Genomic DNA, 110,233 nt, shown 5'->3' with positions numbered 1-110,233 from the left:
GGTCACACCGGTGACGGACAAGCGGCTGGCAATCCGCGTGGCGGGGATCGACTTCCCAAATCCGCTCGGCCTGGCCGCCGGGTTCGACAAGAATGCCGAAGTGCCGGACGCGGTGCTGGCGCTGGGCTTCGGCTTTGTCGAGGTCGGCGCGGTGACGCCGCAGCCGCAGCCGGGCAATGACCGCCCGCGCGTCTTCCGCCTGAAGGACAACAACGCGGTCATCAACCGCTATGGCTTCAACAATGACGGGCTGGCGCTGATTGCCCGGCGGCTGCAGGATCGCAAGCGGCGCGGCGGGATCGTCGGCATCAATCTGGGGGCGAACAAGACGACGGAAGACAAGGCGGCGGATTACGTCGCGGGGTTGAAGGCGCTGGAGCCGCATGTCGATTTCGCCACGGTCAATATCTCATCGCCCAACACGCCGGGCCTGCGCACGCTGCAGGGCCGCGTCCCCTTGGAAGACCTGCTCGCCCGCGTCTTGTCTGCGCGCACGGGCACGCTGCCGGTGTTCCTCAAGATCGCGCCCGACCTGACCGATGAAGACAAGGCCGATATCGCCGCGGTGGCAAAGACCAGCGGCATTGACGGGCTGATCGTCTCCAACACCACGATCACGCGGCCGGATGGTCTCGACCCCGAGCTGGCCACGGAGGCTGGCGGCCTGTCGGGCGAGCCCTTGTTCGCGCTGTCGACGGCGGTGCTGAAGGATTTCGCGGTTGCGCTGGGCGGCGCCGTGCCGCTGATCGGTGTCGGCGGCGTGTCGTCGGCCAAGGATGCCTATGCCAAGATCCTGGCGGGCGCGTCGCTGGTACAGCTCTATACCGCCATGGTCTATGAAGGGCCGGGCCTGCCGACGCAGATTTTGCGCGGCCTCGTCGATTATCTGCAGGCGGACGGGTTTATCTCTGTCGAGGATGCGGTTGGCAAGGGGCTATGATTTCCTGTCCTTCGTGGCCCTCTTCGAGGGCACCTCAGGATGAGGAAATCCTGACCCTCATGCTGAGGTGGCTGCAACGCAGCCCACGAAGCATAGGGGTCAGTCTTCTTTCTGCCCTTCATCGATCAGCTTGGCAAATCCGCCCCATAGCGCCACCAGCGTCAGGGCGCGGGCGATGAGGAAGGTGCCGAACGCCATCCACAGGCCATGATTGTCGAAATAGCGGGTCAGGAGCACGACCGCGCCGACATAGAAGATCCCTGAGACGATCATCGAATTGCGCAGCGCTTTCGATCGCGTCGCGCCGATATAATAGCCATCGAGCTGGAAGGCGGTGGCGACGACGATGGGCGAGAGGATGATCCAGCCGAAATAGTCCCGCGCCGTGGCGTTGATCTGCGGGTCCGGCGCGGCAATGTCGAGCAGGCTCGTGCCGAACAGGAGATAGAGTGCGCACATGGCAAGGCCGACGACGAGGGTGATGACCGCGCTCTTGCGGATCGTCTGGTAGAAGCGGTGATGGCGCGCGCGGCGGCGTTTGGCTCCCAGCGACTGGCCGACCAGCGCTTCTGCTGCAATCGCCGCGCCGTCGAGCACCAGCCCGGTGACGAGGAAGAACTGGAACAGGATCTGGTTGGCCGAGAGAACATAGTCGCCATAGACCGCCGAGCGCTGGATGAACCAGACGATGGCGCCGACAAGGATCAGCGTACGGATGAAGATGTCGAGATTGACGGCGAGGAGCCGTTTGAGCGAGCGGCGGGCGAGATAGTCGATCTCGCGCCAATGGGCCTTGAGGCCGTCATTCTTCGACAGGACGAGGGCGACGGCGGCAAGGCCGAGCACGGCGCCCGTTACCTCGGCGATCAGCGTGCCCCAGGCGACGCCCGCCGCACCAAGATCGAGGCCGATCACGAACCAGATATCGAGCCCGGTGTTGAGCAGCGTCAGCGCGACGGAGACGGCCATCATCAGGCCGGTATGGCCGCGCGCCGTCAGCCAGCCGAGCAGGCCGTATGTCATCAGCGCGGCGGGTGCACCCCAGATGCGGATGGCGTAATAGGTCTGCGCGGCTTCCACCGTTTCCGGCACCACCGTCGCGCCGCGGGTCATCAGCCAGAAGGCCAGCTCGCCGAACGGATATTGCAGGATGACGAGCAGGAGCCCGATGACGGCGCCAAGGCCGACCGACTGGGCAAGGATGCGGCGCACTTTCGGCTCGTTGCGCTCGCCCACCGCCTGCGCCGTCAGGCCGGAGGTCGACATGCGCAGAAAGCCGAAGGTCCAGTAAGCGAGGGAGAAGATCGCCGAAGAAAGCCCGACCGCGCCGACATCGAGCGGCCGCGCCGAATAGCCCAGCACCGTCGCGTCGACAAGGCCGAGCAGCGGCGTGATCATCGCCGCGACGCTGGCGGGCCAGGCCAGCGCCAGCAGGCGGCCATAGGTGACGGGCTGTTGCATGGGACCTGTCTAGACGGGTTTGGACCTGATGCTAATGGCCGGTGCTAATGGCCGGGTTTCAGGGCGAGTCCGCCTGCCGCCTTCACGGTGCGGTAGAAACAGGTGTCGCGCCCGGTGTGGCAGGCGGCACCGGTCTGGCTGACCTTCACCAGCAGCACATCCTGGTCGCAGTCGATATGCATGGAGACGAGGGTCTGGATATGGCCGGAGGTCGCGCCCTTGTGCCACAGCCCGGCGCGGGAGCGGGACCAGTAATGGACCTCCCCGGTCGCGAGTGTCTTGTCGATCGCCTCCTGGTTCATCCACGCCATCATCAATATGTCGCCGGTCACCGCGTCCTGCGCGATGGCGGGGATCAGGCCTGCCTCGTTGAAGCGCGGGGCGAAAGCGCTGGTTTCCTCAATGCTTTCCGGTTTCGCGTCGGTCATGGGATATTCCTTTTCCGGCCTGATGGGTGTTTCACAGGGCAGATTTTGTCAAGGATTTACCGCCTCTTACAGGCATTGGGGCGCGGCAGCCATGCCACGTTTGCGGCCTTTGCTGGCAAGTTCGCTAGCGACAGCCATTTAACCGAACGGGTAAGCGTTCCTTCACCTTATCGGCATAAGTTTACGCAAACCGATAAAGACCGGGGCACCCGCACGGCGCCGTGCTGCCCGGTCCAGCTCATGAGGCGGAGCTTTTCATGTCCGATACGCTGCTCAAATCGCTTGCCGTGATCGCCTTCTTCGTTGGCCTGAGCATTCTCGGTCTGTCCCTGCTCAATATCGGATCGATGCTCAGCCCCCCCGCCCATTACGGCACACACGGTCCGAGCGGCTGGTGGACCGACCGGGTACTGACGACGATCATCCACCTGATGTTCCTGATTACCGTCTGCATGGCGATGATCGCGCTCTATGCGATCAGTCACAAGGGGCTGACCGCCTCCCTGACGACCCGCTGCATCTTCATCGCCGGCTTCGCGCTGACGGTGTGCGGCTGCCTCGGCATGTTGCAGTCGGTCACCCAGATGCCGTATCACCTGCCGGCGGTGCAGGCCCTTCAGGCTTCCGGCCAGTCGGGGCTCGGCTATGCGGCGCGGGTTTTCCTCGATGCCTTCGCTGACAATGGCAAGACGCTGGTGATCGGCTTCATGCTGATCGTGCTCGCCCGCCATCTTGGCCAGAAGACCGGGGACAAGCCGAGTGTTCCCGTCACGGCATAGCCGGCGCATCGCACAGGCGAGAACGTCGCCGCCTGAATGGCGACTGAGAAATTTCATCCGGATTCGGCGTTTCAAAATGGTTCCATTCTTCGGAATAATTTCCGTATAAGGATATTTATCCTGGCCGGCCCTTGTTATGGCGCGGGCTACCTTCTAGATAAGGATCACTGGCATATTCGTGCCGGTTATTTGAAAGTTGGATACCATGTTTAAGAAAAATCATAATGCAGGCGATAAAACCCCGAAAAACGAGAAAAAAGACTCCGCCAACGATACCGCTGCCCAGAAAGAGAAGCCTGCGATCGTCGCTGGCGACAATTCCAAACCGGCTGCCGCAAAGACTGAAGCCAAACAGTCTTCATAACGGCGGATGCGGGGGGATACCCCCCCCGCCACTTTCCTTGCAGAGGAGAATTTCAAGCCGCCTCGACAGCGGCGGTTATCGGAAGGAACTCATGATCGAGTCGCGCGTCACCTTCATGTTCCCGTTCCGGCTCGAGGGCGTTTATGACCTGCAGATGCCGGGGACTTACAGTATCCGCAGCACTGTCAGCCATCACTGGGTTTTCCCGTTCCACTGGCATCGCAGCGAAGACTCCAGCATCCGGCTGTGCTCGACACCCGGACGCCGGGGCAAGCTTCAGGACGTCGATATTTCGATTGCCGACCTGTCGGCGGCTCTTGGCCGCGACCGTCATCAGGACGCAGACCTCGCTGGTCCCGCCGTCTAGCTGTCCGGACTACCCCTTGATCAGCCGCAGGAAGCGCTCTTCCAGTTTCGGATCGTCCCTGAACGCACCGGTAAAGCGTGTGGTGATCGTGTCGACGCCATGCTTGTGCACGCCCCGGGTCGACATGCACTGGTGCTCGGCCTCGATCATCACGGCGACGCCCTTGGGCTCCAGCACGGTGTTGAGCGTGTCGGCGATCTGGGCGGTCAGTTTTTCCTGGATCTGCAGACGCTTTGAATAGGCATCGACGAGGCGGGCGAGCTTGGAAATGCCGACGACCTTGTTGTCCGGCAGATAGGCGATATGGGCCTTGCCGATGATCGGCGCCATGTGGTGCTCGCAATAACTCTCCAGCCGGATATCCTTCATCAGCACGATATCGTCATAGCCTTCGACTTCCTCGAAGGTGCGCGCCAGGATCGCTTCCGGGTCGTCGTCATAGCCAGCGAACCATTCCTGATACGCTTTCGTGACCCGTTTTGGCGTGTCGAGCAGGCCTTCGCGGGCGGGATTGTCGCCAGCCCAGCGGATCAGCGTGCGCACGGCCTCCTCTGCTTCCGCCCGTGTCGGGCGGGAAGAGACGCTCTCCTCATCATTGCTGGAGGCACGGGTAATGGTATCGTAGGCAATGGCTGACATGGGCCTGTCCTATCGTTGGTTAGGGCGATTACACATTCGCAACTGTGGGGATTGTTTCCGCCTTAGCCGCTGGACACAAGATAATGAGAAGACTAGGAAAAAACCACTGACGACTGCGTCATTTCCGGTGAGGGGCCATGCAGCTCTGTTGTAACTGTCTGATTTTATTGAGCTCTGTGCGCTGAGCCTGCGCCAACTTGCCCCATTCGGGCGGTTTTCTCCCGCATTTGTGAAAGCCAGGATTATCCTGCCATGACGATCAACACGACGATCAAGCTCCAAAACAGCTATTCCGGCAAGAAAGAGATTTTCGCGCCCGCCGACCCGAAACGGGTGACGATGTATGTCTGCGGCCCGACGGTCTATTCCTATGCCCATATCGGCAATGCCCGCGCGGCAGTGGTATTCGACCAGTGGTTCCGCCTGCTGCGCGCCGTCTATGGCGAGGATCATGTCGTCTATGCGCGCAATTTCACCGATATCGACGACAAGATCATCAAGGCACACCAGGAAAGCGGCGAGCCGATCAGCGCGATCACCCAGCGCTATGCCGATATCTATCGCGCCGACATGGCAGGCCTCGGTTGCCTGAAACCGAGCTGCGAGCCACGCGCGACCGCCCATATCGCGGGGATGCAGGGGCTGATCACGACGCTGATCGAGCGCGGCCATGCCTATGTGGCGCAAGGCCATGTGCTGTTCGATGTCGACAGCTATGAGGCCTACGGAAAGCTGTCGAAGCTCGACCGCGACGAGATCATCGCCGGGGCGCGGGTCGAGGTCGCACCGTACAAGCGCAATGCCGCCGATTTCGTGCTGTGGAAGCCGAGCGCCGATAACGAGCCCGGCTGGCCGGCGCCGCCGGCGTGGGGGATCGAGGGCAAGGGCCGGCCCGGCTGGCACCTGGAATGCTCGGCCATGATCCGCGACGTGCTGGGCGAGACCATCGACATCCATGGCGGCGGGCAGGATCTGCGCTTCCCCCACCATGAGAACGAGATCGCGCAGAGCTGCTGCTCCGGTGACAAGGGCCTGGCGGATGGCGATGTGCCGCTGGCGCGGTACTGGCTGCATAACGGCTTCCTGAACATGGGCGAGGACAAGATGTCCAAGTCGCTCGGAAATATCGTGCTGCCCCATGACCTGTTGAAGGAATGGGATGGCGAGGTGCTGCGCTGGGCGCTGCTCTCGGCCCATTACCGCCAGCCGCTTGTGTGGACGCAGGAGTTGCTGGAGCAGTCGAAGAAACAGCTCGACCGGTTCTACCGTGTGCTGAGCGATGGCGAGGCGGACCTGCCGGCCGGATCGTCTGAAGCGGTGATTGAGGCGCTGGCGGACGATCTGAACACGCCCGAAGCCTTCGCGGCACTCCATGCGCTTCGGGACAAGGCAAAGGCCGGTGAGGCAAAGGCGGCTGCGGACCTTCTGGCCGCCGGCCAGTTGCTGGGCGTGTTCAACGCCGATCCGGCTGACTGGCTGAAGGGCAAGGCGGCGGGTGAGGGCGCGCTCGACGATGCCGCCATCGACGCGCTGCTGGTCGAGCGGGCCGAGGCGCGCAAGGCGAAGGACTTCGCCCGGGCCGATGCGATTCGCGACAAGCTCGCCGCGCAGAACATCATCATCGAGGATGGCCCGTCCGGCGCGACGTGGCGCAGGGGGTAAGGCGCCGGGGGTAGGGTCCCCGCTTTAGTTGAGACGCCGCGTGCGGCCTGTGGCAAGAAGATGTGGTCCGGGCTATATCCCGCCCAAAGGACAAGGAGAAATATCAATGCCCGTTTCGATGTATGAAGTGTCCGTGCCGGTTTTCATTTCGATGCTGACCGCGATGTCGCATGTGCTGAAGAAGGCGCAAGCGAGCGCCAAGGAGCGCGGGCTGGAGGAAAGCGTGCTGGTCGAAGCGCGCCATGCGCCGGACATGCTGCCGCTGAAGAACCAGGTCTATATCGCCACCGACATGGCCAAGGGCTGCGCTTCGCGCCTCGCCGGGCGGGACGTGCCCTCCTATCAGGATGTCGAGGCGACCTTCCCCGACCTGCTCGCCCGCATCCAGAAGACGCTGGACTATCTCGCCACGTTCGAGCCGGACGACATGAAGGGGTCGGAAGACCGCGACATCACGCTGAAGATCGGCGGCAATGACATGACCTTTCCCGGCCGCGCCTATGTGCTCGGTTTCGTCCACCCCAACTTCTATTTCCACGTCACCACCTGCTATTCGATCCTGCGCGCCAATGGCGTGAAGCTCGGCAAGGCGGATTATTTCGGGCAGGGGTAGGGCTGGCATCAATACGGCCATCCAACTATATCCCGCCCATGATCGAGAAGATTTACTCAAACGCCCTGCTCGAAGCGGCGGGGTCCATCCCCAGGGCGCGGCGGCTGGACGATGCGGATGCGACGGCGCGCAAATTCTCGCGCGTGTGCGGGTCGGAGGTGACGGTCGACCTGAAGCTGGAGGAAGGCGTCGTGTCGGACTTTGCCGTCTCGGCGAAGGCCTGCGCGCTGGGTCAGGCGTCGTCCTCGCTGATGGCAAAGACGATCATCGGGGCCACGCCTGAGGAACTGCGCATGCTCCACCGGCAGATGGTCGCCATGCTGAAGGAGGAGGGGCCGGTGCCGGCGGGCGAGCGCTTTGCCGAGTTGGCGAAGCTGGAGCCGATCCGGGAGTATCCGGCGCGCCATGCCTCAACGCTTCTGGTCTTTGATGCTGTCATCGACTGCCTCGACCATATCGAGGCAGCAACCGCCTGAACCCTATCTGATCCGTTTGACGCCGTCATCCGGGGCATCCTCGCGCTGCGGTTCCGGGCGTCCCATGCGGAAGGACGCCATATAGTCCGGCGAGAAATCCTCGGCGAAGCGTTCCGCGGCGGCGATCTCAGTCGCCCCCAATCCAGCCTGCAGACGGTCCATAAACGGGGCGGAGAAATCCTGCATCGGCGCGATTGACGTGTCGTTCTGGTCGTTGAAAACCAGCGCCCAGCCAAGGGCCGTGGCATAGTCGCCACCGGTAAAGGCGATCTCCGCCAGTTCCTTCTGCGCTTCGCGGTGGCCGGCAAAAGCCGCGCGTTCGATCCAGATCATCGCTTCGCGCCGATCGAGCGGCGTGGGCGACCCGTCGAGCAGGCACTGGCCGAGCTCATACTGGGCGACCTCGAAACTGCGGCCATAGGCAGCAAGGACGCGATAGACCGGGATCGCCTCGTCGCAGCCTTCAGTGGCGGCGAGAGTGCGGGCGGCACCGATCAGCCGGGCGGCCTGTTCGCTGTCCATGACCCGGCCCTGCAGCTGGCGTTCGGCGTTGACCCGGTCGACATTGGCAAGCCGGGCGCGTTCTGCCGTGCCCGGTGCGGCGCAGGCGGTAATCGTCAATCCGGTCAGCGCCAACAACAGGGCGATGCGGCTGGTGGCTTCGTCTTGCATAGTGGATTATCCCTCCCACGTATCGTTTGCGCCATTCAGCACGGTTCAACGGCAAAAGGCTACAGAACCCGTCGAGCCGGGGCGTTAACTCTATGACAGACATATCGACAGACAGATCCGACATGGCAACGCCGCAGAACAGCAACGGACCAGAAAGTCGTCCCGGAATTGTCTCGCGGCTGGCGATCGGGATGCTGAAGGTCTATCAGCTGACCCTGTCGCCTGCCTTCGCGGCCATTGGCGTGCAATGCCGCCATGCGCCGACCTGTTCGCATTATGCCTGCGAGGCCTATCGCCGCCATGGTGCCTGGCGCGGCTCGTGGCTGACTCTCGCCCGCCTCGCCCGCTGCCATCCGCTCGGCTCGCACGGCTTCGATCCGGTACCGGACCATCTCGACGACCATCCCCGCGCGCCGTGGCGCTATGGCGTCTGGTCCTGGCACCGCCGGAACGGTGACGAGCGACCGCCGGAGCCGCGCGACTAAAGCCTTGCCGTGTGTCGGTCCCGCCGATAGGCTTTTCCTTGCGGCGCTTTGGAAAGTTGCCGGACCGGATTCAGGGGCACATTTTGCGAGTGGGGTTCACATGATCAGATTTTTCGCCGCCATGGCCGCAGCCATTTGTTCCCTTGTGCCGATCGGCGCCATGTCACCGGCGAGCGCGCAATTGTCCAACTCCCTCGGCGCCCAGCCTGACGACGCGGGACAAAGTGTCGACGACGGCAGCTTCACCTATGAGCCGATCCTGTTCAAGCCGGCGGAGATCAGGGCGCTCATCGAACGGGCCGGGCTGCCCGTTGTCGCCGAGGAGCCTGTGCCCGAGATCAATGGCCATGTCATCGTCGCCTCGCTTTACGGCCTGCCGCTCGCCTATGGCTTCGCCGAATGCAATGCCGAAGGCTGCGCCCTGATGGTCCAGGCTCACAAGGCACCGACCACGGTGCGCGGCCTGCGCACCACGCCGCAGATCGTCAACCAGCTCAATCCTGAATTTCCGCTCGGCCAGCTGATCGCTGATTCCGATGGCGACATGGTGTACCGCTCTGGCCTGCCGGCGACGCCGGGCTGCGGTGTCGACTGCATGGAGGTGCATATGCGCATCTACCTGCTGTCGCTCAACGAACTTTACGGCCTGTTGAACGACGCGGTTGGCCGCAATTCGGCCTCGCTGTCTGGCGATCTCGCCGTGTCCGCGGCGACGACGAAACTGCCGGCCCTGTCGATCCTTGTCGACCAGGCAAGAAATAGTGTCGGCCTCGCCGATCTCGGCAGTCCAGTCGCCGCGTTTTCCGGGCGCGACCTCGGTAAGGGTGAGCTGGGTGAGCTGCTGGAGCTGTCCGGTCTTGGCGACATGGCAAGCCGGATCGGCCTCGATGACTGGTCGGCGCTGACAGGGGAATGATCCTCCACCGGCGCAATCAGCCCTGACCGGCTGCAACCTTCTGTTGCCCGAGTCTCTTCACCTTGCGCTCGTAGACCCAGCGCAGTGTATACCCGACGGGCCAGTTCAGGAAGAACAGGAAACTCGCAAAGACCGTCACCGGCGGTGTCAATGCGAGGAGGGCGACGCCGAGCGAGATAACGACCTGCATGATGAAGACGGCGATCGACAGCCGGGTGTAGATTACTTCCGTCTCCGACAGGCCGATCAGGTCCGCCTTCTTCAGGGCGTGGCGATACATCACGGCGAAGAGCATGTAGATCAAGGCATTGCCGAGGGCATAGATGCTCATGAGCTCGCCTGCGACGGCAAAACTCGTCACGTCCATTGCGGCGATACGCTCTGGATGTCCGAACAACAGAAGAATGTAGGAAAACAGCGAGTCGAAGATGAACCGCAGCGGATAGGCGATGAACAGGATCAGCAACAGCAGCGCCGCGTTGAGGAAGATCGTCGCATTGTCCCCCAGCGCGTAGCGGCGGAAGAACACGAAATGCATGTTCCACACCATGAGCAGGATCACAAAACCGGCTGTGACCGGCACGATATTCAGCATGTGGTCCTTCAGGTCGCCATAGCTGACCGGCGGGATGGACGCTGAGACCAGCATGCCGAGCGCGAGCGCGAAAACGATGTCCGACAGGTTCTCGATGCGCGTGACATTGCGCCCGCGCCACTGAAACTGCGGGTCATGGTTTATCTCCCGCGCTTCAAGCCCGTCGGCGACGGCCTGGCGGATCATGCGACTACTCCGGAACGATGCCTTCCGGCGCAGACTGCAGATACAGCCCGGTAAACCATTCCGACCATGCGCCGGTCTCCCCGTTTCTCTCCTCGAAGACCTGGATGACAGCACCATCCGGGCGTCCTGTCCATGTGCGCATATTCATGCCTGTCCAAAAAGGCCGGGCTTTTCTATGGTCACGGAAAAGGAAGGATAGCGGGATGAAAAAGACACTGGCGATTTGTGCGGCCCTCGCAATGGCGGCCCTTGGTGCACTTGGCTGTTCCGAGGCCGAGGACGAGGCACCCGGCAAGATCACCTGGCCGGACGGGAGGAAGGCGGCAATCGCACTGACCTATGACGATGCGCTCGACACCCATCTCGACGTTGCGCTCCCCGCCCTCGATGCCCGCGCCCTCAAGGGCACGTTCTTCGTCACCGTCGGCAGCTATCCGTTCACGGCGCGGTTCGAGGAATGGCGGGCGCTTACCGGGGCGGGCCACGAACTGGCCAACCACACCCTGTTTCACCCCTGTACAGGCGGGCCGGGGCGCGACTGGGTCATGGCCGACCGCGACCTTGCGACCTACACAGCCGGGCGCTTCGTCGACGAACTGGCGCTGACCAACCGCATCCTCGAAGCATTGGATGGCGAGAGCGTGCGCACCTATGCCTATACATGCGGTGACACGGAGGCGGGCGGGGAAAGCATCATCGAGGCGCTGGCGCCCTACGCCATCGCCGCGCGCACGGTGCGCCAGGAAACACCGGTGGACGGGAACGGCCTGCCCGACACCTATCTCATCGGCACCTATGCCGAAGGCGATCCGACCGGCGCCCAACTCATCGCCTATGCCGAGCGCATTCTGGCGGAAGGGACCGTCGGCACCTATCTGTTCCACGATATCGAGGGCGAGCACCTGTCCGTCACGGCGCAGGCCCATGGCGAACTGCTCGACTGGCTGGTCGACCATGAGGATGAGATCTGGGTGACCACCTTCCGCGAGATCATGGAGCATGTGAGGGCGCACGAAGCGGCGGAATAGACCGAAACCACCCCAAGGCACTTGATTCTTTGACTGGACTGTACGAAGTCATCCCTTCCCGTTTCAGCCTTTTGCAAGAGATTAGACGATGCTCCAGATTACCCTGCCCGATGGCTCCATCCGCCCCTATGACGGGCCGGTGACCGGGACGGGCATCGCCGAGGATATTTCCAAGTCGCTGGCCAAGAAGGCGATCGCCATGAAGGTCGATGGCGCGGTGCGCGACATCTGGGATTGGATCGAGAAGGATGCCACCGTCGAGATCATCACCCGCGATTCCGCCGAGGCGCTGGATCTCGTCCGCCATGACGCCGCCCATTTGCTGGCGCAGGCGGTACAGGCGCTGTTCCCCGGCACGCAGGTAACCATCGGCCCGGTGATAGAGGACGGGTTCTATTACGATTTCGCCCGCAAAGAGCCGTTCTCGACCGAGGATTTCGAGAAAATCGAGAAAAAGATGGGCGAGCTGGTCGATGCCGACCTGCCGACCAAAAAGGAAGTCTGGAGCCGGGACGAGGCGATCGCCAAATTCGACTCCATGGGCGAGACCTACAAGGCCGAGATCATCCGCGACCTGCCGCAAGGCGAGGACATCAAGGTCTATCACCACGGCGACTGGTTCGACCTGTGCCGCGGCCCGCATCTTCCGTCGACGAAGCATATCGGCAAGTCATTCAAGCTGATGAAGCTCGCCGGCGCCTATTGGCGCGGCGACCACCGCAACGAGCAGTTGCAGCGCATCTATGGCACGGCCTGGCTGTCCGACAAGGATCTGAAAGCGCATCTGACCCGGCTGGAAGAAGCCGAGAAGCGCGACCACCGCCGCCTCGGTCGCGAGATGGATTTGTTCCACCTGCAACCGGAAGCGCAGGGGTCTGTGTTCTGGCACGCGAAAGGCTTCACCATCTGGCGCGAACTGGAGGCGTATATCCGCCGCCAGCTCGATGCCGATGGCTATGAGGAAGTGAAGACGCCGCAATTGCTGGATTCGGTCTTCTGGCAGCAATCCGGCCACTGGGCGAAGTTCCGCGAGAACATGTTCGTCGTGCCGGACGAGGTTCCGAATACGGAGGATGATGCACCGCTGCTGTCCGGCGAGGCCGACATGATGGCGCTGAAGCCGATGAACTGCCCGGCGCATGTGCAGATCTTCAAGCAGGGCATCAAGTCCTATCGCGACCTGCCGATCCGCATGGCGGAGTTCGGCTGCTGTCACCGCAACGAGCCGCATGGCGCGTTGCACGGGCTGATGCGCGTGCGCCAGTTCACCCAGGACGATGCGCATATCTTCTGCCGCGAGGACCAGATCGTCGATGAGACGATCCGCTTCCTGAACCTGTTCGCGACCGTCTATGGCGATGTCGGCTTTACCGATATCACCTACAAGATCGCCACGCGACCGGAAGTGCGGGCCGGGTCAGACGAGGCATGGGACCGCGCAGAGCAGATGCTGGAAGAGGCGTTCAAGCAGTCCGGCCTCGACTACGAGATCCTGCCGGGCGAGGGCGCCTTCTATGGCCCTAAACTGGAATTCCACCTGACCGATGCGATCGGCCGGACCTGGCAGTGCGGCACGTTCCAGCTCGATTACGTGCTGCCGGAGCGTCTCGATGCGGCCTATGTCGGCGAGGATGGCAACCGCCACCGGCCGGTTATGCTGCACCGGGCCGTGTTCGGCTCGTTCGAGCGTTTCATCGGCCTGCTGATCGAGCAATATGCCGGCAGGATGCCGCTATGGCTGGCGCCGGTGCAGATGGTCGTCGCGACGGTGACGACCGATGCCAATGAGTATGCCGAAAAGATCGCGCAGGAATTCCGCGCCGCCGGCATGCGCGTCGAGACAGACCTGCGGAACGAGAAGATCAACTACAAGGTGCGCGAGCATTCCCATGCCAAGGTGCCGTTGATCGCCGTCGTTGGCGGGCGCGAAGCCGAAGAGCGCAAGCTGTCCCTGCGCCGTCTCGGCTCCAAGGACTCCACGGTCATGGGTGTCGACGAGGCGCTGACGGAGTTGAAGACCGAAGCGCTCGCGCCTGATCTCAAGCGGTAACGCGATGAGCGACCGGCCCGCCTCCTCCGTCTCCGGAAAGATCGCGCGCTGGCGCAGCGTCTGGTCGGCATCGGTCCATAATTGCTGGATCATCGCCCTGCCGATGCTGATCGTCCTGTCCCATCGCAATATCGTCGGCGGGATGGTGCTGATGGTGCTGTTCGGCACGCTGGTGCAGCCGGGTTTCTGGCCGGCAGCGTGGCGGCTGGTCCGGCCTGCGGCGTGGCGGCCGGGCACAGGGTCGGCGGTCCTGGCAGGGCTGATCGCCTTCAGCCTTTACGCCGTCCTCTCGAGTGCGTGGACCCCGCTGAAGCAGGAAGCGGAAACGGCGTTCAGCATCCTCCTGTTCTTCCTGTTTTCCGGCGCGTTTGTGTGGACAATGCAGACGCTGCCTGCGCATCTGGCCGGGCTGCTCGCGCGCTTCCTGCTGGCTGCCGGGGCGCTGGCGATCGTGTGCATCGGCATCGAAGCCTTGACCGGCGGGGCGATCCGCGACCTGATCCCGCCCCATGGCCGGGACGACAAGGATATCATCGCGTCTGCCCGCGGCACGACCATCGGCCTGTGCCTGCTGCCGCCGCTGCTATTGCTGTTGTGGCGGTTCCACGGTGCGCCCGGCGCGCGGCCAGAACCGCTGTTTTACGCCGTGGCGGCAATCGGCTTTGGCTGTCTCGGGGCCGGCGCGCTGATCTTCGGCGTTTCCGCCAATCTCGGCGCGCTGCTGGCAATCATCGCTGCCGGCACGATTGCCCTGTTCCGGCCGAAACTGGCGCTTTTGCTGACGGCGGCAGGCTGGGCCGCGACGTTCCTGCTGGCACCGTTTGCCGCGCTTTTGCTGCCATCGATCGAGGTCATCGAGGCAATGGACGGAGCCCCGACATCGTGGGTGCAACGTCTCGCCATCTGGCGCTTCGCCGTCGACCATATCTTCTCCGGGCCGCTGGCTTTCCTGTTCGGCGGCGGGGTCAATTACAGCCAGTATCTGAGCGATCTCGGGCGCACTATCACTCTGCCCGGCTATCCGGAGCCGATCCCTCTCTTGCCGACCCACCCCCATAACCTGTTCCTGCAGGTCTGGCTGGAATTCGGCCTTGTCGGCATCCTGATCGTGCTTGGCCTGATCTGGCTGATGGTCCGGTTTGCCCTGGACCGGGCTGGAAAGTCCCTCACGGTGCCGGTCATGGCGGCCGGTATCGCCGTTGCAGCGGGGTTTTACGTCATCTGTGCCGTCGATCTCGGCCTGTCGACCCTCTGGCGTCTTGCCGCCCCGGTCTATGCCCTCTACATCCTGACCGCCGCCGAGCGCGTCTATGCCACTAAAATATCACAATAATTCGTGCCCGATCCCCTTGTTTTGCGGTGCAATAAAGAGCATTGTTACAGGAACGTAAGCACATCGGGGGATGTGAATGAAGCAAGGCACCAACATGAGTGATTTGGAGCATGACAGCGGCATGCAAGCTGCTTCCACGCCTCACGGGGATGCCTCGGTCAGCGTCATCATTGTTTCATTCTGGACAGGCCCGCTGCTGATGCGCTCGGCCATGTCCGCCCTGCGCCAGCCCCATGTCAGGGAAGTGATCGTCGTCGACAACGGCAACTGGGCCGACGAGATGGACCGGTTGCGGGAACTGGCCGATTACAGCGAGAAGCTGATCATCATCTCCGGCCACGGCAATATCGGTTATGCCGCAGGCTGCAACAAGGGCGCGGCCAACGCGACCGGCGAATACATTTTCATTCTCAATCCCGATGCTATCCTGCCTGACGAAGCCGTCGGCGATATGCTGGCGGAATCCGCCAGGCTGGACGGCGGCTGGATGCTCGGGGCAAAGCTGATCAACCCCGACGGCACGGAGCAGGCCGGGTCACGCCGGTCTACCCTGACCCCGTGGCGGGCGTTCGTGGAGATGACGAAGCTCTACAATTTTGCGCCACGCCATCCCTATTTCCGCCGCTTCAATTATCACAAGGAACCGTGTCCCGGTCAGCTGACGGAAGTGCCCGTCATTTCCGGTGCCTGCATGCTGATGAAGCGCGAGACCTATTTCTCGATCGATGGCATGGACGCGAACTACTTCCTGCATGTCGAGGATGTCGATTTCTGCCTGCGGCTGGCCCGGGCCGGCGGCAAGATCTATTTCACGCCCAAGGTCGATATCCTCCATTTCAAGAGTTCCAGCCGGGAAAGCCGGATCAGGGTCGAATTGCGCAAGGCCAAGAGCATGGTGCGCTACTTCTTCACCCATTTCCGCGATCCGTATCCGTCTGTTTTCCTGTATGTCGTCAGCGCGCTGATATGGCTCGGTTTTGCCATGCGCACGGTGATGATCATGATCAGGCGTATGCTGGCGCTGGTTGGCCTGAAGCAGAGCGGCCCGGATACGGTGCGGCGCGGTTATGCTGCCGCCAGGAACCGGGCACGGTCCTGACTGAATTCTCCTTGCCTTGATGTGGCGATTCCGGATTTGGTGAGGCCGCTTCCCGCTTAATAGGGGCGGCAGCCCTCGACCTCTCTTGAGAAATCCTCCGGCGGCGGCGGAATATCTTCCGGGCCCATCTCCGGATTGAAATCCAGCAGTGCGTACAGAAAATAGCGGCGCGGGCAGGCGACTCCCATGTCGCGGCTGACCTCGCCGACCTCGAGGATCGTGTCAAATTCGACATAGCTGTAGAGATATTGCGGATATTTGGCGACCAGCAGCGCGCGGTCGTATTGCGTCGGGTCGTAACTGTCGAAAGCTTCGTAATGGTGCTCGACCCGGCGGTTGTAATCGAGCGATTTCACGGGAATGCCGCTGTCGCGCATGTAATAGAGGATGTTGCCCATCAATTCGCGGTCATCGACGACGACAACCGAGTAGTTCCGCGCATAGGTCTCGATCTCGGCGACCTGATCCGGCCAGCCGCGCACCCGCTTGATCGCGTTGGACAGGCCAAGCGCATCGACGATGGCGAAATTGGCGAGGAACAACAGGCCGAGCGCGCCGACGCCGGCGTTGAAGGCGGTCGAGCCTATCAACAGGCCGCGGCGTCCTGCCCGCACCATCCAGGCGGTGACGAGGATGATCAGCGCCGGATAGGCGGCCATCGCCCAGTTGGCATTGGCGCCGGAAATCGTCGCCTGGAAAATGATGATGACGATCGGCGGCAGACCGAGGCCGAGAAGCAGCAGATCCGTACCGCGATGTTCCTCCGTCAGGCGCCGCTTCAGCGTGGCGAGGCCGAACAGCAGGAAGCCGAACAGGATCGGCCCGGCGACGAAGAACTGCGCGAACAGGAATTCCGCCAGCTCGTCCGGGTGAAACAGGTTGCCGCCCCAGCCGGCATTGGCCTGTGTGTGCTCAAGCGTCTGAAAATCATTCGCCGCATTCCAGAGGAAGTTGGGGAGAAAGATCAGGCCGGCCATGACCGCCGCGACGAGCAGCGGGACAGCTTTCAGCGCCCCGCGGGCTTTCGGTGACAGGACGAGCGCTATGGCGAGCCCCAGCGGGAAATACATCATCGCGTATTTCGACAGCAAGCCGAAGCCTATTGCTGCCCCCATCAGCGCACCGTCCAGCGGGCTTTTCGTGTCGATCAGGCGAGCGAAGGCATACAATCCGATCGACCAGAACATCAGCAGCGGCGTATCGGTCGAAATGATCGAGGCACCAAGATGAAGAATCGGAAGCGTTACCCAGACAACACCGGCCCACAGGGCCGTGCGCCCGTCATAGAGCCGCCGCGCTGCGAGGAAGATGAACCAGCCGGTAACCGCCGCGGCGATCGGTGATGAGAGGCGGATGGCGATCTCGCCATTGCCAAAGACGGCCGTGGTCGCGCCGATCATCCAGGCGATGAAGGGCGGCTTGGAGAAATAGCCGAACTCGAAACTGCGGCTCCACCACCAGTATTGCGCTTCGTCCGGGCCGAGATTGAGATTGCTGGTGCCCAACCCGGCGACCCGGATCAGCGTCACCGCGATCAATAGCCAGGCAAAGAAGGTAGCGGGGCGGGTCAGCCAGAGGTCTTTTAAGCGGTCGATCATGGGCAGGTTTATTCCGAGATATAGACAGTCAGGGTGGCGGCTTTGTTGTTGGAATAGTTGAAACCGTCAAGCGTTGCGATAATCGATAGCCGGATTTGTTGCGTTGCGGCAAGAAACGCTTCCCGGTTTTCCTCATCGACGATGGCGACATGGCCGGGAGCGGCGGCCATCCACGCAGCCATGCCTTCAGCTTCCGCGTGAATGGTGTCCGTGCCGAGGAGGAAAACCAGCGAGGGCTCGTTATATCCATACAGGGCGACGGGCGGTGCCCCGTCGAGGCGGGGGTGCAGGTCCAGATCATCGAGCAGCTGAGACGCTCGGGGCGACAGGTGCAGGGCTTCCAGCCTGGGCAGCATACCCTCGAACAGGCCCCATGCGAGGACGGCGCCGGCAAGGCTTGCCGTGGCCATGGCCGCCGCCGGTCGCCGGAAGATCAACAGCGCGGCTGCGCTCGTGGCAATCATGCCGAGCAGGGCCAGTAGGGTGACGTGAAACCCGGTGAGGCCATGATCGTCGAAAGACATCGCGAGCCAGATCAACACTGCGCCGACGACGATCGTGGCGCCTGCCCAGGTGAGAATACCGAGGCCGCGCATAAGGCGTTCGCCAATGCCTGATGCACATGCGCGCAAGTCAAGCATGGACAGGGCGATGAGCAGGGCAAGCGCCGGATAGAGCGGCAGGGTGTAGTGGGTCAGCTTGGTCGAGGCGATCTCGAACACGATCCATGACGGGATGAGCCAGGCGAGGCAGAAGGCAACCGCCGGATCGCGCCAGCGGCGGACGGCATGCCAGAGAGCCAGCGGAATGAACAGGGCCGCCGGCCAGAAGAAGAGCCAGACCGTTTTCAGATAGTATAGAAAAGAGCCGTCATGGCTTTCCTGGACCTCAGCAAATTTGCCAAACGCATCGTCGCCCAGGGCTTCGGTGAAAAACCGACCCTCGGTGGCAAGCCCGATCGCCACCGCCCAGGGGCCGACGATCAGTGCGAGGATGGCGAGCCCGGTAAATGGCCGGTGGGCGAGGCCGAACCGGAACGGGTTGCGGCCCGTGCTCAGCAGCCACAGGCCAAGGGCCGCGATCGTCAGGACGCTGATCATCAGCGCGATCGGCCCCTTGATCAGGATACCGGCGCCGAGGGCAATCCAGAACAGGACCGGCACGCGCCAGCCAATCTCTTCTCTCGCGACATAGCGCCGGAAAATCACCGCGAGGGCACCCTGCGCGGCGATCACGCAGGTGGTCAGGGCCGCGTCGGTCTTGGCGATGGTTGCTTCCCCGGCAAAGGTCGGCGCGGCGGCAAGCAGGAAGGCACCCCAGAAGGCTGCACCGGGACCGATCAGCCTGCTGAAGAACAGGCCGAGAAAAAGCACGGACAGCACCCCCGCTGCCATCGACGGTACCCTGAACGCCCACGGCGCGCGCGCGTCGGCATCGCTGAAAACCGATACGCTCGCCGCCTGCAGCCAGTATATGCCCGCCGGCTTCTTGTTGCGTTCATCGTCCTGGAACCGGATCGAGATGAAATCGCCGCTGTCCAGCATCTGGACGGTCGCCTGCATGAACCGGGATTCGTCGCGGTCGAGCGGCGGGATCGAGAAAGAACCCGCCGGTACGATCAGCAGCGCCCAAAGAAAAAGGATGAGCATCGCCTTGGCGCGTGTTGTGCCCATGGCTTTCTTGCGTTCTATCTGGCCTGCAATCTGGTTTGTCACGGCGCGGTTCGGTCTCTGTCGATGATTTTGCCATCATAGGGTTCAATCATGACCGAGTCAGGACAGATACCGGCCACAGTGGCGGTTCCCGCACGCTTGTCTTTGACAATGTGTCCGGCCTGACACAGAAAAGACGCCAGAAACCGAGACTGGCAGGCGATAACGGCAAAACGCCAGCAGCAAAGAGACAAGAAGTGACAAGTGATCCCGTACCGGCACCGCTATATGCCGTAGACAAGTCGATGCCCGCGGATGGCCCGGCGCTGAGTGTCGTCATCCCGATGTTCAACGAGGAGGGCAATGCCGCGACCCTGGTTGGCGAGGTGGCCGATGCATTGCGGCCGTTCGTGGCGTTCGAGATCGTCATCGTCAACGATGCATCCCGCGATGGCACGCTGGAGGTGCTGAAGTCGCTGAAGCGCGACTATCCCGAGCTGCGCATCGTCCAGCATCACAACAATGCCGGTCAAAGCCGGAGTGTCCGCACGGGTGTGCTTGCCGCGCGGGCGCCGGTGATCGCGACGCTGGATGGCGACGGCCAGAACAATCCGGCGGACATTCCCGCCCTCTATGAAAAACTGATGCGGAACGGCGCGCCGGACCTGCTCGCCATGGTCGCTGGCGAGCGCCAGGGGCGCAAGGATACGCAGGCCAAGAAGGTCGCCTCGCGCCTGGCCAACGGTATCCGCAAGAAACTGCTCAACGATGAGGCGAGCGATACCGGCTGCGGGCTGAAAGTGTTCTATCGCGGCGTTTTTCTGCGGCTGCCCTATTTCGACCATGTCCACCGCTATCTCCCGGCGCTGGTACGCCGCGAAGGGCTGATCGTCGAATTTGCCCCGGTCAGCGCACGCGAACGCCTTACCGGCCAGTCGAAATATACCAATCTGCAGCGGGCGGCAGTCGCGATTCGCGATCTGATCGGTGTTACCTGGCTGATTGCCCGCTCACGCAAGCCCGGCGAAATCAGCGAGCTGTAGCGCCATTGCCCTAGTTATGCCTGCTTGTGTGGGCTATATGACGGTAAACTGATCCTTAAAGGAGGGGAGCCGATATGTTCACCATGTTTCCGCTGCTGTTCATCAGCCTCATCGTCTATGTGATCCTGCATTATCTCGTCGGCGATGGCTGGTCCGCCAGCCAGCTGATGCAGATCCCCATGGTCTCCGGGGATATGTGGCGCATCACCTATGGCGACGCGTTCATCATCATCTCCATGGGCTTGCTGTTCGTGGAGCTGTTGCGCTCGACCAAGACAGGGTCCGACTCGATCCTCAACCACGCCCTGTCGGTTGTCGTCTTCATTATCTCGTTGCTGGCGTTCATCATCATGCCGGGCTTCGGCAATTCGGTCTTCTTCATCTTCCTGTCGATGACATTCCTCGATTTCATGGCCGGGTTCATCGTGACCACGGTCACCGCGCGTCGCGACTTCGGCATTTCGGGCGGCTTCGGCAACTGAACACCGGGTCCGCTTACGCCGGACAGGACCGCGCCCATCACCTGCAGCCATGGCCTTCAGCCGTGGCTGTAACCATGATCCCGCATTGACGGCGCGGTTTTCAGCGTGAACAGCCTGTAGTTGCGATTTGGCACAGGACTTCAATCTTTCTTTACGAAGATTTTCTATAACTGTCTGGAATAGTACCGCTCAATCCTTGGGAGCGCTTCGATGTGTTGCGTTGTCTGCGGTAGGTGAGTGACGGGGATTTATGGGAAAACAGCGTCCAGCCGGACCGGACAAGGTGAAGTTCGCGCTCGAAGCAGCCGGACAGGCCCTGTTCGAGTTCGATCATGCCTCAGGCCAGATCACCTGGACGGACGTCAAATCGGCGATGTCGATCCTTGGCATCGACACGCCCGAAACCATTTCCGCGTCGCAATCACTCCTGTCCTTCATGCAGCCCGAAGAGGTCATGAGCCGGGAGAACGCCCTCAGAAATGCGTTCGAAAACCGGACCAGCTATACGATCGAATACCGCGTTTCCACAGGCCGCCATCCGATGCGCTGGATCGAGGAACGTGGCAGCTGGATGAAGATCGCCGGTGACTGGCGCCTGATCGGCATGATCCGCACCATCGACGAGCAGAAGAACCGCGAGGCCCGGCTTTCCTATCTTGCCGCCTATGACGAACAGACCGGTTTGCTGAACCGTCCGCGTATCCGCGAATTGCTCAAGGACGAGATCGACCAGGCCAGCCAGCCGACTGGCGTGTCGGCCTATCTCCTGGTCGGGATCGACCGTCTGGGCGGGATCAATTCGGATTTCGGTTTCGAGGCTGCCGACGAGGTGATCGTCGAGATCTCCCGCCGCCTGCGCTCGAAGCTTCCCACGCAGCATACGATCGGCCGGGTTGCCGGGACCAAGTTCGGCATCATCCTGCGCGGTGCCTGCCGCGACAGCATCCGCAATACCTGCTATTCGCTGCTGAACGTGGTGCGTGAGAAGGTCATCGAGACCAATTCCGGCGGCGTCGCCGTATCCGTCTGTATCGGGGCGACCGAGCTGGAAAACGATGTCACCACGGCGGAGACGGCGATGGCCCGCGCCGAGGCTGCTCTCGACAAGGCACGCCAGATCGGCCAGTCAAGCTGGAGTTCCTTCTCGGAGAATACCGACATCGTTTCCCGCCGCCAGCGGAATACGGAAATGTCGGACGTGATCCTGACAGCGCTCAACGAGCGGCGCATCTTTATCGCTTATCAGCCGATCATTTCCGAGCCCGGCGCGCCGCACAGAAAATTCGAATGCCTGGTGCGCATGGAGGATCCGGACGGCGAAGAAGTGTCGGCACCGGCTTTCATCCCGGCCGCCGAACGCCTTGGCCTCGTCCACCTGCTCGACCGGCGCGTGCTGGATCTCGCGACCCAGACCCTGCGCAAGGCACCCGATATCAAACTGAACGTCAATATCTCCTGGGAGACGGTGAAGGACCCGGTCTGGGCCGATGGCTATCTGGCCCAGCTGCGTGCCAATCGCGAAGTGACCGATCGCCTGACCATCGAACTGACCGAGACGCAGGTCATGGACGCGGTGGAGTCCTCCGTGGAATTCATTGCCGAGATCAAGGAGCTGGGCTGCCGCTTCGCCATCGACGATTTCGGAGCGGGCTATACGTCGTTCCGCAATCTTCAGGCGCTCGACATCGACGTGTTGAAGATCGACGGCTCGTTCATCACTGGCGTCTCGTCATCGCGCGAGAACCAGCTGTTCGTGCGCACGCTGCTCGATCTTGCCCGCAATTTCGGCATGAAGACCGTAGCGGAATGGGTGGATAATGAATCCGACGCTCTTCTGCTGAAGGGTCTCGGCGTCGATTACCTGCAGGGCTATTATATCGGCAAGCCGGAGCGCTATCCGCCCGCCATCTATGGTGATCGTGCGGATGCCGCGGGCACCAAGGCTGGCAAGACGCTGAGCGCCTGACCTGTCCGAACACCGGAAAGCCCTCAGTCCTTTTTCAGCTGGTCTCTGAGTTGAGCGAGTTCGCGCTTGAGCTCGGCGATCTCTGCCTCGGCTTCGGCCTTCCCCTTCTCGACCGCTTCGCTGGCACCGGCGTCTGTCTGCGCGCGATCGTCTGCCGGCGTGCCCCAGGGCGAGGCCGGCATGGCGCCGGTAATGCCGAACATCTTCATCCCGCGTTCGAACATCGCCATGTTCTGGCGGGTGACATCCTCGAACAATTTCAGGCCCGGTGAATCGCCGAAGGCTTCCGACATGGACTTGCGCATGGCTTCCTGATTCTTGTGGAAGCTCTCCATGCTCATCTCGAGATAGGACGGCACGAAGGACTGCATGGAATCGCCGTAATAGCCGATCAGCTGGCGCAGGAAGGAAATGGGCAGCAGGTTCTGGCCCTTGTTCTCTTCCTCGAAAATGATCTGGGTCAGGACCGAGCGGGTGATTTCGTCGCCGGACTTGGCATCATAGACGACGAACTCCTCGCCCTCGCGGACCATGCCTGACAGATAATCAAGCGTGACATAGGAACTGGTCGCGGTGTTATAGAGACGGCGATTGGCGTATTTCTTGATGATGATCGGCCCATCCTGGCTGGCATCTTTCTGCTTCTTTTCCTGGCTCGTCATTCGGTGCAGTCCCTGGGGTTTGCGTCGCGCTGTCGCGACTCATTGTTGCTCTATAATACGCTGCATTGCAGCATACCATAGGTCAATCAAATAATCTTGGTTCATTTTCGACGCGCCCCATATCGCGGGTATCAACGCCTGCAAAAACAGCCGAAACATGTTGCCAGACGCCGGTCTGATCGGCCAAGAATGGCCGCAGGACAAAAACGCGCAATCAGGGCCAGCCGTTATGGATCTGCGCCCCAACCCGGAGAGATTTTTCATGACTGATGTTGTCATCGCTTCCGCCGCCCGCACCGCCATCGGGTCGTTCTCGGGCTCCCTCGCCACCGTTCCCGCGCCTGAACTCGGCCGCACGGTGATCAACGGCGCGCTGGAGCGCGCAGGTCTCAAGGCGGACGATGTCAACGAGGTGATCATGGGCAACGTCCTGACCGCAGGGCTTGGCCAGAACCCGGCCCGCCAGGCGTCGATCCATGCCGGCATCCCGCAGGAGACCCCGGCGATGACGATCAATCAGGTCTGCGGTTCGGGTCTGCGCGCCGTCGCGCTGGCGATGCAGTCGATCCGCAATGGCGATGCCACCATTGTCGTTGCCGGCGGGCAGGAGAACATGAGCCTGTCGCCGCACACGGTGTATATGCGTTCCGGTGTCAAGATGGGCCCGGGCACGATGAGCGACACGATGATCGTCGACGGTCTGTGGGATGCGTTCAACGACTACCACATGGGTCAGACAGCGGAGAACCTTGCGGAAAAATACCAGATCAGCCGCGAGGAGCAGGACAGGTTCGCGGTTTCGAGCCAGAACAAGGCCGAAGCTGCGCGCCAGGCGGGCAGGTTCAAGGACGAGATCGTGCCGGTGACGATCAAGCACCGCAAGGGCGAGACCGTGTTCGATGCCGACGAATTCATCCGCGAAGGCGCGACGCTGGAAGGCGTTTCGGGCCTGCGTCCGGCCTTCACCAAGGAAGGTTCCGTGACGGCGGCGAACGCATCCGGCCTCAATGATGGCGCGGCGGCGACCGTGGTCATGTCCGCTGCCGAGGCCGAGAAGCGCGGCATCACCCCGCTTGCCCGCATCGCCTCCTGGGCGACCTGTGGCGTCGACCCGTCGATCATGGGTATCGGCCCGGCCCCGGCATCGCGCAAGGCGCTGGAGAAGGCCGGCTGGTCGCTCGACGACGTCGATCTGATCGAGGCGAATGAAGCTTTCGCCGCCCAGGCCCTGTCAGTCGGCAAGGAGCTTGGCTGGGATCCGGAAAAGGTCAATGTCAATGGCGGCGCCATTGCGCTCGGTCACCCGATCGGCGCGTCCGGCGCCCGCATCCTGACCACGCTGCTGTACGAGATGCAGCGCCGCGAGGCGAAGAAAGGCCTCGCCACGCTGTGCATCGGCGGCGGTATGGGCATCGCGCTCTGTGTCGAGCGCCCGTAACCAGACCACCAGCAGACGCCTATCAATGAGGCCGGGGTGAAACGCCAGCCCCCGGCCCAAAAAGGGAAGGGAAAAAACCCATGAGCAAGCAAGCTATCGTTACCGGCGGCACCCGCGGGATCGGCAAGGCCATCGCCGTGTGCTTGAAAGAGGCCGGCTTCAATGTCGCTGCCACCTATGGCGGCAATGACGAGGCCGCGACCCGGTTCAAGGAAGAGACCGGCATCGGCGTCTACAAATGGGATGTCAGCGACGCCGCTGCCTGCGAGGAAGGGGTCGCGACGATCGAGGCGGACCAGGGCCCGACCGATGTGCTGGTCAACAATGCCGGCATCACCCGCGACGGTGCCTTTCACAAGATGACTGCCGAGCAGTGGCGCGCCGTGATGAGCACCAATCTTGACAGTGCTTTCTACATGACCCGCCCGGTGATCAACGGGATGCGCGAGCGCGGCTATGGCCGGATCATCAACATCTCCTCGATCAATGGCCAGAAGGGCCAGTTCGGCCAGGCCAATTATTCCGCCGCCAAGGCCGGCCTGATCGGCTTCACCCGGGCGCTCGCCCATGAGACAGCCCGCAAGGGTATCACCGTCAACGCCATCGCGCCCGGCTATATCGGCACCGACATGGTCGCCGCCATGGACGAGAAGGTGCTCGATGCGATTGTCGGCCAGATACCGGTTGGCCGTCTCGGCACGCCGGAAGAGGTCGCCGACGCCGTGCTCTATCTTGCCGGCGACAAGGCCGGCTTCATGACCGGGGCTGTCCTGACCATCAATGGCGGCCAGTATATCGCGGCCTGATCCTTCGCGGGCGCTGCGCACCACCTCAGGATGAGGGCGGTTCAGATCTTTCCTCACCCTGAGGCGCCCGGCCTTGCCGGGCCGCGAAGGGACGAGGAAGAGAATGAAAGATGTCTGACCCGTTCGATCTCCAGCGCTTTGTCGAGGCCCAGAAAGGTTTTTACGACGAGGCGCTGCGCGAGCTGTGCGCCGGACGCAAGCGCAGCCACTGGATCTGGTTCATCTTTCCCCAGGTCGACGGGCTGGGAAATAGCCCGACCGCCATCCATTATGCCCTCAGCGGCAGGGATGAAGCGACGGCCTATGCTGCCCACCCGATACTGGGCCCACGCCTGATCGCATGCACCGAAGCAACGGTCGCCATCGACAGCAGCGACGCGGCCGCCGTCTTTGGCCATCCAGACGACCTGAAATTCCGGTCGTCCATGACCCTGTTCGAGGCGGCGACAGGCAATGACCTGTTCGGCAAGGCGCTGGAGAAATTCTACGACGGCGAGCCCGACGGCGAGACGCTGAAGCGGCTCTAGATATTGATCCGCCGCTTGATCTGCGACATCGGGATCGCCGTGGCCGGGTCGGCGGCGAGCGATGCGACGACCGGCTTGTTGGTTTCGCGATCGAGGAATTCCAGCGGTGCCTGGCCCTTGCCCAGCCATTTGTCGCCCCACTGGTTCAGGGCAATGAGGGAGACCGCGAGGTCCGCGCCTTTCTGGGTCAGGAAATATTCAGGCCGCGGGCGCTGGCCGGGTTCGCGGTAATTGCGCGTCACCATGATGTCATGCTCGACGAATTTCTTCAACCGGTTGGACAGGACGGTGCGGGGGATGCCGAGTTCCTGCTGGATATCGCCAAAGCGGCGCAGACCATAGAACGCAGAGCGCAGGATCAGGAGCGACCAGCGGTCCCCGATCTGGTCGAAGGCCTTGGCCAGATTGCACTCGGTCACTGGTATGCGGGACTGCTTGGGCGGGTTTGTCGCCATCCGTCAGGTTCTCCTGTTGTTTCACCCGCAAGGGGTGCAAAGTCCATCCTGTGAACTTAAAGCATGAACAGGGCGGCGAGGGCAAGTACAGAAACTAGAATGAGCGTCCGCTTGATCCATGGATTTTCGAGCCGGCCCCACAATTTCCGAAGCGACGGAGCGGCGTACCAGGCGATGAGGCCCATCCCGTAATACCGGATCGCGCGGGTGACGGCGATGAAGCCGATGGCAAGGAACGGATTGATGCCGACAACCCCGGCCCCGAGAGAGGCCAGAACCAGGGGTATCGGAGACAAGGCGATGATGATGATGGTCGCCATGCCGTTCTCTTCGAATTGCTGCCTCGCATCGTCAAACCCCTGTTGCGCGCCGAAAACGTCGATCAGCGGCTGGGCGATCGGCTCGAACAGATAGGCACCGACGAGATAGGCCGCGATCGTGCCAACGATGCAGCCGGCGAGGACGGCCGTGCAGATCGCCCAGATCGCATCGCGGCGGGCGATCATGGCCGGGACCATCGGTGCCTCGATCGGCACCGGGAAGATCGTGCTTTCGAAGATGGAATAGACGAAAAAGCCCCCGGTCAGGCCAAGGCGCCCGCGCAGGGCGCCGAACATGCCGGATTTGTGCGGCTTTTCTTCTTCGCTGCCGGCACCTGCGGCTGTGTCAGACGATCGGTTCGGCGTGGTGTCTTGGTCGGGATTAGCCATGGAGGCGCAAACACGCCGGAACAGGCAATAGTGCCGTTCCGGCGTGCCGGTTCATCAGCCGACAAGGCGGAAGAAGCGGTCTTCCAGCGCCGGATCCGTCTTGAACGCGCCGGTGAAACAGCGCGTGACGCAGGACACGCCGGTCTTGTGAATGCCGCGGGTCGAGATGCACTGGTGCTCGGCATCGATCAGCACGGCGACGCCTTTCGGCTGCAGCACCCGGTCGAGCGTCTGGGCGATCTGGTTGGTCAGGATCTCCTGGCTCTGCAGGCGTTTCGAATAGATATCCGCCAGGCGGGCGAGCTTGGAAATACCGACAACGCGCGTGTCCGGCAGATAGGCGATATGCGCCTTGCCGATGATCGGGGCGACGTGATGCTCGCAATGGCTCTCGATGCGGATGTTCTTCATCAGTACGATATCGTCATAACCCTCGACTTCCTCGAAGGTGCGGGCGAGGACATCTTCCGCATCGAGATTGTATCCCTCGAACCAGTCGTCCCACGCCTTGACGAAGCGCTTGGGCGTGTCGATCAGGCCCTCGCGGTCCGGGTTCTCTCCGATATAGGCAAGCAGGGTGCGTACGGCAGCCTCCGCTTCCTCGCGGCCGGGACGCCGGGTGAGATCTTTCGCAAGCTCGCCGGCGAGCGCCTTGTCCTTGTCAGTCATCAGTGCTCCATCAGCCATTGGTCAGGCCTCCTTGATCGTGGTTATCAGATTGGCCATCTCGATGGCCGCCAGGGCAAATTCACGCCCCTTATTGTCCTTGACCGGATTGGCCCGGCTTTCCGCCTGCTCATGGGTGTTGACCGTCAGTACACCGAAGATAACCGGCACGCCGGTCGCCAAGGCAGCATCGGTAATGCCGCGGGCGGCTTCCCCGGCGACATAGTCGAAATGGGGCGTGTCTCCGCGGATGACACAGCCGATCGCAATGACCGCGTCATATTTGCCGCTCTGGCCCAGGGCCTGACAGGTCAGGGGAAATTCATAGGCACCGGGGATCGTCAGTGTATCAATCTTCTTCACCCCCTGTTCGCGCAGCGTCGCAAGGCAGGCATCGCGCAGCATGGCGATGATCTCCTCGTTCCAGCGGGTCTGCACGACAGCGACGCGCAGGCCGTGCCCGTCATGGGCGCCGTCATCGGCTTGCTGGAGGGCGTCGCTTCTCACGTCGGCTACTCCGCGGCAATCAGGGCGTCGCTGCCCGTAGCGTGAACCTTTTCCGTGCGCCGGCGGTATGCCTGCAGGTCGGCGACGGAGATGATCAGCATGGCGTGCCGTTCCGCGAACACTTCAAGTTCCGGCAGGCGCGCCATGGTCCCGTCATCGTTCATGATCTCGCACAGCATCGCACCGGGTCTGAGGCCGGCCAGGCGCGCCATGTCGACGCTCGCTTCGGTCTGGCCGTCACGCTCGAGCACGCCATTGTTGCGGGCACGCAGCGGGAAGGTGTGGCCGGGCATGACGATGTCGGCGCGGGTCGAGGCCGGGTCGATCAGGGTCCGGATCGTGTGGGCCCGGTCGGCGGCGGAAATGCCGGTGGTCACGCCATGGGCGGCCTCGACCGACACGGTGAACGGTGTGCCGAAACCGGAGCGGTTGTCTTCCTGTGGTACCATCAGCGGCAGACCGAAATGCTCGATGATCTCGCCGGCCAGCGAACAGCAGATCAGGCCCCGGCCTTCCTTCGCCATGAAATTCACCGCTTGCGGCGTCACGTGCTCGGCGGCCATGACGAGGTCGCCTTCATTCTCGCGGTCTTCATCGTCGACAATGATCACCATCCTGCCGGCGCGGATCTCCTCGATGGCGTCTTCAATTCTGGCAAGTGGCATTACTGGCCTCCTTTGCTGGCAAGCTGGGTCTGGGATGGAGTGACAGAATGGTCCGCATTGGCGGCGACCAGCTTCTCCACATATTTGGCGATAATATCGACCTCGAGATTGACAAGGTCGCCCGGCTTCTTCCGCGGCAGGACGATCAGCTCCTGCGTGTGGGCGATCAGCGTGACGTTGAACCAGTCGGCACCGGTATCGACCACGGTCAGGCTGGTGCCGTCGATAGTGATATAACCCTTGGTGACGATATATTTCATCAGCTCGGGACTTGTGCGGATCGTCACCCACAGGGCGTCTGCGTCCTCGCGGAACTCTATGATTTCGCCGGTCGCATCGACATGGCCCTGGACATAATGACCGCCGAGACGCGTCTGCGGCGTTGCCGAGCGCTCCAGATTGACCCGGTCGCCCTCGACCAACTGGCCGAGCGATGTGCGCTTTAGCGTCTCCGGGGCGAGGCCGACGGTGAACTCGCTGTCGGAGAAGCCCGTGACCGACAGGCACACGCCATTGACATTGATCGAGTCGCCGAACTTCACGCCGTCGAGCACCACACGCGCCCCGATCGTCAGGGTAAATGAATCCGCCGATTTCGCGATCGACCTGACCGTGCCCATTTCCTCTACGAGACCTGTGAACATGCCGCCTCCTGTCTGTCTCGGGCGATCCGCCCACGGATGAGAAGGGTGCCGTCATGGTGCTCGGTCACCGGCGCCTCGAGGCGAAAGGCGTCGGCAATACGCTCGCCGCCGGTGCCGTTGATCGCGGGCTTGCCGCCGCCGATGATGACCGGCGCAATGAAGGCCCAGACCTCGTCGACGAGACCCTCATCGAAAAACGCGCCGAGCACGGCGCTGCCGCCCTCGACCATGACCGACAGGAAGCCCTTGGCCGAAAGGACTCTCAACACGTCGCCCAGCGCCGGGCGGCCATTGGCGGCGGGTTTCAGGCGGATAACTTCGACGCCGCGGTTCTCCAGCGCCTTGACCTTCAGCATCGGCATCGCGCCGGTGCTGATCACCATCGCCTTGCCCGGCGTCGTGGAACGGAAGACTTTCGCATCGACCGGCACGCGGCCGCGCGAATCGAGAATGACGCGCACCGGATGGCTCGCATCCTTGCGCCCCGCGGGCAGGGCCGGGCGGGCGGTCAGCGACGGGTCGTCCTTCAGCACGGTCTCCGCGCCGACGAGGATAACATCGGCCGCCTGGCGCAAATCGTGGGCGCGCAGGCGCGCGGCGCCGGAGGTGATCCATTTGGAATCGCCGGTTTTCGTCGCGATCCGTCCGTCGAGGCTGGCGGCATATTTGGCGATGACGAAAGGCAGGCCGGTCTCCTGCCGGTGCAGCCAGAAACGGGCGAGCTCGCGCGCCTCGGGCTCGCACAGCCCGCTTTCGACGCGGATGCCGGCTTCGCGCAGACGCCTGGCGCCACCGGCCGCGAGCGGGTTGGGGTCAGCGACGGCATAGACGACATGGGCGACGCCGGCCTTGATTAGCGCCTGCGTGCACGGGCCGGTTCGGCCGGTGTGGTTGCACGGCTCCAGCGTGACATAGGCGCTGGCGCCCCTGGCCTCGTCACCGGCCTCGCGCAGGGCAGCGACCTCGGCATGGGCGCTGCCGGGCCGGGCATGGAAGCCCTCGCCGACAATGCGGCCGCCCTTGACGATGACGCAGCCGACCATCGGGTTCGGAGAGGTATAACCCTCCGCCCGTCTGGCGAGATCGATCGCGCGCGTCATGTAGGAGCGTGTATCGCCCATGAAAGCCTCACTTCAGTCGGTGCTTCCGGGGCGTGTCATAACAGTCCGGGCGCAAGGCGGATGCGGGAAAAAGCCCCGCAATACCAGCATGCACACCACGCCCTCCACGGGCGTTGACTGTCATCGAACCTTCTACCATCCGGACTATGACCGTCGGCTCTGGAATCTCACCAGATCCTGCATCCGCGGGATTGCTCCCGTTTCCGCTCGCGGGCTGACTGGACGGGCTTGGGTGCCAAACTCTCCAGATTACCGCCGGTGGGGACTTTCACCCCGCCCCGAAAGTTCATTCTGATCGGGAATATAGGGACATGGGCGCGGCTTGGCAATATTGCCCGACACACGGGGAGGTGGTAGCGTTTTGCGAGGGAAAGTTGAGCAAGGGGGCGTTATCACGTGAATTTCCTGAAGGAGATCGTCTTCACGATCATGCTCGTCATTCAGGGGCATCTCGGCCAGCCGGCAGACCCCGCCACGCCGGTGAGCCCGAGCGAGCATGAAGAAGCCTTTGCCGCCTATGAGAACGCTGTCCATGACAGGGAATTCTGGAAGGCTCTCCATTACGCCGGCAAGGCCTACAATCGCGCGCGCGAGGCCGACCTTCCAGCGCGGGAGATGGCCCGCTACGCCAGCGCTTTCGGCAATGCCCGGGCCGAGACAGGCGGCCTTCACGACGCGCGCGACCTGTTCAGGGAGTGTGCCGCGCTGCTCGCCGGCCTGAAGGTCGCCAGCGCCGAGCGTGCCTATTGCCTCCTGCGTGAGGGCGAATTGACGGGCATCATGGGCGAAACCGCGGAGGGTCTTGCCCTCATCGATCAGGCTGTGAGGGTTGCCGAGACCGGTCCCCAGAGCTGGCAAGCCCGGCGCGTGGCAGTCCTCGCGCGGTTCATGGATATCGTCATCGGCGATGACGGCACCGAAAAGAGCGAGGAATACCAGCGCGCCCAGTATGAAAAGGCACTGGCCCTGCTGCCGGAACTGGAAGAGGTGCTTGGCGAAGGCGAGAAGCACGCGGCCTATCTGCATGCGCTGATCGGCAGGTATCTCTATGCAGAGGGAGAGTATAGCGAAGCGCTCGACCATCTGGTGCCGGCCTATGACGGCATTCATCCTCACCCGACCATGGCGCAGTTCAGCTGGATGCTGATGCAGGAAATAAAGACGGCCGCGCATTGGCGGATCACCTCGCGCCATGATGACGCGCTGTACGTTCTCTATGATGGCTGCGCGACGCTGGATCGTAATGGCATGACCAGGGTCTGTATCGAGCGCAGCTGGTATCCGCCGATCCCGCCTGACGCCATTGCAAAGAACCAATACGGGTTCGCCGAGCTGTCCTACGATATCGATGCGCAAGGAAAACCGCAGAATGTTCGTGTACTGAGGAGCTGGCCGGAGGATTATTTCGGAGAGTCTGCAGCCTGGTATCTGGGGGCCTGGACCTTCAAGCCGCCGGTGACCGACGAAGGCGAGGTGGTTGAAGTCACCGGCCTGAAGGAATTTTTCACTTTCGACCCGGAGAGATTGGACGATGAGGGGATATGAGTGGCGCCGGGCGTTGGGAGCGCTGGCCCTTTCGATACTGGCATTCGGGGCAAGCGTACACGCGCAGGACGATGACGGGTCCGTCGTCGCAGCATATCAGCTGTATGATCAGGCGATACAGACCGACAATCCCGAAGATGCCTTCATCTATGCCGAACTTGCCTATGACCGTGCGCTGAAGGAGTGGGGCCAGGAGAACATCCAGACGGGTTACCTCGCAGCCAACTACGCCGAGCTACTGGTCATCGAGAAAGAGTTTTCCAAAGCCATCGATGTCTATGGTGTTTGTACAGATGTATTGTCTGGCCATCTTCCGGAGGCCGCAATCGATCTTGCCAATTGTCATGGCGCGCTTGGTAATCTCAACTGGCAGGAGGGAGATGACGATGCTGCGCGGAAGTCTTTTCTGGTGGTGATCGAACTGATCGCATACGCACCGGAAGATGCGTATATGCGATCGCTCGCCGCTGATGCCTACCTGCTTTTGGCAGTTGATGCAGTGCCGGGAACGATCAGGCTGCGGGCACCGAACAAGGATGAGTCCTATCGGTTCGAGCGCACCAAGGACTATGTCCTGACCGGACTTCCTTTTATCGTTGAGTCCTATGGCGAGGTGAGCGATGAGGTAGCGCTGGCGTATCAATTGCTCGCTACATATTATGAGTTTGCCCGCGACTGGCCAGCATCCCAGGAATATTACAAGCGCGCGCACTCGATCTATTACGACAGATATGGTAGTGAAGATGAGCGTACACGGAATATGTATGGCAGAGCGCGGTATGTAAACTATCAGGACGCCGACCTTGAATGGACAGCCGTCAAGGGTGATGAGGAGCGTGACGAGATCAGGCGTGAACAGAAGATGCGCTTTGTCGAGGGAGATGACTGCTTCGAAGACCGGATTGATGGCATCTGGGTTCGCTCATGCGTCATAAAGGCTCCGATACCAAGCTATCCCTCGGTTGCCGGCAGGAAGGGGCAATTCGGGTTCGCCGAGGTCCGCTATGACATCATGGAAGACGGCACCGTGGAGAATGCCTATGTCTATACGTCATGGCCCAAGGATGCATGGGACGACATCCTGATCGAGGCGATCGAGGACCGGAAATACACTCCCCCGGTGACTGAAAACAGTGAGCCGTCGGCGATGCCGGGCAGGCGGTCATGGTTCTTGTTTCAGTTGATGGGTTAATCGGCATGCGGCTGTATTCTGTAATTCTTGCTTCCTTCCTGTTTCTTTCGCCAACATTTGTCTCTGCCCAGAACGATGACGGGTCCTTCGCCTATGCCTATCAGGCCTATATGCGGGCGGCGGATAATGACGACGCTACCGCCATGGCGCGCCATGCGGGCGAGGCCTTTGAGCGGGCGCAGGAAGTGCTGGAAGCCGACGATATTCAGCTTGGCTATCTCGCGGCGAATTATGCCGAGGCGCTGGTGCTGGATGGCAAGTCGAGCCGGGCAGAGCCGGTCTTCGAAGACTGTATCGCGATCTTGAAGGACTATTTCCCTCAGACGGTGCCGGACGTGACCTATTGCTGGGACGGCCTCGGCTGGACCTATGTGAACCGCAGTGATCCCGATGAGGCGAAAGAGGCGTTCGAGAGTGCGCTGACCGTGGCAGCGATGCTGCCCGACGATGCCGAGTTACGCAAATACCGGGCGGACACGCATCTGGTCGCGGCGAACATCTATATGCCGCCGGGGTTATATTATTTTCGGGAAAGGCTAGGCGAGCTGTCTCTGGAGCGGACGCGGTATCACGCGCAGCAGGCTGTGCTATTGTTGCCAGAATTCTATGGCGATGGAACGCTTGAGCTGGCCGAGGCATGGATGCTCCTCGGCCACGGAATGCCGCAAGATGAAAGGGCCGAAGCGGCTGCAGCCTACGGCAACGCATGGCGTCTGTATCGTGAGCTTGAGGGTGACGACGCCCGCGCGACTGTCGCCGCATACGCACGCTTTCGTGGTGCGGCTAATGATGTCTTCCGTGATGAGGATGCTCCGGACGATGAGGATCCTGAATATCAGTGTGAATATATCCAACCCGATGGTACGATTATCACCGCCTGCATCAAGAAGCGTACCGAGCCTCGCTTCCCCAGCAATGTCCGCGATCTCGACGGCATCGTCGTCATCGAGCTGATGTATGACGTTGACGAGAATGGCACCGTGCAGAACCAGCGTGTCATTTTTTCAAACCAGGACAAGTTCATCCCTGCCTGTCAGACAGCAATGAGGACGTGGCGATATGAAAACCCGGTGAACGAAGAAGGGGAGCCAGTTTCCATTCGTGATCTAACAGTAACTTACAAGTTTCAGGTTGTGTCTTGACCCTCGGGGCTTGTCGCGCCCCTCCCTATTGCTCCTTATGCCCGGATTGACTAATCAGGGCGCTCACGCAAGTTACCCTGACGGGAAGCCGATCCATGACCAAGAAAGACAAAGAATTCCGCCCGAAGGCGCGGGTGCCGCGCGGTTTTCGCGACCGCCTTGGCGAGGAGCTGATCGCCGAAAAGGCGATGCTGGAGCGGATCACCGATGTCTATGCCAGCTATGGTTTCGACCCGCTGGAAACGCCGGCGTTTGAATACACCGACGCGCTGGGCAAGTTCCTGCCCGATGTCGACCGGCCGAACCAGGGCGTCTTCTCGCTGCAGGACGATGACGAGCAGTGGATGAGCCTGCGCTATGATCTGACCGCGCCGCTGGCCCGGTTCGTGGCCGAGCATTTCGACGGCCTGCCCAAACCCTTCCGCCGCTATGCGGTCGGTCGGGTCTGGCGCAATGAAAAGCCGGGCCCGGGCCGCTACCGCGAGTTCACCCAGTGCGATGCGGACTCTGTCGGCGCGCCGGCGCCCTATGCCGATACCGAGATCGCGATGATGTTCGCCGATGCGGTCGAGGCGGCAGGCGTGCCGCGCGGGGATTATGTCATCCGCATATCCGATCGCAAGCTGATGAACGGCCTGCTCGATGTCGCTGGCCTGTCCGGTGAGGAACAGGCCGGGCAACGCCTCGTCACCCTGCGCGCCATGGACAAGCTCGACCGGCTGGGCACTGACGGCGTGCGCCAGCTGCTCGGCGAGGGGCGCAAGGATGACAGCGGCGACTTCACCGATGGCGCAAAGCTGTCGGGCGATCAGGCCGACATCGTCATGGCGTTCATGGCTGCCACCAAAGGCACCAATGAAGATACGATCCGTGCCTTGAAGGATATTATCGGCGCCAGCGATGCCGGGCAGGCAGGGCTTGCCGACATGGCCGCGATGGCGGAGACGCTCTCGGCGCTCGGCTATGATGAGACGCGCGTGCTGCTCGACCTGTCGATCGTGCGCGGTCTTGAATATTATACCGGCCCGGTCTTCGAGGCCGATTTGACCTTCGAGGTTGCCGACGAGAAAGGCCGTCCGGTGCGCTTCGGCTCGGTCGGCGGCGGCGGGCGCTATGACGATCTCGTCAAGCGCTTCAAGGGCCAGGAAGTGCCGGCGGTCGGCTGTTCGGTCGGCGTCTCCCGGCTTCTGTCCGCGCTGCAGACGCGCGAAGGGGCGCTGGCGAAGGCGAGCGGGCCGGTGATCGTCACCGTCTTCGACAAGGCGCGCATGGCCGATTACCAGCTGATGGCCGCCGAATTGCGCGCCGCCGGTATCCGCGCCGAGGTCTATCTCGGCGGGTCGAATTTCGGCAAGCAGATGAAATATGCCGACAGGCGCGATGCGCCGGTTGCGATCATCCAGGGCGAGGACGAGCGCGCCAATGGCGAGATCCAGCTCAAGGACCTGATCCTCGGCGCGACACTGTCGAAGGAAATCGAGGACAACAAGGCCTGGCGCGAAGACCAGCCGGCACAGGTCTCCGCGCCGAGGGAGAAGCTGGTCGAGGCCGTGCGGGAGATGCTGGCGCGGCATTAGCGGCGCTGCGCGATTAATCTCTATTGTGACAGCCGCTCTAGCCCTTTGATCCGAAATACGTAATATTTTCAAATGGTACCGTTTTTGGTGCCGTTGTTCCGGCCTGCATGCCCCGACATGCATGCCGGCTACCGGGGCGAGAGTATTCTGGCATGACTGCCGCGCAGATATTGATCATGCCGGGCCGCAGGCTGGCCGTGTCCATGGGACTTGGCGCGGTGCTTGTGGCCGGGTTCGTGTCGATGGTGTTGCTGGCGCCGGGGGATGCGCTGTTTCGCTCGCCGCTCGAGCTAAAATCCAGCTTCTGGACCCAATTTGTCACCGGCGCGGGGGCCTATCTCATCGGGGCGCTGGTCTGGTCATTGCGTCCGCGCGACCTCGCGGCAATGCTGTTCGCGCTCAGCGGCCTTGCCACGCTGATGTTCACCTTCGCTGCCGGGATCAACAATTCGGTGGCCGTGCCCTTGCCCGAGTGGGCGCAAATCCTGTTCGTCCTGCTCAATGCCGGCGGGGCCTCGCTGTTCGGCATGGTGATGATCGTGCTGTTTCTCGTCTATCCCGTGCGGCTGGCGCATTGGCAGCTGTGGACGGGCCTGGTTGTTGCCGGTTTCGGTATCTGGACGCTGGTGGGGCTGACATTTCTGTTCCAAGGGTCGACCATGGTGCAGACGATCACTTTCGTGGAAATGATCGGCATCTGCGTCGTCGTCGCGCTGCAGATCAGGGCCACCGCCGGGATGCCGCGTGAGCGGGCGATCGCCTGGTGGCTTGGCCTGTCGGTCCTGCTTGGCGCCGGACCGTTCATCGCCCTCGTGGCCGTGCCGAGCACGCTGGGCTATGGGGCGCTGATACCGGCGCCTATCGCCTTCATCTTCTTTCTGCTGATCTATATCGGTCTCGCCGTTGGCCTGACGCGCTATCGGCTGTTCCAGCTCGGCGAATGGGCGTTCCAGATCCTGTTCTATACGATCGGCGCGGCGTTGCTGCTGGTGCTGGATGCCGTGCTCCTGCTGACCCTGCCGCTCAACCAGGGACCGGCCTTCGGTCTTTCGATCTTCATCATCGCGATCGCCTATCTGCCCCTGCGCGACTGGATCGGCCGTCACGTCTTGCGGCGGGATGCGTCAAGTACGGAGGAATTGTTCGGCGCCGTCGTCGATGTCGCCTTCGAGCCTGTTGCCGAACAGCGCGCCGCCGCCTGGCAACACTTGTTCCGCCGCCATTTCCTGGTGCTGGAATGCGAGGCGGGCGATGCCGGCGTGTCCGGGCCGGAGATACGCGAGGACGGGCTGGCGCTCGCCCTGCCGCCGATGAAGGGCCTGCCGGGCCTGATCCTGCGCTATCCCTGGGACGGGCGCGGGCTGTTCGCGCCGCGCCATCGGGACACGGCTTTCCAGCTGATGCGGTTGATGCACCAGGCGGAGGAGAGCCGGGTTGCCTATGACCGTGGCATGCAGGAGGAACGCACCCGCATCGCCCGCGACATGCATGACAATATCGGCTCGCAATTGCTCAGTGCCCTGCATAGCCGCTCCGGGCCGCGCAAGGACGTGCTGATCCGTGAAACGCTGACCGACCTGCGCGACATCATCAACAATGCCGGTGGCGATGAAGCGTCCCTCGGCGAGGCGCTTGCCGATCTGCGTGCCGAAACGGCGGAGCGGGCGGAGGTGGCCGGGCTGGCTCTCGACTGGCGCAGCGAAATTGCCGAGGACGTGCAGATGAGCCCGCAGGCGATATATGCCCTGCGGTCGGTCATCCGCGAAGCGGTCAGCAATGCGATCAAATATGCCGGCGCCCGGCGCGTCGGCGTGACGGTCACGCAGGTCAACGGGTCGCTAGACGTGACCCTGACCGATGACGGCAAGGGTTTCGATCCGCACACCATCATACCGGGTAACGGCTTGAAAAATATTGCCGATCGCATTGCCGGGCTGGGCGGGACGTCTTCGATCGGTTCCGGCGCGGCGGGCACCACAATCGCCGCACAGGTGCCGATACCGGCCGTATCGGGCGGGAAGAGAAAGGTCGAGGCGTGAAGAAAGTCCTGATCCTGGAAGACCTCACCGAGACACGCCGCTGGCTGTGCACGCTGGCGCAGGAGGCGGTGGGGCCGTGCGCGATCACAGAGGCCGGCGATGTGCGAACGGCACTGCAGGCCGTACGGGAAGAAACCTTCGATCTCGCCCTGATCGATCTGGGCCTGCCCGATGGGTCCGGGTTCGATGTCATCCGTGCCGTGACGGAAAAGAACAGTGAGACGATCCCCATCGTCATGACCGTGATCGGCGAGGATGCCTCCGTCGTCGCGGCGTTGGCCGCAGGCGCGCAGGGCTATCTGCTCAAGGACACCGATGAGGGTCTGCTTGCCCGCCAGCTTTCACATTATGCCGATGGCGTGCCACTGCTTTCGCCCGCGATCGCCCGGCGGATCGTGACCCATTTCCGCGAGACCGGTCCGGCTGCCGAGGAGGATGGCACGCTCACCGACCGGGAGAAAAGCGTATTGGCGCTGATCGGGCGGGGCCTCAGGAATGCCGATGTCGCCATTCACCTCGGCGTCGCGGAAAGCACGGTCGCCAGCCACATCAAGTCCGTCTACCGCAAGCTCGGCATCTCGTCGCGCGCGGAAGCATCCTGGCATGCGACCCGTCTTGGCCTTCGGCCCGATGCCGGCGACAAGGGATAGCGCGCGGACCTATCCCCGGTTCAGGGGATGGTCGGCGGCCCTGAAATCCCACATGGTTGTCCAACACTTTCGGGGGAGAGTGTGTCTCTAGGACATCCCGGACAATGGCCGCCCCAGGCCATTTCCGGGATGTGCTTTTGCTCTCAGGGAAAGTGACCTAACTGCCGACCCGCTCCAGCACGCCGACGCGAATGCCGTCGAAGATATATTGCGTCGACAGCGCCATCAGCAGCATGCCGAGGAGGCGGGAGATCATGTTCATGCCGGTGCGCCCCAGCGCCGATGAGATGCGCGCGGCAAAGCTCATGAACACGAAGCCGACGATCAGCGTGACATAGACCGACGCCAGAACGCCCGCCATGGCAGCCATCTGGTTGACCGAGTCGGCAAAGCGCTCGCGATTGTCGCCCATCAGCAGCATGACGGTCGCGATTGCCCCTGGTCCGGCCAGTAGCGGCAGGGCGATGGGATAGAAGGCGATATTATCGCGCGAGGAGGCCTTCGGGCCGGGCCGCTTGGCGTCCATTTCCTCGTCCGGGTCGAAGAACATGCGAAAGCCCATCAGGAACAGCAAAAGCCCACCGGCGGCGCGGAAGGCGGCCATGGTGATACCGAGATGGTGCAGCATGAACTGGCCAAAGAAGGCAAAGAAGGTAAGCACTCCGGCGGCGATGATCGCCGCGGACAGGGCGATCATGCGCTGGCGCTTGGGCTCATCATGGCGCGTCAGCGAGGCAAAGATCGGCGTTACCATGACCGGGTCGATCACGATGAACAGCGTCACAAAGGCCGCAACGAAGGATGTCAGAAACGCAGTCAGCATGGGCGAGGCCCATACGCCGCTTTATCGGGCAAGTCCACACCCTTTCAGAACACCGACAGGATATCCTTCAGCGGTTTCTTCTTCAGCGCATGGGCGGGCACGGTGGCGCCGTCCGCCGGCTTGCCGACCACGAGGATGAGATAGGGCTTTTCCGTATCCGGCCTTTTGAGGAATTTATTGAGGAAACTCATCGGGTTCGGCGTGTGGGTCAGGGTCGCCAGCCCGGCCATGTGCAGGCCGGTGATCAGCATGCCGGTGGCGATGCCGACGCTCTCATGGATGTAGTAGTTCTTCTTCGCGTCGCCCGTCTCGACTCCGCCGCGGCGCTGGGCGAAGATGCAGATCAGCCAGGGCGCATCTGTCAGGTGTTCCTTGGTGGCATCGGTGCCGATGGGGGCGAGGGCGTCGAGCCATTCGGCACCGGCGCGGCCGTCATAAAAGGCACGCTCCTCTTCTTCGGCAGCGGCGCGGATCTGCGCCTTGATCGCGGCATCCCCGACCAGCGCGAAATGCCAGGGCTGGTGATTGGCACCGGAAGGCGCTGTGCCGGCAGCGGCGATACAGCTCTCGATGATATCCTGCGGCACCGGTTCGCTCGCAAACGCCCGGATCGAGTGGCGCCGGCGCAAAGCCGCGAGAAACGCCTCCGCCCCCTGGCGCATTTGCTCTTCCGGCAAGGCTTGCCAGTCGCCGAGCTCGGCAAGGAGGATGTGTTTCTCTTCCGCCATGCCGCAGCCTAGCGCCGGCCGAACAGGCGTTCAATATCGGCGAGCTTCAGCTCGACATAGGTCGGGCGGCCGTGATTGCACTGGCCGGAATAGGGCGTTGCCTCCATCTGGCGTAGCAGGGCATTCATTTCCTCCGTGGTCAGACGGCGTCCTGCCCGGACCGAGCCGCGGCAGGCCATGTTACCGCAGATTTCCTGCAGCTTCTCCTTCAGGGCCAGCCCTTCGCCCAGCGACGAGATTTCCTCGGCCAGCGAGCGGACCATGGCCTGCACATCCGTCTTGCCGAGCAGGGCCGGGGTTTCGCGCACGATGACGGCGCCGTCGCCAAACGGCTCCAGCTTGAGGCCAAGCTCGGCGAATTCCTCCGCGCGGTCGATGAGGGCGTCGGCTTCGGCCTGGTCGAGCTCCACGACCTCCGGAATCAACAGCCCCTGGCTGGCGACACCGCCCTGGGCGAGCGCCTTTTTCATGCGCTCATAGACAAGGCGCTCATGGGCGGCGTGCTGGTCGACGATGACGAGACCGTCCTGCGTCTGCGCGACAATATAGGTTTCGTGCAATTGCGCGCGCGCCGCGCCGAGGGGATAGTTTTTCGGTGGCTCCTGCGGGGCATATTCCTCCGGCTCATGACGGGCGGTCGGTGTGTCCATTCCTGCAAATGCGGGCCCGGCAAAGCTTTCGCCATTTTCTTCAAAACCTTGCGGCGGCGCAAAACTTTCCGCAAACGGATTATCACGACTGAACCCATCCCGGCGGAAACTCTGCGGGCTGGCACCGCCATAGCGCTGCTGTGGCTGATAGCTGCCCTGCAAGGGGGCTGCGCTCTGCTGGTCTTCTGCACGCATTCGGCCAAGGGCGTATCCGGAAACGGTGGTCGAGGCGCGGTGGCCAGCCTCGGCCAGCGCATGGCGCAAGGCCGAAACGATCAACCCGCGCACCATGCCGGCGTCGCGGAAGCGCACTTCCGTCTTGGCCGGGTGCACGTTCACATCGACCTGCGATGGCGGCATGTCGAGGAACAGCGTCACCGCCGGGTGCCGGTCGCGGGCGAGGAAATCGGCATAGGCGCCGCGGATGGCGCCGACGATCAGCCGGTCCTTCACCGGGCGGCCATTGACGAACAGGAACTGCTTGTCCGGCATACCGCGGTTGAAGGTCGGCAACCCTGCGAATCCCGTAAGGCGCGCATCCTCGCGCATGGTGTCCAGCGTCAGGGCATTGTCGCCGAAATCGCGGCCCATCACGGCGGCCTGGCGCGCGAGCGCGCCCTCGCGCGTATCCGGCTCGGCCTTGTAGTCGAACATCCGGCGGCCGTTGGAGGACAGGGCGAAGCCGACATCATGGCGTGCCATGGCGAGCTTCTTGAGCACCTCCGAGATCGCCATCGTCTCGGCCCGGTCGGTCTTGAGGAATTTCAGCCGCGCCGGCGTCGCATAGAACAGGTCGCGGACCTCGATACGGGTGCCGTGCCCGGCAAAGGCGGCAGGGGCCGGGCCATCGACCTTGCCGCCATGCACGGAGAGTTTGGCCGCATTCAGCCCTTCCGGCCGGGACAGGATATCGAGCCGGGCGACCGCACCGATGGAGGGCAGCGCCTCGCCGCGAAAGCCCATGGTCGCAATATTGGTCAGGTCGTAATCGCCAGCGTCCGACGGTGAGAGCTTGGACGTCGCATGGCGCTCGATCGCCAGCAGCATCGAGGCGTCGTCCATGCCGCAGCCATTGTCGGTGACGCTCATCGACGCCTTGCCGCCATCGCGGATGTCGATCTCGATCCGCGTCGCCCCGGCATCGAGGGAGTTCTCGACCAGTTCCTTGATCACCGCCGCCGGTCGCTCGATCACCTCGCCGGCGGCGATGCGGTTGACGGCATCGGGCGGCAGGCGGTGGATCGCCGGGCGGGGATTGTCGGATTTTCGGGCGGTGGCGCTCATCGGCCCATTATGCGCGCCTGCGCTGATTCGTTAACAGCGGCGCTTTTCCACACTATTTGCGCGGGGCGAGGCCTGCGAAGTCAAACAGGGCCGGGTCGAGCATGTGGCCGGGCTTCACGTGGGACAGGGCGCGGAAGATCGTGTCCTTGCGACCGGGGCTCCTGCGCTCCCACTCATCGAGCAGCTGTTTCATCGCCTGGCGCTGCAGCCCGTCCTGGGACCCGCACAGATCGCAGGGGATGATCGGGAAGGACAGGGCGGCGGCGTATTTGGCAAGATCTTCTTCCGCGCACAGGGCGAGCGGGCGCAGCACGGTCAAATCGCCCTCGTCATTGAGCAGCTTGGGCGGCATCGCGGCAAGGGTGCCGCCATGGAACAGGTTCAAGAGGAATGTCTCCAGCGCATCCTCGCGGTGATGGCCGAGCACCACCGAAGAGCAGCCTTCTTCCCGCGCGATACGATAGAGATTGCCGCGGCGCAGGCGCGAGCACAGCGAGCAATAGGTCTTGCCCGCCGGCACCTTGTCCATGACGACGGAGTAGGTGTCACGATACTCGATCCGGTGGGCGATGCCGTGGCTGTCGAGAAAGTCCGGGATCGTGCTGGCGGGAAAGCCCGGCTGGCCCTGGTCGAGATTGCAGGCGAGCAGGTCGGCCTGCAGCAGTCCTTGCGCGTTCAGATCCATCAGGATACCGAGCATCGCCCAGGAATCCTTGCCGCCGGACAGGCACACGAGCCACCGTTCGCCCTTGGCGTGCCCGTTTGCAAGCATGCCATACGTGTCCATCGCCTCGCGGGTCAGGCGGTTGAGGCGCTTGCGCAGTTTGTTGAAGGCCGTCGTCTGCGGCGCGTGGCGCAGCAGGGCGATGGCATCCGGGTGATCGAGAAGGTCGGTCATGCCATCGCCTCTAGCGGTTCTGTCCCGCTTTTACCAGCGCCTGTTACCAGCGCCCCTTACCAACGCCCATTACCAGCGTCTGTAGGCGAAGGCATTCAGCGCATCGCGGGCAAGGCGGACGTCGAACTGACGCTCCTCGATGTACCGGCGCAAGCGGCGCACGTCGCTGTAGAGATCATCAAGCCGGCGGCGATACTCGTCTTCCGGCAGCTGTGTCTCGCTCGAGCCCTGTCGCTTGCGCAGATCCTCGATGTCGTCTTCCTTGTCGTCGATCTGGGCATACAGGCTATTGAGGGCGCTCTCTGCGCTGCGCAGGTTCGATTCGAGGCGATAGAGCTCACGGCCTTCATTGTAACCGGCAAGGAATTCCGGTTCGAGTTCGACCGGGCAGACATTGTTATAGCTGGAGCCGCGCGAGCCGACCTCGAACCCGTTGCGCGGCGTGCAATAGGTTCGCAGCCCGTCTTCATAGCCGCGATTATAGGCGGTCAGATTTGCCTCCACACCATATTCCCGGCACTGATTGATGCGGGTTTCAAGCGTCGAATAGGCGGCGCCATTGACCCCGTCATTGGCGCCGATGGCAGCCCAGTTGGCGCTCAGGCAATCATCCTCGGACATGGATACGCAAGCGCTCAAAAACGCACAGGCAATGAATAATCCGGTCAGCTTCTTGATCATGGTCGTTCCTCCCGTCACCTTTCCTGCAAGGCCCTCTCCACCATGACAGATTAGCAATGTGGCTGCACTGTGTCAGCACAATGTGTTCACCGGACTGTGTCTGCCAGGCGGCTTTCATGACCGGCGGCGCGGCACAAAAAAGCCGCCCGCATGGCGGACGGCTTTCCGAAATCTGCTGGTCTTCGACAGCGCCTAACGGATGCCGGGCAGGTTCAGGATCTTTTTATCCCGCTCGATCGTGACGTCTTGACCGCCGGTGACATTCTCGATCGACTGACGGCGGGCCTCGAGCCAGCTGTTCGGATCGTCGACGCGCAGCGGCGCAGCCTTGTCGTCGATCGTGCCATTATTGACCTGCCAGAACAGCAGGCGGTTGGCGAGGCTGGCGTCCTTCTCGGCCCAGCCGCCATTCTCGGCGGCAAGAATAGAGCGGATGTTCGGATCGACATCGAGGGCGCCCGATTGCTGGATCAGCACCAGCTCCCCCTCGCTCGGAGGCTGGGCGGTCTGGTCACCGACCAGCAGCTGCTGGGCGCGTTGCGACGGCGATTGCTCCTGCGGGCGCGTCTCGCCCGGTTTCGGCGGACGCAGGGAATAATCCGGCGGAATGGTCAGCGGGGCCTTGGTGACGATGGCGAACTCGTCTGGCGGGTTCTTGCCGCCGCCAATGGCGGAGCGCAGGCTGGAGCAGCCGCTGGCGGCCAGGCCGACAAGGGCAATGGCCAGAACCGTGCGATAAAACGCTTGCATGGGTAACTCCCTGTAAGTTTCAGCGGACACTATAACGCCGCCATTCGCCGGATAAAAGCCGTTAACCGTGCTCTTGTCCAGTTTTGCCTCACTTGCCTGCCGCTTTGTCACGTTCAAGGCGCGGAGTCACGAAGAATGCGTCATAGAGCAGGCAGATGACGCCGATATTGATGCCGGCATCGGCGATATTGAAGACCCAGGGGAAGTAAAGCCCTGAAAAGTCGAGGAAATCGACGACCGCGCCATAGGCGATGCGGTCATAGGCATTGCCGAGCGCGCCGCCGATGATCAGTCCGACGCCAAGCGCCGCGACGCGCCGCTGCAGCGAGGCGAGCCAGTAGATGAGCGCGAGCGATACACCGATCTGGACGATCGACAGGCCGATCCGCGAGGTCATGCCGCCAGCGAAAAGGCCGAAACTGACACCGCGATTCCATACCATGGTCAGGTCGAAAATCTGGGAAATCTCGATCTGGCCGCAATAGCGCGGATTGGTCGGCGAGCAGAGCGGCCCGGCGAGCGTGTCATTGCGCAGGACGAGGAATTTCGTCAGCTGGTCGAAGAAGATGATGACGGCGGACAGGCCCAGCGCGACATGGGCGTAGGTGTTCCGGGCGATCTGGTAGCGCCAGACCCGGAATCGCTTGCCCGGCCGCAATCCCTTCTTGTCCTTTGCCATCTCTCAGCCCGCCACCTTGTCATGGGCGGCAACAGCATCCTCGCAGCGATTGCACAGCTCGTGTGTCTCGGTGACTTCCGGCAGGATGCGCCAGCAGCGCGCGCACTTGCCGCCTGTCGCCTCTGCCGGTTCTACAGCAATGCCGGGGGTGTCTGGCAACTGAAAAGGATTTTCAGAAATCACCACTAAACGAGCGCGCTCGGGCGGCACTGGATCATTTAGAAGCTGTATTCCGGATGTGATGCATAGCTCGGCCATGTCGACGGACTGGGCGAGCTTGAATGTCTCTGTATCCTCGATATGGACGACCGGCGCCGCTTCCAGCGACGCGCCGATGCGCTTCTCGCGGCGCTCGACTTCCAGCGCGCCGGTGATGACGCGGCGGACCTTGCGGATCACGCCCCACTTTTCGGCGAGCGACTCATTCTTCCAGTCATCCGGTGCCTGCAGGAACAGGTGCAGATGGATCGATGAGCCCGACTGTTCCGGATACCGCGAGAGATAGGTCTCTTCCGCCGTGAACGGACAGATCGGCGCGAGCCAGCGCATCAGGTAATCGAGCAGGATGTTCATCACCGTGCGGGTCGCCATGCGGTCCGGATCATCCGGCCGGTCGCAATAGAGGCTGTCCTTGCGGATATCGAGATAGAGCGAGGACAGGTCGATGGAGCAGAAATCCGACAGGCGGCGCCACACGGTCTTGAAGTCATAGGCCCCATAGGCAGCGCTGATCTCGCCATCGAGCCTGTGCAGCAGGTGCAGCACATAGCGCTCCAGCTCCGGCATGTCCTCCGGCTCGATTTCTTCCGTAGGGGCATAATTGGCGACGGCACCGAGCAGGTAGCGCAGCGTGTTGCGCAGCTTGCGATAGCTGTCGACGGCGGAGCCGATGATTTCCTCGCCGATGCGCAAATCTTCGGAATAATCGGCGCTGGCAACCCAGATGCGCAGGATGTCGGCGCCATATTTCTGCGTGATTTCGGCGGGGTCGGTGACATTGCCTTCCGTCTTCGACATTTTCCGGCCCTGCTCGTCGAGGACGAAGCCATGGGTCAGCACGGCCTTGTAGGGCGCGCGTCCGCGCGTCCCGCAGCTCTCCAGCAGGGACGACTGGAACCAGCCGCGATGCTGGTCGGAGCCTTCGAGATAGAGATCGGCAGGGGAGGTCAGGTCGTTGCGGCCCTCCAGCACGAAGGCATGGGTCGAGCCTGAATCGAACCAGACATCGAGAATGTCCTCGACCTTGTCATAGTCCTCGGCCTTGTATTTCTCGCCGAGGAAGTCCTGCGCCGGGGTGTCGAACCAGGCATCGGCGCCGCGCTCTGCGATCGCCATGCGGATGCGGTTGTTGACGTCCTCATCGTTCAAAGGTTCGCCAGTTTTCTTGCTGGCGAACAGCGTGATCGGCACGCCCCAGGCGCGCTGGCGCGAGACCAGCCAGTCGGGCCGGCCCTCGACCATGGTGCGGATGCGGTTGCGCCCGCTTTCGGGATAGAATTTCGTTTCGGCGATGGCCTGCAGTGCGGTATCGCGCAGGCCGCCGGAGCCGGCCGCGCCCATGCGGATGAACCATTGCGGCGTCGCCCGGCGGATGACCGGCGCCTTGGAGCGCCAGGAATGGGCATCGCGGATCGTCGTCAGGCCCCGCGCGAGCAGATTGCCGCTCTCGGCGAGCAGGCGCATGACTTCCGGATTCGCCTTGCCCGGCTCGCCGAGCTTCTTGCCGGAGGTGCGGATGATGTCGAGGCCGCGCAGGGGCTCTGGGACTTCATCCGTATAGCAACCGCTTTCATCGACGATCTGGCGGATGTCTCCGGTCGACCGGCCGGACGCGACGAAGACATTGTAGTCGTCCTCGCCATGGGCGGGCGCGGTATGGACGAAGCCGGTGCCGGCATCGTCGGTGACGTGGTCGCCGGCGAGCATGGCGATGTCGTGCTGCCAGAACGGATCGAGCCCGGCGAGCGGGTGGCTGATTTGCAGGCCCTGCGGATCGGCATCGGCGATGCGCGTCCACTCGGAGATTTTTGCGGCATCCCGGACGCTGTCGGCCAGCGCATCGGCGAGGACCAGTTTCTCGCCGACTTTCGCATAGGGGGCAAAACCCAGTTCCTCCGCGCTCATCACGGCGTTGACTTCGTAGACGCCATAGGAGATCGACGTGCTGTAGGAGATGGCCTGGTTCGACGGGATCGTCCACGGCGTGGTCGTCCAGATCACGACAGAGGTATCGTCGGCATTGGCGACCGGGAACTTCACCCAGATCACCGGCACCTTGCGGTCGTGATACTCGACCTCTGCTTCGGCGAGCGCGGTCTGTTCGACCGGCGACCACATCACCGGCTTGGCACCGCGATAGACGAGGCCGTTCTCGATGAATTTCAGGAATTCGCCGACGATGGCGGCCTCCGAGGCGAACTTCATCGTCGTGTACGGGTCGGCCCAGTCGCCCTCGATGCCGAGACGGCGGAACTCGGCCTTCTGGATGTCGATCCACTTGGCGGCATAGTCGCGGCAGGCCTGGCGGAATTCCGATGGCGGCACGTCAGCCTTGGCCTTGCCCTTTTCCTTGTATTGCTTCTCCACCTGCCATTCGATCGGCAAGCCGTGACAGTCCCAGCCCGGCACGTAATTGGCGTTGAAGCCGGCCATCTGGCGCGAGCGCACGACGATATCCTTCAGCACCTTGTTCAGGGCGTGGCCAATGTGAAGATGACCATTGGCATAGGGCGGGCCGTCGTGGAGGGTGAACGCCGGGCGGTCTGCCGCCTCCACGCGCAGTTTCTCGTACAGGCCCATCTCCTCCCAGCGCTTCAGGTGCTCCGGCTCTGCCTTGGGCAGGCCCGCGCGCATCGGGAATTCGGTGGTCGGCAGGAAAAGCGTATCGCGGTAGTCGCGCCCTGACGGCGCCTTCTTGTCATCAGCCATGGTCGGTCAATTCTGTCTGTCTATAGGGGGAAGTCTCTAGCGCGGGTTCCCGCGCGGCGCAAAAGGTTTCGCCCGGACTCAGGCAGCCGATACGGCGCCGGAGGCCGGGTCGCTAATTCGCTGGATCGATATGCCTGTCAGGCTGCGCATGGCCCATAGCTTTTACGGATCGGGGCGGCGGAGGCAAGAAAAAACGCCGCCGGAACAAATGCACCCGGACGCTCCACGGAAAAAGGCCCGGACTGGCCGGGCCTTCGACTTTCTGCATTCAGATGAGTCCACTTGGATGCAGGTTGACCTAGTGACGGCCGCGCCCACGGTCCCTGTCGCGATCATAGCGATCGTCGTAACCGGAATAACGGTAGGAGGTCAGCCAGGCCTGGCCACGCTCATACTTGCAGACGATATCGCGGTCGCCCGAGCGATAGCCGCGGCCATAGTCATATTCCAGACCGACGGTCCAGCCATAGCCGTCGCGGTCGGGCGTGGCGAAATTCACCTTGTCGAAGCGATAGCCATAACGGCCCTCATTGCTCAGGCGGCTATTGGCGACGGCGATACAGCTGCGCACGGCCGCGTCACGGCGGGCGGAGAGATCGTCACGGCCATAACCATATCCAGGCCGATCATAGCGGTCATTGTCGTAGCCCCGGTCATAACCCCGATCGTAGCCGCCACTATAGCCACCGGCATAGACGACACCGAAATTGGCTCGGCAGCCATTGCGCACCCAGATTCGGGTGCGGTCATAGCCCCAGTCGCGGCCTTCATAGCAGCTTGAATTGGACTTGCGGTCCTGCAGGTAGACGCGCTGGACATTGCCGCCGAGATAACAGGTCTCGTAGCGCATGTCGTCGGATTCACAGTAGACGGTGCGCGTTGAACCGCCAGAGCGATAGTCGCGGTCATAATTGCTGGAGCCGACTTGTACCGAGAGGGTCTGGGCCGAGGCAGTGCCGGTCAGGATCATCAGGCCGCCGGCCAGGGCGGCACTAAAGGCGCCGAGCCCGAAGCGCTTTGCGGCTGACGGGCGGGTAGGGGTATGGGTCATGAATTCCTCCATGCTGGCGTTTCACTTATCCGCCCCCCGGCCCGTGAACTATGAACAGAATAGCTGTCGATATTCTGCCATGATTAACGGAAATTAAGGCAACAGCGTGGCGCCGCCGCGACGCAGGCGCAGCGGTTCATACGATTGCGTGATGATAGCGCTGACAGAGAGGGCTTATTGCGTCAGCAGGCGGCGTGCTGCGCCGCTGTCTTCAGAGATCTGGGCCTTCAGCGCGTCGAGACCGTCGAATTTCTTCTCCGGCCTGATGAAATGGTGCAGCTCCACTTCCAGCGTCTCGCCATAGATATTGCCGTTGAAGTCGAAAATATAGACTTCCAGCAGCACGCCTTCACCATCGACGGTCGGACGGGAGCCGAAATTGGCAACGCCATTGTGCGTCTCCCCGTTCAGGTGAACCTTGACGGCATAGACGCCTTTTGCCGGCTCGATCAGGTCGCCGAGGCGGATATTCGCAGTCGGGAAATCGAGCGTGCGGCCCAGCTGCTTGCCTTTTTCGACGATGCCGGTGACAGACCAGGGTCGGCCGAGGATGCGGGCGGTGTCCTCCGGCCGGCCTTCCTGGATCGCCTCGCGGGCATCGGTGGAGGAGAATTTCACGATCTCGCCCTTTTCGGCCACCGGCTTGACGATCATCGGTTCGATCCCGGCCTTGCGGGCAAGCTCGTCCAGCATCTGCGCGGTACCGGCGCGCTTGCGCCCGAACTGGAAATCGGCGCCGACGGCAATACCCGACAGGCCGAGAATATTGCCGAGGATGTCATTGACGAACTCCGCCGGCTCCAGCATCGACAGGCGGCGGCTGAACGGTAACAGGAATACGGTCTCGATGCCCTGCTGCCCCAGCAGATCGATCTTCTTGTGCAGTGTCGTCAGCAGGAAATTCTCCGTCTCCGGACGGAAGGCATAGCGCGGATGCGGCTCGAAGGTAATGGCCGCCAGCGGCTTGCTCATGATCACGGCCAGTTTGCGGGCCTCGTCGATTAGCGCCTGGTGGCCGCGGTGGACCCCGTCGAGATTGCCCATCACGGCGACGGTGCCGCGGAAGATGTCTTCCAGCGGGCAGTCGAGCGGCGCATTGATGACGGTCGGTTCGTTCATGCCTCCTGCCATTGCGGGCCTCCTACCACTTCAGGGCTTCCATGGCGACCGTTGCGGTCAGGCCGCGTTGGGACAGGAGATCGCCGACGAGCCGGCCATCGAGCCGGCCCTGATCATTGCGGCCGATATCCTGGGAGATACCATCGGCAATGAAAACGACGTCGAGCCCCTGGCGGTTGGCGCCGAGAATGTCGGTGTTGAAGCCGTCGCCGATAACTAGGATGCGCTTGGGTCTCTCACCATCGCCCAGCTCGGCGAGGCGCTCATAGGCAAGATCATAGATCGGAGCGTGGGGCTTGCCCGCCATGATGACATTGCCACCGAGCTTCTCGTAGACTTCCGCGAGCGCCCCGCCGCAGTAGATCAAATCGTTGCCACGCCGCACGACGATGTCCGGATTGGCGCAGACAAAGGGCAGCTTGAGCGCGTGAGCCTGCCCGAGAAGCGCGTGATAATCTTCCGGCGTTTCCGTGGCGTCGTCGAAAAGACCCGTACACAGAATGAAAGTCGCCTCTTCCAGCGGGACGTAATCGATACCGAAAGCATCGAAGATGGTGTTGTCCTTGTCCGGGCCGAGCTTGAAGGCAGGCTTGCCTTCGAAGCTCCGAACCGCCGCCAGCGTCGCATCGCCGGAGGTGACGACCCCGTCATAGGCGTCGCGCGACAGGCCGAGGCTGTCGAGCTGGTCCGGAATGACCGCAGACAGGCGCGGTGCGTTGGTCAGGATGAAGACGGGCCCGTGCTTGGCCCGGAACTCAGACAGCGCTTCTTCCACGCCGTCGAACAGGTCGACGCCATTATGCACGACACCCCAGGCATCGCACAGCAGGGCGTCATAGTCGGGGGCAATCTCGCGCAGGGCGCTGATAATTTTGGTCTCTGGCATAAAGCGGAGGTAGCCCCGCCCCGTGTGCCGGTCAAGCGGGCTATCTGATCGGGGGGAGCCCATTCGGGGTTGCAAGGCGGCGGATCCCGTGATCGCCGCCCCGGTCTGTATCCATGCCGTCACGTACAGCCATGGGGCAGACGCTTGATGGCCGGGACAAGGTCGGACGCTAGACCTCGACGGTCAGGTCCAGCGATATGTTCGCGTTCAGGGCCTTGGAGACCGGGCAGCCCTCCTTGGCGTCCTGAGCGGCCTTCTCGACCGTCTCCTTGTTGGCGCCCCTGGCGACGATCTTCGTCGTCAGCTCGACCTTGGCGATTTCAAAGCCGCCCTCGACCTGGTCGAGAAACACGACGGCTTTCGTCTCGATGCTGTCGGGTGTGATGCCTTCCTTGCCGAGCTCGGCGGAGGTCGCCATGGAAAAACACCCGGCATGGGCCGCGCCGATCAGCTCTTCAGGGTTCGTGCCCTTGCCGTCCTCGAAGCGGGTGTTGAAGCCATAGGGCTGGTCCTCAAGCACACCGGACTGGGTCGAGATGTGGCCCTTGCCCTCTTTCAGGTCGCCGGTCCATTTGGCGGATGCATGTCGCTTGATCATGTCGGTATCTCTCCTGTTGTTACGATAGGATGGAGATAGCTCAACACGCTGGCGCGGCAAATTACTCCGTATCGGGAGAGCCGGTATTGATCAGGCGTGCAAGGCGCTCGGCCTGCTCGGCGATAACGCCATCGACCGGTCCGGCCCATTGGTCCATCCCGTCCAGATATCCGCCGACATTATAGGTGACCATGACATCGCTGGTGCCGTCGCCCTGGCCGACGATCAGGAATGTCAGCGCGCCATCGACGCCGTAGGTCTGCAACGGTCCGAGCGCGCCGCGCAGGGTCAGCTGATTGCCGGGGATGAGTGCGGCAACACGCAGATGCTCGACGCTGTATGGCTGGCCCTCCTCGTTTTGCCATGTCTCGCAAAAGCAGCCGCCGGCGGCCGGGTCGAGGGAGAAATTGGTGCTGTCGCCGGACCATGAATGGGCCGGGTTCCACCAGCTGGCGGGATTGATCAGCGCAGTCCAGACGGCGCCGGGCTCTGCCTCGACACTGACGGTATGAGCCAGGGCAAAGCCGTTATCGGCCTGGCTGACGACTTCGGCATGCGCCGTGCCGATCAACGCGGCGGCAGCTGTGAGACATAGAACAGAGATAGGACGGTTCATTGATTTGCTCCCGTGTGTGGGTTCGGACCTTAGGACAGAAAAGGCTGGGTGGGTAGAGAGCGTTCTACCAATGAAAAAGGCCCGGGAACGATCCCGGGCCTTTCTGCTTGTCCGTCTTCCTGTTCGGAAGAATTACGACAGTATCTTATGACTGGGCCGGTGCGATGCGTACTTCGACGCGGCGGTTCTGCTGGCGGCCGGCCTCGGTCGAGTTGTCTGCGACCGGACGGGTCTCGCCATAGCCAAGCGCACGAATGCGCGGGACGTCGACGCCTTGCGCGGCGAGGTAGTTGCCGACGCTCTCGGCACGGCGGATCGACAGGTCGAGATTGTACTGATCGGCACCGGTGGAATCGGTGTGGCCTTCGACCAGAATAGTTGTCTGGTTGTATTTCTGCAGAACCGTCGAGATGTCGTTCAGCGTGTCATAGAAGGCCGGGCGGATATCTGCCTGGTCGACGCCGAAGGTGATGGAACCCGGCATGATCAGGTCGATATTGTTGCCGTTACGCACGACACGGACACCGGAGGTTTCCAGGTCGGCGCGCAGTTCGGCTTCCTGACGGTCCATATAGTTACCGACACCGCCGCCAATGGCAGCGCCTGCGGCAGCGCCGAGCGCAGCGTTCCTGGTGGTCTGTTTACCGTCGGAGGTGTTGGTCAGAGCGCCGGCGACGGCACCGACCACACCGCCGATGGCGGCGCCTCGGGCAGTGTTGGACGTCTTTTCCTGACCTGTATACGGGTCGGTGGTGGTGCAGGCGGCGGCGGCGAGAGCCATCGCGCTGACAGCGATAAGTTTGCGCATGGGAATAGTCTCCTCAAAATCCTCAATGGATATGGTTCATCCATACCCCTCAATCCAATTAGACGTATTACGCAACGGTTTTGTTCCCTCACCGGCGCGGTCCACGCCTTCTGGTGAGAATACGGCCCTCGTCTACGCCGTCCTCTCGGTCGGCGCCATAATTAACCTGGATTGAGGCATAAATATGCTCGCGATTGTGGCGGTTTTCGGGGGCGCGGCCACATTTTTTGCGGCCGCGCTTCTTGACACTGCCGGGGCGCCCCCCTACCTCGCTGTTAGCACTGCATCGGGGTGAGTGCCAATGCCTTCCCCGTGCCGGTGCAGACAGTAATTCTCGCCCTTCCAGCCGGAAGGGCAGGCCATCCATTAAGGGAGACGAACTCAATGGCTTTCAGACCGCTTCATGACCGCGTTCTCGTGCGTCGTATCGAAGAAGACAAGAAAACCGCCGGTGGCATCATTATTCCGGATACCGCCAAGGAAAAACCGCAGCAGGGCGAAGTCGTTGCTGTCGGCGGCGGTGCCAAGAACGAGAATGGCGATATCACGCCGCTCGACGTTTCCGCAGGCGACAAGGTGCTGTTCGGCAAATGGTCCGGCAGCGAAGTCAAGATCGACGGTGAAGACCTTCTCATCATGAAGGAATCCGACATCCTCGGCATTCTCGACTAGTCCTTCCGACCCGCAAATCCAACGATATCAACACTTTCAGGAGTAGACACACATGGCTGCCAAAGAAGTAAAATTTGATGCCGAAGCCCGCGAGAAAATGCTTCGCGGCGTCGACATCCTCGCCAATGCCGTAAAGGTCACGCTCGGTCCGAAAGGCCGTAACGTCGTGATCGAGCGGTCCTTCGGTGCCCCGCGCACCACGAAGGACGGCGTCTCCGTCGCCAAGGAAATCGAACTGGAAGACCGGTTCGAGAACATGGGCGCGCAAATGGTCAAGGAAGTTGCTTCCCGCACCAATGACGAAGCCGGTGACGGCACCACGACCGCCACGGTCCTGGCCCAGGCGATCATCCGCGAAGGCGCCAAATCGGTTGCCGCCGGTATGAACCCGATGGACCTGCGCCGCGGTATCGACCTTGCCGTCGCCCGCGTCGTCGAAGGCATCAAGAACATTGCCAAGCCTGTTTCCGGTTCCGAAGGCATCGAGCAGGTCGGCACGATTTCCGCCAATGGCGAGAAATCCATCGGCGAAATGATTGCCCGCGCCATGGACAAGGTCGGCAATGAAGGCGTCATCACGGTTGAAGAAGCCAAGTCGCTGGAAACCGAGCTGGATGTCGTCGAAGGCATGCAGTTCGACCGTGGCTACCTGTCACCTTACTTCGTGACCAATGCCGAGAAGATGCAGGCCGAGCTGGAAGACGTTCTCGTCCTCCTGCACGAGAAGAAACTGTCCAACCTGCAATCGATGCTGCCGCTGCTCGAAGCCGTCGTTCAGACCGGCAAGCCGCTGCTCATCATCGCAGAGGACATCGAAGGCGAAGCCCTGGCGACCCTCGTCGTCAACAAGCTGCGCGGCGGCCTGAAGATCGCTGCCGTGAAGGCTCCGGGCTTCGGCGATCGCCGCAAGGCCATGCTGGAGGACATCGCCGTCCTGACCGGCGGCCAGGTCGTTTCCGAAGATCTCGGCATCAAGCTGGAAAATGTCGGTCTCGACATGCTGGGTACGGCCAAACGCGTCGTCATCACCAAGGATGACACGACGATTGTCGACGGTGCCGGCGAGAAAGCCCAGATCGAAGCCCGCACGGCCCAGATCCGCCAGCAGATCGAAAACACCACTTCCGATTATGATCGCGAAAAGCTGCAAGAGCGTCTGGCCAAGCTGGCCGGCGGTGTTGCCGTGATCAAGGTTGGCGGCGCCAGCGAGATCGAAGTCAAGGAGCGCAAGGACCGCGTCGATGACGCCCTGAACGCGACCCGTGCTGCGGTCGAGGAAGGTATCGTGCCGGGCGGCGGCACCGCGCTGCTTTATGCAGCCCGGTCGCTTGAAGGCCTGAAAGGCGAAAACGCCGATCAGGACGCCGGTATCGCCATCATCCGCCGTGCGATCCAGGCACCGATCCGCCAGATCGTCGCCAACGCAGGCGGCGAAGGCTCGATCGTTGTCGGCAAGCTGCTGGAGCAGGACTCCATGTCCTTCGGCTTCAACGCCCAGACCGACGAATATGGCGACCTGCTCGCCATGGGCATTGTCGACCCGGCGAAAGTCGTCCGTCACGCCCTTCAGGATGCAGCTTCGGTTGGCGGCCTGATGATCACCACGGAGGCGATGATCGCTGACAAACCAAAAAAAGATGACGCCGCTTCCGGCATGCCAGATGGCGGGATGGGCGGCATGGGTGGTATGGGCGGCATGGGCTTCTAACGAAGTCTCGCGTCCACCATCCAGAACAGTCTTCTGGACGAAAGGCGGCTCTTCGGAGCCGCCTTTTTGTTTTGCCGGGTTGCTTTACCGGCCGGTCCCCGAAGGGCAGGCGGCTCAGCACCCGGCGGGCATGACGGCCTCGTCCGTCAGCATCACTTCCATGCGCGAGCAGCGGGGGATGGCGCGATAATAGGGGTCGGGGCGCAAATTGAGGCGGCGGCGCACCTCATGGATAGGCTGCGGTAATAGCGCTGGAAAATCCGCATGCAGAAAGTCGGGGCTTGCCGTCGCCATCGATCGTGCATGAGCCATCACCTCGCCGACGGGCCATGACGGGCGCTCTGAGCGCACTTTCATGCCGATGGCAAACGCGATCAGCGCATTGCCCCGGCCCGCGCCATGCTGGTGAACGAAAGCGAGGATCGCCGCCTCGCCGAGCGCATCGCGGTCATAGCCCGTCAGCGGATGCATCAGGTCGTGCAGCCAGTTCAGCGTGTCGATAAACCGGAAAAGCTCGGGGCTGATCCTCGTCAACTCTTCCAGCGCCTCGCCACCGGCCTGTTCTGTTATCCGGGCGAGCCCTGCCGGGTCGAAGCCATTCGCGTCCAGATGCCGCGCGAAATGCCAGCCGAGACTGCCGGCGGGCAGGGACCGCAGTGCTGGCAGGTCACCGAGGGCGCGGCGGATGTAGTCAGGATCGGTTGCCAGTTTCCGGCCCATGGGAGAGTCGGTAAACCGCCGCGCTGCAGGGATCATGGTCGCCCCGTGCAGGTGACGGAAAACCAGATAGCCTGCCTCCGTGTCTTCCTTGTTGCGCAGCACGCGCAGGATCGCCGCGATCGTGCCTGGCAGGTTCACGGGCTCATAGGGCATGCCTTCGCAATATTTCGTTCTCGTTCTCGTTCTCGTTCTTGTCACAGGCGCTCTCCTTGCGATCCCCGGATAGTACACGAAAATCAAGAAATGAACAATGTTCATTTCGTAATGATCAGGTGAATTTGCTCCCGCAATTTCCAAACCCGCCTTTTTGTTCGGCGGCGCTATCTGTATGATGTGCCTTAAGCGACAAGACGGAGGAAAACCGATGCCCAAGCTATCTCGCCTGACTTTGAGCCTGCTCGGCCTTTCCGCCATCGGGCTTGTCGCGTGCGGCCCGAGCGAGCAGGACGCCGCCGACCCCCTCGACGCGGAGATGGACCAGGCGGCAGACAGGCCGGCCGATTTCGACGACATGGACGATGTGGACACCTCCGACGCCTATGTATTCCGCTGCGGCGCAGCGCAGGTTGCCGTGCGTTTCCAGGGTGTCGAGCGCATGGAAATGACGGTTGGCGATCAAGTCTACACGATGTTCAGCGTCGTCTCGGGTTCCGGCGCGCAATTCCAGTCTGCAAACGATCCGAACACGGTGTTCTGGACCGAGGGTGATTCGGCCATGCTGACGCTGGCGGGGGAAGATTATCCCGAGTGCACCCTTGTCAGTGAGCCGGAAGCGGTCGAGACAGGGGCAGTCGATACCAGTGCAGGCACAGGTGATCCCTATGCTGATGCCAGCGCGGGGCTCGGCGGCAGTGAATGGGTCGTGGAAGATATCAATGGTGGCGGCATCATCGATTCGTCCCGCGCGACCCTGACCTTCGGGCCGGATGGCCGCGTCGCCGGCATGGCGAGCTGCAACAATTACAATGCCAGCTATGAAGCCGGAGAGGGGACGCTGACGGTCGGTCCGGCCGCGGCAACCCGCAAGATGTGTGCCGAGGCGCTGATGAATCAGGAAACTGATTTCCTCAACGCGCTGGAAGGGATCAGCTCCTGGCAGATCACGCCTGAAGGGGCGCTGGAGCTGTCCGGCGACGACGTCTCCATCATCGCCCGTCGATAGAGCGGTTCCCGGTAAAGCGGAAACCGGGTTCACCGTAAGGAAACGCGACCAACAAGGAATCCAGACCCTTTCAGCGCTGCGACAGAACGCTGAAAGGGCCTGGCCTCGATTACTTCTTCACCTTGCTCATCAGCTCGATAAGTTCATTGAATTTCCTGCGCTGCGCGTCCTCGCTGCCCGACGCGATGGCCTCGGCGATGCAATGGCTGGCGTGATCCGACAGGATCGCGTCTTCGACCCTGGACAGGGCCGCCTTGACCGCCGCCATCTGGTGCAGGATGTCGATGCAATAACGCTCCTCCTCGATCATCTTGGAAACGCCATTGACCTGCCCTGCGATGCGGGAAAGGCGCTGCGTCAGTTTTGTCTTGTCGTAATGCACTAAAGATCCATCCATCGCTACGATACCCCTCTAGGGTATCTCGGGGCGGGGTGCAAGAACGGCCAGCGCCCGCCCGTTTCGACAGCCGATCCGGCTCGCTTTTTAATTACGAATGATTTAGTTGTGCTGGCGCCTGCGCTGATATTCTAATTCTTTCGTATTTGCGAGAAGGAGGGTTTTCCATGTTCACCAGGATGATGGCCGGAATGGCGATCGCCGCATCCGTCGGGGCTCTGACCCTGGCGCCACTGAGCGCTCACGCCGACGACGAGGGCGGCTACAAGCTGCTTGCGTCCAGCGTCAATGACGACAAGACATGGGTCGTGGTCGACACCGCAACCGAGACCACCGCCATTGCTGAAAAGAAAGGCGGAGAGGTCAAAGTCTTCTCCGGCGCGGAGGCCGAAGCGCGGCTGGCGGCGGTCTATGATGCGATGCCCGGTACCGACATCGTCGCGTTGAAGGACGGCTCGGACCTGCGCATCGTCACCGCCGACGGCAACCACAGGATCAAGCTGGTTGAACCCGGCGCCGGTGATGGCATCGATGTCGAGGTCGAGAAAATGCTGGAAAAAGCCGGTCTCGACATCGCGGGCGATATCAGTGTCGATACCGATGACGGCCAGAAAGTCATCGTCATCAAGACGCTGAAATCCGGCAGTGGCGACACCAGGGATGTGACGGTCGAGGTCATCAAATCCGGCGACCGCAGGAGCGATGACCTCATGGAAATGCCGGCGCCACCCACGCCACCAGATGCGCCGTTGACGGATGAAGACGGCGAGAAGGTCACCGTCAAGACGGGTCACAAGATGGTTGTCAATGTCGACGGCGAGGACGGTGACAACCGGTCCTTCACGAAGATGACCGGTGTCAGCAAGCAGGATGCCGTGGCATTCATCGACGACATCGAGGACCTGACGGCGCGCGAAAAAGACGAGATGAAAGCGGCTCTTTCTCTCTAGATCAGCCTGCGTTCAAATGGACTCATTTGAACGTGGCAAGCTGATCGACTTCAATGATGTAGAGCAGCTTTGTGCGCCCCGCTGGGCGCACGACGCTCTCGGGCGTTTACCGCATCATGGCACGTCCCCTTGAAGCACCCCGTGCCATGATGACACCGCAGACCCTGTCCCGGCCACCCGGGGCAGGGTTTTTTGATGCCTATCCCTGCCGGAAAAGGAAGCCGATCTGCGTGTCGCCGAAGATACGGCGGTCATCCTCGACATATCCGCCGGGTACGGACGGCTCCTCGCGGGTGGATTGCTCGACGATGACCAGGGCGCCCTCGATCAGCCAGTTGCCATCGCGCAGGGCGGCGAGCGCCGGACCGGTCAGATCGCTCGTGCCCGTCCTGTTGTAGGGCGCATCGAGAAAGGCGATATCGAACCGCGCGCCGACGCCGGCCGGCTTGGTGCCAAGGTCGGTCGCCGAGCGGCGGTGGATACGGGTATTGCCGAACAGGGACAGGGCCTCGACATTGTCGCGGATCACGCCGCGCGCCTCGGCATCGGTTTCGACGAACAGGCAGAAGCCCGCCCCGCGCGACATGGCCTCGAGGCCCAGCGCGCCGGAGCCTGCGAAGAGATCGATGACGCGCAGGCCGTTGAAATCAAGCCCGCGTCCATTTTCCAGGATATTATACAGGCTCTCGCGCACGCGATCCGTCGTCGGACGGGTCGACAGGCCCTTGGGGGCGATCAGCCCACGGCCCTTGTGGGCGCCACCAATGATCCGCATGCTTCAGTCCTTTCCTTCACGCCCGATAAGCCCGGCGCCGACAATCCAGCCCTCTTCGTCCAACACGTCCCGCACAGCCTTGCCGTCAAGGCCAGCGGGGCGCTCCAGCAATGGCCCGAACCGGTCGGCCTTGTCGAGGCGGGCAAAGACGGAAGCGAGCGTGCGCACCTGCGCGGCGTCTTTCACTTCCCCGTCATGCAGGGTGACGGGAAAGGCGGAGGGGTAGATTTCCGCCAGCGTCACCTGTGACGTGAGCGTTTCGGCAAAGCCGGTCTCGAATGGCCAGACGACGATGTGCCGCTTCAATGCGGGGTCGCGGCGCAGGGCCTCCAGCCTGGCGATGCCCAGCAGCGACTGGCTGCCAACCGCGCCGGTATAGGCGAGCTTCCACACCGGCTGTGCCCCTTGCATGACCGTCTCGGCCCGCCGTTTTTCGGCGATCCCGTCGGGCATTCTACTAGGGCGCTTCGGCCCCAGCCCGTCATAGGTCCGCCCCGCCGGATGGCCCCAGAACGGGCCGCCATGGGCGCGATCTGCACCAAAACAGGAGCGGTTGAGGAAGGCGGCGACATCGAAGCGGTTGGACGCGTTCTGCGCGTCATCCTCGATCAACTCGCCGAGTACCCGCCACAGGGCCCGCCAGTCGGCCCTGCCTGTCACCGCCCTGGCCGTTCCGGCGGGATAGCCAAAGGCAAAGTCGAACCCGGCGAAGAGCCGCCTGCCGTCGGTCACCGCTGCCAGGCAGGCCGCCCTGATGACAGCCATTGCGTCATGGCGTGTGCGGACGTTTTCAGGCATTGTGGTCGAGATACGCCCATTCCGGCGGGTCGCTGTGGCGATCCAGACCGAGTCCTTGCCCAGTTTGGGGCCATTGGCCGCCGACCAGTCGCAGACGAGATACTCGTCGAACAGCGGCATCAGAAATTGAGGCCCTCGCTCAGCTTCGTGCCCAGCTGTTCTTTCAGCATCTTGGCCTTGACCTCTTCCAGCGCGCCGACCGGCAGCTTGCCGAGCTGGAACGGTCCGTAAGCGGTTCGGATCAGCCGGTTCACCTGCAGGTTCATGTGGCGCATGACATTGCGGATCTCGCGGTTCTTGCCCTCGCGGATCGAGACCGTGACCCAGGCATTGTCGCCCAGCTGCTGGTCGAGGGTTGCCTTGACCGGGCCGTATTCGACGCCGTCGACAGTGACGCCATCGGCCAGCTTGTCGAGCTGCTTCTGGGTGACCTTGCCCCAGGCGCGCACGCGATAGCGCCTGATCCACCCTGTGGAAGGCAGCTCGAGCGCCCGGGCGAGGGCGCCATCGGTCGTCAGCAGCAGCAGGCCCTCCGTCGTCAGGTCGAGGCGCCCGACGGAGATCACGCGCGGCATGCCCGCGGGCAGCGTGTCGAACACGGTGGTGCGCCCCTGCGGGTCCTTGTGGGTGGTCACCAGCCCGTCCGGCTTGTGATAGCGCCACAGCTGGGTCTTCTGCGGGGCACCGACCCGGGCCTCGTCGACGCGGATGTCCTCCGTCCCGGTCACCTTGAACGCCGGTGTGTCGAGCACGACGCCATTGACGGAAACACGGCCCTCGGCGATCAGGGTTTCGGCATCCCGGCGCGAGCATACCCCGGCATGGGCGAGATATTTCGCAATGCGGTCGCCCTGCGGCGCGTTTTCATCGGTCATGAGGCAGCCTTCACTTGTCAGGCTGCGACTTCTGACCGATCAGGCGCGCAATCGCAAGGGCCACGATCGGGCTGCGGTCGGTCAGGCGGCGTCGGAGAGCGGCGACGTGTTCGCCTTGGCAAGGGCGGTTTCCGCCTTGCCGGGCCTGACCAGCAACAGGACGGCGATGCCGCTGAGGGCCAGCACGATCGTCGTCGCCAGACCGCCTTCGGGACCGGTCGCGCCGCCGGTGAACAGCTGAGGCCCTGTCGGCGTGACCGTCATCAGCTTGTCGGACCCCAATTGCATGCCGGATACGGAAAATCCGAAAATGTCGCCCTGGGCGAAGTTCCAGATGGCATGGTAGCCACAGGCCCCCCATAGGCTCGCTTCGCGCAGGCAATAGAAACAGACGAAAAGGCTGTAGAGAATGAGGTTGATGAAGAAGAGCGGTGTCGTGTTCGGGTTCATGCCATGCATCACGGAGAAGAACAGCGACGATGTCAGCAGGGCGGCGATCAGGCCATAGCGGATGCCGATCGACTGGAACAGCACGCCGCGTGTCACCAGTTCCTCGGTCGAGCCCTGCACCGACCAGCCGAGAATCAGGACGACCAGCGGTATCACCGCAGCCCAGCTTGGCGGGATGCTGACCGGGGACATCTCGGCCATGCCGGCCCCGGTCAGGCCGAAGGCGATCAACGCCATGGCAACGAGCGCCATCAGGCCGCCGCGCAGGAACAGGCCGAAGCCCTTGAGCGGATTGCCAAGGCCGAAAGAGGCAAGGGAGCGCTTCTCGACCAGCGTGACCCAGAGGATCACGATGATCGCCGTGAAGATGAACCCGCTGAACAGCAGCAGCCCCTGCGCAATCGGGCCAAAGCTTGCGGTATCGAATTGCGGATCGGCGAAGTCGAAACTCTGGCCGGGGATGAGGCCGGCGGCCATGAGAGACACGAAAACGATACCGCCGAGGATCTGCCCGATCAGCGTGATGACGATGGCGAACAGGATATAGCCGATGAACAGGAATACCCTGGAAGCCGGCTTGTCGAAGAAAAGCCGGCCGCTTTTGGCCATCTCGAAGAAAATCTGATTGCGCATGGCGATGTTCCTGTTGGTGTGCCTCATTCTGGTCGAGTGTTTCTCATGAGCGCAAAAAAGGCAATCAGGATAAGGACGAGAGTGAGGCCGATGGCGGCGAGCGAAATGTCGCTCTGCGTGGCCTGCAGCCGCATCAGGCGCGGCGTCTGGTCCAGCGTCACGAACAGCCTATTGGGCGAGACATCGTCACCGATCGCCCTGATCCCGAAGACCTGGCTCTGGCTGAAATTCCAGGCCAGGTGAAAGCCCCACACGCCCCACAGGCTGTTCTCGGCGATGGCATAAAGACAGAGGAAAATCGCCAGCAGGAAGACACCTGCGAAATAATAGGCGTTCCCGATCCCGTTGCCGGCATGGGCGAGGGCGAAGACGACGCAGGAGACGACGACGCCGAGGATCAGCCCATGGCGTTGGCCGACCGTCTGTAACAGGAAGCCGCGGAAGATGATTTCCTCCGAGCCGGTCTGAACGGCCCAGGCCAGCGGCATCAGGGCAAGGGCGGCGAGGAGGGCGGTGAGCGGTACCTCGGCGGCCGCGATCTCCAGCGTTCCGGCACCGGTGGCGATCAGGATCGAGGCCCAGACGGTGACGGCGGCCATGGCGAACAGGACGCCGCGAAGACCCTTGCCGACGCTACCGGGATCAAGTCCCAGCGTGACGAATTTCCGCCCTTCCCACAGGCGCAGCCACAGCCACAGAAACACGAAGATGAAGGCCGTATAGCCGACCAGCATGAAGACGGCATCGGGCAGGGCGAAGGGGTCCGCCATTGCCGGGCCTGCGCCATCGCGCGCGTCAAGCTCGCGCTGATCGACCAGCGGCGAAAGCAGGAAATAGCCGACAGCGGCGCTGCCGATCATGCAGGCGAAGGCGACGATCAGGGCGACGAGCCCCGGCGTGCGTCTCTTCGCGTCCGATACGCGGTGCAAAAATGTTCCCGACCGCAACAGCTTGCCCCCCAAACCTTGCCCCCCAAACCTTGCTCAAGAGCTGGTCGCCTGCGATATAAGGGCGGTTTCGGGCCGCCGAACATAATCCACAGGTTGCAAGAATAGATGCAGGACGACAATGACTATATGCGCCTGGCGCTGGGCGAGGCAACGACCGCTGCCGGAGCCGGGGAAGTGCCGGTCGGGGCGGTTGTCGTCGCGGCCGATGGCGCCGTGATCGCCGCTGCCCATAACGCCCCGGTCGGCAGCCACGATCCGACAGCCCATGCCGAGATCAGGGCCCTGCGCGAGGCAGCCGGAAAGATCGGCAATTACCGTCTGACCGGCATGACACTGTTCGTGACGCTGGAGCCCTGTGCCATGTGCGCCGGGGCGATCAGCCATGCCCGCCTTGCGCGGCTGGTCTATGCCGCTGACGATCCCAAGGGCGGTGCCGTCGCGCACGGGCCCCGCTTCTTCGAGCAGCCGACCTGTCACCATCGGCCTGTGATCGAGCAGGGTCCGTTCGGCGATGAGGCCGCTGCGATGCTGAGGGATTTCTTTCGCGCCCGGCGCAAGCTGTAAATCGACTGCATCCGCCGCTTTCGGCCCGTGCCCGGTATCGTCATACTGGGGTAGAGCTGATTACCGGAGACATGACATGGATTTCGAGCATTCCCCCCGCGCCAAGGAGTATATCGAGAAGGTCCGCGCCTTCATGGAGACCCATGTCGAGGAGGGCGAGAAGGAATATTTCCGCCAGCTGGCTGAATCCTCCGCAAAAGGCGAGCGCTGGTGCGTCCCGCCGGTGATCGAGGAGCTCAAGGCGCGCGCCCGGGAAGCCGGGCTGTGGAACATGTTCATGCCGAACCCTGATTTCGGACCCGGCCTGTCCAATGCCGATTATGCGCCGATCGCCGAGCTGACCGGCCGCAGCCATATCGGGCCGGAAGTGTTCAACTGCGCCGCGCCCGATACCGGCAATATGGAAGTGCTGGAGAAATACGGCTCGCCGGAGCAACAGGAGAAATGGCTGAAGCCCTTGCTCGCAGGCGAAATCCGCTCTGCCTTCCTGATGACCGAGCCGGATGTCGCCTCCTCCGATGCGACCAATATCGAGACCGAGATCAGCCCCGACGGCGACCACTACATCATCAATGGCCGCAAATGGTGGTCGTCCGGCGCCGGCGATCCACGCTGCTCGATCTATATCGTCATGGGCAAGACGGACAAGTCCGCGGAACGCCATCTGCAGCAATCGCAAATCCTGGTGCCTGCCGATACGCCGGGCGTGAGCGTCAAGCGCCACCTGCCCGTCTTCGGCTATGACGATGCCCCGCACGGCCATATGGAGGTCGAGCTGAAGGACGTCCGTGTGCCGAAGGAAAACATCATTCTCGGCGAAGGGCGTGGCTTCGAGATCGCGCAGGGCCGCCTCGGACCGGGCCGCATCCATCACTGCATGCGCACGATCGGCGCGGCGGAACGGGCCCTGGAGCTGATGGTCAAGCGGCTCGGCACGCGCGAGGCATTCGGCAAGCGCATCATCCAGCATTCGATCTGGGAACAGCGGATCGCCGAGGCCCGCGTCGATATCGAGATGACGCGGCTATTGTGCCTGAAGGCGGCCTGGATGATGGACACGGTCGGCAACAAGGTGGCGCGCGGCGAGATCGCCATGATCAAGGTCGCCGCGCCGCGCATGGCGCTGAAAGTGATCGACGATGCGATCCAGGCCTTTGGCGGGGCCGGCGTGTCAGACGATTTCCCGCTCGCCAACATGTATGCGATGCAGCGCACCCTGCGCCTCGCCGACGGGCCGGACGAGGTGCATTGCCGCTCTATCGCCCGGCTGGAGATGAAGAAATACATGAACCACTAGATCGTTTCAGCATTTTGTGGAAACGCTGAAACGACCCAGACTCCTTGTTTGTCGCGTTTCCTGACGGTGAACCGGTTTCCACTTCACCGGGAAACGCTATAGGTGCGCCTGACCGCCTCGTGCAAAAAGGCCCGGTACCGCTGCCGGGCCTTTCTCCGTATGCGGTATAAAGTTATGCTGCCTTCACGACCGGGAAGTCGATGTCGGTCTGCGCGACATGGTTCACATAATTGGTGAAGATGTTCGCAATGACATTGGCGATCGTCTCGACGATGGCACCGTCATCGAGACCGGCCTCGCGGGCCTGTGCCAGCTGGGCGTCGGTGACGAAGCCGCGCTCGCGCACGATATCGGCGGCAAGGGACAGGATCGCGGCGAGGTGCGGGTCGGCTGAGTCCCCGCGCAGGTTGCGGGCAGCTTCTTCGTCGCCGACTTTCAGGCTCCTGGCGATGGCGGTGTGAGCAGAGGCGCAATAATCACAGGCGTTTTCACCGGCGACCGTCAGGGCAATCGCCTCGCGGGTCTTGGCGTTGAAAGAGCCCTTGGAGAGAGCTTCGCCAAAGCCGAGGCTGGCGGCAAGGACCGCCGGCTGGTTCGCCATGACGCGATAGAGGTTCGGCACCATGCCGATTTTTGACTTGATCGCGCCGAAAAGCTCTGCGGCTTGCGGGTTGGCGTTGTCGTCGGACAATTGGTTGATGCGGGTCATGTCTCGTTCCTTTCGGGTTGGCTTTCCGCCGGGCAACCTTTGCGTGGGCGGGAGCGGTTTGTTTCGGCTACCGTCGGCTTGTGCCCTCCGGTGAACAGGCATATATTAGTTACGGACCGTTCGGTAAATAACCAAATCGCACACGGCGTATCACGAACCGGTGTGCCGAAAGGAAGGCCAAGTCATGGGACGTCCGAGAGGCTTTGAGACGAGCGATGCCCTCAGCGCCATAACCGGCGTTTTCTGGGAGAAGGGCTATGAAGGCACCTCGTTGCAGGACATCGAGGCGGCGACGGGGCTGAACAAGCAAAGCCTGTATCGTGCCTTTGGCGACAAGCGCGGCATGTATACCGCCGCGCTCGACGGGTTCGCCGACGTGCTGCTCGCCAATGCCGGCCCGGCGCTGGAGGCACCCGGCACGGTGCACGAGCGCTTTGCGCGCTTCTATGATTTCTTCATCAAGGCCGCCGCCTCCGGCAATCGCCGGGGCTGCTTCCTGTGCAATGCCGCAACCGACCAGGCGCAACTGGACGAGGCCGCGCGTGCCTCGCTGCAGGTCGCGCTGGAAAAGGTGCTCACCGTCTTCGCGCGGGTGATTGCCGGGGACGCGCCAGAGCTGGACGAGCGGACTATCCGCCAAAAGGCCGAGGCGCAGTTGGCCTTTTATTTCGGGCTGACCGTCCTGATAAAGGCTGGTATGCCGGAGGATACATTGACCGCCGTCGCACGCCAGGGCGTGGCGATGATCTGAAGGAAGACCAGTAGAGTGAGCGCAACGAAACCCAAAGCCCATTTCATCGGCCTGTGCGGCGCCGGCATGTCAGCCGTCGCCCATCTGTTGCAGCGGCGCGGCTTTGAGGTGACCGGGTCCGATGACGGCTTCTACCCGCCGGTCAGCCACTACCTGACCCGAATCGGGCTGGTGCTGGAGCCCGGCTATCGCGCTGGCAACATCCCCGCCGATGTCGACCTCATCGTCATTGGCAAGAATGCAAAGCTGGTTCCCGAAACCAATGAGGAAGTTGCGCTTGCCCTCGATCAGTACAGGGACAAGGTCAAATCCTTTCCCGAAGTGCTGGCGGATTTATCGGCCGAGCGCGAGCGGATCGTTGTCGCCGGCTCCTATGGCAAGTCGACCCTGACCTCGATGCTCGCCTGGGTGCTGATCCATGCGGGGCGCGACCCGAGCTGGTTCATCGGCGCAATCCCGAAGAATTTCGACCATTCCTCCGGGCTGGGAGAAGGGGCGTTCGTGTTCGAAGGCGATGAATATCCGAGCGCCAACTGGGACGACCGGGCGAAGTTCCTGCATTATGATCCGTCTACGGTGGTTCTTACCTCCGCCTGCCACGACCACGTGAATATCTATCCTACGCTGGAGAACTATCACAAGCCCTTCGTCGCGCTCCTGCAAGGGTTAAAAGCCCGTAATGGCCGCCTGATCGCCTGCACCGGCGAGGACAATGCTCGCGCCTTCTACGAGGCCTATCCGGGAGAAAAAATCAGCTATGCGGTCGGTCGATCTGCAGACTGGACGGCGGAAGATATGAAACTCGGTGAGGTGTCGAGCTTCACCCTCGTCCATCAGGGCGAGGAAATTGGCCGCGTCGAAACGAGCCTGCTCGGACGCCACAATATCGAAAACATCACCGGCGCCGCGGCATGCCTGCTCGGCGGTGACCTCGTGAGGTTCGAGGAATTCCGCGCAGCCATTGCCCGCTATGACGGGATCGAGCGGCGCCTCGACCGCAAGACCGACAGGAGCGTGCTGCCGGTCTATGAGGGTTTCGGTTCTTCCTATGAAAAGGCGCGCTCGGCGATCACGGCGCTGAAGGAACACTACAAGCGCCGCAGGCTGACGATCCTGTTCGAGCCGCATACCTTCACCTGGCGCAACCGCGCGGCGCTCGCCCAGTATGCGACAGTGTTCAATGGCGCGGCGCGGATCTGGCTCTATGCCCCGCCAACCCAGGGCGCGGGCACTCACGACCAGGTCACGCTCGACGAGATTCACGCCGAAACCGTGAAACATTACGCCGATGTCCGCACCTTCGATGCGGAGACCTACAAGTCGATCCTGGCCGATGCCGACCCGGCTGGCGATGTCGTACTGATCCTGTCGTCGGGCAGTTTCGACGGCTTGCTCACCAAGGTCATCACCGAGGCGGAAGCGCGTTATCCCGTGTGATACCCCGCCTGTGGCCGGGTTTGCGGGAGTTTAAGTTAAATTATCCCCGCGCTTTCAACTGAATTTATATATCCTCCGTGCCCATCTGGTACTATCATGACGGGAGGAGAGAGGTCATGCCACTATCGAAGCATGTATTGCTCATTCATGGCTGGAGCGCCCGGCGCTCTTCCATGGAGGATGTCGCCCAGCTGTTGCGCGATACGGGTTTCAATGTCGTGCCGATGCTCCTCGGCGAGTATCCCTCCCTCTATGACGATGTGCGGGTGGAGGATGTCGCGCGGCGGATGAGCAAGGTCATCGCCGGGCTGCAAGCCGACGGTACGCTGGCGGCGCAGTTTCATGTCATTGTCCATTCCACCGGCGCCTTCGTCACCCGCGAATGGATCGCCGATCTGTTCGCTGCCGGAAAACCCGTCCCGGTACAGAACTTCCTGATGCTGGCGCCTGCCAATCACGGCTCGCCGCTGGCCACCTATGGCCGCTCGGCGCTGGGCCGGATGCTGAAATTCAATTTTTCCCGCGGCTTTCAGAGCGGTGAGGAAGTGCTTCACGCGCTCGAGCTCGGCTCCGCCTATCAGCAGCAGCTCGACCTGCGCGACCGGCTGTCGCGCGATGGCGATACGGCAAGCCCCTATGGCAATGCCGCCACCAAGGTCCGGCCCTATGTCATCGTCGGGGCGCAGCCGATCGACGGCACGACCATCCTCAACCAGAATGGCTGGGATGGCACGGTGCGCATTGCAGGCGCCAATTTCGATCCGCGCGGCGTGACGGTCGACTTCACGAAAGACAAGCGCAACCCGCAGATCAAGGGGTGGACCGTGCGCGGACCGGAACGGACCGCCTTTGCCGTGCTGCCCGACCGCACGCATCTCACCATCCTCAACCCGACCCGAAACTCCAAAAGCCTGTCGGACGATCCGGAAATCCGCGACCGCTTGCGTAAAATGATCGTCGAGGCTCTGAGCGTCGAGAATGCCGCGCAATACAACAAGGTGCAGGCCGCGTGGCAGGCGGTGAACGATCACACCCGGCAGCTGGCCCAGAGCGGCGCTGAGGCCGAAGCCCTGCGCCAGCGCGTCCTGAGGAAGGAAGGCGACCGCATCCCATCGCGCTATAACGAGCATTACCAGATCGTGCTTGATGTGAAGGACGATACGCCCTTCCCCATCGGCGATTATTTCCTGTGGCTGACGGCGCCGTCGCGCAACGATCCGGCCCGGGGGCTGAAGTTCAGCGACACCATCACGGCGGCGGAGATAAAGGCGCATACGGACGTTCTGCGCAATGTCCATGTCAACCGCCGCGCCCCGCACCGCCGGGTGCTGCATCTCGACCGGATGGAGCTGAAGAAGAAGGGCGGGTTCTTCGACACGCTCGACTATCGCCGCGAGCACCTGTTCGTTGCCGGGATCACCGTCTCCGCCAGCGGCTCGAAGATTTCCTTCTTCGATGGCGATGCGAAACACGGCTCCGGTTTCATTCCGCTACGGGCGGAGGAGACCAATAGCGACTACAATCACGATGACCGGTTCCTGCGCCGTTATGCGACCCATTATATCGAGATCATCGTGCCGCGCATCGCCGATGACGATGTCTTCTCGGTCGAGCCTTATTCGGGTTGAGCGGCGGCCAACCCCGCTGCACGGCCCGTGGCGAGGCAGGCGGTAATGAGATAGCCGCCGGTCGGCGCGTCCCAGCCGATCATCTCCCCGGCGCAATAGACCCGTGGCAGGGCGCGCAGCATCAGCCTCTCATCGAGCGCCTCCCACGCAACGCCGCCGGCAGTAGAGATCGCCTCGTCCATCGGCCTTGCGGCAGCGATGGGCACCGGCAGCGCCTTCAGAGACCGGGCGATGGCTTTGGTGTCGGTCATCACCTCCGGCGGTGTCAGCTCGCGCAACATACCGGCTTTGACGCCGGTCAGGTTCAGCACCTTGCGCATATGGTTCGACAGGGACTGTTTCCCGCGCGGGCGGGCAAGGCGATCCTCGATCTCGCCGAGCGTCAGGTCGGGCAGCAGGTCGAGGATCAGGGTCGTGGTGCCGGTTTCGGTCAACTGATCGACCAGCGCGGAGGACACCGTATAGACCGCACTGCCCTCGATGCCGTGGCGGGTGACGACGAACTCGCCGCGCACGATGTCATTGTTCACGTGCAACGCTACCGGTTTGACCGGCTCGCCGCCATGCCTGCCGATGAAATGCTCAGACCACGCCACATCGAAGCCGACATTGGACGGGCGGAACGGGGCGAGAGCTATGCCTGCCTCACCAAGAACCGGTGCCCATTCGCCATCCGATCCCAGCCGCCGCCAGCTCGCGCCGCCCATGGCGAGGATCACCGCATCCGGTCGCGCCGTCACCGGGACGCCCTCGCGGGTAAAGGTCAGCGTGCCATGGCTCCACCCGATCCAGCGATGGCGCATGTGAAACGTCACGCCCATATCGGTCAGCCGCGCCACCCAGCGCCGCAGCAGCGGCGAGGCCTTCATCGCTTTGGGGAAGATCCGGCCGGAGGAGCCGGTGAACCACTCCGTTTCCAGCCCGTCCATCCAGGCGGTCACGTCCTTCGGGCCGAAAGCGTCGAGGAAGGGCCGCAACCGATCTGCCGATGCTCCGTAGCGGGACAGAAAGGTCTCATGAGCTTCCGAGTGGGTGATGTTGAGCCCGCTCTTGCCCGCCATCAGGAACTTGCGGGCAAGCGTCGGCTTCTGGTCATAGACATGCACCTGCGCGCCCGCGCCAGCGGCGGCTTCGGCGGCCATCAGTCCGGCAGGGCCGCCGCCGATGATCGCGATGTGTCTCGATGAACTCATGAGATGGGGAGTGTTCCATACGCCCTACCCTGTCAAGGGCAAAGCCGCTTCACGCCGCCTCCGGCATCCTTGACCGGATAAGACGTATGGAAACCTTGGGAAGACTCTTTTCCGATGATGAGCGCTTCACGCCCCCGCCTTCTTCGCAAACGCCCAGCCGGCCTGGCCCAGCATCGGCACGACCGCACCATATTTCGCGGCATTGGTCGAGGAGGCATTGCCCTGCAGGGCGCGCTTGTAGACGCCCTGCACGATGCCGGAGAAGCGGAACAGGTTATAGGCCATGCAGAAGTTGAGATCGGGCAGGGCGGATCGTCCGGTCGCGGCGCAATAGCGCTCTGATGCTTCTGCGATGGTCGGGATATTCATCGCGTCGAAATCGACATCGGAATAGCCGAGCGTCGTGATCTGCGGCATTGACCACGGCATCAGGAAGTAGGAAAAATCCGCCAGCGGATGGCCCAGAGTCGACAGCTCCCAGTCCAGCGTCGCAATGATGGTCGGCTCCTCCGGTGCATAGATCAGATTGTCGATCTTGTAATCGCCATGGACGATGGTGGTCTCGTCATCATCCGGCACCGCGGTCGGCAGCCACTCGATCAGATTGTCGATCTCCGGGATCGCCGTCGTCTCCGCCGCCTTGTATTGCTGGGTCCAGCGTTCGATCTGGCGGGCGAAGTAATTGCCCGGCTTGCCGTAATCGCCGAGACCCGCTGCCTGATAATCGACCTGGTGCAGGCGCGCGAGATTGTCGATCGCCTCGTTGAACAGGGCGCGGCGTTCTTCCGGCGTTGCATCGCCGATTACCTTGTCCCAGAAGATGCGCCCCTCGACCATATCCATGACGAAGAACATCGTGCCGATGACGCTATCGTCCTCACACAGAACATGTGTCTTCGGCACGGGATAACCCTGGGCCCCGAGCGCGGTCATGATGCGGTATTCGCGGTCGACCGCGTGGGCGGACGGCAGCAGTTTGCCCGGCGGCTTGCGCCGCAGCACGTATTTCTTCTCCGGCGTTGTCAGCAGATAGGTCGGGTTCGATTCTCCGCCGGCGAACTTGGCGACGCTCATCGGTCCGGCAAATCCGCCGACACGGCCTTCGAGATAGCTGGCCAGCGCCTCCTCATCGAATTTCAGGCGGTCGGGTGTCTCTATCGTGCCGGTGGACATGCGGGTCTCCTTTTGAGAAAACCTATTCGCACCCTGCATACAGACGCAAGCCGTGGGTGCAGTTGGTAAAAGGAGGGCTGATAGCCCATGAATGGAGACGGAAAAGGCGCGGTCTCGCTGGAGACGGCCTTCACCCGCGAAATATTTGCAACGGTGCGCGACATCGATGTGCTCGGCCATGTCAACAATGCCGTCTACCTGCGCTGGGTGCAGGATGTCGCCGTGCGCCACTGGCGCAAGGTCGCGTCGCTGGAATTGCAGGAGCAGGTGATCTTCGTCGTGCTGCGCCACGAGATCGACTATCGCGACCCGATCACCACGGGCGAAAAGGCGGTCATCTCGACCTGGCTCGGCAAGGCGAAGGGGCCGCGCTTCGACCGCTATGTCGATATCCGCAAGGAGGGCGCGTCGAAATTCTCCGCCCGGGCGCTGACGACCTGGTGCATGAAGGACAAGAAGACCGGCCGCCCGTTGCGCATCACCGACGAGATCTTTGACATTTTCGGCCTCGACCCGGCGGCCTTCCGGGAGTGACCGGCAGGCGCGACGCATGACAGTTTCGAGAGAGGCGTTGCATGTAGACGCTGCGCGCCCTATTTCCCGGGAAACCCGCAAACAGGAGCGTTCCCATGACCGACAATACCGAAAAAGCCATACTCGCCGGCGGCTGTTTCTGGGGCATGCAGGATCTCTTGCGCAAGGTGCCGGGCGTGCGCCAGACCCGCGTCGGCTATACCGGCGGCACGGTCGACAACCCGACCTATGACCAGGTCAAGACCGGCCAGACCGGTCACGCGGAATCGATCGAGATCACCTACGATCCCGCCGTCGTTTCCTATACGAGGATCCTCGAATGGTTCTTCCAGATCCACGATCCGACGACCAGGGACCGCCAGGGCAATGACCGTGGCAGCCAGTACCGCTCGGCGATCTTCTATACCGACGAGACCCAGAAGAAGATCGCAAGGCAGGTGATCGACGCGGTGGAATCCTCCGGCAAATGGCCGGGCCGGGTCGTGACCCAGCTGGTGCCGGCGCCGACTTTCTGGCAGGCGGAGGATTCCCACCAGGATTACCTGGAGCGCTATCCCAACGGCTATACCTGCCATTATGTGCGCCCGGACTGGACACTGGACAGCGCCAAGGCCAGCTAGGCAAGGCAGGCCGGCACTCGCCTTCCTTCTCGAATTGCCTATCTTTGAGGGTATCGAGAGAGAAGGAGAGGCGGCATGGCCGAGACGAGAATTTCGCAGGACATTATCAGGCTCTATGATGCCTTTACCCATGGCACGATGAGCCGGCGCGCCTTCATGGCGAAGCTGACCGTGCTGACGGGGTCAGCCGCTGCGGCGGCGGCCTGTGTTCCGGCGCTCCAGAACAATTATGATTCGGCGGATGTCGCCGGTGCCGCCGAGGCGATGGCCGACTACAAGTCGACCGTCACCTACCAGGCGGATGTGCCGGTCTCCGGCACGCTGTTCACGCCTCAAACCAAGGGCCCGTGGCCGGCGGTGATGGTCATCCACGAGAACCGCGGCCTTAATCCGCATATTGAGGATGTCGCCGCCCGCGTCGCACAGGCGGGGTTCCTCGCCTTCGCACCGAACATGCTCTCGCCCTATGGCGGCACGCCGGAAAGCCAGGACGCGGCGCGGGACATGATCTACCAGATCGAGACGGAGACGGCGACGAACCGGTTGCTCGCCGGGCTCGACTATCTGCGCACCATGGACGCGGCGACCGGCAAGGTCGGGGCGGTCGGCTTCTGCTGGGGCGGCGGTCAGGTCAACCGCCTCGCCGTGCGCGACCCGCAGCTCGATGCCGCCGTCGCCTATTATGGCAGTCAGGCCGATGCCGCCGACGTGCCGCAGATCGAGGCACCGCTGCTGCTGCATTATGCCGGGCTCGACGAGCGCATCAATGCCGGGATCGAGCCCTATGAGGCTGCCCTCAAGGCGGCAGGCAAGAACTACACGATCCATATGTATGAGGGCGTCAACCACGCCTTCAACAATGACGCCAATGCTGCACGCTATGATGCCGACGCCGCCGCGCTGGCCTGGCAACGGACGATCGACTTCTTCGAGGAACATCTGCGCTGAGATCGAGCCATCTTGCGTGACCGGTCGGCAAGGCTTAAATTTCGCGTCCTTGATGGGGCCGTAGCTCAGTTGGGAGAGCGCGTCGTTCGCAATGACGAGGTCGTCGGTTCGATCCCGATCGGCTCCACCATTCGTAGACGGTCTGCCGAAGGCAGAAAAATCGATCCAGTGGATCGATTTTAGGCGGAGAATGCCCCTGCAGGGGCTCGTAGCCGGTCGGCCGTCAGGTCGAGCAAATAATCCAGTGAATTATTTGCAGGCAGAAAATGCCCCGCAGGGGCCTTCGCTCTGACGAGCTGAACCGCAGCCCACCCTGCCGTGTTCCCTGCCCATGCCAGACTCAGAAAAGCGCCTCTACGCCGTCTACATCAAGGGCAATTCAGAACCGGTCGAAACGACGTCGCCGGATATCCGTCAGTTCGATGACCGGCTGTTCCTTGTGCGGACGGAGCAGACGCGGTCCCAGCTCTATCACGCCGTCAAGCAGCGCACCAATCCGGAGACGCTCTGGGTCGCGCCGCTGGAGGAGCACCCGAAATTCAAGGGCATGGCCGAAGGCACGCTGAAATGGCTGCGCTCCGAATAGGGCTCACGGCGGAAACGTGACGCCTTTCGTTCCCTCTTGCCACTGATCGAATTTCTGCATGATCGCCCTGAACCTGTCCGAGGCGAGGAAGCGTTCCAGCCAGGCTTTCACACCCGGGATCGGCCGGGCGTCGAACCAGTCCTTGTCGACATGGGCATATTGGCGCACGAAGGGCAGGAGGGCCATGTCGGCGACGCTGACCTCCTCGCCGAACAGCCAGCCGCCGCGCCCGATCAGGCTGTCCCATCCGGCAAGGATCTCCAGCGCCGCGTCGCGCTGCTCTTCGGCGACGATATTCTCTTCCGGATAGCGCACGGGATATTTGTAGCGGTCGAGATGGCGCTTGAACGGGCCGTCATTTTCCACGATCAGTGCCTCGACGGCGGGGCGGTTCTCCCGCCATGGCTGCAGCCAGTTTTCAGGATCGCTCTGGCGCAGGGCCCAGAACATGATCTCGTCGCTCTCCTCAATCACCCGGTCGCCCGCAACCAGCACCGGCACCGTGCCCTTGGGGCTGGCCTCCAGCATGGCGGGCGGCTTGTCGCGCAGCACCACCTCGCGCAATTCAACCATCAGCCCACTGACGGATAGTGCCAGCCGGGCGCGCATGGCATAGGGGCAGCGGCGGAAGGAATAGAGGACAGGCCTAGAAGTCATCGATCTCCTTGTAATCTTTCACTTCAACTTTTTTCTTCTCCGGCTTTTTGCCGATATGGGTCTCACCACGCTCTTTTGCCAGCTGCACTTGTTTCTGACGCTCGGCGAAGCGGGCGAGTTCCACTTCACTGCGCTCACCGATGCAGTGCGGGCAGGACAGGCCGGGGCGGTAATGCTCCGATGCCTTGTCCTCTGCCGAGATCGGCATGCGGCAGGCGTGGCAAAGATCATAATCGCCGATTTCGAGGCCATGGCGCACCGACACGCGATTGTCGAAGACGAAACAGTCGCCGCGCCACAGGCTGTCATCCACCGGCACGGTTTCCAGATATTTCAGGATACCGCCTTTCAGGTGATAGACCTCGTCAAAGCCCTCGCGCAGCATCAGGCTCGAGGCCTTCTCGCAGCGAATGCCGCCGGTACAGAACATGGCGACTTTCGGCGTCTTGCCTTCGGCCTTCAGCTTCTCGACATAGGCCGGAAACTCCCGGAACGACGTCGTGTGCGGATTGTCCGCGCCCTCAAACGTGCCGATCGCGACTTCGTAATCGTTGCGCGTGTCGATGACGAGGACATCCGGGTCCATAATCAGCGCGTTCCAGTCGCCGGGTTCGACATAGGTGCCGACCTGCTCGTTCGGATCGACATCGCCCGCGCCGAGGGTAACGATCTCCTTCTTCAAGCGCACCTTCATGCGATAGAAGGGCTGTTCCTCCGCATGGGAATATTTTACCTCGAGATCGGCGAAGCGCGCGTCGCGTCGCAGCCAGCCCAGCACTTGTTCGATGCCATCACCCTGAGCGGCGATGGTACCGTTGATGCCTTCCTTGGCGAGCAGCAGCGTGCCGCAGACGCCAGCTTCTTCACAGGCAGCGAGCAACGGTGCGCGCAAATCCGCATGATCCGGCAGCGACACGAATTTGTAGAGGGCGGCGACGACCCACTGATTTCCTTCAGCCTCGGTCATTCTGTCTCAGGCATCCCGGGCCAGCATGCGCCAGCCGATATCGGTGCGGAAATAACCATCGGGCCAGTCGATCAGGCGGATCGCCTCATAGGCCCTCTCGACCGCCTCGCGCCCGTCCTTGCCGGTGGCGGTGATGTTCAGCACACGCCCGCCATTGGACAGCAGGTGCACGCCCTTGGCCCTGGTTCCGGCCTGAAAGACTTCCACGCCCGGAATGGCCTCAGCCGCGCCGATATTGCGGATCTCCGAGCCCTTCTCATAGGCGCCGGGATAGCCCTTGGCGGCATAGACGACGAGGGCGGCGGCTTCCTCCGACCAGGTGAAGGACTTGCCCGACAAATCGCCCTTCGCAGCGGCGAGCAGCACCGGCACGATATCGCTCTGCATGCGGCGCATCATGACCTGGCATTCCGGGTCGCCGAAACGGGCATTGTATTCGATCAGCTTCGGCCCGTCTTTGGTCACCATCAGCCCGGCATAGAGCACGCCGACATAAGGCGTGCCTCGGGCGCGCATCGCCTTGATCGTCGGCTCGATGATGCGCTCCATGGTCAGCTGCTCGATTTCGGGCGTGAAGACGGGTGCCGGGGAATAGGCGCCCATGCCGCCCGTGTTCGGGCCGGTGTCGCCATCGAAGGCGCGCTTGTGGTCCTGCGCGCCGATCATCTTCACGGCGCGGGTGCCGTCGGTGATGACGAAGAAGCTCGCTTCCTCGCCTGTCATGAATTCCTCGATGACGATCTGGGAACTGGCCGAGCCGAACTGGCCACCCAGCATGCTGTCGATCGCGCCATGGGCCTCGTCGATGGTCTCGGCGATGACGACGCCCTTGCCGGCGGCGAGCCCGCTCGCCTTGATGACATAGGGCGCGGTCATCTTGGCTAAATACTGCTTGGCGGCATCGGCATGCGTGAAGGTGCCATAGCGGGCAGTGGGGATATCAAATTCCGCGCACAAATCCTTCAAATAGGCTTTTGAGGTCTCGATCTGGGCGGCCTTCCGGCTCGGGCCGAAACAGGGGATGCCGTCGCGGGCCAGCCGGTCGGCGATCCCGGCGGCAAGCGGCGCTTCCGGGCCGACAACGACGAGATCGACAGATTTCTCTTTCGCAAAGCCAGCCAGCGCCTCGACATCACTGTCGGCGATGTCGATGCAGGTGCCATGGGCGGCCATGCCGGGATTGCCGGGCGCGCAGTAGAGCGTTTTGACCAGAGGGCTCTGGTCGATTTTCCATGCCAGCGAATGTTCGCGCCCGCCCGCACCGATGAGAAGGATTTTCAATGCCGGTCTCCGAAAGAATTAATATTACTCACCAAGATTTCACGTGATGCCTTATGCGCGCTCGGGCTAGGTAAAATCAATGGCGGAACACGGTAAATTTGCGGCCGACGCAGCCTCGCGCATCGGGGCCGACGGGGCGGGAGAGGCCGGGGAGAGCCGGTTCCGGCGGTGGGCCCCCTGGGGCGGGGCGATCATCGGCAATAGCCTGATCCTGTTGATCTTCGGGCTGGTATTGCGGGTCTCCACGCTGCCCGGCGTGCCCGATCCCGATGAAACGATCCCCGTCTTTGTCCTGACACCGGAAGATTTACTGCCCGAGCCCGAGGAAACGGCAGAGGATTTCACCCCGCCCCCCGAGCCAGAGGAGCCGGAATCGGCCGAGGCGAATGCCCCCGTCAGTCCTGCGCCCGAGATACAGGAGCCGGTCGAGGAACCGCCCGCGCCCGTGGTCGCCGAAACGCCGGAATCCGAAATCGAGGCAGACCCGCCACCGACACCGCGCCCGGCGCCTGCCGCGCCATCGCCTGCGCCACTGCCGGATGTCGACCTGCCACAGGCCCGGGCCGGCGGCCCTGCCGGCGTCGTCGCCCTGCGCTGCAATGACATTTTCTCGGACCCCGACAAGGCGGCGGAATGCGCCGGGCGGACCGAGATCCGCTCCGGCTGGACGCGCGGCGATGAAGACTGGTCCGGCATCGTCTCCTCCCTGCGCCGGGGCGGCATCGACGTGCCCGATGACGGCCCGCTGATCGGCCCGCCGACCGGCGACCTGCCCGAAGGCTCTGTCTGGTACGAGCCCTTCGACGAGGGCCTGCTGATCGGCCGCGACCGCGCCCGCTGGCTGCGCATTGAGCAAAAATTCGATGAATGGAAGGGGGCGAGCCAGGGCGTCAGCGAACAGATGAGCCCTGTCGACAATATCTATTCCGGTATGGGCATCGACACCCCATATTTCCTCGAGCGATGGGAGCCGAGCTGGACCCTGCGGGACGATCCTTACGTCGATCCGCAGATCATTGACGAGTTGATAGCCGACCGGGAGCGGGCCCGGCGCGAAGCGAGGGAAGAATGAGAAAGATTGTTTTCGGCGCGGTCTGCGCCATGGGTGTGCTGGCTGGCTGCAGCACGGAGCTCGACCGGCGGCAGGCCTTTATCCCGGACACGGAACTGCAGATGGTCGATGCTGACACGATGCGGGTTACCTACCGGCTTGATCGCCCGGCGCCGGGGCTGGCCTTTCGCCGGGTCACCGACGGCCAGCGGGCCGAACGCTGGGTGCCGCTCGACGAGGGCTTCGTGCTCAACCATGGCGGCGACCGGGACTATGTCCAGCGCAAGGATGGCGACTTGTTCACCGAGATCGCCTTCGACATCCCGGCGACCTTCATCCGCCTGCCGCAGGATTATTCGCCCTTCATGCCCTACAGGGATGGCGGGCTGCTGATCCATTCGGGCCGCTTCCAGGCCTGTGTCAGGAGTTGCGGCATCGTCGAGCAGGGGACGGTCTTTCCGATGCAACTGATCCCGGGCGAGGGCCAGCATATCATTCTCGACGGCGAGGTTCTCGATGGTCCGGTCCGCTGGGACGATGTCGATGACGGCACCATGGTCTATCTGGGGGCCGCGGAGCCGATCGAGACGGATTATGTCGTCGCTGTCGTCGATCAGGCCCTGCCAGCCGACCTCAGCACGGCGCTCGATGACCTCTTCCCGGCACTGATGGCTTATTACACCGAGCGCCTCGGCGCGCTGGAGAGCAAGCCGATGCTGTTCGCCGCCCTCGACCGGCATACTGAGGCCGATGGCAATCCCGATTCGAACAATTATTCCAACCAGGGCGGCGTGCTGCCGAACCAGGTGTTCATGCATATGAGCGGCGATGGCTGGCTGGAAACGGCGCAGGTGCGAGGGCCGCAGATCACTGGCTTCGTCGCGAAGTTTTTTGCCCATGAGGCGGCTCATCTTTTCCAGACCGGATCCGGCGCCGCGTTCAGCACGAATGACGCCTGGATCCATGAAGGGGGAGCCGAGGCCCTGGCCCTTGTCGCGCTGCGTGAATTGTCGGCGGCACCGGATGATTATCTCCGCCAGTGGCAAGAGCAGGCGGTCGACAATTGCCTGCTCGGCCTTGCCGATGGTGGCCTGCGCAGTGCCACAGAGCGCGATGTCTTCAATCTACATTATGAGTGCGGCATGATCATTCAGCTATCGGCCGATCAGGAAATCCGGCGGGAGGGCAAGGGGGATATCTTTACCATCTGGCGTGCCTTTCGCGGGCGCATCGCAGACGGCGAGCCCTGGAACGAGGACACTTTTCTCTCCGTGATCGAGGCGGAGGCGGGAAGAGAGACCCGCGAGCTGGCAGGAGATATCCTGAGTGGCAGCGAAATGGTAACGCGCGCGCGATTGCTCGCCGCGATCGGGATTTAAGGCGGGCATCGTGCCGGTCGGTTGACCGGATGCGGCGTTCCGGGGCAGGGTGAGGCTATGAGTGCGACCGCCAATATCAGGGAATATTCCGTCTCCGAACTGTCCGGCGATATCCGCCGGGTGGTCGAGGATTCCTTTTCCTATGTCCGGGTGAAGGGCGAGCTTGGCCGGGTGATGAAGGCCGGCTCCGGCCATATGTATGTGGATTTGAAGGATGACCGCGCGGTCATCTCCGGCGTCATCTGGAAGGGCAATGCGGCAAAGCTCTCCATCCGCCCGGAACAGGGTATGGAAGTGGTCGCCACCGGCCGCCTGACGACCTTCCCCGGCCAGTCGAAATACCAGATCGTGATCGAGTCGCTGGAGCCCGCCGGTGCCGGCGCGCTGATGGCGCTGCTGGAAGAGCGCAAGAAGAAGCTGCACGCCGAAGGCCTGTTCGACGAGGCGCGCAAGAAGCCGCTGCCTTATCTGCCGTCGGTCATCGGCGTTGTCACCTCGCCATCCGGCGCCGTCATCCGCGATATCCTGCATCGCCTGCGCGACCGTTTCCCCGTCCACGTCATCGTCTGGCCGGCGCTGGTGCAGGGCCAGGGCGCGGCGGCGCAGATCGTCAGGGGGATCGAGGGGTTCAACGCTCTGCCGGAAGGCGGCGCGGTGCCGCGGCCTGACCTGCTGATCGTTGCGCGCGGCGGCGGCTCGCTGGAGGATCTGTGGTGCTTCAACGAGGAAGAGGTCGCCCGCGCGGCGGCGGCCAGCGCCATCCCGCTGATCTCCGCTGTCGGCCACGAGACCGACACCACGCTGATCGACTATGTCTCCGACCGGCGCGCCCCGACCCCGACGGCGGCAGCGGAAATCGCCGTGCCGGTGCGCAGTGACTTGCTGGCCGAGCTTTACAACAAGGCCCGCCGCCTGACGGCGTGTACGGAGCGTAGCTTCGAATCGCGCCGGGTCGCGCTGATCTCCGCCAGTCGCGGACTGGGCCGTCCGGAAAAAGTGCTGGACATCCCGGCCCAGCGGCTCGACCGGGCCGAGGAGCGGCTGAGCGGGGCCCTGTCACAGCGACTGGAGCGGGCCGGCAACCGGCTCGGTCTCGCCGCTTCCGGCATCAGGCCGCAGGCGCTGCAGCTTGCCCTGCGCCAGCACCGCCGTCAGCTCGATCCGTGCCGGGAGCGTCTCGCCGCTGTCGGCCAGCGGTTCCTCGCCCGCTATGACGAGCGGCTGACCGGCACGTCGAAACTGCTCGACAGCCTGTCCTATAAAAACGTCATGCAGCGCGGCTATGCGCTGGTGCTGGATGGCGAGGGTCGCGTTCTGCGCTCGTCGGCCGAGCCGCAGGCCGGGCAGGCGGCGGAGATCCGGTTCCATGACGGCTCGCGCCGTGCGGTTTTCGATGGCGAGCCTTCAGCGACACCGGCAAAATCCCCCGCGAAAAAGCCAGCGGCGCCGCAAAAATCCGGCAAGCCGCCAACCCAGAAAACCCTGTTCGACTAGGCCCCCGTTCATGACCGATTTCAGCCTGTTTCTCGTCGCGATCATCATCGGCTTCTGCATCGCCATGGCAGGCCGCATTGCCCAGGGCTCGCGCACCTCGAAGGCCAAGGGCCAGCGCTACAGCCTGTGGCTCAATGCCGCCGGCGGCAGTGTACTGATCGTCTTGCTGACCGGCACGATCTGGCTGACGCTGGAGCCGCAGGTCGAGGCCCAGATCGCCCAGTGCGAAGCGATGATGGGCCCTGACTGCGACGAGGCCAATCTCGCCCTCGTCGCCGTACTGCTGATCGGCACCGGCGCGCTGATCCTCAATCTCGTCTTCTCGCTGGTCTTCAAGGTCATCCGCCAGCGCGGCGGTCGCGCGGGCTGAGCTTGCGGCCTATGACGGCGCGCTGCATGGCAGCAAGGCCTATACCTATGATATCTATAACCGGCTGAAGACGGCAATTCGCTGGTCTGGTAGTGAAGCGGCAGGCGGATGAGCCGGTGACTCATCCGCCCGCTGAACGGCTCGGCGATCTCCAGCGCCACACGTCGTTACCTGGTCGCCAACGAGCGCGGCTCGATCGTGCTGGTGCTGAACAATTCAGGGGGTGTGATCCGTCAGAACAAGTATCACGAATACGGCCTGCCGGATGCGAACAATCTCGGCCGGTTCCAGTATACCGGCCAGATCTGGCTGCCGGAAGCAGGGCTCTATCATTACAAGGCCCGCGCCTATCACCCCGGCCTCGGCAGGTTTATGCAGACCGACCCGATTGGCTATGCCGACGGCCTGAACATGTATGCCTATGTCGGGAATGATCCGATTAATGGGGTCGATCCGTGGGGCCTAGACACCATTTATATTAACTGTACAGGTGACAACTGCAGGGATAATTTTTGGGATACTTCATATGAAAATCAGTGCGAGTTTAACTGCTTTGACCCTTTTCAAGATCAAAGGTTTTGGCTTGATGCGTGGAATTCAACCGTCGATACGGTTATGGGGTCATTGGAAATGACCTGCTCCCCGTGACGCCCATGGTCAATAGGAAAAGCGCAAGCCGGTAAGCCCTGAGAAAAGCCGTCCATCGAACCGACTGCCCTTGCCGGCAATTGCCGGAGTAACTTGCATCTGAAGGGCTGTTTCCTGCGCCTGCAGCGTCACGCGTACCAGCTCGCCGCTGCGGTCATGGGCGGTGAAGGCAAGGCGGTCCTCGGTGCCTGCCAGTTGCCACACCTCTTCTTGCGTACCCGTCCATATGGCCGCGCCGGTCAGGTCGCGCAGAACCCTTTCGCCGGTGCCCAGTTCTTCCAGTATTTCCGCGCCGCTGCCGATCCTGCCGACAGAGCGCATGGTCCCCTGCAGCACCATTCATCTCCCTGAGCAGACGCAGGAGGAAATGGCGCAAAACTTCCCGCTGCTGTGCCTCAGTGATCGCGGCCTTCATCGCTTCGGCACCGGTTTGCAGACAGTGGAATTCTCGTTGGTCAGCCCCTTGTGCATACGCACGACAGCGAACCGCCCGACAGACACGATGATCCTGGTCGCGAAACAGGGTTTTGTCCCCCTCGCCAAGCCGCTCCGGTGCCGCTAGGATAGGCCCATGAACATTCTGAACTCATTCAAGAGCGGCAAGGCCGTGCTCGACTATCTCGATGGCGATTTCGACGTGATCGAGCCCGGCGCCTATGTCGAATGCGCGGTCACGGGGAAGAAAATCCCGCTCGAAGCGCTGAAATACTGGAGTGTGGACCGGCAGGAGGCCTATGCCGATGCCGCGACCGCAAACCAGGCCATCATCAAGGCGATGCAGGAGGACGGCAAATGGTAAGGCTTGTTTCGAGAATGCTGGCCGGTGCGGCAACAGCCGCCCTGTGCGTGACCATGGCGGCGGCCCAGGCCGATGACGACAAACTCGCCAATGGCGGCGACGCCATGAAAGCCGCGCTGAAGGCGGCGGGGTATCAGGGCGAGCCGGGCAAGGTCGAATCCTCGCTGAACGCGATGAAGGTCGCGTCCTTGCAACTGGACGACGCCAAGAGCGATGCGGCGCGGCCCGATGCCGCGCAGGTCGTCGGCGATCTCGTCCAGGGCGGTCTTGGCATCGGCCAGACCCTGCCCGGTGCCACCGTGCGCCTCGATGACCGCGACGTCGCCGTCGATGGCGAAGGGCGGTTCTTGCTTGGCTTCGACCGCGACCACCCCAAATCGGCCAATCTCGAGATCAAGCTGCCGGACGGGTCCCAGCGCAGTGTCGTGCTGGCGATCGCGCCGCGCGATTTCCCGACCCAGGCGATCGACGGCCTGCCGGACGACAAGGTCTCGACTTTTTCCGAAGAGGACCTCGAACGGATCCAGGCGTCGACGGCCAAGAAGGATGCCGCCCGCGCCGCGCCGAGCCGGCGCACGGCCTATTGGGCCAATGGCTTCCAGTGGCCGGTGACCGGGCCGATCTCCGGCGTATTCGGGTCGCAGCGTATCCTGAATGGCGAGCCGAAACGGCCCCATTCCGGTGTCGACGTCGCCGCACCGACCGGCACGACCATCGTCGCCCCGGCCGATGGCGTGGTGACGCTGGCAGAGACCGGCATGTATTTCGAGGGCGGTCTGGTCTTCATCGATCATGGCCAGGGTCTTGAAAGTGCGCTGATGCACATGTCGCGTGTCGTTGTCGAGGCCGGTGACGAGGTCAAGAAAGGCGATGTCATTGGCGCTGTCGGGGCAACCGGCCGGGCGACCGGGCCGCATCTGCACTGGTCGCTGAAATGGCAGGACCGGCTGGTCGACGCCCAGCTTGTCGTCGGCGAGATGCCGGAATCCTGATAACCGCATAGAAGCTGAATTGAGGCCTTTCATGATCCGTTTGCTGACACTTATCGCGCTTGTCTTCACTCTTGCTGCCTGTGGCGGCAGTGAGCCTGATTCCGCAACGCCGCCTGCCGATGCGCCGGCCGTCGACGCGCCAGCCGTGAATGGCAATAGCGACGATGCCACCGACGACGCGGCGCAGTCTGGCGGCAATGATTATCTGAATGCGGAAGGGCAGGACACAGGGGCGATGTGCGGCGGCCTTGCCGGGCTCACCTGCGCCAATGCGTCCGATTATTGCGCCTTTGACGAAGGCCAGTGCTGGATGCCCGACGCCTCGGGCACCTGTCAGCCGAAACCGGAAATGTGCACCCAGCAATATGAGCCCGTCTGCGGCTGCGATGGCGAGACCTATGGCAATGCCTGCGAAGCGGCATCCGCCGGTGTCAGCATCATGAGCCAGGGCGAGTGCGCCGCGGGCGGCCGCCAGACCGGCGAAGAATAGACCCACGCCCTATCAAGAATGATCACACCGGTTCGGCGCCGAGCAGTTTGGCCATGTCGGCCCGTTTGCCCATCATGTCGGCCAGCGTGTAGCGATCGAGCACGGCGAGGAATGCGCCCAGCGCCTCGCCCGGAAAGCCATCGAGACCGCAGGCATCGCGGAAACGGATCGTTGAGTTTCACCGATCGTGCCGAGACAGGGCGGGGTGCGCATGGCGTCGCCGGTATGGCGCGTCAGGGTCATGCAGCGGGCTCCATTCAGACTGCGACACTTTCGATAATATCCGTATCGATATTGCACCGTGTTTTCGCGCCAATATATGCATTGCAGTGGCATCTCTTGTGAGAGAAATCCGGCGGGCACCTACACTTCCAACGATGAAGGCGGTCCGTTCCGGCGGCCAGGCATGCTATAAAGGAGACCCTCATGCTAGACACGCCAGAAGTTGATCTGACCGTACACCATAAGCCGGCTGATTTGGCTGATCGTATCGCGCTCGCCTTTACCAAGCTATTGCGTTTTTGCGCGGATACGTTCTTCGCGAAGCGGTACGGCCATCGTGCCATCGTGCTGGAAACGGTTGCCGCCGTACCGGGCATGGTCGGTGCCACGCTCACCCATTTGAGATGCCTGCGGCGCATGTGCGACGACAAGGGCTGGATCCGTACCCTGATGGAAGAAGCCGAAAACGAACGCATGCATCTGATGACCTTCATCGAGGTCGCCAAACCGAGCCTGTTCGAGCGGATCGTGATCCTGGCGGTGCAATGGGTATTCTATATCGCCTTCTTCTTCCTGTACCTGATCAGTGCAAAGACGGCGCACCGCGTCGTCGGCTATTTCGAGGAAGAAGCCGTCATCAGCTACACCCATTATCTTGCCGAAATCGACGAGGGGCGTTCGCCGAACGTGCCCGCCCCGGCCATCGCGAAGCATTACTGGAAACTGCCTGATGATGCCACCTTGCGCGACGTCGTGCTCGTCGTGCGGGCTGACGAGGCCCATCACCGTGATGTCAATCACGGCTTTGCCAGTGAATTGGGCGGCATTGAGATCGACCACGAAAAAGTCGCGCCCTATCCATCCCATGCAGACGACATCCGCATGAGCGCCTGATATCCGGGACGATGACTGAGCCGATGAAGGCCGCAGGTTCGCCTGCGGCCTTTTTCAGTCTTCCCTGAACTGCAACGCGGCAAGCCGTGAGTAGATGCCGCCCCTGGTCAGCAGTTCCTCATGGGTGCCCTGCTCGACGATCTGTCCGCGGTCCATCACGCAGATCAGGTCCGCATCGCGCACGGTCGACAGGCGGTGGGCGATAGCGATGGTCGTGCGGCCCTCGGTCAGCCGTGCGAGCGCTTCCTGTACTTTCCGTTCGCTCTCGGCATCCAGCGCCGAGGTCGCCTCGTCGAGCAGCAGGATCGGCGCATCCTTGAGGAAGGCGCGGGCGAGGGCGATACGCTGGCGCTGGCCGCCGGACAAATTATTGCCGGCATCGCCAACCCGGGTCTGGTAGCCGCTCGGCAGGGCACGGATGAACTCGTCCGCCGCCGCCGCCTTTGCTGCGGCTATCACCTTTTCCTCGCTCGCCGCCCAGTTGCCGAAGCGGATATTGGCCTCGACGCTATCATCGAACAGGATCGCTTCCTGGCTGACAAGGGCGATATGATCGCGCAGGGATTTCAGCGTCAGCCCGCGCAGGTCCTGGCCATCGATGGTGATCGTGCCGGAGGCCGTATCATAGAGGCGGGGCAGCAGGTTGAAGATCGTCGACTTGCCGGCGCCGCTCTCGCCGACCAGCGCCACCATCTGTCCGGCAGGCACGGTCAGGCTGAGATCGTCGATCGCCGCCTCACCGCCCGGATAGGCAAAGCGCACGTCAGCAAACTCGATGCTCGCGCCCGTGCCGCCGCCGTTCAGCACCAGCTCCTTCGCGTCCGCCGCATCGGTGATTTCCGGCTTGCGGTCGATGACCCAGAAGATTCGCTCCAGCGCGGCAAGGCCTTCCTGCAGCACGGCGTTCAGCGTGCCGATGGACCGGGCCGGCTGGGACAGCAGCGTCAGGATGACGACGAAGGCGATCAGCTGTTCGCCGGTCAGGTCGCCGGTGGAGAACCGCCAGGCGGCGGTGCCGATCACGGCGGCAACGGCGATGGCGCCGACGACCATGATCATCGGGTCATTGGCCGCGCGCATCTGCACGAATTTGAACAGCAGCGCGTGGCGCTCCTCGAAGGAGGCATCGGCGCGGCTCTTCTCGTAGTCTTCAAGATTATAGGTCTTCACCATCCGCGCGCCGCGCATCGATTCGGCGAGCTGCCCGGTCATGTCGCCGATCTGGTTCTGCACGCCGCCGGCATATTTGCGCAGGCGCTTGCCGATCCAAGTGACCGGCAGGCCGATGGTCGGATAGATCAGCGCGACGATCAGGAACAGCACCCAGTCATACAGCGCCATCATGGTCAGCAGCACCAGCAGCCGGAAGATATCGCGGATCGCGTTCGGCACCCGGGTCAGGCTTTCGCGCAAGGTCGTCGTGTCATTGGTGAAGCGCGAGACGAGCTGGCCGGAGCCGTCTTCGCGTGTCTGGGCATAATCATAATTCAGGAAATTGCCGAACATCGCCTTTTGCAGGTCGCGCAGGACGCCGATGGCGGCGGCATTGGTCGACAGGGAATAGAGATATTGCGAGGCGGCGTTGAGGCACCCGGCAGTCAGCAGCAGCACCGGCCCCCAGATCATGACATTGCGTGGCGTCGGTTCAAGCGGGATGTAGTCCATGAAGGACCGCCCGCCATCTGCTGTAGCCTGCCGACCGGTGTCGAAGGAGGCGAACACCCATTCGATGATCACCGGGAACATCGCTTCGGCTGCGGCCAGCGTCACCATGAACAGGACGGCAGCGGCAAGCTGCGGCCAGTAGCAGACCATATAGCCGCGCCACAGCCGGGCCATCAGCGACAGGGAGACGCCTTTTCCCTTGTCTCTGGGTTGCTTCTCTGGCGGCTTATCGTCTTGCTTCTGGGCCACGCGTTCTCTTCAAAAAATGCCTTGTGAAACGGGACTTTGCGGCTGTCCGCACCGGTTTGCAACCGGCGCTTATTCCGCCGGGGCGAGGCCTGACAGGCCGTCGAGCTCGGAAAAGGCCGGCGGCGTCGCTTCCGCCTCCGACAGGGCGCGGCCTTTCACGACGATGATGCGCGGGGCGCCGAGGCGGGAGAAAACCTCGGAAAAGCTGCGGCCCCGGAAGATGACGAGATCGGCGGCGGCTCCGGGCTTCAGGCTGTTGGTCTCCTGCAGGCCGATGAGGCGATCCGGTACGGCGGCGACGGCATCGGCCCATGGTCCCCAGCTCATATCGGCATGTCCGATGCGAGCGGTCTCGCGGAAGACCTCGACAAGGTCGTGGTCGCCATAGGGGTGGAACGCATCGCGGCAATTGTCCGACCCGAAGGCGACCGCCACCCCGGCGGCGCGCAGCAAATGGATCGGCGCGAGCCCGCGATAGACCGGCGTCGAGGTGGCTTCGCGGCCCAGCAGGTAGATGTTGGTCATCGGCAGGGCGACGACACCGATGCCGGCCTCTGCGACCCGGTCCGCCACCCGCTGTGCCTCGTCTGCCGGTTTCAGCGACAGCGAGCAGCAATGGCCGCAGACAATGCTGCCCTGCCAGCGCCGGCGGATCGCTTCTTCCGCGATCAGGGACAGGCCGCTGGAGTCCGGGTCGAGATTTTCATCGGTGTGAAAATCGATGGGCAGATCATGGCGCTCGGCGAGATCGAAGGCGCGCCTGACCTGCGCCGCCGCCTCGGGCCCCGGATAAAGCACCGGGCCGAGCACGCCGCCATATTGCGCCGTCAGCGCCGCGACCTCCTCGCCATAGCCATCCATCAGCTTTGCCGCGCCGAGTGAGGCGCAGGGCTGCAGGGCGATGCGTCCGGCCCAGCTATCCCGCAAATCGGCGAAGGCCTCCCATGTCGGCTGGGTGCGGCCCTTCTGGCTGTCGAGATGGGTGCGAATCGAGCGCGTACCGTGGGCGAGGGCGCATTTCAGGGCGAATTCCATCCGCGCGGTGGCATCCTCACGGGACCATGGCGCGGTGCGGTCGGCCTTGGCCGCTTCCTTGGCGCCATTGAACGTTCCGTCGCGATTGGGCGCGCGAGCCCATGTCTGCGACTTGTCGATATGGGTGTGCAGATCTGCCATCCGGGTCCAGACATGGGCATTACCCGCCCGCACGGTCGTCGATTGCGTTTCCGGCGCTCCGCCCGTCGGCCAGATCGCCTCGATATCGCCATCCCCGTCAATATCGAGTATCAGGCGATAGCAGCCATCCTGCGTCGGTTTCAGGCCAAGTTTCGCGGCTACCGGGGGCGCGACCATGCCAATCGGGACAGTGGCATCGGTGAGGCGCCAGGGACCTGAGTCGGGGATCGACATCATGGGGCAGGCTTATTCCTTATGCTGCGGGGCGCACACCCTACCACAAGAATGACCCAGGCGCGTTTCTTTCGTGTTAAAGTCCGGTCGGCGGAGTATCAGTTTCTTTTGCGCTTGCAGCATAACATGCTAGGAGCCATGCCTGATCAACCGGGCACCGTCTCTCCATGGCCAAGAAGGCAAAAGCAAATCCGTTCCTGATGTGGGTGCTCGGCTGGGCCGGGCCGGCCTATATCAATCTCGTCAAATGGACGACGAAGCGCGAAGTGATCGGCGAGGATATTCTCGACAGGCTGCAGCGCGGCGAAGAGGGATATATCGTCGCCTTCTGGCATTCGCGCCTCCTGATGATGGTGCCGATGCGCCAGACTTATGAGGGCAGGCGGTTCTGGTTCATGATTTCAGAGCATCGCGACGGCGACATGATTGCCAGGGCGGTGGAGCATTTCGACATCTCCTTTGCCCGCGGCTCGACCATGAACGAGCGCAAGAAGGACAAGAAAAAGGGCGGCGCCGACGCCTTTCGCACGTTGCTGAAGGCGCTGAAGGATGGCGAGGCGGTCGGCTTGACGCCGGACGGGCCACGCGGGCCGCGCCAACGCTGCCATGCCGGGGTCGCCCAGCTCGCCAGGCTGTCCGGCGCCAAGGTCTATCCCGTCGGCTATGCCTCGAAGCGGGCGAAACTGCTCGATAGCTGGGACCGGTTCCATTTGCCCCTGCCATTCACCAAAGGGTGCTATGTCTTCGGCGAGGGTATTTCGGTCACCGGTGACGGCCCCGAGGCGATGGAGGCTTCAAGGCTGGAAATCGAGGCCGCACTGAACCATGTTACCAGAATTGCCGACGAAACCATGGGGCACGAGCCGGTTGCTCCGGCAGAGCAAAGGGCCGTACGACAGGATCGATGAGTAAGGACAATCCGACACCGCCGCCTGGCAAGCCGGCCACCAATGCGTTCTCCCTGAAAACATACAGGGTGGCCTCGCGCATCATGGGGCCATTTGTATCCATGGCTTTGAAACAGCGTCTGAAAGAGGGCAAGGAGGACCCGGCGCGGCTCGATGAGCGGCGCGGACTCGCCAGCAGGCCGAGACCCGACGGCCCGCTCGTCTGGATCCACGGCGCCAGCGTCGGCGAGAGCCTGTCCATCCTGCCCCTCGTCAAACGGCTGGGCGCAGACCATCACGACTATCATTTTCTTGTCACGACAGGCACCGTCACCTCCGCAGAGTTGATGACAGGCCGCCTGCCGCCAAAGGCGATCCACCAATATGCGCCGATCGACCACCCGGCTTTCGTCACGAGGTTTCTCGATCACTGGCGGCCTGATGCCTGCCTGTTCGTCGAATCCGAGCTGTGGCCGAACCTCATTCACCTGACCAGGGCGCGGAGCATTCCCATGGCGCTGGTCAATGGCCGTATCTCGCCGAAATCCTATGCATCGTGGAAAAGCCGCCAGAATGCCGCCCGCGAATTGCTCTCGGCCTTCGATGTCATCATGGCGCAGGATACCCAGAACGAGCAGCGCCTTGCCGAGCTGCATGGCGGCGACGTCAGGATGTTCGGTAATCTGAAAATGACTGCCGCGCCCCTTCCGGCCACGGAGGAAGCACTTGCCGAGTTGAAGGCGCAGCTGGATGGTCATGCCATCTGGCTTGCCGCCAGCACCCATCCCGGTGAAGAGGAAATCGTTCTCAGCGCGCACGAGCGCGCCGCTGCACGGTTTGACCGCCTGCTGACGATCATCGCCCCGCGCCATCCCAACCGCGGAGCCGAGATCGCCGCTACCTGCAAGGCCAAGGGGTTGAAGGCCGTTCGCCGTTCCCAGGGGCAGCGGATTGCGGATGATACCGAGATCTATATCGCCGATACGCTCGGCGAGCTCGGCCTGTTCTACCGCCTCTCCGATATCGCCTTCGTCGGCGGATCGATCACCGAGATCGGCGGCCACAACCCGCTCGAGCCGGCCTTGTTGAAATGCGCCATTCTCTACGGCCCGCACATCTTCAACTTTGCCGATACCTATCGTGATATGCGCGCCTCCGGCGGCACCGCCCTTGTCCGCAATGAGCGCGACCTGTCCGCCGCCATCGTCCGGTTGCTGATGGATACCATGACCCGCGAGGCGATGGCCGAGAATGCCGAGAGCTGGGCCGTGTCCAACGCCGAGGAAGTGCTCAGCGATATCGTCGGCGCGCTGGAGCCTATCCTGCCCGGCGCCGTGCGGGCACCGACCGGGGTCGAGACAAAATGATCGGCGCACCGGGCTTCTGGTCCAACCCGAATGGCGCTGACCATCCCGTCGCGCGGCTGTTGTCGCCCGTATCCTCCCTTTATCGCATGATCGACCGCCGCAAGCGCGCTTCCATAATACCATGGCGGGCCCCGGGGCCGGTCATCTGCGTCGGCAACGCCTCCATGGGCGGGGTCGGCAAGACGCCGTTTGCGATCTTCCTGGCGGGCCTGCTGGCAGAGTCTGGCCATCGTCCCGGCTTCCTGACGCGCGGCTATGGCGGCACGGAAACAGGCCCTCTCCAAGTCGCGCCCGACCATTGTGCAGACCAGACCGGCGACGAAGCCCTTCTGCTCGCCCGCCACGGGCCGGTGATCGTCTCCCGTGACCGGGAGGCCGGCGCGCGGATGCTCTTTGCCTCTGACGCCGCCGACGTCCTGATCATGGATGACGGTTTCCAGAATCCGGCGCTGGTCAAGGATTGCTCTTTCCTGCTGGTCGATGCCGATGCCGGTTTCGGCAATGGTCTCGTCTTCCCGGCAGGGCCCCTGCGCGAGGCACCGGTCGAGGCGCGGTCGCGGGCCGATGCCGTGGTCGTGGTGACGGCCAGTGAGGCGGCGGCGGTCCCTGCCGACCTTGCAGACTTTGCCGGCAGCCTGCCGCTGTTCCGGGCGTGGCTTGCCCCGCTTGCGGCGGCGCCGGAAACAGTCGTCGCGTTTTGCGGTATCGGCCGCCCGGCGAAGTTTCATGCAACGCTGGCGCGCGCCGGCTATACGCTCGCCGCGACCCGGGATTTCCCGGACCACCACGCCTGGAGACCCGGCGACCTGGCGGAACTGCAGGCGCTTGCCAGGCAGCATGGCGCGCCCCTGATCACGACGGAGAAGGACCATGTCCGGCTGCCTGCGGCGTTTCGCGAGACCGTGAAGACGCTGCCAGTGCGCATGGCAGTTGACGATCCAACCCGCTTGGGCGAGTTGTTGGCGTCTCGATTGAGGGCGCCACAGACGACAGACAGGACAGGCACCAGATGAGCCGATCGACCAATTTTCCGGACCCGCTGAGCGCTGCAGACCCTATGCGGTGGGACGGCGAGGCGGAGCTGCCCGAGCGCCGCGCCAATATGGATATCACCCTCAAGCACCAGTTCGAGGCGACGATCATGCATGGCATGTTCTCGTTGATGGAGCTGATGGGCGTCGACCGCGCCAGCGCCTTCATGGGCGGGCTGCTGCGTACTGTTGGTCCGTGGCTGCGTCCGGTACACAAGCGCGGGCTGAACAATCTGCGCCTTGTCTTCCCCGAAAACAGCGATGACGAGAACCGGGCGATTCTGAAAAAGGTCTGGGAAAATCTCGGCCGTACCGTCGGCGAGTATCCGCATCTTGAGTGCTTCCGCGCCTTCGAGGATGGCGGGCGCGTCGAGGTCGAGGGAGAGGAAATTCTCCGTTCCCTGATCGAACAGGAGCGGCCGGTCATCTTCGTCACCTCGCATATGGCGAACTGGGAAGTGATCGGGACGGTGCTGTATCGCGCCGGGGTGAAATTCGCCATCGTCTATCGCGCCGCCAATAACCCGATCGTCGACGAACGCATCATCGACCTGCGGGCAGGGGTGATGACCCGTCACCAGGCGCCGAAGGGCAAGCGCGGCGGGCGGGCACTGCTGAACTTCCTCAATTCCGGCCTGTCGCTATGCATGCTGGTCGACCAGAAGCTCAATGACGGCATACGCGTGCCGTTCATGGGCCATGACGCCATGACGCCATCCGCCGCCGCGCGCATGGCGCTGAAATATGACGCGCCGGTCGTGCCGATCGGCATCCGCCGCCTCGACGGCGCCAGTTTCCGCGTCAGCTTCAACGATCCGCTGGTCTTTTCCCCGACCGGGGAAACGCACAGGGATGCAGAGGCATTGACGGCGCAGATCAATGATGCGTTGGGTCAGATCATCAAGGCCAATCCCGGCCAGTGGCTGTGGCTGCACCGGCGCTGGCCGAAGGATGTCATGAAGGCCGCCGGCCTGGAGTAAGCCCGTGCCGTCCGGACCGGGCAACTATTGCGGTGAAATCTCCGTTACCCGCTCATGAAAATGCATCTTGAAGATATCGCCGCCCGGATTGCCCGGCAAAGCGACCTTTCCGTCGAGTGTCGGGAATTCCTGCGCGTCCCGGCAATAAGCGCCGGTCTTTATCGCCTGAAGAAAGGCGAGAAGGATCCGCAGACGCCCCATCGCCAGGATGAAATCTACTATGTCATCAAGGGCAGGGGGCAATTTACCGTGGGCGGAGAGACAGCCAGCGTCGGCCCCGGGGCGTTCTTGTATGTCGCCCGCATGGTCGAGCATCGTTTCCATGATATCGAGGAAGACATCGACATCCTCGTTCTGTTCTCCCCGGCGGAAGTTGCGTGATCCTTAAAATTCTTCGGATACCTCCACAGCATTAAATTTGCTCAATCCTGTTCTCTGTCGGGAACGGGTGGAATGCCTCACGGGTTTGTGAGTCGATGACGGCATGGTGCCGTTCATCTCGCTACTGATATTTTTAAAATGCTTACAAGGAGAATGCGCTCATGAGTAATTATCTTCTATCTTCCGGATCCATTACGGGCGACAGCGTCGTCAACGCCCAGGGCGATGACCTCGGCCACATCAAGGAACTGATGATCAACCCGGATGACGGCAAGATCGAATATGCCGTTCTCGATTTCGGTGGTTTCCTCGGTATGGGCGACAAGTTCTTCGCCGTGCCCTTCACCCAGTTTGGCGTAGACCGCGACAATCACCGTATGGTGCTGAACGTCGAAAAGGAGCGCCTGAAGGAAGCACCCGGCTTCGACAAGGACAACTGGCCGGACTTTGCCGATTCCGAATTTACCACGTCGGTGAATACGTTTTACAACTGATACGGATCACCTTTCCCCTGAACCGAAAAAGCCGGCGGACCTTCCGCCGGCCTTTTTTCATGGGACAGCGGCGGGCACGGGTCAGCTGATCGGCTTGCCGCCTGTCGCGCCGAAAATCTCGCCGGAAATATAGCTGGACTCCTGCGATGCCAGGAAGACGAAGGTCGGGGCGAGCTCTGCCGGTTGGCCGGGACGGCCCATCGGCGTCGCCTTGCCGAACTGTTCGACCTTGTCCTGCGTTTGCCCACCGGACGGTTGCAGCGGGGTCCAGAACGGGCCGGGCGCGATAGCGTTGACGCGAATGCCCTTGTCGAGGGCGCCCTGCGCCAGCGCTTCGGTGAAGCCGCGGATGGCGAATTTCGTCGTCGCATAATCGAGCAGGTAGGGAGCGGGCGAAAAGCCCTGGTTCGATGTCAGGTTGATGATGGCAGCCCCCGGCGGCATGATCTTCACCGCCGCCTTGCACAGCCAGAACATGGCGTACACGTTGGTTTTCATCGTTTCGTCGAACTGCTCGTGAGAGACGTCCTCGATCCCCGGCTGGCGCACCTGATGGCCTGCATTGCATACGAGAATATCGAGCCCGCCCAGCAATTCCACCGTCTTGACGATCAGAGCCGCGCACAGGTCTGGGTCGCGCAAATCGCCGGGAATGGCGTGGATCGTGCCGCCTTCAGCTTCGGCAAGCGCAATCAGGCTGTCGGCGTCTTCCTGTTCTTCGGGGAGGTAGTTGAAGACGACGCTGGCGCCTTCGCGGATATAGGCGATCACGGCAGCGCGGCCGAGGCCGGAATCGCCGCCGGTGATGAGAGCCTTGCGGCCCTTGAGCCGGCCAAAGCCCCGATAGCTTTCCTCGCCATGGTCAGGGCGCGGGTCCATTTTCTCGGTGAAGCCCGGCTTCTCCTGGGGCTGGCGCGGAAAGGGCGGCTGGGGATACTGGTCGCGCGGATCGCGCATGTCATACTGGTTCTTGGTCTCGGCCATGGGTACTCCTTTGCGTGTCACAAGGAGAACACCATCGGGCGGTGTGGGTTCAGGACATTACCTCACCGACATAGACCAGCGCCCGGCCGGTGCATATCTCGTTACCGCTCTCGTCAGTGCACCGGGTCGCCAGGTCGACCAGGGATTTCTCCGGCCGCAGCCGCGTGATGCTGACACTGGCTGTCAGCACGCTGTCCAGAGGTGCCGGGGCGAGCCACTCGATCTCCTGTTTCAGATAGTTCGTACCCGCTCCCGGGAGCTCTACCCCGAGCAGATAGGAAAAAAGGCTGGCGACAAGCGGGTTTGGCACAATGCCGCTTGTGTCATGCCCGCCGGTCAGCGCCTGCCATTGCGCAACCTCTGCCGAGGTGAATTGCCGGCGGGTCCGGGCGCTGTCGCCGACCTTCATGATCGCCTGCCAAGCCGAAGCGTCAGCATGCAAACGATCTCGCCATCCCTCGTGCGCCGCGCCGTCAGGTCGAGCCGCCCGGGTGTTGCGTCCTCCACGGCAAAGGCGATCTCGTCGCCCAGCCGGGCGGGAGCGGGGAACATGAGCGATGTTGCCACGATCGCGGCCTCGCCGGCGGCGGTGGCGGCCAGGCCCTCAAGGACCGAATACAGGAACATTCCATGCGCAACGGTCGTGCCGAACCGGGTCTCTTTCGCAAAATCCGGATCGACATGGATCGGATTGTCATCACCGCTGATCGCGGCAAATCGGTCGAAGTCTTGCTGTGTCAGTGTCCGGACGAGTTGAACCGCTTCAGCCATGCCGCGCCGCTCCGGGCAGGAGATGTTTCTGGATCTTGCCGGCGGCGGTGCGCGGAAAGTCGTCGACGATGGTGAAATATCGCGGCACCTTGTAGGCGGCGAGGTTCTGGCGGCACCAGTCGCGAAAGGCAGTCTGGTCGGTCTTGCTGCCTTCAACCGGCTGGATAAAGGCCTTGCCGACCTCGCCCCATTTCTCGTCGGGCACGCCAATCACGGCGGCATCGGCAATGCCCGGATGGGCGCAGAGCACGTTCTCGACTTCCTTGGGATAGACGTTTTCGCCGCCGGAGATGAACATCTCCTTCGATCGTCCGGCCGCATAGTAGAAGCCGTCCCCGTCGATCCATCCGAGATCGCCGGTTTTCAGCCAGCCGTCCGCGGTGAATGCCTCGGCGGTGGCAGCGTCATCGCGCCAATAGCCGGGCGTGACCGCCGGACCCTTGATCTGGAACTCGCCGACGTCGCCCGCGCCCTTCTCCGCTGCGGCAATGCGAACGCGCGAGAGCAGCTGCGGCTTGCCGATCGAGCCGACCTTGGCGGTCACCTTCTCCGGCTGCATCAGGAACAGCGTCGGCCCGGTCTCGGTCATGCCCATGCCATTGCACACCATGATGTCCCGCGCCGCATAAAGACGGACGAGGTGGTCGGGCAGGGGCGCACCGCCGCAGCCCCAGTGGCGCACTGCCGACAGGTCGGTCACGGCAAAGAACGGATGCTCGGCGAGCGCCTGATAGACGGTCGGCACGGCAAAGAAGGTCTGGAACCGTCCGGCGGCGGCCAGCGACAGAACCGTGCCGGGATCGAAGGCGGGAATGATCAGTACACTGCCCCCCTCGAACAGCGTCGGCAGGGTGTGCAGGTTGATCCCGGCAGTATGGAACAGCGGCAGGAAATTGAGCGTGGTGTCGCCGGCGTTCAGGCCGATCGCCCGGCCGATATTGATATAGTTGGCGAGGGCCATGCCATAGGTCTGGATCACCGCTTTCGGCCTGCCGGTCGTGCCGGAGGTGAACAGGAGATACCAGCAGTCGGTCGCGGGCCAGAATGACCGGGAGGGCAGCACGCCGGCCGTGCCCAGCCGTGCCTCGTACCCCTCCGCTGACGGATCATCGAGACCGATGACCGGCAGGCCCGGTGCCGCCGCGCCGATGGTCTCGAGGTCTTCCGCCCCGCTCAGCGCCAGCACTGGCTCCGTCAGGGCGATCAGGCCGGCCATTTCAGCCGCCGGCATGCGCCAGTTGAGCGGCACGAGAATGGCGCCGAGCCGGGCGCAGGCAAACAGGACTTCAAAAAACGCGATGCGGTTGCGGCAGGCAATGGCGACCCGGTCGCCTTCGGCCACGCCGCCAGCCTTGAGCATGGAGGCAACGCGTCCGGCGCGGTCATCGAGGGCGCGATAGCTGACGCTCTTGCCCGTCTCCCATTCTTCCAGGGCGCATTTGTCCGGATCAAGCTCGGCTGATTTTTGCAAAAGATCCGGAATCTGGTCCATGGGCCCTTACTCCTGATCTCCCTTGTTATCATTCTTGCGGCTGAGGCCGTTGACGATCAGGTCGCCGACATTACTCGTCACTTCCTGCAGGTCAACGCTGTCGTCCCAGATGCCGTAATGCTGGCCGAGGAACACGTTGGCCCCGATCAGGGCCCAGGCCCGGTGCTCGTTATTGCCGGCCTCGATCTCGCCCCGGGCGACGGCCTCGTCGAGGCGGCGCTGATAGGCCTGGCTGAAAGCGGTGTAATAGTCGCGATAGGCTTCCGGCGCGACGAACTGGGCCTCGTTGACGATGCGGTAGAGGTTCTTGTGCTGGCGCACGAATTCGATGAAGGCCTGCAAGCCGATCCGTTCGGCCTCGAGGCGGGTCGGTGCCTCGGCCACGCGCTGGCCGATCCATGACCGGGTCACCTTGCCCATATGCACGATGAGGGTGCGGAAGATCTCTTCCTTGCTCTTGAAGTGGACATAGAAGGTGCCCATCGCCACGCCGGCGCGCTGGGTAATTCCGGTGATCGCTGCGTCGTGGAAGCCTTTTTCACCGAATTCATGCTCGGCAGCTTCGAGGATGCGCGCCCATGTTTTCTGGCCACGCGCCGTTTTAGGGGCGGTATCGGGAAGGGTATGGACAAAATGTGATAGATGGTTCATGTTTCAATATGATGGCTGATTCACGTCTTATATACAGACGGTGCCAGCCTGGAGGATCGCTGACAATAGAAAAATAATTCAGCGTGCGTATCGGGAGGTAGTCGATGCAGGTCCATCACCTGCACTTGCGGGACGGAGGCAGGCTTGCCTGGCGCGAGTCAGGGGCAGGAGCGCCCTTGCTGTTCGTGCATGGCTGGTCGGTCGATGGCTCGCTTTTCTCCCGGCAGATGGCTGCACTCTCGTCGACCTTTCGCGTGATCTGCCTTGACCTCAGGGGCCATGGCCTGTCGGACGCTGCGCCCCAGGCCGGCGTCGCCCTGCTGGCGGACGATGTGCAGGAATTGCTGACCCGCCTCGGCCTGCGCAATGTCATCGCTGTCGGCTGGTCCCTTGGCGCCATGGTGCTGTGGCACCTGCTGTCGCGGGAACGGCTTGCGCAGATCAGCGGCCTCGTCACTGTCGATATGAGCCCGATGATCCACAATACACCGGACTGGCAGCTCGGCCTGATGGACGGGCGAGACTATGACAAGGCGACCGGCGCGACGACCGCCATGACCGGCAACTGGCCGAAAATGGTGAACCAGTTCGTGCCCAGAATTTTTTCGCCGGAATTCGCGCAAACCAATCCTCATATCGTCAATGACGTCGCAAGACTTGCCGAACGCGGCGATGTCGCGACCCTCGCAGCGATCTGGCACTCCATGGTCGATCAGGATTTCCGGGATGACCTTGGCCGGATTCAGGTGCCTGCGCTTGTTGCCTATGGCGCCAACAGCCAGCTCTATCATGCGCAAACGGCGCAATTCGTCGCGCGGGCCCTGCCTGTCAGCGACCTTGTCGAATTCACCCGGTCTGGCCACGCTCCCCATGTGGAAGAGCCCGACCAGTTCAATCAAGCCATAGAAGTCTTTGCTCGCGGGGTGAGCGCACAAAAGACCATGAATACCAAAACAGCCACACCATAAGGAGGGAAATCCCATGAATGGATTGAAAAGAACCACACTGAAGAAAACCAGACTGGCCCTGATGCTCGCCGCGGGGGTCTCCATGCTGCCGATATCGGCGGTCGTGATGACACCGGCAGCGGCCCAGGAATCTGCCGACGGCGAGCAGGGTGACGATGTTATCGTCGTCTCCGCCCGCCGCCGCGAAGAATCGCTGCAGGACGTGCCGCTCGCCGTGACGGCCGTCTCCGGAGAAGACCTTGATGACATCGGTGCCGTCGATATCACCGATGTGCAGCGCCTGACGCCGAATGCGACGATCGAGGTTGCCCGCGGCTCAAACTCCACCCTCGTCGCCTTCATCCGCGGTGTCGGTCAGCAGGACCCGCTCTGGGGCTTCGAGCCGGGTGTCGGTGTCTATGTCGATGATATCTATATCGCCCGTCCCCAGGGCGCCGTTCTCGATATCTTCGATGTCGAGCGCATCGAGGTTCTGCGCGGCCCGCAGGGCACGCTCTATGGCCGCAACACGATCGGCGGCGCGATCAAATACGTGACCAGGGACCTCAACCTCGAAGAGCCGGAATTCCGTGCGCGGGTCAATGTCGGCTCCTATGGCCAGTTCGACCAGATCCTGTCGGGCTCGGTGCCGCTATCCGATACTTTTGCCGTTGGCGGCGCCATTGCCAATTACAAGCGCGACGGTTTCGGGCAGAACCTCAACACTGGTGCCGATCACTATAACAAGGACCTGATTTCCGGCCGCTTGAATGCCCTTTGGCGCCCGTCCGATTCCTTCCAGCTGGAATTCTCCTATGACAGCACGCAAGACGATTCCAATGCCAAGCACGGCCATCGTCTTCTGCCTAGTGCAACTGGTACCATTCCGGTTACGGATGATGAGTACGACACGCGCGCCGGTATCGGTGACGACAACAAGGTCGAGACTGAAGGCTACTCCCTGACCGCCGAGTGGACCGTCAGCGACGCCCTGACGCTGAAATATATCGGCGCCCATCGCGAAAGCAGCACGGTCACGCCGATCGACTTCGACGCCCTGCCGCAGGCGGATTTCGACGTGCCCGCCTTCTATGATGACAGCTCCGACAGTCACGAATTGCAGGCACTGTTCCAGACCGGCCCGTTTTCCGGCGTCGCCGGCATTTACTACCTCGATGGCGAGGCTTCCGGCGCGTTCGATGTCATCCTGTCCGCTCTCGGCCTGACCATCTATCAGGGCGGCTATCAGGTGAAGGAAAACCTGTCCGCCTATGCCGATGTCACCTGGGCGATAAACGAGCAGTGGGACCTGTCAGTCGGCGGCCGTCTGACCCAGGACGATACGACCGCCGACGTGCTGCGCGAAGCCTGGCTCGGGCTTGGCTCCGGCTCCTTCGACCCGTCGAACGCCACTTCCGTATTCCTGGCGACCCAGACCGGTTATGAAGGGCTGACCCGTTCCGATGAGGAATTCACGCCGCGCGTCTCCGTCAGCTATCGTCCAGTCGACGATCTGACGCTCTATGCGTCCTATGCGGAAGGCTTCAAGGCTGGTGGTTTCGACCCGCGCGCCCGCGAGGACCTCGACCCGCTCGGTCTGTCCGAGGAAGGCTTCGGTCCTGAAACCGTCGAAAGCTTCGAATTCGGCGCCAAGGGCCGGACGATGGACAATCGCCTGACCTATGCTGCAACCATCTTCATGGCCGACTATACCGACCAGCAGATTACCGTGCAGCAGGGGGCCGACAGCGACAATGACGGCACCAACGACACCTTCGTGTCGTCCGTATTCAACGCCGGTGCGTCGACCTATAAGGGCCTCGAGCTCGAAGGCTCGCTGGCGGCGACGGACCGGCTGACCCTGACCGGTGTCCTCGGCTATATCGATGCGGAGATCGATGAGATCCTGTCCGGCGGCGTCAACATCGCCGACCAGTTCGTCACCCAGAACACGCCCGAACTGTCCGCGCGCCTCGGGTTCAACTATCTCTATCCGCTCGCAAATGGCTCCGAGCTCGGGTTCAACGGGGCCGCCTCCTATCGCGACGATTATTACCTGTTCAACGTCGAGAATGACGGCTTCGGCGCAGGGGAGAACGCGATCTTCCCGAATGGCGGTCCGGCCCTCGATCCGGAGGCCTATACCCTCTTCGATCTCAGCGCGACATGGACCAGCGCCGACGATCGCTGGCGTCTCGGCATCTATGGCCGCAACCTGACAGATGAACGCTATCGCGTCGCCGCGTACAATTTCGTCACGCCGAGCCAGCTCGGCGCCGACTCCGCCTATTCGACCTTCTACGGCGCCCCGCGCACCGTGACCGGCTCGATCGAGTTCCGCTACTAGGGCGGCCACGGGAGGGCGCAAGTCGTGCCCTCCCGTCTTCACTGAATGTGTGCCTTGCGCGGGCGATGCCGACAGGGCATCACTGGTTCAGCAATGACGGGCACGGAGAATTACCATGAAAAAGATTCTGCTGATCGGACTGGTCATCATCCTTGGCGTGATCGGCGCAGGAGGGTTCATCGTGCTGAAATCGATGCAGGGCACGCCGCCAAGCGCGCTGGAGCAGCAATATTTCACCGATGCCGACCGCTATGTCGAAGTCGATGGCGCGCGCCTCAGGCTGCGCGAGGAAGGCCCGGCCGATGCGCCGGTCATTATCCTGCTCCATGGCTTCACCTTCTCGCTGGAAAGCTTCGATGCCTGGGCCGCTGACCTCAGCGCCGACTACCGCGTCATCCGTTATGACCTGCTCGGTCATGGCCTGACCGGGCCCGATCCGCTGGAGCGCTATTCCCCGGCAGAGCGCGCCGAGTTCGTGCGCAGCGTCATGGACACGCTCGACATCGACAGCGCAATCATTGGCGGCAACTCCCTTGGCGGGCTCGTCGCCTGGCGCTTCGCCGCAGCCAATCCCAGCCGCGTCGACAAGCTGATCCTGGTCGATGCCGCGGCCTATTCGATCAATGGCGTCACCGACCAGCCGGCGGAGATCCCCGCCGCGATGAAGGGCTTCCTGCTGACCGTGCCGGAGGCCGGTATCGATGCGACCATCAATCTCGTCTATGCCGACCCGGCGAAGGCGAGCGCCGAGCGCCGCCAGCTGCTCGGCGACATGATGCGCCGCGAGGGCAATGGCGCTGCGTTCATCAAGCACCTCGAGGAATTCACCTTGCCGGAGCCGGAGGGCGACCTTGCCCGCATCACCGCCCCGACGCTGATCCTGTGGGGCGAGGAGGACAGGATGATCCCGTCCTCCCAGGGCCGTGCCATGGCGGAAGTCATTCCGGATGCGGAGATTATCCTCTATCCGGGTGTCGGCCACGCGCCGCAGGAAGAAGCCCCGGCGCAAAGCCTGGCTGATGTGCGCGCCTTTCTCAACCAGCAGGACTGATCCGACATGACGACTATCGATCCCAAACCAGCCGAGCCCGCGACCGCTTCCGAGACAGGGCCGGTCACCTCCGCGGCCTATCGCGCCTGGGTGCTGTTCATCCTCGTCGTCGTCTATACCTTCAACTTCATCGACCGGCAGATCACCGGCATTCTCGCCGTGCCGATCAAGGCCGACCTGAACCTGGCCGACTGGCAGCTGAGCCTGATGGGCGGGATGGCGTTTGCGCTGTTCTACACTTTCCTCGGCATTCCGATCGCCATGTTCGCCGACCGCACCAGCCGCACCTGGATCATGACCATCGCCCTGTCGGTCTGGTCGCTGATGACCGCCGTGTGCGGCCTCGCCCAGAATTTCTGGCACCTGTTTTTTGCCCGTCTCGGCGTCGGCGTGGGGGAGGCGGGCGGCGTCGCCCCGGCCTATTCGCTGATCTCGGACTATTTCCCGCCGCACCAGCGCGCCCGGGCGCTGTCGATCTATTCCTTCGGCATTCCCATCGGCTCGGCGCTCGGTATCATCCTTGGCGGCATATTGACCGACATTATCGGCTGGCGTGCCGCCTTCATCATTGTCGGCCTTGCCGGCCTTGCGATCGCGCCGATCTTCCGGCTGACCATGCGCGAACCGGTACGCGGACAATATGATTCAAAGGACGCCGACCGCAGCCCGGCGAAACTCTCCGCCGTCTTCGCCCTGCTGCGCAGCAAGGGCAGTTTCTGGACGCTCGCCTTCGGCGCGGCGTCCTCCTCGATGATGGGCTATGGCCTGATCTTCTGGCTGCCGTCTTTCTTCGTGCGGTCCTTCGGCGAGCAATTGCCGGAATTCATGGGCTTCCTGCCCGGCTTCCTGTTGCCGGCGGACCCGACGCCGATCTCCTATGCCGCCTATTTCTACGGCACGATCCTCTTTTTTGGCGGCATGATCGGCATCTGGCTCGGCGGGGCGCTGGCCGACCGCTTCGGCGGCAACAACAAGGGCGCCTATGCCCTGATCCCGGCCTGGGCCTTCGTCGCCACCATCCCGTTCTTCCTCGTCGGTGTGCTGGTCGACAACCTCACCTTCGTCTTCATCTCCTTCGTCTGCCTGCAGGCACTCAGCCTGGTCTGGCTCGGGCCGGTGCTGACGGCGTTCCAGCACCTGGTCGGGCCGAACATGCGTGCGACCGCCTCGGCGATCTTCCTGTTCATCAACAACCTCATCGGCATCGGCCTTGGCAATTTCATCATTGGGCTGATCTCCGATGGCCTGCGCGATCGCTTCGGCGATGAGAGCCTTCGCTATGCCATCCTGTCAGGCTTCGGCTTCTATGTGCTTGCCGCGGTCCTGTTGTTCATCACCGCGCCGAAGCTGAAACGCGACTGGGTCGGCTAGAGCAGCCTGCCTTCATATTGAATCATTTGAAGGCAGGAAAGTTGATCGCTTCCAAAGTGCCGGAGCAGCTCCTCTGCGTCCATCCGGACGCAGGCTGCTCCAGGATCTGCGCCGGTTGGAGCGGCCTGTCTCGGAAAAAGCCCGAAACAACTTGCATTTTTGCGCGTCCTGTCCTATGTTACGGAGGCACCATGATTGAAGGCCGTCTATTAGGCCTCTGAAGCAAGCTTCTTATTCCCCCTCCAAACATCGGTAGCATTTCTCCGCATCCGGACCCTTTTCGGATGCTCACGCCTGTTTGAAAGGAATAACGACATGGCTAACGGAACAGTAAAATGGTATAACCCGCAAAAAGGTTTTGGCTTCATCGCACCGGAATCGGGTGGCAAGGATGTATTCCTCCACGCGACCGCGCTCGAAGCAGCCGGCATTCGCGGTCTTGAAGATGGCCAGAAGGTCAGCTTCGAACTGCAGGAAGACCGCGGCAAGACCTCGGCGACCGAGCTGAAGCTCGCCTGACCATTGACGGGAGACGGGGCGCAATCGCGCCCCGTTTCTCTTTTTGGGCCTGTTCAGGCCTATTCCGGCATACCCCATATTTGACGCGGATAGATATTTGTCCGTACCCATACTGAGACAAGGATATTCATCGTGACAGACAAGAACGCTGCCGCAGCGGAAAAAGTCTTCCGTGACGCCGACAAGAAAGAAGCCTGGTCGGAATCGATCCATCGCCGCAAGGCCGTGCTGCAAAAGACCCTCGACCTGCGCGCGCTGCGCCTGGAAAAGGAAGCCGCGGACCGCATCGAGAAGGCCAGCAAGCCGAAAAAGCCTGCCCGCAAGCGCGCAACGAAACGCGCGGCGGTATAGATCGTGGCCAAAGAAGAACTCCTCGAATTCGAAGGCGAAGTCACCGAAGTGCTGACCGACGGCAATTACCGCGTCACGCTTGAAAACGGCCACGAGCTGATGGCCTATGCCGCCGGCAAGATGCGCAAATTCCGCATCAAGACGCTGGCCGGCGACAAGGTTACCGTCGAAATGTCCGCCTACGACCTGACCAAGGGCCGCATCACGTTCCGCCACAAGGGCGAAGGCAGCGGTGGCGGCGGCGGCGGCGGTGCCGCAAAGGGCAATTTCCGCCGCGCCCGCGGGCGCTAGAGCATCGTTCGCCCGACCGGGCGAACAAAGATGTTCTACATCATTGAAATAAATCAACTGTCTGCGTTCAAATGATTTCATTTGAACGCAGGTTGATCTAACGCTATGCGCCGGCCTGCTCTTCACGCTGGCGCATCATTTCTTCCGCATTCAGTTTCATTTGCTCGCCGGCGCGGATCATGTCGGTGCCGCGGCGCTTGTCTCTCTCGCCATCGTTGATCTTGCGATTGCCGTCCTCGATCATCTCGCGGCCGCGCTCGATCGATTTCTCGCCCTCGTTCCAGTCCTTGCCCAGCGCGGCGGTCGCGTTGCCCTGGCTCTTGAGCTGGTCGCCATAGCTTTCGGCGCCAAGCCCGGCACAGCCGGTCACGCCGAGGGCAGCGGCCGCAAGTGCCGCGAGGATGATATGTCTTTTCATAAAATTCTCCTGAAATGGGTTTGAATACAAATATTATATAGTGTCGAAAAAACTGAAAAATACTGACACAGATTAGTATCACTCATCCAAAAACATAGTAACACAGGGCTTCATCCACAAGATGAACGATTACCTATACTGCCGAAGCGCACGACCGAACTGTTGCCCCGGTTCGAGAAAATCGTGCGCTTCACCCCCCTGGAAACCTCATGAAAGGATTTTTCCATGACCCCCGAAACAAACAAATCAACAAATATCGGCGACAAGATGAAAACGGTCAAAGCCGCCTGGAACAAGGCGCCTGCAGGTACCAAGAAAGATGCGGCCTACAAGCATTACCAGGCTGCGGAAAAGGCCCATAGCGCCAAGAACGATGCCGAAGCCGGCAAGGAACTCGACGCAGCGACCAAGGCGCTCGTCTAGAACAGCTTGCGTCCTGATGGACGCGGAATAGCTGATCCAGTCCCTTTTGCCCTTGGGGGGGAGAGGGAGGAAATGCCCCGCTGCACAGGCGGGGCATTTTGCCATTCGAACCGGGCCCGGCCGCCGCAGGTCATTTCAGCATCGGCCCCTTGTGCTCGAGATAGGTTGCGTCGAACTCGGCCAGTTCCACCAGCCCGTCATAGTTCATGAACTTCACGAATCCCTCCCTGACATGCACCAGCCCGTCTTCGCGCAATTGTCGCAATACCCTGTTGACGTGTACGGAACTCAATCCCAGCGCATCGGCCAGATGATACTGGGTCAGCGGCCAGGAAAATCCGGTCTTGCTGCCCATACCGACAAGGGCCAGCCGCGCGGACAGTTCCAGCAGGAAGTGCGCGACCCGCTCGATCGCGCTGCGCCGCCCGATATTGACCAGATGCTCGACCACCATGGCTTCATCGCGCGAGGCGGCCCACAGGATCGCCGTGGCCAGCCTGGGATTTTCGGAGAAAGCATCGAGAAGATCCGTCGACAGAACTTCAGACACCTCGACATTCGTGATCGGCTCTATACTGTGGTCGGAGATATGCAGCAGAATGCTGCGTAACCCCAGGAAATCGCCGGGGATCTGGAAATCGACGATCTGGCGCGACCCGTTGGGCAGGATCTTGTACGAGCATACCCAGCCGGAAGCGAGGATATAGGCGGCCCGGTCCGGCTGTCCCTGATGCACCAGATCGCGCCCGGCCTTGATCGACCGGCGCCGCTGATGCAGCTTGTCGAGCACGGACAATTCCGCCTCCGACAGGGCGACGAAGGCGCCGAGTTTCCGGGCCAGGGGGGTGGATGCGATGCGTAACAATGGCTTCTCCCGTTCCTGTGAAAATAAACGAAAAATACGGGATGGGGACTGCTTTGGATCAGTATACCATAGGGGCCCGTCTGTGAGAGTGTAAATCCGGGTTGAGCCCCGCTGCCGGGAAACTCCCCGCTTTCCAAGGACCGCATGCCATGACAGATCGAAACGATTATTCGGGCGTTGCCGCGCTTTCCATCTGCGAATCGCTCCTGCTTGCCCTGAACGACCACAATATCCTGCCCGAGGCCGAGATCATGGGCGTTCTGCGCGATGCTGCCGCCACCCATGAGAATGCCGCGCCGCTGGACGCCGACGCCGAGACCCACAAGGCCGTCGCCGCGCTGATCAACCGCATCATTGCCGGGGGCAATTCCGTCCGCCGGCCGTGAGGCGGTGGCGAGACAGCAGTAGCGAAATTCCAGCGCGACAATCAGTCGATTTTCTTCCGGCGATCCCTCTCTTGTCATCCCGGGGGATGCGCTAGCATCAACCCGGGACCTATTTGCCAGAGACGGTGAGGCGGCTTGATACAGCAGCGGCAAGGCCTCTGGCATTCGGCGCTGCAAATGATTCACTGGATCATTTGCAGGTCTCCTCATGGTCCCGGCTCGCGCTGCGCTTGGCCGGGATGACAAGAGAGGCAGCATGAAGCGCGCCGCCAGCATCGCTGCGGTGTGAAACCAATTGAGGGGGCCCGTGGAAGCGCTACGGCTCCATAAGCAAAACAATAAATGTAGGTAGCCTCGCGCTCCGCCTTTTTACTCAGGGGGGCGGTGATCTGGTACAGGGCCAACCTCCCGTCCGCCACGCTAAGTGACGGAACACCGCTCCGGCGGACGATGGTGAGGCGGGAAAGCGATTGATCCAGTGACTCAATCGCCCGCCGAACGCAAGCACACCCTCTCATGCCACCGGAACCCTGATACGCCGATCGTCCGTGCAGGTCACACTTTGCGATCAGCGCCGCCACCCGGTCCTCACCGGGCTTGACACGGACTATAGGGGCTATTCGAGGCGCGGGGATAACTTGCCCTCACCCAAAATCAGCAGGCTGATTTTGACCTCTCCCAGAGGGAGAGGTGGCGCATCGCACTGATTCAGAGAGGGCTTGCTCTACCTCTCCCTCGGGAGAGGTCGGAAAATGCGTCAGCATTTTCCGGGTGAGGGCATGCAATGTCAGACAACAGGGCGGGCGTGGATTTTGCGTGGCACCGCACCAGCGGCCATGCCCGTTACGGGGCGTTGCGCTGGGACGGGTCGCGGGTGAAGGGCCTTGTCGGTTCGCCCTCGCCCTCGGTGCGCTGGCGGCGCGCGGCCTGCGCCCACCAGTCGAGCTGGGCCAGGGTCCGGCCGACATAGCCGTCCCAGCGCCCGGCATCGGCGAGCCAGCTGCCATCCCCCGCCAGCACCTCCTGCGCCTTGGGCACATGCACCATCGCCGAGACCGGCAGGCAGCCCAGCTCCGACAGGAAGCTGCGCATGCCCGCCGCCGCGCGCACCCCGCCCCACTGGCCGGCCGAATAGGTGACGATGGCCGACGGCTTCCAGGCAAAGAGCGACGCGCCGAAATGGTTCAGCAGATGCGCCAGCGCAGGCGACATGGAATGGTTATATTCCGGGCTGACCATGACATAGCCATCGGCCGCGCCGATGGCGTCAGCCAGCCGCTCCAGCCCGCCCGGCGCCGCGCCGCGGGGATAGGCAAAATGCGGCTTGAACACGCCGCGTTTCTTGAGGTCCCCCGTGTCAGGGCCGGTGTCAGGGTTTGTGTCAGGCCCCGTGTCGATCTCCAGCGGATCGATCAGCCGGGCGGCATGGCCGCGTGCCGCGACTAGCCGGCAACAGGCCGCCGCGACCCGCGCCCCCAGCCGCGCCGGGCGCGGCGGCGTGCTGTCACGCACCGACCCGAGAAAAACCAGAATATCCATCGCACCATCCTCACCGCTCTGCCTGCCCGCCCAGGATAGGCCATCGCGCCGGAATGAGGAAGCGGGGGGGCGGCGGGCAGGGGCCAAGGGGTTTTGTGAGGGAACCAGGGCGTAGGGCGGGTGGAGCGCAAGCGATACCCGCCAGTCCGGGAAGCGCCGCTATCACCGCCGGCGGGTATCGCCTGACGGCTCCACCCGCCCTACGGCGCAAAGCGCCATTGCTAGGTGCATAGTCCCTTCGAGGGTGTGCCAACTCGCGAAAAAAAATTGCACAACCGGAACAAATATGGAACATATATGCGGTGGCAAGCAATGATCGTTTGGCAGTGTCAACTACGAGAAAATTTAGCTCTCACAGTTCAGCAAGTGGTTGAATTTTTGGAAGATTAAAATTTCGATCGTTTTGTCGATCGCAAATTTAATGGGCAAGACATGTAGAATCATTTAGCGAGAAATTTATGGACAGACCAATAGGAATAGATCTTTTTGCGGGAGCCGGCGGCCTCAGTCTCGGATTTGAGTGGGCTGGCTTTGATATTGCTGCTGCGGTGGAAATAGATCCAATTCATTGCTCTGTGCACGAATATAATTTCCCAAAGTGTAATACGATATGCGCTAGCGTTGCAGATTTGACTGGGGAACAAATTCGAGAAACTTCTAAAATTGGGAACAGGGATTTAGACGTATTATTTGGCGGCGCTCCTTGCCAAGGGTTTTCGTTGATAGGGAAGAGGGCGATAGATGATCCTCGAAACGAGCTAGTATATCATTTTGTGCGCTTGGTAGAGGAATTGCAGCCAAAATATTTTGTTTGGGGCTGACCTAGGAGATTAACGTCTCTAAGGTTGGCTGATGCAGCTAAAGCATTCAAAACTCACGCATTTCCAGACCGACAGGCTGCTTGAGCACT

The 110,233-nt window shown here is 62.4% G+C and carries 116 protein-coding genes, 1 tRNA gene, 2 pseudogenes and 1 riboswitch (1 of these 120 cut by a window edge); of the genes and pseudogenes, 64 read left to right on the top strand and 55 right to left on the bottom strand.

What is annotated here, in order from left to right; genetic code table 11:
- On the top strand, window positions 1–940 hold the 3' portion of the coding sequence (locus tag IEV88_RS15045; protein WP_188160605.1) for a quinone-dependent dihydroorotate dehydrogenase. It extends 113 nt beyond the left edge of the window; only the last 940 of its 1,053 coding nucleotides appear in the window; its start codon lies off the left edge, out of view; it ends in the stop codon at window positions 938–940.
- A 99-nt stretch (window positions 941–1,039) separates the two neighbouring features.
- On the opposite strand, the gene IEV88_RS15040 is transcribed toward IEV88_RS15045, so the two are convergent.
- Together IEV88_RS15040 and hisI are read right to left on the bottom strand one after the other, a co-directional pair.
- Entirely contained in the window at window positions 1,040–2,401 is a 1,362-nt protein-coding gene (locus IEV88_RS15040) for an MATE family efflux transporter (RefSeq protein WP_188160606.1), read from the bottom strand.
- Between the two features lie 44 nt (window positions 2,402–2,445).
- Window positions 2,446–2,829 (bottom strand): phosphoribosyl-AMP cyclohydrolase, encoded by a 384-nt coding sequence (gene hisI, locus IEV88_RS15035; RefSeq protein ID WP_188160607.1) that lies wholly within the window; start codon window positions 2,827–2,829, stop codon window positions 2,446–2,448.
- A gap of 257 nt (window positions 2,830–3,086) precedes the next feature.
- Here hisI and IEV88_RS15030 point away from each other — a divergent pair, with 257 nt between their 5' ends.
- From IEV88_RS15030 to IEV88_RS15020, 3 genes are all read left to right on the top strand, one after another.
- Window positions 3,087–3,608 carry a hypothetical protein gene (locus IEV88_RS15030; protein ID WP_188160608.1) on the top strand — a complete coding sequence of 174 codons (522 nt, stop codon included), beginning with the start codon at window positions 3,087–3,089 and terminating at the stop codon, window positions 3,606–3,608.
- Between the two features lie 205 nt (window positions 3,609–3,813).
- Window positions 3,814–3,972, top strand: a complete 159-nt coding sequence (locus tag IEV88_RS15025; RefSeq protein WP_188160609.1) for a hypothetical protein — start codon at window positions 3,814–3,816, stop codon at window positions 3,970–3,972.
- A 91-nt stretch (window positions 3,973–4,063) separates the two neighbouring features.
- Window positions 4,064–4,339 carry a hypothetical protein gene (locus IEV88_RS15020; protein ID WP_188160610.1) on the top strand — a complete coding sequence of 92 codons (276 nt, stop codon included), beginning with the start codon at window positions 4,064–4,066 and terminating at the stop codon, window positions 4,337–4,339.
- Window positions 4,340–4,348: 9 nt separating this feature from the next.
- Here the strand turns inward: IEV88_RS15020 and folE (IEV88_RS15015) are convergent, their stop codons facing one another.
- Window positions 4,349–4,978: a GTP cyclohydrolase I FolE gene (gene folE, locus IEV88_RS15015; protein WP_188160611.1), complete on the bottom strand. Its 630-nt coding sequence runs from the start codon at window positions 4,976–4,978 to the stop codon at window positions 4,349–4,351.
- Window positions 4,979–5,230: 252 nt separating this feature from the next.
- On the opposite strand from folE (IEV88_RS15015), the gene cysS reads away from it, so the two are divergent.
- The 3 genes from cysS (at window position 5,231) to IEV88_RS15000 (ending at window position 7,729) form a co-directional block, all read left to right on the top strand.
- A complete protein-coding gene (cysS, locus tag IEV88_RS15010) occupies window positions 5,231–6,640 on the top strand; it encodes a cysteine--tRNA ligase (RefSeq protein ID WP_188160612.1) in 1,410 nt (469 codons plus the stop codon).
- Window positions 6,641–6,746: 106 nt separating this feature from the next.
- The gene (locus IEV88_RS15005) at window positions 6,747–7,253 is read left to right on the top strand and encodes a DUF1993 domain-containing protein (RefSeq protein WP_188160613.1); all 507 of its coding nucleotides are present in this window, start codon (window positions 6,747–6,749) and stop codon (window positions 7,251–7,253) included.
- A 38-nt stretch (window positions 7,254–7,291) separates the two neighbouring features.
- Entirely contained in the window at window positions 7,292–7,729 is a 438-nt protein-coding gene (locus IEV88_RS15000) for an iron-sulfur cluster assembly scaffold protein (protein ID WP_188160614.1), read from the top strand.
- A gap of 3 nt (window positions 7,730–7,732) precedes the next feature.
- Here IEV88_RS15000 and IEV88_RS14995 read toward each other — a convergent pair whose 3' ends face one another.
- On the bottom strand, window positions 7,733–8,401 hold the full coding sequence (locus tag IEV88_RS14995; protein ID WP_188160615.1) for an SEL1-like repeat protein: 669 nt from the start codon (window positions 8,399–8,401) through the stop codon (window positions 7,733–7,735).
- Window positions 8,402–8,493: 92 nt separating this feature from the next.
- On the opposite strand from IEV88_RS14995, the gene yidD reads away from it, so the two are divergent.
- Window positions 8,494–8,886, top strand: a complete 393-nt coding sequence (yidD, locus tag IEV88_RS14990) for a membrane protein insertion efficiency factor YidD (protein WP_308419369.1) — start codon at window positions 8,494–8,496, stop codon at window positions 8,884–8,886.
- Between the two features lie 100 nt (window positions 8,887–8,986).
- Window positions 8,987–9,802 (top strand): hypothetical protein, encoded by an 816-nt coding sequence (locus IEV88_RS14985; protein ID WP_188160616.1) that lies wholly within the window; start codon window positions 8,987–8,989, stop codon window positions 9,800–9,802.
- A gap of 16 nt (window positions 9,803–9,818) precedes the next feature.
- Here IEV88_RS14985 and IEV88_RS14980 read toward each other — a convergent pair whose 3' ends face one another.
- Both IEV88_RS14980 and IEV88_RS14975 read right to left on the bottom strand, forming a co-directional pair.
- Window positions 9,819–10,583, bottom strand: a complete 765-nt coding sequence (locus tag IEV88_RS14980) for a TMEM175 family protein (RefSeq protein ID WP_188160617.1) — start codon at window positions 10,581–10,583, stop codon at window positions 9,819–9,821.
- 4 nt (window positions 10,584–10,587) lie between these two features.
- Entirely contained in the window at window positions 10,588–10,725 is a 138-nt protein-coding gene (locus tag IEV88_RS14975; protein WP_188160618.1) for a hypothetical protein, read from the bottom strand.
- Window positions 10,726–10,786: 61 nt separating this feature from the next.
- On the opposite strand from IEV88_RS14975, the gene IEV88_RS14970 reads away from it, so the two are divergent.
- The 4 genes from IEV88_RS14970 (at window position 10,787) to IEV88_RS14955 (ending at window position 16,093) form a co-directional block, all read left to right on the top strand.
- Window positions 10,787–11,611: a polysaccharide deacetylase family protein gene (locus IEV88_RS14970; protein ID WP_188160619.1), complete on the top strand. Its 825-nt coding sequence runs from the start codon at window positions 10,787–10,789 to the stop codon at window positions 11,609–11,611.
- A gap of 88 nt (window positions 11,612–11,699) precedes the next feature.
- Window positions 11,700–13,661, top strand: a complete 1,962-nt coding sequence (thrS, locus tag IEV88_RS14965; RefSeq protein WP_188160620.1) for a threonine--tRNA ligase — start codon at window positions 11,700–11,702, stop codon at window positions 13,659–13,661.
- 4 nt (window positions 13,662–13,665) lie between these two features.
- Window positions 13,666–14,994, top strand: coding sequence for an O-antigen ligase family protein (locus tag IEV88_RS14960; RefSeq protein WP_188160621.1), 1,329 nt, complete (start codon window positions 13,666–13,668; stop codon window positions 14,992–14,994).
- 94 nt (window positions 14,995–15,088) lie between these two features.
- Window positions 15,089–16,093, top strand: coding sequence for a glycosyltransferase family 2 protein (locus IEV88_RS14955; protein WP_188160622.1), 1,005 nt, complete (start codon window positions 15,089–15,091; stop codon window positions 16,091–16,093).
- Window positions 16,094–16,149: 56 nt separating this feature from the next.
- Here IEV88_RS14955 and IEV88_RS14950 read toward each other — a convergent pair whose 3' ends face one another.
- Together IEV88_RS14950 and IEV88_RS14945 are read right to left on the bottom strand one after the other, a co-directional pair.
- Window positions 16,150–17,691: an ArnT family glycosyltransferase gene (locus IEV88_RS14950; protein WP_188160623.1), complete on the bottom strand. Its 1,542-nt coding sequence runs from the start codon at window positions 17,689–17,691 to the stop codon at window positions 16,150–16,152.
- Window positions 17,692–17,699: 8 nt separating this feature from the next.
- Complete coding sequence (locus IEV88_RS14945) at window positions 17,700–19,406, bottom strand: ArnT family glycosyltransferase (RefSeq protein WP_188160624.1); 1,707 nt, start codon at window positions 19,404–19,406, stop codon at window positions 17,700–17,702.
- Window positions 19,407–19,600: 194 nt separating this feature from the next.
- Between IEV88_RS14945 and IEV88_RS14940 the strand changes: the two genes are divergently transcribed.
- The 3 genes from IEV88_RS14940 to IEV88_RS14930 all read left to right on the top strand — a co-directional run bounded on the left by IEV88_RS14940 (window position 19,601) and on the right by IEV88_RS14930 (window position 22,834).
- Window positions 19,601–20,386, top strand: a complete 786-nt coding sequence (locus IEV88_RS14940) for a glycosyltransferase family 2 protein (RefSeq protein WP_229731498.1) — start codon at window positions 19,601–19,603, stop codon at window positions 20,384–20,386.
- Window positions 20,387–20,460: 74 nt separating this feature from the next.
- Complete coding sequence (locus IEV88_RS14935) at window positions 20,461–20,868, top strand: hypothetical protein (protein ID WP_188160625.1); 408 nt, start codon at window positions 20,461–20,463, stop codon at window positions 20,866–20,868.
- A 250-nt stretch (window positions 20,869–21,118) separates the two neighbouring features.
- Window positions 21,119–22,834 (top strand): GGDEF domain-containing phosphodiesterase, encoded by a 1,716-nt coding sequence (locus tag IEV88_RS14930; RefSeq protein WP_188160626.1) that lies wholly within the window; start codon window positions 21,119–21,121, stop codon window positions 22,832–22,834.
- A gap of 23 nt (window positions 22,835–22,857) precedes the next feature.
- Here the strand turns inward: IEV88_RS14930 and phaR are convergent, their stop codons facing one another.
- On the bottom strand, window positions 22,858–23,496 hold the full coding sequence (gene phaR / locus IEV88_RS14925) for a polyhydroxyalkanoate synthesis repressor PhaR (RefSeq protein WP_188160627.1): 639 nt from the start codon (window positions 23,494–23,496) through the stop codon (window positions 22,858–22,860).
- 262 nt (window positions 23,497–23,758) lie between these two features.
- On the opposite strand from phaR, the gene IEV88_RS14920 reads away from it, so the two are divergent.
- The 3 genes from IEV88_RS14920 to IEV88_RS14910 all read left to right on the top strand — a co-directional run bounded on the left by IEV88_RS14920 (window position 23,759) and on the right by IEV88_RS14910 (window position 26,267).
- Window positions 23,759–24,934, top strand: coding sequence for an acetyl-CoA C-acetyltransferase (locus IEV88_RS14920; protein ID WP_188160628.1), 1,176 nt, complete (start codon window positions 23,759–23,761; stop codon window positions 24,932–24,934).
- 80 nt (window positions 24,935–25,014) lie between these two features.
- Window positions 25,015–25,740 carry an acetoacetyl-CoA reductase gene (gene phbB / locus IEV88_RS14915; RefSeq protein ID WP_188160629.1) on the top strand — a complete coding sequence of 242 codons (726 nt, stop codon included), beginning with the start codon at window positions 25,015–25,017 and terminating at the stop codon, window positions 25,738–25,740.
- A gap of 110 nt (window positions 25,741–25,850) precedes the next feature.
- The gene (locus tag IEV88_RS14910; protein WP_188160630.1) at window positions 25,851–26,267 is read left to right on the top strand and encodes a DUF1810 domain-containing protein; all 417 of its coding nucleotides are present in this window, start codon (window positions 25,851–25,853) and stop codon (window positions 26,265–26,267) included.
- Here the strand turns inward: IEV88_RS14910 and IEV88_RS14905 are convergent.
- From IEV88_RS14905 to ribD, 7 genes and pseudogenes are all read right to left on the bottom strand, one after another.
- Window positions 26,264–26,722, bottom strand: a complete 459-nt coding sequence (locus tag IEV88_RS14905; protein ID WP_188160631.1) for a winged helix-turn-helix transcriptional regulator — start codon at window positions 26,720–26,722, stop codon at window positions 26,264–26,266. The genes IEV88_RS14910 and IEV88_RS14905 overlap by 4 nt on opposite strands.
- 56 nt (window positions 26,723–26,778) lie before the next feature.
- Window positions 26,779–27,432 (bottom strand): YqaA family protein, encoded by a 654-nt coding sequence (locus tag IEV88_RS14900; RefSeq protein ID WP_188160632.1) that lies wholly within the window; start codon window positions 27,430–27,432, stop codon window positions 26,779–26,781.
- 54 nt (window positions 27,433–27,486) lie between these two features.
- Window positions 27,487–28,101 (bottom strand): GTP cyclohydrolase I FolE, encoded by a 615-nt coding sequence (gene folE, locus IEV88_RS14895; RefSeq protein ID WP_188160718.1) that lies wholly within the window; start codon window positions 28,099–28,101, stop codon window positions 27,487–27,489.
- 21 nt (window positions 28,102–28,122) lie between these two features.
- The gene (ribH, locus tag IEV88_RS14890; protein ID WP_188160633.1) at window positions 28,123–28,605 is read right to left on the bottom strand and encodes a 6,7-dimethyl-8-ribityllumazine synthase; all 483 of its coding nucleotides are present in this window, start codon (window positions 28,603–28,605) and stop codon (window positions 28,123–28,125) included.
- Window positions 28,606–28,616: 11 nt separating this feature from the next.
- Window positions 28,617–29,270: pseudogene (gene ribB / locus IEV88_RS14885) on the bottom strand (3,4-dihydroxy-2-butanone-4-phosphate synthase); the annotation flags it as partial.
- A complete protein-coding gene (gene ribE, locus IEV88_RS14880) occupies window positions 29,270–29,914 on the bottom strand; it encodes a riboflavin synthase (RefSeq protein WP_188160635.1) in 645 nt (214 codons plus the stop codon). The gene ribE and the pseudogene ribB, both read right to left, overlap by 1 nt.
- Window positions 29,896–31,035, bottom strand: a complete 1,140-nt coding sequence (ribD, locus tag IEV88_RS14875; protein WP_188160636.1) for a bifunctional diaminohydroxyphosphoribosylaminopyrimidine deaminase/5-amino-6-(5-phosphoribosylamino)uracil reductase RibD — start codon at window positions 31,033–31,035, stop codon at window positions 29,896–29,898. Before ribD ends, ribE begins: the two co-directional genes overlap by 19 nt.
- A 123-nt stretch (window positions 31,036–31,158) precedes the next feature.
- Window positions 31,159–31,325, bottom strand: a riboswitch (FMN riboswitch).
- A 106-nt stretch (window positions 31,326–31,431) separates the two neighbouring features.
- Here ribD and IEV88_RS14870 point away from each other — a divergent pair.
- The 6 genes from IEV88_RS14870 to IEV88_RS14845 all read left to right on the top strand — a co-directional run bounded on the left by IEV88_RS14870 (window position 31,432) and on the right by IEV88_RS14845 (window position 39,180).
- Window positions 31,432–32,580: a TonB family protein gene (locus IEV88_RS14870; RefSeq protein WP_188160637.1), complete on the top strand. Its 1,149-nt coding sequence runs from the start codon at window positions 31,432–31,434 to the stop codon at window positions 32,578–32,580.
- A complete protein-coding gene (locus IEV88_RS14865; RefSeq protein WP_188160638.1) occupies window positions 32,567–33,772 on the top strand; it encodes an energy transducer TonB in 1,206 nt (401 codons plus the stop codon). Before IEV88_RS14870 ends, IEV88_RS14865 begins: the two co-directional genes overlap by 14 nt.
- The gene (locus IEV88_RS14860; protein WP_188160639.1) at window positions 33,745–34,914 is read left to right on the top strand and encodes a hypothetical protein; all 1,170 of its coding nucleotides are present in this window, start codon (window positions 33,745–33,747) and stop codon (window positions 34,912–34,914) included. Before IEV88_RS14865 ends, IEV88_RS14860 begins: the two co-directional genes overlap by 28 nt.
- A gap of 95 nt (window positions 34,915–35,009) precedes the next feature.
- Window positions 35,010–36,491: a histidine--tRNA ligase gene (gene hisS / locus IEV88_RS14855; protein ID WP_188160640.1), complete on the top strand. Its 1,482-nt coding sequence runs from the start codon at window positions 35,010–35,012 to the stop codon at window positions 36,489–36,491.
- Between the two features lie 152 nt (window positions 36,492–36,643).
- A complete protein-coding gene (locus IEV88_RS14850; RefSeq protein ID WP_188160641.1) occupies window positions 36,644–38,530 on the top strand; it encodes a sensor histidine kinase in 1,887 nt (628 codons plus the stop codon).
- A complete protein-coding gene (locus IEV88_RS14845) occupies window positions 38,527–39,180 on the top strand; it encodes a response regulator (protein ID WP_188160642.1) in 654 nt (217 codons plus the stop codon). Before IEV88_RS14850 ends, IEV88_RS14845 begins: the two co-directional genes overlap by 4 nt.
- 157 nt (window positions 39,181–39,337) lie before the next feature.
- On the opposite strand, the gene IEV88_RS14840 is transcribed toward IEV88_RS14845, so the two are convergent.
- From IEV88_RS14840 to IEV88_RS14775, 14 genes are all read right to left on the bottom strand, one after another.
- Entirely contained in the window at window positions 39,338–40,003 is a 666-nt protein-coding gene (locus IEV88_RS14840) for a MarC family protein (RefSeq protein WP_188160643.1), read from the bottom strand.
- A 44-nt stretch (window positions 40,004–40,047) separates the two neighbouring features.
- Entirely contained in the window at window positions 40,048–40,731 is a 684-nt protein-coding gene (locus IEV88_RS14835) for a nitroreductase family protein (RefSeq protein WP_188160644.1), read from the bottom strand.
- Window positions 40,732–40,739: 8 nt separating this feature from the next.
- A complete protein-coding gene (mutL, locus tag IEV88_RS14830) occupies window positions 40,740–42,665 on the bottom strand; it encodes a DNA mismatch repair endonuclease MutL (protein ID WP_188160645.1) in 1,926 nt (641 codons plus the stop codon).
- A gap of 52 nt (window positions 42,666–42,717) precedes the next feature.
- Window positions 42,718–43,563, bottom strand: coding sequence for a tRNA 2-thiocytidine(32) synthetase TtcA (gene ttcA / locus IEV88_RS14825; protein ID WP_188160646.1), 846 nt, complete (start codon window positions 43,561–43,563; stop codon window positions 42,718–42,720).
- A 69-nt stretch (window positions 43,564–43,632) separates the two neighbouring features.
- Window positions 43,633–44,244: a DUF2799 domain-containing protein gene (locus IEV88_RS14820; RefSeq protein ID WP_188160647.1), complete on the bottom strand. Its 612-nt coding sequence runs from the start codon at window positions 44,242–44,244 to the stop codon at window positions 43,633–43,635.
- Between the two features lie 192 nt (window positions 44,245–44,436).
- Window positions 44,437–44,994 carry a DUF3035 domain-containing protein gene (locus tag IEV88_RS14815; RefSeq protein ID WP_188160648.1) on the bottom strand — a complete coding sequence of 186 codons (558 nt, stop codon included), beginning with the start codon at window positions 44,992–44,994 and terminating at the stop codon, window positions 44,437–44,439.
- An 88-nt stretch (window positions 44,995–45,082) separates the two neighbouring features.
- Window positions 45,083–45,673 (bottom strand): signal peptidase II, encoded by a 591-nt coding sequence (gene lspA / locus IEV88_RS14810; protein ID WP_188160649.1) that lies wholly within the window; start codon window positions 45,671–45,673, stop codon window positions 45,083–45,085.
- 3 nt (window positions 45,674–45,676) lie between these two features.
- Window positions 45,677–48,601: an isoleucine--tRNA ligase gene (gene ileS / locus IEV88_RS14805; RefSeq protein ID WP_188160650.1), complete on the bottom strand. Its 2,925-nt coding sequence runs from the start codon at window positions 48,599–48,601 to the stop codon at window positions 45,677–45,679.
- Between the two features lie 298 nt (window positions 48,602–48,899).
- Window positions 48,900–49,652 carry a DUF3011 domain-containing protein gene (locus IEV88_RS14800; RefSeq protein ID WP_188160651.1) on the bottom strand — a complete coding sequence of 251 codons (753 nt, stop codon included), beginning with the start codon at window positions 49,650–49,652 and terminating at the stop codon, window positions 48,900–48,902.
- Window positions 49,653–49,826: 174 nt separating this feature from the next.
- Entirely contained in the window at window positions 49,827–50,771 is a 945-nt protein-coding gene (locus IEV88_RS14795) for a bifunctional riboflavin kinase/FAD synthetase (protein ID WP_188160652.1), read from the bottom strand.
- Window positions 50,772–50,793: 22 nt separating this feature from the next.
- Window positions 50,794–51,657 (bottom strand): TIGR01459 family HAD-type hydrolase, encoded by an 864-nt coding sequence (locus tag IEV88_RS14790; protein WP_188160653.1) that lies wholly within the window; start codon window positions 51,655–51,657, stop codon window positions 50,794–50,796.
- 169 nt (window positions 51,658–51,826) lie between these two features.
- A complete protein-coding gene (locus IEV88_RS14785) occupies window positions 51,827–52,255 on the bottom strand; it encodes an OsmC family protein (protein ID WP_188160654.1) in 429 nt (142 codons plus the stop codon).
- Window positions 52,256–52,316: 61 nt separating this feature from the next.
- Complete coding sequence (locus tag IEV88_RS14780; RefSeq protein WP_194420241.1) at window positions 52,317–52,871, bottom strand: ATPase; 555 nt, start codon at window positions 52,869–52,871, stop codon at window positions 52,317–52,319.
- Window positions 52,872–53,016: 145 nt separating this feature from the next.
- A complete protein-coding gene (locus IEV88_RS14775; protein ID WP_188160655.1) occupies window positions 53,017–53,679 on the bottom strand; it encodes a YiaD family glycine zipper/OmpA-like lipoprotein in 663 nt (220 codons plus the stop codon).
- A 384-nt stretch (window positions 53,680–54,063) separates the two neighbouring features.
- Here IEV88_RS14775 and groES point away from each other — a divergent pair, with 384 nt between their 5' ends.
- Window positions 54,064–54,351, top strand: coding sequence for a co-chaperone GroES (gene groES / locus IEV88_RS14770; RefSeq protein WP_188160656.1), 288 nt, complete (start codon window positions 54,064–54,066; stop codon window positions 54,349–54,351).
- 52 nt (window positions 54,352–54,403) lie between these two features.
- Window positions 54,404–56,059, top strand: coding sequence for a chaperonin GroEL (gene groL / locus IEV88_RS14765; RefSeq protein WP_188160657.1), 1,656 nt, complete (start codon window positions 54,404–54,406; stop codon window positions 56,057–56,059).
- Window positions 56,060–56,173: 114 nt separating this feature from the next.
- Here the strand turns inward: groL and IEV88_RS14760 are convergent, their stop codons facing one another.
- Entirely contained in the window at window positions 56,174–56,977 is an 804-nt protein-coding gene (locus IEV88_RS14760; protein ID WP_188160658.1) for a hypothetical protein, read from the bottom strand.
- Window positions 56,978–57,143: 166 nt separating this feature from the next.
- On the opposite strand from IEV88_RS14760, the gene IEV88_RS14755 reads away from it, so the two are divergent.
- On the top strand, window positions 57,144–57,941 hold the full coding sequence (locus IEV88_RS14755) for an META domain-containing protein (protein WP_188160659.1): 798 nt from the start codon (window positions 57,144–57,146) through the stop codon (window positions 57,939–57,941).
- Window positions 57,942–58,050: 109 nt separating this feature from the next.
- Here IEV88_RS14755 and IEV88_RS14750 read toward each other — a convergent pair whose 3' ends face one another.
- Entirely contained in the window at window positions 58,051–58,338 is a 288-nt protein-coding gene (locus IEV88_RS14750) for a metal-sensitive transcriptional regulator (RefSeq protein WP_188160660.1), read from the bottom strand.
- 167 nt (window positions 58,339–58,505) lie between these two features.
- Here IEV88_RS14750 and IEV88_RS14745 point away from each other — a divergent pair, with 167 nt between their 5' ends.
- Window positions 58,506–59,288, top strand: a complete 783-nt coding sequence (locus IEV88_RS14745; protein ID WP_188160661.1) for a hypothetical protein — start codon at window positions 58,506–58,508, stop codon at window positions 59,286–59,288.
- 199 nt (window positions 59,289–59,487) lie between these two features.
- On the opposite strand, the gene rsmD is transcribed toward IEV88_RS14745, so the two are convergent.
- The 5 genes from rsmD to IEV88_RS14720 all read right to left on the bottom strand — a co-directional run bounded on the left by rsmD (window position 59,488) and on the right by IEV88_RS14720 (window position 63,748).
- Window positions 59,488–60,063, bottom strand: coding sequence for a 16S rRNA (guanine(966)-N(2))-methyltransferase RsmD (gene rsmD / locus IEV88_RS14740; RefSeq protein WP_188160662.1), 576 nt, complete (start codon window positions 60,061–60,063; stop codon window positions 59,488–59,490).
- Window positions 60,064–60,066: 3 nt separating this feature from the next.
- Window positions 60,067–60,981 (bottom strand): cobalamin biosynthesis protein CbiG, encoded by a 915-nt coding sequence (locus IEV88_RS14735; protein WP_188160663.1) that lies wholly within the window; start codon window positions 60,979–60,981, stop codon window positions 60,067–60,069.
- Window positions 60,981–61,736 carry a pseudouridine synthase gene (locus IEV88_RS14730; RefSeq protein ID WP_188160664.1) on the bottom strand — a complete coding sequence of 252 codons (756 nt, stop codon included), beginning with the start codon at window positions 61,734–61,736 and terminating at the stop codon, window positions 60,981–60,983. The genes IEV88_RS14735 and IEV88_RS14730 overlap by 1 nt, the downstream gene beginning before the upstream one ends.
- Window positions 61,737–61,817: 81 nt before the next feature.
- Window positions 61,818–62,819 (bottom strand): CPBP family intramembrane glutamic endopeptidase, encoded by a 1,002-nt coding sequence (locus tag IEV88_RS14725; RefSeq protein ID WP_188160665.1) that lies wholly within the window; start codon window positions 62,817–62,819, stop codon window positions 61,818–61,820.
- Window positions 62,820–62,842: 23 nt separating this feature from the next.
- Window positions 62,843–63,748: a CPBP family intramembrane glutamic endopeptidase gene (locus IEV88_RS14720; protein WP_188160666.1), complete on the bottom strand. Its 906-nt coding sequence runs from the start codon at window positions 63,746–63,748 to the stop codon at window positions 62,843–62,845.
- 126 nt (window positions 63,749–63,874) lie between these two features.
- Here IEV88_RS14720 and tadA point away from each other — a divergent pair, with 126 nt between their 5' ends.
- On the top strand, window positions 63,875–64,333 hold the full coding sequence (tadA, locus tag IEV88_RS14715) for a tRNA adenosine(34) deaminase TadA (RefSeq protein ID WP_188160667.1): 459 nt from the start codon (window positions 63,875–63,877) through the stop codon (window positions 64,331–64,333).
- Between the two features lie 76 nt (window positions 64,334–64,409).
- On the top strand, window positions 64,410–65,630 hold the full coding sequence (locus tag IEV88_RS14710; protein WP_188160668.1) for an acyl-CoA dehydrogenase family protein: 1,221 nt from the start codon (window positions 64,410–64,412) through the stop codon (window positions 65,628–65,630).
- A 172-nt stretch (window positions 65,631–65,802) separates the two neighbouring features.
- Here IEV88_RS14710 and IEV88_RS14705 read toward each other — a convergent pair whose 3' ends face one another.
- Window positions 65,803–66,339 (bottom strand): carboxymuconolactone decarboxylase family protein, encoded by a 537-nt coding sequence (locus IEV88_RS14705; protein WP_188160669.1) that lies wholly within the window; start codon window positions 66,337–66,339, stop codon window positions 65,803–65,805.
- 184 nt (window positions 66,340–66,523) lie between these two features.
- On the opposite strand from IEV88_RS14705, the gene IEV88_RS14700 reads away from it, so the two are divergent.
- The 3 genes from IEV88_RS14700 (at window position 66,524) to IEV88_RS14690 (ending at window position 70,155) form a co-directional block, all read left to right on the top strand.
- Entirely contained in the window at window positions 66,524–67,090 is a 567-nt protein-coding gene (locus IEV88_RS14700) for a TetR/AcrR family transcriptional regulator (protein ID WP_188160670.1), read from the top strand.
- Between the two features lie 15 nt (window positions 67,091–67,105).
- Window positions 67,106–68,527 carry a UDP-N-acetylmuramate--L-alanine ligase gene (locus IEV88_RS14695; protein ID WP_188160671.1) on the top strand — a complete coding sequence of 474 codons (1,422 nt, stop codon included), beginning with the start codon at window positions 67,106–67,108 and terminating at the stop codon, window positions 68,525–68,527.
- A 116-nt stretch (window positions 68,528–68,643) separates the two neighbouring features.
- Complete coding sequence (locus IEV88_RS14690) at window positions 68,644–70,155, top strand: esterase/lipase family protein (RefSeq protein WP_188160672.1); 1,512 nt, start codon at window positions 68,644–68,646, stop codon at window positions 70,153–70,155.
- Here IEV88_RS14690 and IEV88_RS14685 read toward each other — a convergent pair.
- Together IEV88_RS14685 and IEV88_RS14680 are read right to left on the bottom strand one after the other, a co-directional pair.
- Window positions 70,143–71,348, bottom strand: coding sequence for a TIGR03862 family flavoprotein (locus IEV88_RS14685; protein ID WP_188160673.1), 1,206 nt, complete (start codon window positions 71,346–71,348; stop codon window positions 70,143–70,145). The genes IEV88_RS14690 and IEV88_RS14685 overlap by 13 nt on opposite strands.
- 126 nt (window positions 71,349–71,474) lie before the next feature.
- A complete protein-coding gene (locus IEV88_RS14680) occupies window positions 71,475–72,521 on the bottom strand; it encodes a phosphotransferase family protein (RefSeq protein ID WP_188160674.1) in 1,047 nt (348 codons plus the stop codon).
- An 87-nt stretch (window positions 72,522–72,608) separates the two neighbouring features.
- Here IEV88_RS14680 and IEV88_RS14675 point away from each other — a divergent pair, with 87 nt between their 5' ends.
- From IEV88_RS14675 to IEV88_RS14655, 5 genes are all read left to right on the top strand, one after another.
- Window positions 72,609–73,055 (top strand): acyl-CoA thioesterase, encoded by a 447-nt coding sequence (locus IEV88_RS14675; RefSeq protein ID WP_188160675.1) that lies wholly within the window; start codon window positions 72,609–72,611, stop codon window positions 73,053–73,055.
- A 95-nt stretch (window positions 73,056–73,150) separates the two neighbouring features.
- Window positions 73,151–73,675 (top strand): peptide-methionine (S)-S-oxide reductase MsrA, encoded by a 525-nt coding sequence (msrA, locus tag IEV88_RS14670; RefSeq protein WP_188160676.1) that lies wholly within the window; start codon window positions 73,151–73,153, stop codon window positions 73,673–73,675.
- A 75-nt stretch (window positions 73,676–73,750) separates the two neighbouring features.
- A complete protein-coding gene (locus IEV88_RS14665) occupies window positions 73,751–74,623 on the top strand; it encodes a dienelactone hydrolase family protein (RefSeq protein ID WP_188160677.1) in 873 nt (290 codons plus the stop codon).
- A gap of 54 nt (window positions 74,624–74,677) precedes the next feature.
- Window positions 74,678–74,753 (top strand) — tRNA-Ala (locus IEV88_RS14660).
- A gap of 201 nt (window positions 74,754–74,954) precedes the next feature.
- The gene (locus IEV88_RS14655; protein WP_188160678.1) at window positions 74,955–75,209 is read left to right on the top strand and encodes a hypothetical protein; all 255 of its coding nucleotides are present in this window, start codon (window positions 74,955–74,957) and stop codon (window positions 75,207–75,209) included.
- 3 nt (window positions 75,210–75,212) lie between these two features.
- Here the strand turns inward: IEV88_RS14655 and IEV88_RS14650 are convergent, their stop codons facing one another.
- Genes IEV88_RS14650 through purD form a run of 3 tightly spaced genes read right to left on the bottom strand, consistent with a single transcriptional unit; the run spans window position 75,213 to window position 78,114 of the window.
- Complete coding sequence (locus tag IEV88_RS14650; protein ID WP_188160679.1) at window positions 75,213–75,866, bottom strand: glutathione S-transferase; 654 nt, start codon at window positions 75,864–75,866, stop codon at window positions 75,213–75,215.
- Complete coding sequence (gene trhO / locus IEV88_RS14645; RefSeq protein ID WP_188160680.1) at window positions 75,856–76,833, bottom strand: oxygen-dependent tRNA uridine(34) hydroxylase TrhO; 978 nt, start codon at window positions 76,831–76,833, stop codon at window positions 75,856–75,858. Before trhO ends, IEV88_RS14650 begins: the two co-directional genes overlap by 11 nt.
- A gap of 6 nt (window positions 76,834–76,839) precedes the next feature.
- Window positions 76,840–78,114 carry a phosphoribosylamine--glycine ligase gene (purD, locus tag IEV88_RS14640; protein WP_188160681.1) on the bottom strand — a complete coding sequence of 425 codons (1,275 nt, stop codon included), beginning with the start codon at window positions 78,112–78,114 and terminating at the stop codon, window positions 76,840–76,842.
- A 79-nt stretch (window positions 78,115–78,193) separates the two neighbouring features.
- On the opposite strand from purD, the gene IEV88_RS14635 reads away from it, so the two are divergent.
- The 5 genes from IEV88_RS14635 (at window position 78,194) to IEV88_RS14615 (ending at window position 83,056) form a co-directional block, all read left to right on the top strand.
- Window positions 78,194–79,186 (top strand): hypothetical protein, encoded by a 993-nt coding sequence (locus tag IEV88_RS14635; protein WP_188160682.1) that lies wholly within the window; start codon window positions 78,194–78,196, stop codon window positions 79,184–79,186.
- On the top strand, window positions 79,183–80,544 hold the full coding sequence (locus IEV88_RS14630) for a hypothetical protein (RefSeq protein WP_188160683.1): 1,362 nt from the start codon (window positions 79,183–79,185) through the stop codon (window positions 80,542–80,544). Before IEV88_RS14635 ends, IEV88_RS14630 begins: the two co-directional genes overlap by 4 nt.
- A 57-nt stretch (window positions 80,545–80,601) precedes the next feature.
- Window positions 80,602–82,038 carry an exodeoxyribonuclease VII large subunit gene (gene xseA, locus IEV88_RS14625; protein WP_188160684.1) on the top strand — a complete coding sequence of 479 codons (1,437 nt, stop codon included), beginning with the start codon at window positions 80,602–80,604 and terminating at the stop codon, window positions 82,036–82,038.
- Between the two features lie 10 nt (window positions 82,039–82,048).
- Window positions 82,049–82,408, top strand: coding sequence for a hypothetical protein (locus IEV88_RS14620; RefSeq protein WP_188160685.1), 360 nt, complete (start codon window positions 82,049–82,051; stop codon window positions 82,406–82,408).
- Window positions 82,409–82,606: 198 nt separating this feature from the next.
- Window positions 82,607–83,056 carry an RHS repeat-associated core domain-containing protein gene (locus IEV88_RS14615; RefSeq protein WP_206711397.1) on the top strand — a complete coding sequence of 150 codons (450 nt, stop codon included), beginning with the start codon at window positions 82,607–82,609 and terminating at the stop codon, window positions 83,054–83,056.
- Between the two features lie 9 nt (window positions 83,057–83,065).
- Here IEV88_RS14615 and IEV88_RS14610 read toward each other — a convergent pair whose 3' ends face one another.
- Entirely contained in the window at window positions 83,066–83,395 is a 330-nt protein-coding gene (locus IEV88_RS14610) for a hypothetical protein (RefSeq protein ID WP_188160686.1), read from the bottom strand.
- A 241-nt stretch (window positions 83,396–83,636) separates the two neighbouring features.
- On the opposite strand from IEV88_RS14610, the gene IEV88_RS14605 reads away from it, so the two are divergent.
- From IEV88_RS14605 to IEV88_RS14595, 3 genes are read left to right on the top strand one after another with little or no spacing between them, the layout of a single operon-like run.
- Complete coding sequence (locus tag IEV88_RS14605; protein WP_373291198.1) at window positions 83,637–83,855, top strand: DUF2093 domain-containing protein; 219 nt, start codon at window positions 83,637–83,639, stop codon at window positions 83,853–83,855.
- Window positions 83,849–84,847: a M23 family metallopeptidase gene (locus IEV88_RS14600; protein ID WP_188160688.1), complete on the top strand. Its 999-nt coding sequence runs from the start codon at window positions 83,849–83,851 to the stop codon at window positions 84,845–84,847. The genes IEV88_RS14605 and IEV88_RS14600 overlap by 7 nt, the downstream gene beginning before the upstream one ends.
- 31 nt (window positions 84,848–84,878) lie before the next feature.
- A complete protein-coding gene (locus IEV88_RS14595) occupies window positions 84,879–85,337 on the top strand; it encodes a Kazal-type serine protease inhibitor family protein (RefSeq protein ID WP_188160689.1) in 459 nt (152 codons plus the stop codon).
- A 72-nt stretch (window positions 85,338–85,409) separates the two neighbouring features.
- Here IEV88_RS14595 and IEV88_RS14590 read toward each other — a convergent pair whose 3' ends face one another.
- On the bottom strand, window positions 85,410–85,580 hold the full coding sequence (locus tag IEV88_RS14590; protein ID WP_188160690.1) for a hypothetical protein: 171 nt from the start codon (window positions 85,578–85,580) through the stop codon (window positions 85,410–85,412).
- Window positions 85,581–85,763: 183 nt separating this feature from the next.
- Between IEV88_RS14590 and IEV88_RS14585 the strand changes: the two genes are divergently transcribed.
- The gene (locus IEV88_RS14585; RefSeq protein ID WP_188160691.1) at window positions 85,764–86,453 is read left to right on the top strand and encodes an alternative oxidase; all 690 of its coding nucleotides are present in this window, start codon (window positions 85,764–85,766) and stop codon (window positions 86,451–86,453) included.
- 54 nt (window positions 86,454–86,507) lie between these two features.
- On the opposite strand, the gene IEV88_RS14580 is transcribed toward IEV88_RS14585, so the two are convergent.
- Complete coding sequence (locus IEV88_RS14580; RefSeq protein WP_188160692.1) at window positions 86,508–88,367, bottom strand: ABC transporter ATP-binding protein; 1,860 nt, start codon at window positions 88,365–88,367, stop codon at window positions 86,508–86,510.
- Window positions 88,368–88,436: 69 nt separating this feature from the next.
- On the bottom strand, window positions 88,437–89,780 hold the full coding sequence (locus IEV88_RS14575) for a cytosine deaminase (protein ID WP_188160693.1): 1,344 nt from the start codon (window positions 89,778–89,780) through the stop codon (window positions 88,437–88,439).
- Window positions 89,781–89,944: 164 nt separating this feature from the next.
- Between IEV88_RS14575 and IEV88_RS14570 the strand changes: the two genes are divergently transcribed.
- The 6 genes from IEV88_RS14570 to IEV88_RS14545 all read left to right on the top strand — a co-directional run bounded on the left by IEV88_RS14570 (window position 89,945) and on the right by IEV88_RS14545 (window position 94,917).
- Window positions 89,945–90,685 (top strand): lysophospholipid acyltransferase family protein, encoded by a 741-nt coding sequence (locus IEV88_RS14570; protein ID WP_188160694.1) that lies wholly within the window; start codon window positions 89,945–89,947, stop codon window positions 90,683–90,685.
- The gene (locus IEV88_RS14565; protein WP_188160695.1) at window positions 90,682–92,031 is read left to right on the top strand and encodes a 3-deoxy-D-manno-octulosonic acid transferase; all 1,350 of its coding nucleotides are present in this window, start codon (window positions 90,682–90,684) and stop codon (window positions 92,029–92,031) included. The genes IEV88_RS14570 and IEV88_RS14565 overlap by 4 nt, the downstream gene beginning before the upstream one ends.
- Entirely contained in the window at window positions 92,028–93,044 is a 1,017-nt protein-coding gene (gene lpxK / locus IEV88_RS14560; protein WP_194420243.1) for a tetraacyldisaccharide 4'-kinase, read from the top strand. The genes IEV88_RS14565 and lpxK overlap by 4 nt, the downstream gene beginning before the upstream one ends.
- Window positions 93,041–94,042, top strand: coding sequence for a lysophospholipid acyltransferase family protein (locus tag IEV88_RS14555; protein WP_188160696.1), 1,002 nt, complete (start codon window positions 93,041–93,043; stop codon window positions 94,040–94,042). The genes lpxK and IEV88_RS14555 overlap by 4 nt, the downstream gene beginning before the upstream one ends.
- A gap of 60 nt (window positions 94,043–94,102) precedes the next feature.
- A complete protein-coding gene (locus tag IEV88_RS14550; protein WP_188160722.1) occupies window positions 94,103–94,423 on the top strand; it encodes a cupin domain-containing protein in 321 nt (106 codons plus the stop codon).
- Between the two features lie 161 nt (window positions 94,424–94,584).
- On the top strand, window positions 94,585–94,917 hold the full coding sequence (locus tag IEV88_RS14545) for a PRC-barrel domain-containing protein (protein ID WP_188160697.1): 333 nt from the start codon (window positions 94,585–94,587) through the stop codon (window positions 94,915–94,917).
- A gap of 81 nt (window positions 94,918–94,998) precedes the next feature.
- Here IEV88_RS14545 and IEV88_RS14540 read toward each other — a convergent pair whose 3' ends face one another.
- From IEV88_RS14540 to IEV88_RS14520, 5 genes are read right to left on the bottom strand one after another with little or no spacing between them, the layout of a single operon-like run.
- On the bottom strand, window positions 94,999–95,901 hold the full coding sequence (locus IEV88_RS14540; protein WP_188160698.1) for an SDR family oxidoreductase: 903 nt from the start codon (window positions 95,899–95,901) through the stop codon (window positions 94,999–95,001).
- Between the two features lie 49 nt (window positions 95,902–95,950).
- A complete protein-coding gene (locus tag IEV88_RS14535; protein ID WP_188160699.1) occupies window positions 95,951–96,310 on the bottom strand; it encodes a hotdog family protein in 360 nt (119 codons plus the stop codon).
- The gene (locus IEV88_RS14530; protein ID WP_188160700.1) at window positions 96,307–96,672 is read right to left on the bottom strand and encodes a MaoC/PaaZ C-terminal domain-containing protein; all 366 of its coding nucleotides are present in this window, start codon (window positions 96,670–96,672) and stop codon (window positions 96,307–96,309) included. The genes IEV88_RS14535 and IEV88_RS14530 overlap by 4 nt, the downstream gene beginning before the upstream one ends.
- Window positions 96,665–98,164, bottom strand: a complete 1,500-nt coding sequence (locus tag IEV88_RS14525) for a class I adenylate-forming enzyme family protein (protein WP_188160701.1) — start codon at window positions 98,162–98,164, stop codon at window positions 96,665–96,667. Before IEV88_RS14525 ends, IEV88_RS14530 begins: the two co-directional genes overlap by 8 nt.
- Before the next feature lie 6 nt (window positions 98,165–98,170).
- On the bottom strand, window positions 98,171–98,815 hold the full coding sequence (locus IEV88_RS14520) for a TetR/AcrR family transcriptional regulator (protein ID WP_188160702.1): 645 nt from the start codon (window positions 98,813–98,815) through the stop codon (window positions 98,171–98,173).
- 104 nt (window positions 98,816–98,919) lie between these two features.
- On the opposite strand from IEV88_RS14520, the gene IEV88_RS14515 reads away from it, so the two are divergent.
- The 7 genes from IEV88_RS14515 (at window position 98,920) to infA (ending at window position 105,692) form a co-directional block, all read left to right on the top strand.
- Window positions 98,920–99,783 (top strand): alpha/beta fold hydrolase, encoded by an 864-nt coding sequence (locus IEV88_RS14515; protein ID WP_188160703.1) that lies wholly within the window; start codon window positions 98,920–98,922, stop codon window positions 99,781–99,783.
- Window positions 99,784–99,796: 13 nt separating this feature from the next.
- The gene (locus tag IEV88_RS14510; protein ID WP_206711398.1) at window positions 99,797–102,109 is read left to right on the top strand and encodes a TonB-dependent receptor; all 2,313 of its coding nucleotides are present in this window, start codon (window positions 99,797–99,799) and stop codon (window positions 102,107–102,109) included.
- A 115-nt stretch (window positions 102,110–102,224) separates the two neighbouring features.
- Entirely contained in the window at window positions 102,225–103,160 is a 936-nt protein-coding gene (locus IEV88_RS14505) for an alpha/beta fold hydrolase (protein ID WP_188160704.1), read from the top strand.
- Between the two features lie 6 nt (window positions 103,161–103,166).
- Entirely contained in the window at window positions 103,167–104,531 is a 1,365-nt protein-coding gene (locus IEV88_RS14500; RefSeq protein WP_188160705.1) for a spinster family MFS transporter, read from the top strand.
- A gap of 315 nt (window positions 104,532–104,846) precedes the next feature.
- Window positions 104,847–105,050 carry a cold-shock protein gene (locus IEV88_RS14495; protein ID WP_188160706.1) on the top strand — a complete coding sequence of 68 codons (204 nt, stop codon included), beginning with the start codon at window positions 104,847–104,849 and terminating at the stop codon, window positions 105,048–105,050.
- A 132-nt stretch (window positions 105,051–105,182) separates the two neighbouring features.
- A complete protein-coding gene (locus IEV88_RS14490; RefSeq protein WP_188160707.1) occupies window positions 105,183–105,401 on the top strand; it encodes a hypothetical protein in 219 nt (72 codons plus the stop codon).
- A 3-nt stretch (window positions 105,402–105,404) separates the two neighbouring features.
- Entirely contained in the window at window positions 105,405–105,692 is a 288-nt protein-coding gene (infA, locus tag IEV88_RS14485; protein WP_188160708.1) for a translation initiation factor IF-1, read from the top strand.
- 103 nt (window positions 105,693–105,795) lie between these two features.
- Here infA and IEV88_RS14480 read toward each other — a convergent pair whose 3' ends face one another.
- A complete protein-coding gene (locus IEV88_RS14480; RefSeq protein ID WP_188160709.1) occupies window positions 105,796–106,110 on the bottom strand; it encodes a hypothetical protein in 315 nt (104 codons plus the stop codon).
- A gap of 225 nt (window positions 106,111–106,335) precedes the next feature.
- Here IEV88_RS14480 and IEV88_RS14475 point away from each other — a divergent pair, with 225 nt between their 5' ends.
- Window positions 106,336–106,533 (top strand): hypothetical protein, encoded by a 198-nt coding sequence (locus IEV88_RS14475; RefSeq protein WP_188160710.1) that lies wholly within the window; start codon window positions 106,336–106,338, stop codon window positions 106,531–106,533.
- A 130-nt stretch (window positions 106,534–106,663) separates the two neighbouring features.
- Here the strand turns inward: IEV88_RS14475 and IEV88_RS14470 are convergent, their stop codons facing one another.
- Window positions 106,664–107,398, bottom strand: coding sequence for a Crp/Fnr family transcriptional regulator (locus IEV88_RS14470; protein WP_188160711.1), 735 nt, complete (start codon window positions 107,396–107,398; stop codon window positions 106,664–106,666).
- 149 nt (window positions 107,399–107,547) lie between these two features.
- Between IEV88_RS14470 and IEV88_RS14465 the strand changes: the two genes are divergently transcribed.
- On the top strand, window positions 107,548–107,784 hold the full coding sequence (locus tag IEV88_RS14465) for a hypothetical protein (RefSeq protein WP_188160712.1): 237 nt from the start codon (window positions 107,548–107,550) through the stop codon (window positions 107,782–107,784).
- An 843-nt stretch (window positions 107,785–108,627) separates the two neighbouring features.
- On the opposite strand, the gene IEV88_RS14460 is transcribed toward IEV88_RS14465, so the two are convergent.
- Complete coding sequence (locus tag IEV88_RS14460) at window positions 108,628–109,323, bottom strand: NADPH-dependent FMN reductase (RefSeq protein ID WP_188160713.1); 696 nt, start codon at window positions 109,321–109,323, stop codon at window positions 108,628–108,630.
- A 458-nt stretch (window positions 109,324–109,781) separates the two neighbouring features.
- On the opposite strand from IEV88_RS14460, the pseudogene IEV88_RS15400 reads away from it, so the two are divergent.
- A pseudogene (locus tag IEV88_RS15400) lies at window positions 109,782–110,138 on the top strand (DNA cytosine methyltransferase); the annotation flags it as partial.
- Window positions 110,139–110,233 lie beyond the last annotated feature (95 nt).

This window comes from Aquisalinus flavus (genome assembly GCF_014640095.1).
GTDB lineage: Bacteria > Pseudomonadota > Alphaproteobacteria > Caulobacterales > Parvularculaceae > Aquisalinus > Aquisalinus flavus.
This window is presented reverse-complemented; position numbering and strand designations above follow the sequence as displayed.

What these genes read in the sequence shown, in the direction of transcription:
- IEV88_RS15040 (WP_188160606.1), bottom strand. Translation starts at nt 2,401, where the DNA reads ATGCAACAGCCCGTCACCTATGGCCGCCTGCTGGCGCTGGCCTGGCCC.
- hisI (WP_188160607.1), bottom strand. Translation starts at nt 2,829, where the DNA reads ATGACCGACGCGAAACCGGAAAGCATTGAGGAAACCAGCGCTTTCGCC.
- IEV88_RS15030 (WP_188160608.1), top strand. Translation starts at nt 3,087, where the DNA reads ATGTCCGATACGCTGCTCAAATCGCTTGCCGTGATCGCCTTCTTCGTT.
- IEV88_RS15025 (WP_188160609.1), top strand. Translation starts at nt 3,814, where the DNA reads ATGTTTAAGAAAAATCATAATGCAGGCGATAAAACCCCGAAAAACGAG.
- IEV88_RS15020 (WP_188160610.1), top strand. Translation starts at nt 4,064, where the DNA reads ATGATCGAGTCGCGCGTCACCTTCATGTTCCCGTTCCGGCTCGAGGGC.
- folE (WP_188160611.1), bottom strand. Translation starts at nt 4,978, where the DNA reads ATGTCAGCCATTGCCTACGATACCATTACCCGTGCCTCCAGCAATGAT.
- cysS (WP_188160612.1), top strand. Translation starts at nt 5,231, where the DNA reads ATGACGATCAACACGACGATCAAGCTCCAAAACAGCTATTCCGGCAAG.
- IEV88_RS15005 (WP_188160613.1), top strand. Translation starts at nt 6,747, where the DNA reads ATGCCCGTTTCGATGTATGAAGTGTCCGTGCCGGTTTTCATTTCGATG.
- IEV88_RS15000 (WP_188160614.1), top strand. Translation starts at nt 7,292, where the DNA reads ATGATCGAGAAGATTTACTCAAACGCCCTGCTCGAAGCGGCGGGGTCC.
- IEV88_RS14995 (WP_188160615.1), bottom strand. Translation starts at nt 8,401, where the DNA reads ATGCAAGACGAAGCCACCAGCCGCATCGCCCTGTTGTTGGCGCTGACC.
- yidD (WP_308419369.1), top strand. Translation starts at nt 8,494, where the DNA reads ATGACAGACATATCGACAGACAGATCCGACATGGCAACGCCGCAGAAC.
- IEV88_RS14985 (WP_188160616.1), top strand. Translation starts at nt 8,987, where the DNA reads ATGATCAGATTTTTCGCCGCCATGGCCGCAGCCATTTGTTCCCTTGTG.
- IEV88_RS14980 (WP_188160617.1), bottom strand. Translation starts at nt 10,583, where the DNA reads ATGATCCGCCAGGCCGTCGCCGACGGGCTTGAAGCGCGGGAGATAAAC.
- IEV88_RS14975 (WP_188160618.1), bottom strand. Translation starts at nt 10,725, where the DNA reads ATGCGCACATGGACAGGACGCCCGGATGGTGCTGTCATCCAGGTCTTC.
- IEV88_RS14970 (WP_188160619.1), top strand. Translation starts at nt 10,787, where the DNA reads ATGAAAAAGACACTGGCGATTTGTGCGGCCCTCGCAATGGCGGCCCTT.
- thrS (WP_188160620.1), top strand. Translation starts at nt 11,700, where the DNA reads ATGCTCCAGATTACCCTGCCCGATGGCTCCATCCGCCCCTATGACGGG.
- IEV88_RS14960 (WP_188160621.1), top strand. Translation starts at nt 13,666, where the DNA reads ATGAGCGACCGGCCCGCCTCCTCCGTCTCCGGAAAGATCGCGCGCTGG.
- IEV88_RS14955 (WP_188160622.1), top strand. Translation starts at nt 15,089, where the DNA reads ATGAGTGATTTGGAGCATGACAGCGGCATGCAAGCTGCTTCCACGCCT.
- IEV88_RS14950 (WP_188160623.1), bottom strand. Translation starts at nt 17,691, where the DNA reads ATGATCGACCGCTTAAAAGACCTCTGGCTGACCCGCCCCGCTACCTTC.
- IEV88_RS14935 (WP_188160625.1), top strand. Translation starts at nt 20,461, where the DNA reads ATGTTCACCATGTTTCCGCTGCTGTTCATCAGCCTCATCGTCTATGTG.
- IEV88_RS14930 (WP_188160626.1), top strand. Translation starts at nt 21,119, where the DNA reads ATGGGAAAACAGCGTCCAGCCGGACCGGACAAGGTGAAGTTCGCGCTC.
- phaR (WP_188160627.1), bottom strand. Translation starts at nt 23,496, where the DNA reads ATGACGAGCCAGGAAAAGAAGCAGAAAGATGCCAGCCAGGATGGGCCG.
- IEV88_RS14920 (WP_188160628.1), top strand. Translation starts at nt 23,759, where the DNA reads ATGACTGATGTTGTCATCGCTTCCGCCGCCCGCACCGCCATCGGGTCG.
- phbB (WP_188160629.1), top strand. Translation starts at nt 25,015, where the DNA reads ATGAGCAAGCAAGCTATCGTTACCGGCGGCACCCGCGGGATCGGCAAG.
- IEV88_RS14910 (WP_188160630.1), top strand. Translation starts at nt 25,851, where the DNA reads ATGTCTGACCCGTTCGATCTCCAGCGCTTTGTCGAGGCCCAGAAAGGT.
- IEV88_RS14905 (WP_188160631.1), bottom strand. Translation starts at nt 26,722, where the DNA reads ATGGCGACAAACCCGCCCAAGCAGTCCCGCATACCAGTGACCGAGTGC.
- IEV88_RS14900 (WP_188160632.1), bottom strand. Translation starts at nt 27,432, where the DNA reads ATGGCTAATCCCGACCAAGACACCACGCCGAACCGATCGTCTGACACA.
- folE (WP_188160718.1), bottom strand. Translation starts at nt 28,101, where the DNA reads ATGACTGACAAGGACAAGGCGCTCGCCGGCGAGCTTGCGAAAGATCTC.
- ribE (WP_188160635.1), bottom strand. Translation starts at nt 29,914, where the DNA reads ATGTTCACAGGTCTCGTAGAGGAAATGGGCACGGTCAGGTCGATCGCG.
- ribD (WP_188160636.1), bottom strand. Translation starts at nt 31,035, where the DNA reads ATGGGCGATACACGCTCCTACATGACGCGCGCGATCGATCTCGCCAGA.
- IEV88_RS14865 (WP_188160638.1), top strand. Translation starts at nt 32,567, where the DNA reads ATGAGGGGATATGAGTGGCGCCGGGCGTTGGGAGCGCTGGCCCTTTCG.
- IEV88_RS14860 (WP_188160639.1), top strand. Translation starts at nt 33,745, where the DNA reads ATGGTTCTTGTTTCAGTTGATGGGTTAATCGGCATGCGGCTGTATTCT.
- hisS (WP_188160640.1), top strand. Translation starts at nt 35,010, where the DNA reads ATGACCAAGAAAGACAAAGAATTCCGCCCGAAGGCGCGGGTGCCGCGC.
- IEV88_RS14850 (WP_188160641.1), top strand. Translation starts at nt 36,644, where the DNA reads ATGACTGCCGCGCAGATATTGATCATGCCGGGCCGCAGGCTGGCCGTG.
- IEV88_RS14840 (WP_188160643.1), bottom strand. Translation starts at nt 40,003, where the DNA reads ATGCTGACTGCGTTTCTGACATCCTTCGTTGCGGCCTTTGTGACGCTG.
- IEV88_RS14835 (WP_188160644.1), bottom strand. Translation starts at nt 40,731, where the DNA reads ATGGCGGAAGAGAAACACATCCTCCTTGCCGAGCTCGGCGACTGGCAA.
- mutL (WP_188160645.1), bottom strand. Translation starts at nt 42,665, where the DNA reads ATGAGCGCCACCGCCCGAAAATCCGACAATCCCCGCCCGGCGATCCAC.
- ttcA (WP_188160646.1), bottom strand. Translation starts at nt 43,563, where the DNA reads ATGACCGACCTTCTCGATCACCCGGATGCCATCGCCCTGCTGCGCCAC.
- IEV88_RS14820 (WP_188160647.1), bottom strand. Translation starts at nt 44,244, where the DNA reads ATGATCAAGAAGCTGACCGGATTATTCATTGCCTGTGCGTTTTTGAGC.
- IEV88_RS14815 (WP_188160648.1), bottom strand. Translation starts at nt 44,994, where the DNA reads ATGCAAGCGTTTTATCGCACGGTTCTGGCCATTGCCCTTGTCGGCCTG.
- lspA (WP_188160649.1), bottom strand. Translation starts at nt 45,673, where the DNA reads ATGGCAAAGGACAAGAAGGGATTGCGGCCGGGCAAGCGATTCCGGGTC.
- ileS (WP_188160650.1), bottom strand. Translation starts at nt 48,601, where the DNA reads ATGGCTGATGACAAGAAGGCGCCGTCAGGGCGCGACTACCGCGATACG.
- IEV88_RS14800 (WP_188160651.1), bottom strand. Translation starts at nt 49,652, where the DNA reads ATGACCCATACCCCTACCCGCCCGTCAGCCGCAAAGCGCTTCGGGCTC.
- IEV88_RS14795 (WP_188160652.1), bottom strand. Translation starts at nt 50,771, where the DNA reads ATGAACGAACCGACCGTCATCAATGCGCCGCTCGACTGCCCGCTGGAA.
- IEV88_RS14790 (WP_188160653.1), bottom strand. Translation starts at nt 51,657, where the DNA reads ATGCCAGAGACCAAAATTATCAGCGCCCTGCGCGAGATTGCCCCCGAC.
- IEV88_RS14785 (WP_188160654.1), bottom strand. Translation starts at nt 52,255, where the DNA reads ATGATCAAGCGACATGCATCCGCCAAATGGACCGGCGACCTGAAAGAG.
- IEV88_RS14780 (WP_194420241.1), bottom strand. Translation starts at nt 52,871, where the DNA reads ATGAACCGTCCTATCTCTGTTCTATGTCTCACAGCTGCCGCCGCGTTG.
- IEV88_RS14775 (WP_188160655.1), bottom strand. Translation starts at nt 53,679, where the DNA reads ATGCGCAAACTTATCGCTGTCAGCGCGATGGCTCTCGCCGCCGCCGCC.
- groES (WP_188160656.1), top strand. Translation starts at nt 54,064, where the DNA reads ATGGCTTTCAGACCGCTTCATGACCGCGTTCTCGTGCGTCGTATCGAA.
- groL (WP_188160657.1), top strand. Translation starts at nt 54,404, where the DNA reads ATGGCTGCCAAAGAAGTAAAATTTGATGCCGAAGCCCGCGAGAAAATG.
- IEV88_RS14755 (WP_188160659.1), top strand. Translation starts at nt 57,144, where the DNA reads ATGCCCAAGCTATCTCGCCTGACTTTGAGCCTGCTCGGCCTTTCCGCC.
- IEV88_RS14750 (WP_188160660.1), bottom strand. Translation starts at nt 58,338, where the DNA reads ATGGATGGATCTTTAGTGCATTACGACAAGACAAAACTGACGCAGCGC.
- IEV88_RS14745 (WP_188160661.1), top strand. Translation starts at nt 58,506, where the DNA reads ATGTTCACCAGGATGATGGCCGGAATGGCGATCGCCGCATCCGTCGGG.
- rsmD (WP_188160662.1), bottom strand. Translation starts at nt 60,063, where the DNA reads ATGCGGATCATTGGTGGCGCCCACAAGGGCCGTGGGCTGATCGCCCCC.
- IEV88_RS14735 (WP_188160663.1), bottom strand. Translation starts at nt 60,981, where the DNA reads ATGCCGCTGTTCGACGAGTATCTCGTCTGCGACTGGTCGGCGGCCAAT.
- IEV88_RS14730 (WP_188160664.1), bottom strand. Translation starts at nt 61,736, where the DNA reads ATGACCGATGAAAACGCGCCGCAGGGCGACCGCATTGCGAAATATCTC.
- IEV88_RS14725 (WP_188160665.1), bottom strand. Translation starts at nt 62,819, where the DNA reads ATGCGCAATCAGATTTTCTTCGAGATGGCCAAAAGCGGCCGGCTTTTC.
- tadA (WP_188160667.1), top strand. Translation starts at nt 63,875, where the DNA reads ATGCAGGACGACAATGACTATATGCGCCTGGCGCTGGGCGAGGCAACG.
- IEV88_RS14710 (WP_188160668.1), top strand. Translation starts at nt 64,410, where the DNA reads ATGGATTTCGAGCATTCCCCCCGCGCCAAGGAGTATATCGAGAAGGTC.
- IEV88_RS14705 (WP_188160669.1), bottom strand. Translation starts at nt 66,339, where the DNA reads ATGACCCGCATCAACCAATTGTCCGACGACAACGCCAACCCGCAAGCC.
- IEV88_RS14700 (WP_188160670.1), top strand. Translation starts at nt 66,524, where the DNA reads ATGGGACGTCCGAGAGGCTTTGAGACGAGCGATGCCCTCAGCGCCATA.
- IEV88_RS14690 (WP_188160672.1), top strand. Translation starts at nt 68,644, where the DNA reads ATGCCACTATCGAAGCATGTATTGCTCATTCATGGCTGGAGCGCCCGG.
- IEV88_RS14685 (WP_188160673.1), bottom strand. Translation starts at nt 71,348, where the DNA reads ATGAGTTCATCGAGACACATCGCGATCATCGGCGGCGGCCCTGCCGGA.
- IEV88_RS14680 (WP_188160674.1), bottom strand. Translation starts at nt 72,521, where the DNA reads ATGTCCACCGGCACGATAGAGACACCCGACCGCCTGAAATTCGATGAG.
- IEV88_RS14675 (WP_188160675.1), top strand. Translation starts at nt 72,609, where the DNA reads ATGAATGGAGACGGAAAAGGCGCGGTCTCGCTGGAGACGGCCTTCACC.
- msrA (WP_188160676.1), top strand. Translation starts at nt 73,151, where the DNA reads ATGACCGACAATACCGAAAAAGCCATACTCGCCGGCGGCTGTTTCTGG.
- IEV88_RS14665 (WP_188160677.1), top strand. Translation starts at nt 73,751, where the DNA reads ATGGCCGAGACGAGAATTTCGCAGGACATTATCAGGCTCTATGATGCC.
- IEV88_RS14655 (WP_188160678.1), top strand. Translation starts at nt 74,955, where the DNA reads ATGCCAGACTCAGAAAAGCGCCTCTACGCCGTCTACATCAAGGGCAAT.
- IEV88_RS14650 (WP_188160679.1), bottom strand. Translation starts at nt 75,866, where the DNA reads ATGACTTCTAGGCCTGTCCTCTATTCCTTCCGCCGCTGCCCCTATGCC.
- trhO (WP_188160680.1), bottom strand. Translation starts at nt 76,833, where the DNA reads ATGACCGAGGCTGAAGGAAATCAGTGGGTCGTCGCCGCCCTCTACAAA.
- IEV88_RS14635 (WP_188160682.1), top strand. Translation starts at nt 78,194, where the DNA reads ATGGCGGAACACGGTAAATTTGCGGCCGACGCAGCCTCGCGCATCGGG.
- IEV88_RS14630 (WP_188160683.1), top strand. Translation starts at nt 79,183, where the DNA reads ATGAGAAAGATTGTTTTCGGCGCGGTCTGCGCCATGGGTGTGCTGGCT.
- xseA (WP_188160684.1), top strand. Translation starts at nt 80,602, where the DNA reads ATGAGTGCGACCGCCAATATCAGGGAATATTCCGTCTCCGAACTGTCC.
- IEV88_RS14620 (WP_188160685.1), top strand. Translation starts at nt 82,049, where the DNA reads ATGACCGATTTCAGCCTGTTTCTCGTCGCGATCATCATCGGCTTCTGC.
- IEV88_RS14610 (WP_188160686.1), bottom strand. Translation starts at nt 83,395, where the DNA reads ATGGTGCTGCAGGGGACCATGCGCTCTGTCGGCAGGATCGGCAGCGGC.
- IEV88_RS14600 (WP_188160688.1), top strand. Translation starts at nt 83,849, where the DNA reads ATGGTAAGGCTTGTTTCGAGAATGCTGGCCGGTGCGGCAACAGCCGCC.
- IEV88_RS14595 (WP_188160689.1), top strand. Translation starts at nt 84,879, where the DNA reads ATGATCCGTTTGCTGACACTTATCGCGCTTGTCTTCACTCTTGCTGCC.
- IEV88_RS14590 (WP_188160690.1), bottom strand. Translation starts at nt 85,580, where the DNA reads ATGACCCTGACGCGCCATACCGGCGACGCCATGCGCACCCCGCCCTGT.
- IEV88_RS14585 (WP_188160691.1), top strand. Translation starts at nt 85,764, where the DNA reads ATGCTAGACACGCCAGAAGTTGATCTGACCGTACACCATAAGCCGGCT.
- IEV88_RS14575 (WP_188160693.1), bottom strand. Translation starts at nt 89,780, where the DNA reads ATGATGTCGATCCCCGACTCAGGTCCCTGGCGCCTCACCGATGCCACT.
- IEV88_RS14570 (WP_188160694.1), top strand. Translation starts at nt 89,945, where the DNA reads ATGGCCAAGAAGGCAAAAGCAAATCCGTTCCTGATGTGGGTGCTCGGC.
- IEV88_RS14565 (WP_188160695.1), top strand. Translation starts at nt 90,682, where the DNA reads ATGAGTAAGGACAATCCGACACCGCCGCCTGGCAAGCCGGCCACCAAT.
- lpxK (WP_194420243.1), top strand. Translation starts at nt 92,028, where the DNA reads ATGATCGGCGCACCGGGCTTCTGGTCCAACCCGAATGGCGCTGACCAT.
- IEV88_RS14555 (WP_188160696.1), top strand. Translation starts at nt 93,041, where the DNA reads ATGAGCCGATCGACCAATTTTCCGGACCCGCTGAGCGCTGCAGACCCT.
- IEV88_RS14550 (WP_188160722.1), top strand. Translation starts at nt 94,103, where the DNA reads ATGCATCTTGAAGATATCGCCGCCCGGATTGCCCGGCAAAGCGACCTT.
- IEV88_RS14545 (WP_188160697.1), top strand. Translation starts at nt 94,585, where the DNA reads ATGAGTAATTATCTTCTATCTTCCGGATCCATTACGGGCGACAGCGTC.
- IEV88_RS14540 (WP_188160698.1), bottom strand. Translation starts at nt 95,901, where the DNA reads ATGGCCGAGACCAAGAACCAGTATGACATGCGCGATCCGCGCGACCAG.
- IEV88_RS14535 (WP_188160699.1), bottom strand. Translation starts at nt 96,310, where the DNA reads ATGAAGGTCGGCGACAGCGCCCGGACCCGCCGGCAATTCACCTCGGCA.
- IEV88_RS14530 (WP_188160700.1), bottom strand. Translation starts at nt 96,672, where the DNA reads ATGGCTGAAGCGGTTCAACTCGTCCGGACACTGACACAGCAAGACTTC.
- IEV88_RS14525 (WP_188160701.1), bottom strand. Translation starts at nt 98,164, where the DNA reads ATGGACCAGATTCCGGATCTTTTGCAAAAATCAGCCGAGCTTGATCCG.
- IEV88_RS14520 (WP_188160702.1), bottom strand. Translation starts at nt 98,815, where the DNA reads ATGAACCATCTATCACATTTTGTCCATACCCTTCCCGATACCGCCCCT.
- IEV88_RS14515 (WP_188160703.1), top strand. Translation starts at nt 98,920, where the DNA reads ATGCAGGTCCATCACCTGCACTTGCGGGACGGAGGCAGGCTTGCCTGG.
- IEV88_RS14510 (WP_206711398.1), top strand. Translation starts at nt 99,797, where the DNA reads ATGAATGGATTGAAAAGAACCACACTGAAGAAAACCAGACTGGCCCTG.
- IEV88_RS14505 (WP_188160704.1), top strand. Translation starts at nt 102,225, where the DNA reads ATGAAAAAGATTCTGCTGATCGGACTGGTCATCATCCTTGGCGTGATC.
- IEV88_RS14500 (WP_188160705.1), top strand. Translation starts at nt 103,167, where the DNA reads ATGACGACTATCGATCCCAAACCAGCCGAGCCCGCGACCGCTTCCGAG.
- IEV88_RS14495 (WP_188160706.1), top strand. Translation starts at nt 104,847, where the DNA reads ATGGCTAACGGAACAGTAAAATGGTATAACCCGCAAAAAGGTTTTGGC.
- IEV88_RS14480 (WP_188160709.1), bottom strand. Translation starts at nt 106,110, where the DNA reads ATGAAAAGACATATCATCCTCGCGGCACTTGCGGCCGCTGCCCTCGGC.
- IEV88_RS14475 (WP_188160710.1), top strand. Translation starts at nt 106,336, where the DNA reads ATGACCCCCGAAACAAACAAATCAACAAATATCGGCGACAAGATGAAA.
- IEV88_RS14465 (WP_188160712.1), top strand. Translation starts at nt 107,548, where the DNA reads ATGACAGATCGAAACGATTATTCGGGCGTTGCCGCGCTTTCCATCTGC.
- IEV88_RS14460 (WP_188160713.1), bottom strand. Translation starts at nt 109,323, where the DNA reads ATGGATATTCTGGTTTTTCTCGGGTCGGTGCGTGACAGCACGCCGCCG.